Consider the following 111,807-nt stretch of genomic DNA (forward strand, 5'->3'; position numbering starts at 1 on the left):
CGGTGGGCTTCGAGCACCCACATCGGCAGCGGCCCGCGATGCGGTGCCTGGACCAGTCGGTGCCGGCGTCCCGCGTCGCGGAACTCGGTGCCGGCCGTGAGCGGCACGGCCTCCAGCAGCGCCCCGAGCGCGCCGAACCCGACGTCTGCGAGGTACGGCTGCGGATCGTCCGGGGCCTCGGCGAGCAGCGCCATGTGCGTGCGGGGGCGGCTGTGCAGCCGGTCGGCGCCCACCACGACCCGGGCGGCCAGCCGGGTCACCCGGAAACCGAGCGCCTCCAGGGCGTGGGCGAACAGGGTGTTGTGCTCGTAGCAGTAGCCGCCGCGCCGGCTGCGCAGCAGCTTGGCGGTGAGGTCGGCGATGCCGAGGGAGGGCGCGGTGCCGCGGAGGGCGTCCAGGTTCTCGAACGGGATGGACCGCAGGTGCGCCAGGTGTACGCCCCGCAGAGTCACGGCGTCGGGGCGGCGCTCCCCTTGCCATCCGATGTGCTGGAGGTAGCTGTCGAGGTCGAACCGGGCGGTCTCAGGCATACCCTCACCCTAAGGATCACCCCCCGCTCCCGTCACCGGTCCCTGGTCCGGCGTCCGGCTGCGACCTTCGCCCTGGTCCCCTCTCGCGAGACCCGGCCTGGCGAGACCCGCTGTACGGCGCGTCGGGCCCATCGGTCACACTCGTAGGCCGAGATGCGTGTACGCACCACCGGGGTACCGAGAGGTGCGTGCGCCTGTGCGTTGCGACCCTTCGGAGACCTCATATGAACGCAGTACCTGCCGCGGTGGCGGGCGCCGCTGTCTTCACCTGGCTGGGCATGGTGCTGGCCATCTCGTTCCTGGAGGCTCCGCTGAAGTTCCGCGCGCCGGGCGTGACGGTGGCGCTGGGCCTCGCCATCGGCCGTCTGGTCTTCCGCGCGCTGAACCTCGTCGAGGCCGTCCTGGCCGTCGCCGTCGTGGTGGCCGTCGCCATGGGGTCGTCCAGCGCGGCGATCGTCACGCTCACCGCGGTCGCGGTGGCGCTGCTGGTGGTGCAGCTGGCGGCGGTCCGCCCGGTGCTCAACCGGCGCAGCGACCGGATCCTCGCCGGTGAGGAGGCGCCCCGCTCGCGCGCCCACTTCGCCTACATCACCCTCGAACTGCTGAAGGTGATCGCCCTGGTCGCCCTGGGTGTGACGGCCCTGGCCACGACCGCCTGAGGTCATACGCCGGCACGGGGTGGCTGTGGTCGTCCGTCAGGCGTCCCGCGCGGCGCCGCTGCCGTCGTCCGTCACACGACCCGCGCGGCGTCCAGGCGGCCGACGCGTGCCACGTTCTCGCGGTCCTCGGGGTCGTCGGCGGCCTCGGCCGCGAACCAGGCGTCGAGGATCTCCTTCAGCAGCGGTTCGGACGTCAGGCGCAGGCTGAGGGCGAGCACGTTGGCGTCGTTCCAGCGGCGGGCGCCGTCCGCGGTGTAGGCGTCGGTGCACAGGGCTGCCCGGACGCCGGGCACCTTGTTGGCGGCGATCGAGGCGCCGGTGCCGGTCCAGCAGCAGACGACGGCCTGCTCGGCCCGCCCCTCGGCGACCTCCCGGACGGCCGCCTCGGAGCACGCCGCCCACTGCGGGTCGTCGCCGGGCCGCAGCGCCCCGTACGCCGCCACCTCGTGGCCGCGCCGGCCCAGCTCGGCGACCAGGGCGCGTGCCACGGGTTCGTCCATGTCCGAGGAAACGGAGATCCGCATGGATCAGAGCCTACAGCGGGGCGCGCGCTGCCCGGCCCGCCGGCGAGGCGGGATTCAGTGGCCGGCCGCGTCGCCCTGGGCGATCTCGATGTCCTGGTGGACGCTGATCGCGCCGGTCGCCGCCGTGGTGCAGGACAGCAACGCGCAGGCGGCCAGGAGGGCGGTGACCCAGGAGGCACCGCGCGGCGCCCGCGCGGCGGGCGACAGGAGGGCGGCCACACGGCGGGGTACGGGCCCGGAGGTGGCCGCGGGGGTCATCGCGGGCCGGGAGGTGTCCGCCGTGTGCGTGGCGAGGGCGGCGCGGGCGATGGCGCGCGCGATGAGGCGGCGGTCGCCGACGGCGGTGGCGGCGGCCTCGTCGGCGGCCCGCTCGGCCGCCAGCCGGATGGCCTCGCGGACCGGACGCAGAGCGGGGTGGCAGTGGGCGGCCAGCTCGGCCGCCGCCAGGAAGTAGTGGTGGCCACCGGCGTTGTGGGCGCGCTCGTGCGCGAAGAGGGCCTCGCGTTCGCGCGCGTCGAGGCTGCGCAGCATCGCGGTGGTGACGACGATGCGGTGCGGGCGGCCGGGCAGGGCGTACGCGTCGGGGCGCGGGGAGTCGACGACGCACAGGTCGCCCGCCGGGGGCCGGCGTCCGGCTTCGCACCGCGCGGTGCGCAGACCGGCGGCCTGCCGCAGCACCGTGCGGACCAGGGCGAGCGCGGCGAGGGTGAGCAGGCCGGTGGCGAGCGCGGCCAGGGGCAGGACGAGGCGGGCTGAGGGCGTGTGCAGCGGGTGCACCAGCTCGCCCAGAGCGGCGAAGGCCGGGATGGCGAGCAGGCCGGTCAGCGCGAGGGTGCCGAGCGCCGCGACGGTACCGGCCGCGAGCAGCAGCGCCGAGACGGTCAGGGTCCACAGCGCGGGCACGGGCGCGCAGCGGTCGAGGATCCTGCGAGCCGGCGCGGGTGCCGCCCAGGGCAGGAACAGGGGGATCAGCAGCAGGGCGATCCTCATGGACTGTCCTCCAGCAGCCGGCGCAGGAGCTGCTCGTCGTCCGGGCTGAGCTGGGCGACGAAGCGGGCCAGGACCGTCTCCCGGTCGCTGCCGCGGTCGAGTTCGCTGTGCATGCGCAGGGCGGTCAGGCCGTGCGGGTCCTGCACGGGGCGATAGGCGTAGCCACGGCCCTGCCGCTCCCGTATCAGGGTCCCCTTCTCGTGCAGCCGGGAAAGGATCGTCGTCACGGTCGTCCGGGCCAGGCCTGAGGCGAGTTCGGCCTGCACCTCGGCCGGGGTCAGCGGTGTGTCCGCCGCCCACAGGGCGGCCATCACGGCGGCCTCCAGCTCTCCCGCCGGCCGGCGTTCGTCCTTTTCGGCGCTCATGGAACGATCCTCACCCCGCGATCGTCTACAGTGTCGTAGACCGTCTACGTGATTGTAGACGGTCGGGTGCCGTGCATCCGGTGGCCCGCCCAGAAAGGACTCATGCGATGACCACACCCGTGGCTCTATCGTCGCAGCTCGCGGTGAATCCACTCGACGCCCGGTCACTGCTGGCCGCTTTCGGCGTCCTCGGCGTCGGCGTCGTGATGTTCGCCGAGACGGGACTGCTGATCGGCTTCTTCCTGCCGGGCGACTCCCTGCTGTTCACGGCGGGCCTGCTGTGCACCGGCACGGAGCAGCACGGCATCCGGCTGTCCCTCGGGCCACTGCTGGCCGCCGCGGCGCTGGGCGCACTGGCCGGTGCCCAGTGCGGCTATCTGATCGGGCGCCGCGCGGGTGGCACCCTGCTCGCCCGCAGCCGCTCGGCGCGGCTGCACGAGGGCGCGCGCAGAGCCGAGGAGTTGCTCACCCGCTACGGGCACGCGAAGGCGATCGTGCTGGCGAGATTCGTCCCGGTGGTGCGCACGGTGCTCAATCCGCTCGCGGGTGCGCTCGGGGTGCCCGCCCGGGTGTTCACCCTCTGGCAGATGGCCGGTGGCCTGGTGTGGAGCGTCGGCCTGACCCTCGCGGGATACGCGCTGGGCTCCTCCGTCCCGGACGTGGACCGCTATCTGCTGCCGCTGGTCGCACTGATCGTGGCGGTGTCGCTAATCCCGCTCGCCCTCGAGCTGCGCCGCGGCCGCAGGCGCGCCAAGGCCGAGGAGGTCCGCGGATGAACCTCGCGTTCGGTGGAGCGTCGATCGACGGCTCCGCGTACCGGGAGGTGGTGGACCTCGCGCAGCACTCACCGGGCTGGCTGGACACCACGATCAGGGTGTGGTCGGCGTACGGGCTGGTGGTGTTCGCCGTGCTGATGGTGCTCGTCTGGTGGCGGGCCCGGCGTGCCGGGGCCGCGACGGCGGTGACGGCGCTGGCCGTGCCGGTGGTCGTGGTCCTGGCGTACGGGGTGAACGACGTGCTGAAGATGTTCGTGCACGAGGACCGGCCCTGTCAGACCCTTCAGGTGCGCACCCTGGAGGCGTGCCCGGCGCACGGGGACTGGTCCTTCCCCAGCAACCACGCGGCGATCGCCGCCGCGGCCGCCGTGGCGCTGTGGCTCGTCTCACGGCGGCTGGGAGCGCTCGCCTGTCTGGCGGCGGTCGCGATGGCCGCGTCGCGCGTGTGGGTCGGCGTGCACTATCCGCACGACGTGCTGGCCGGGCTGGTCGTCGGCGGGCTCGTCGCGCTCGCGTCGATCCTGCTGCTGCGGCGCCGGTCGGAGGCGCTGGCCCGGCGGCTGACGGCGGCTGCCCCGCTGCGGCTGCTCCTGTCGGCCTCATGAGCGGCGAGGACGGCGGCCCGACGGCCAAGGAGCGCAGCGGGCGGCGCCGGGACGTCGCCGACCTCGCCGGGAGCGCGGGCATCGGCGCGTGGGCGGCGTTCACCGTCCTGGCGCTGGTCGTCGTCGGCCGGGCCGGTGCGCCGCTCTGGCTCGACGACAGGTTCCACATATGGTCCGTCGGTCACCGCCCGCAGGAGGCCGTGGCGCTCGCCCGGGGTGTGACCGCCACCGGCACCGGAGTCGTTCCGTACCTCCTCACCGCGCTGGCCGGCGTGGTGGCGGGACGCACACCGCGGACCCGGCTGCTCGCCGCCGCCATCGGCCTGGCCTGCCTGGCCGCGGGTCAGCTGGCGCGCCACGGGGTGATGGAGCTGGTCCATCGCTCCCGCCCACCCGTGGCGGGCTGGGCGGCACACGCGACCGGCTGGGCGTTCCCCTCCGGGCACACCACGACGGCCGCCCTGACCGCCGGGGTGCTCACGGTGGCGCTCACCCTGCGCGCCCCGCGCGGAGGCACCGTGCTGCGGTTCGCCGCGTGCGGCTGGGCGCTGCTCGTCGGCCTGACCCGGGTCTACCTCGGCGTGCACTGGTTCACGGACGTCCTCGGCGGCTGGCTGTTCACCGCCGGGTGGCTGGGGCTGTGCCTGTGCGCGGCCGCCCGTCTGCTGCCCGCGTCGTTCCTCACCGACCCGACCGCTCCGGCGGAACAACCGAGGCAGCACCCCGCACCCGGGGGTCGCGGACACCGCGGAGGGTCGGGCACCGGCTGACGTCGGGCGGCCGAGCCGGACGCGGGGCGCCGGCGCCTCAGGGGTCGCGGGGTGGGAGGACCGGGCGGGTCACCGTCGTCGGACGGGTGGAACCGGACCCGGGCTATCGTCCGTCGAGCGCCTTGTCGAGGGTGAGGGTCGCGTCGATGAGGGCCAGATGCGTGAACGCCTGCGGGAAATTGCCCAGTTGCCGGCCCGTCGGGTCGATCTCCTCCGAGTACAGGCCCAGATGGTTGGCGTACCCCATCATCTTCTCGAACACCAGCCGTGCCTTGTCCGTCCGTCCCGCACGGGCCAGGGCGTCGACGTACATGAACGTGCACAGCGAGAAGGTGCCCTCCGCGCCGCGCAGGCCGTCGGGCGAGGCCTCAGGGTTGTAGCGGTAGACGAGGCTGTCGCTGACCAGTTCCCGCTCGATGGCGTCCAGGGTCGACGCCCATCTCGGATCCTCGGGGCTGACGAACCCGACCGTCGCCATGCGCAGCAGCGAGGAGTCCAGTACGTCACTGCCGTAGTGCTGCACGAACGCCTGCCGTTCCTCGCTCCACCCCTTGGCCATGACCTGTTCGTAGACGGCGTCCCGCTCGGTCTGCCATCGCCCGGCCGCCGACGGCCAGCCCTTCGACTGGGCGAGGCGCAGCGCCCGGTCGAACGCCACCCACGACATGACCCGGCCGTAGGTGAAGTCCTGGGGCCCGCTGCGGGTCTCCCAGATCCCCTCCTCCGTCTGGTCCCAGTGGTTGGCCAGCCAGTCCAGGTTCTCCCGCATCGAGGTCCATCCCTCGTACCCGACCTGGAACCCGTGCTGGTGCGCGAAGTACATGCTGTCCAGCGCCTCGCCGTAGATGTCCAGCTGCAGCTGCGTCGCGGCGCCGTTGCCGATCCGTACCGGCCTGGAGCCCGCATAGCCCTCCCAGTGGCCGAGGATCTGCTCGTCCAGGTCGGACGAGCCGTCGACCCTGTACATGATGTTGAGCGGGCCGGTTGTCCCGCCGCTGCCGGCCCGCTCCTTGACCCGGTCGCTCAGCCAGGCGATGAAGGCCCGGGCCTCCTCCGTGAAGCCCAGCCCCAGCAGGGCGTACACGGAGAAGGAGGCGTCGCGGATCCAGGTGAAGCGGTAGTCCCAGTTGCGTTCGCCGCCCAGTTGCTCCGGCAGGGCCGTCGTCGGGGCGGCCACCACGGCCCCGCTGGGGGCGAAGGTCATCAGCTTCAGCGTGATCGCGGAACGCTCCACCATCTCGCGCCAGCGTCCGGTGTAGCGCGACTGCGCCAGCCAGGAACGCCAGAACGCAGCGGTCTCCTCGAAGAGCTGTTGGTATGCGTCCAGGCGGACCTCGGCGGGTGGCCCCCCGGCGCCCATCTCCAGAACCAGCCCGCGCTGCTGACCGGCCTGCAGCGTCAGCGACAGGTGCAGGTCGGCGCCCTGGTCCGTGAGAACGTCGATGAGCCGCTCGTCCTCCGGTTCACGGATGGGGTGCACGGTGAGTTCCGTGCCGTCCTCCGCGGCGAAGACCGCTCCGTGCTCGGTGATGTGCAACTCGTGCTTGCTGCGCCCGTAGTCGAACCGCGGGGCGATCTCCACCTGGAACGTCATGCTGCCGCGCACACAGCGGACCAGACGCACCAGCCGGTGGCGCGAGGTGACCGTCGTCCCGGTCACGGGCATGAAGTCGACCACCTCACCGGCGCCCGCCTCGGTCATGAACCGGGTCACCAGGACCGCCGTGTCGGGCAGGTACAACTGCTTGGTCGCATCGGTCCGGTGCGCCGGCCGTACCGTGCAGTGCCCGCCCTTCTCCTTGTCCAGGAGCGCCCCGAAGACACTCGGCGAGTCGAACCGCGGGGAGCAGAACCAGTCGACCGCGCCCTCGGTGGTCACCAGCGCCGCGGTCTGCAGATCGCCGATGAGACCGTGGTTCTCGATCAGTGGGTAGCCGTCCATCGGGGCGCCCCTTTCGGTGCTTTCGGTGTGTGAGATTCGCCCGGACGCCCGGGACAACGCTCAACTGACCGGAATTGTTCTTTTCCTTGCCAGTTCTCTTAATCGGTCTTCCAGTTCGCATTGTCCGGGATCGTTTTGTCAGGCACGCGTACCTGGATGAGGGACGGGCCGCCGGAGTTCTCCAGTGCACCCGTCACGGCGTCCCTCAGCTCTTTGTACGTGCCGACTTCCCACCCCCGGCAACCGAAGACATCCGCCAGCGTGCTGTAATTCCACCGGTGCAGCTCGCACGGCTTGTAGAACGGCTCGTCGGAGTGGAAAACCCCGGCATCGGCGAGCCACTGCTCCACGGCGTAGACGCCGTTGTCGATGACGAAGATGACCGGATCGAGCCCGAACCGGGTCTGCGTGGCGAGGCATTGGGCGGTCATCTGGAAGCCGCCGTCGCCCGAGAAGACCAATACCTTCTGGTCGGGATCCTTCGCCAGGCAGATACCCGTCGCAGCCGCCCCGCTGTAACCTATCGCCGAGTAGGACGACTGAACGATGAACCCGCCCGGGCCCGGCACATCGAGGAGCAGGCTCCCGAAGTAGTTCATGCTCGCATCGGCACTGACGACGGTGTCCCTGTCGATGTACTGCTGGATGTAGTTGTAGAAACCCTGGTACGTGATGACATCGGCCTCGCCCACGGTCGGCACGCTGTGCGCCGGCATTTCCGGCAGTTTCCGCTCCTTGGGCGCGATCTTCTCCGCCAGGATGCCGTCCACCAGGTGCTCCAACGCGACCTGCCCGCCGAAGTACGTTCCGAACTTGACCGCGTCGAACGACGCGAATGCGGTCTTGTCGTAGTCCGGGTCCCAGCCCAGCGAGTTGATGTCGGTCAGCCACACGCCGAGGGCCAGTATGAAGTCGGCGGAGTCGGCCAGGTCCGTCACGGCCGTCGAGGATGCCTGGCCGTCGAGCACGCCGACGAACAGCTCGTCGTCCTCGGAAAGGACGGCCTTGCTGAGGAGTTCCGTGACGAACGGGACGTTCAGTTGCTGGATCAGGCTCATGGCCTTGTCCTGGAGCCCGAGCCGGTCGATCTCCACACCGAGCCAGATGAGCGGTTTCTCGGCGCTTTCGAGCCGTGCGCAGATCCGTGCGACCGACTGTTCCAGGCTGGTCGGGTCCGACAGGCTCCGGGCTCGCTGCAGAACACCCCTCGGCGGCTCGCACTCCAGGTCGACCATGTCCTGGAGCAACTCGATGTAGATCGGGCGCCGTTCACTGATGCACCGGGTGAGCGCATAATCGATCAGCGTGGGCGCGAGGTCCGGATTGTCGATCCGTATGGCGGCGACGGTCAGGTGCTCGAAGGACTGAAGGTCCGTCTCGCGTCCGCTGATGAAGTGGTGCGCGCTGAAGCCGGTCTGCTCGAAGGTGATGGTCTTCTTGACGCTCGGCGTGCCGTTGATCAGCACGAGCGGCACCTTCTCGACATAGGCGCCGGCGACAGCGTTCACGGCACACAGTGCGCCTGCGGAATAAGTGACACAGAGGGCGCCGATTCCCTTCAGCCTCGCGTATCCGTCCGCCGCGTAACCGGCGTTCACCTCGTTGACTTCCTCGACGATCTGGATGCCGTTCGGCGTGACGTACCGGTTCAACCACTGTATGGAGTAGTCACCCGCGATGGCGAACAGGTGCTCCAGCCCGAGTTGGCGGAGCCGGTCCACCAGATACTGTCCTACAGTGCAGCTCTCGTTCATGGTCGACGCACCTCCGTGGTCAGTAGTCGCTCGCGCCGCCGAACAGCCGGGGCAGGTAGATGTCGAAGATCCCCGGGCACTTGCGTTCCGGATACCGCTGCAGCATGAAGTTCTTGAAGGCCTCGCCTGTCAGCCCGTTGCCGATTGCCTGCCGGGCGGCGGCAAGGTACTCGATGTTGCGAGCGACTTCGTTCTTGTCGGCCGGCAAACCGTGGCCCGGCATGAACAACTCGTAGTCAGACACCAGCATTTCCTGCAGTACCCGAGTCCAGTGGTCCATGTGTGTCGTCAGGTACAGATGAGTGCCGCTGTAGATCAGGTCCTGGGCGAAGTACACACCTGTCTCGGGAAGCCTGATGGTGAGGATGTAATCGATCTCGGTATCGGTCACCCGATCGAAGACATATCTGACCCCGTCGATCGTCTCTTCACCGGGACTGGCGACCTGCTTGGGAACGACTATGCGGTCCGGGGCGAGGTCACCGAGTTTCCCGTGGTCGCTTATCGAGTCTTCCCCGTGCTCGCGCACGAAGGTCATGGTTTCGGACAGCGCGTAGACCGGAATGTCGGTGAACGCGGTCCCGAGACCGAACCAGTGGTCGGGGTGCCGGTGAGAGAGGTACAGCCTCTCGATCGGCTTGCCGAGGCTGTCCGCGTAGTCCCTGAACGCTCTCGCATAGGGGGCGAGGAACTGCCCGTCGACGAGGACCAGCTGGTTCCTGGTTTCGATGATGTGCGTGGCGTTCGCTATGTTGCTGTACGCGAAGGACGCGACGAAGGTGTGCACACGGACATCGCCCGTCTGCTTCACGACCATGATGATGGGATCCGACGTCTGAGCCGGCATGTCGAGGCCTCTTTCGGGTTTATGTGGTCTGCTCGCGCAGTTCCTCCAGCGCAGCCCTCGCGACGTCGTAGGCGCTGTCCCTGCCGGGCACCGGGTCGTCCTCGCCGGGGCGCCAGAAGCGCCGGCGCGCCATGCGCATGGAGCTGTCGAACGGCGGGATCGCGTTGAACACTTCGACCAGGTACGGGCCGCGGTACACCGGCTCGATCTCCTTGGAGATGATGTGCCACGGGATCCAGCTGTCCTTCACCGCGCCCCGGTCGGGTGCGGATATGTGGACGTAGTAGAGCCGGTCCTGCCGTGTCGCTCGCGCGACGTTCTCCTTCAGGACCGAAGGGCCCTGGCTCTCCATCACGACCTGGGCGGTGTCGATCGTTACGCCGCCCTGCGGGTGTTCGAGGCCTTCGAGGAAGTCCAGTACCTCCGAGACCATGTTGGGTGGCGGCGTCTCCCAGCTCTTGACGGGCTCGACGGCGAGCCTCACCTCTCGCGCCGCGGCGTACTCCAGCAACTCCTCGAAGACGGAACGCGCCGCGTCGTAGCGCGGCTTCATCCAGTCCTGCAGGGCGTCGCTCCAGATCGGCTCATCGGTGTCCGTGACCGGAAAGACCCCGTAGGGGTAGATGAACGGCCCGGACATGATCGAGTCGCCGCCCAGGACCTGTGTGATGTCGACGCGTGACTTGAGGTAGGACAGGGCCTGCGCGCGCTGCTCCTCGTAGGGCGACGTCGGGTCGAAGGTCCGTGTGGTCCCGACGTTGGTGGTGAACTTCACCTCCCCCAGCCCTGCCTGGTCGAACGCCTTCTTGAGGCCGATGTAGCGGTCGACCTCGAGTTTGTGGTCGACGGTCGTGGGCTGGGCGGCGATATGCACGTCGAAGCCGTCGTACCCCATCTCGGTCAGGGCGTTCAGGTGATCGATCAGGGTCCGGGTGTACCGTCCGTCCTCTGGCCGCAGATCGGCCGTGAACATGAAGAAGCTGAAGAAGACGTCTCGTCCGAGTGTCGTGTTCATCGTCACCAGCCCAAGACGTCGGCGAGGTAGGCGCGGGCCTTTTTGGCGTATTCGAGCGGGACGGCCTTGTTCGGGTCCTGCTCCGCCTCCACGACCAGCCACCCCCGGTAATGGGCGTCGGCCAGCGCTTCGAGGATGGGCCGGAAGTCGATCGCGCCGTCTCCGGGCACGGTGAAGACGCCGAGTTCGATGCCGTCCTGGAACGACAGGCCTTCCTCACGCACCCGCTTCACGACCTCGGGCCGGATGCTCTTCAAGTGGACGTGGCCGATGCGGGCGGCATGGGCCCGGGCCAGCTCCAGCGGATCGTCGCCGGCGAAGGCCATGTGGCCGGTGTCCAGCAGCAGATGGACCAGGTCCGGGTCGGTCGACTCCATCAGCCGGTCGACGTCGGCCCGGGTCATGACGCCCGTGCCCATGTGGTGGTGATAGCTGAGCTTCATTCCCGCCGAGCCGGCGATCTCTCCGAGCTCGTTCAGGCCCGACGTCAAGGCGTCCCACTGGGCGTCGGTGAAGACCGGGCGGTTGGCGAACACGTCCACGGGGAGCAGGTGCGAGGAGGCGCCGAACTCGGCCACGACCAGCTCGGTCCCGCCCAGCGCCCTGACGTGGGCCAGCGTCTCCCTGAAAGCGGCCATCGTCTTCTGCCGCATATTGCCGATCGTGAAGTACGTGCTCGTCCAGGGCTCGGAGACTCGCAGGCCGCGCAGATCGAGGGCGGCCTTGAGCTCGGCCGCGTCCGCGGGGTACTTGTGCCCGATACTGCAGCCCTGGAAGCCGGCGAGAGCCATCTCGCTCACGGCCTCGCCGAAGGAGATACCGGCGTCGATGGTGGGGAAGTCGTCGTTCCACCACAAGGTGCAGCAGACGCCGAGCTTCACCTTGTCCGGGCTGAGGCGTTCGGCCAAGGCCGTCATCTTGTCGCCCCTTTCAGGTAGCGTTGCGCGATGCGGGGTGGCCGAGCCCAGGAGCCGTATCCGGGCGCCTTGGCACCTGGAGGATTGGCCGCGATGGCCCGCCACAGCAGCCCCTCCTGGTAGGAGGCGGCGGTAACCGTGGAGGTTCCTGACGCCGTATCGACCCCGTAGCGGTCCATCCACTCGGGCGGCAGGGCGTACCACATCCCGGCGTACCAGAGCTTGATCACGTTGCGGGCCACCGGTCCGAGCCGGTCGTCGCTGAAGATCCGGTGGCGCAGGGCCCGGTCGAACAGGTCCCGGTCCAGCGGGGCTCGGGTATGGCTTCCGGCCTCGGCGGCTGCGTCGGCCCGGGCTGCCCGGTGGGCGTCCAGGAGGGCGGTGACGACCTCGTCGCCGCAGGCGTCCCGCACTTTCGCCAGATACTTGTGGGCCATGCCGGTGCCCAGCAGATCGGTCTCCGCGAACGCGGTGAGGTCGACCGACAGCAAGAGGAACCTCTCGAACGACGGGGCGGTCATGGTGTCACCCCCTGGGCTGTCTCGCCGGCACCCGGTGAGGCCTGGAGATCCGACCCGACCGCGTCCGGGATCTCGAAGGTGGGGGCGGCGTGCAGGCCGTCGCTGCCCGGCAGCGGGTTGCAGATCAGCCGGTTGAATCCGTCGCGCAGGCGGAACATCTCGCAGACGGCCTCCTGCAAGAGGTACGGCTGCCCGTTGAACGCCTTGGTGAGCAGGGCGAGGAAGGCTCCGTAGTCGGCGTTGAAGTCCTGGGCGACACGGGCGAGTTCCGATCCCGCCGGGTAATCGGACAGCCGGGCACTGACCTTCACCTTGTACACGGCGTCCCAGCAGATGCTCAGCTCGGGCCCCGAAGGTGCACCGGGGTGGTCGCCCACCTCGTAGTAGCGCCCGAGCTGGAGCTGCCGGAACCGGTAGTAGTGGGCCAGTTCGCCGTCGGCGTCGTACATGCCAGAGTCGAGGCCCTCGCCCTGCGCGGCGATGAAACGCAGCGCCCGCTGGGCCGAGTCCAGGTCGGTGACGACGATCACCTCCCCGCCGCCGGAGTAGAAGTACTCGTCCCCCATCTGCCGGGCCGGATCCCCACGGAACAGCGTGGGGTCGCCGGCCGCCACCTTTTCGAGCCCCTCGATGATCTCCTCGTAGAACTCGCCGATGCTGTAGAAACGCATCCCCTCGGCCGTGGGGCTGGAGACCAGGAGCGGAGTCGCGCCCTCCGATGTCTGCACCAGCCGTGCGTCGGCACTGGGTGCCTTGCCCGGACGCTCGATCTTGCAGAACGTCTCCACCGCCTCGGGGGAGAAGGGCCGCAGGTCGACGGTGAAGTCGGTCTCCCCGTCCGGCAGGTACGCCGGATAGGACGGCACGAAGCCCGGGCGGGTCAGGTCGGGCTCCCCACCGATGGCGTTCAGGACGTTGGCGACGAGGGTCAGGTGCAGCATCTCCTCCACCGCGGCCACCCGGATGATGTGGGCGGCGTCGGAGTTGGTGGTGGAGCGTATGGAGTAGTACGCGGTCAGGTACGGGGGGATGGTCGCGTGCTCGAGCGCCATCGCCGCGTTCAGGTAGCGGATCAGGTCGTCTCGGTTCTCGATGGTCGACGCGGTCACCGGGCCACCTCCGCTGAGGTCGGCGCCGCGTGGCGCCGGTTGAAGGAAACGTTGATCGGTGCGGCCTCGGAGTCGAGCTGGGCCAGCATGGCCCGGGCGCTGCGCAGGCACAGGGCGGCGACGGTGAGCGTCACGTTCGACGTGCCCACGGTGGGCATGCTTCCCCCGCCGACCATGTAGAGGTTCTCGTGGTCCCAGCACCGCTGATCCGCGTCGACCACCGAGGCCGACGGGTCGTGGCCCATCACATGGGTGCCGGCGAGATGGTTGCCCCCGCGGATCTCGTACCCCTCGCCGTCATGGACGGCGTAGCCCCAGAAGTTCGGGTTGTACGCGGTATGGTCCTCGGCTCCCAGGCGGGCGAAGATCCTTCTCGACAGCTGCCGGGCGTACGCCACTCCCCGCATCGTGTACTCGGGGATGTCGTAAGTGAGGACGGGCCGCATGTTCCCCAGCTGGTCGGTGAAGTCCGGGCTCACGGTGACCCGGTTGCTCGGGTTGGCGGGGACCTCGACCATGAACGCCAGCTGAAGCTGGCGGGACACCCGGTCCACCAGGCCCTGGCGGAGGGACTCGCCGTAGCGGCCGGCGGCGTCCACCAGGTCGATCAGATCGGTCATCGGCGCGCCCCGGGCCCAGCCCCAGCCGTCGTTGTGGATGTCGACGGTGAACGCCGCCTGACGGCTGCGGAAGCGGCCCCCGCGCAGGTCGGTGATGCCGCCCGTGCAGTTCGTGCCACGGAAGGTGCCGGCCACCTCCGGCAGCAGGCCCCACGCCAGCAGGTAGGCGTGGTCCATGAAGTTACGCCCCATCAGATCGCTCGAACTGCGCAGGCCGGAGGCCAGCATCAGCCGGGGGTTCTCCACCGCGTTGGTCGCCAGGACGAACAGCCGGCCGCGGGCTCTCATCGTGGTGAAGCCGGGGCTGTCGGGCCGGTCGTAGCGGCGGTACTCGATCTCGGTCACCCGGCCCGTGTGCTCGTCGATGTGCACCTTGTGGGCCACCGCCTGGGCCACCAGGTCGACCCGGCCGCTCTGGAGAGCGACGGCGAGGGTCTTGCCGGCGTTGTACTTGGCCTGCACCGGGCAGATGGGCACGCAGTTGTTGTTGCCCTGGCACCGCTCGCCGACCTCGACCTGGTACGCGCTCACGGCACCTTGGGGCACATAGCCCTTACCGCCGTCGTAGGCCGGGTTCGGTATCCCGTTCCGGCCCTGGGGGAACGGCCGGACGCGCAGCTCCCGCTGCTCCCCGTCGAGTTCGACCGGCATCCCGTCGACGTCCTTGGCGACCATCTGGTCCAGATAGGACAGGGGCAGCCCCTTCATGGGGAAGACGTATCCCTCGTCGAAGGTGATCCCGAGGTAGGCCTGGTCCTCCACGTCGGCGGAGACGCCGATCTCGCGTTCGGCCTCGCTGTAGTACGGGGCGAGGTCCTCGTAGGTGAGCGGCCAGTCCGCCCCCTCGCCGTAGAGCGTCCGCATCCGGAAGTCCTCGGGCAGCATCCGCAGGGTCTTGCCCTCCCAGTGCATGGTGGTGCCGCCGAGGACCCGCGTATAGGTGGTGTCGGTGGCGAAGGGCCCGCTCTGGACGATGTAGGACGAGGCGTCGGGCGCACCCGGGGTGATGCGCCGCGCGTCGGTGCCGCGGGGCATCGGGGCATTGGCAATGGCCGGGTAGGGGGCCTGGTTGTCCTTGCCTATGGCCGAGTAGAACCGGTCGAGGTAGCGCTCGTAGCCCCTCAGGGTGAGGTCTTCGGCCGGGCCGGCTTCGAGTATCAGCACTGTCTTGCCGGCGTCGCTCAGCCGCGAGGCGATCAGGGCGCCGGAAATACCGCCGCCGACGACGACGGCGTCGTAGACGACCTCGGCCGCAGCCATGGGGTCGGTGCGGTGCGCCGCCCCCTCGGGGAACTTTGCGTACATGAGGCAGTCACTCCTCCTCTGCCAGGCGCCGCCGGGACCGGCGTGGTGGCCTGGATTCGGGCAGCGATCATGCGACCGGGCCTCGAGTCACGGGAAAGCTCGCCCGGTGACTGAGGGTCGCTGTGGACGGAGCCGTCGCTCGCGATGTTCCGGAATATGAAGGCATGCGTGATCGCCACGAACGACGGCACATCGACCGCTCCCGGGGCGAGGGAGGTCCGGAAGCTCGCCCGCGCTCGGCAAGCGTGCGTCGCCCTGTCGGTGCGGGCGCGCCTGTCCGGCGTGGTGGGCTCGGGCATGGGTGAACTCCGTTGACTTTCGAATGGAACCATCGGCTCCGCTCGCGGTCGCCGCCCTGATCACGCGGAAGGAAAGGGTGGGGGCCGGGTGCATCCACGGGCTGTCGCCATGGATATGTGGGATTCCGGCGCGAGCAAGCCGGACGGCCGGCGCTGGAGAGCGCGGATTGTTCAAAGGGAAATCGAGTCAACCTGCGAGTCGGTATCGCCGCCGGTGACGCCTGGCGCGCAGACCAACCCCGCTCGGACAACGATACGCGGGAACCGTCAAGATCGCCGAACGAGCAGCGGGTCGACTCGGCCGAGTCGGTACGGCCTGCCCGGCGCCGCATCCTGACCGCCGCGGGGTTGCGGCAGATCTCGCTTCGTTGTGACGTGAGCGTTCGTCAGGAGGTCAGGCGCGGACGGTAATTCATAAGGAAGGTGCCTCAAGCCCTGTGCCTGGGCGAGATCTCCGCCTATGTGACCAGGCCGGGTGGGAGGCCGCCGCCGCGCGGCCGGCGGCCGTGTTGCGGTCTCCCCTGCCGGTGCTTTGATGGAAATGAGGGCATACGTGCGAGCGGATATCGCGAGGCAGATGCTCTCGTCGCGGGGGCGGCATAATCCGCTGCAGCAGCGTTGATCACGGAACGTGCAGGTGACCGTACGACGTCCCGCCACATAATGCGCAGCGCGGAGGGAACCTCATGCCCACCAAGGTCATCCGCCACCCGGAAGGCAAGGAGCGGCCGCACAGCGCCCCCTGGTACACGTTGTATCCGAGGCGGTGGTGGTCCCGGTTCTCAGGGGCAGTGGGCAGAAGATGGCGTAGGTTCAGGACGGAAAGGGAGGCGCACCGGAGCATCGTCCCCAATCGCAACTGGCGCCCGTCGATGTTTTCCCTCGGCCCTCTGTTGCGCGTCTACGCCTTCATCGGGACGGTTCTGCTTTTCGCTTGGGTGGGACTGACCCTTTACGATTTCTATGCCCTGCACGAGAGTGAGAAGTCAAAGCTCCATAAAGTGCTCAAGTCCCTGTGGTTCGACGCCGTCAACCACATCCTGGGACCTGTTCTCGCAGGCTCCCTGCTCCTGTCGTTCTTCCTTCTCTACTGGTACCACACGACCAAGAAGCCGCTCGTCGAAAAGGCACGCACGCGCCCACATGAGCTGGTCCCCACGGCCGGAACCCTCGTCAACCGCATCGTCGGGCGCCGCCAGCTGTCCCAGGTGATGGCCCAGACACTCCGCAACCGGAAGACCCGAAAACCCTATCTGCTGGTCGGCGGCGTGGGCGTCGGCAAGACGGCCGTTCTGGTCGAGCTCACCCGGATGCTGGCACAGCAGTCCGCCGTTCCCGTGCCGATAAGTCTGCGCGACACGAAGGGTGACGGTGAACTCGACTTCGAGGAAATGGCTCGGCGCCGCTTCGCGGAGGAAGCGGACCAAGGAGTGCTCGCCGGCAGCAACATCGCCAAGACGTGGCGGCAGCTCCGACTCGACGACAAGGCCGTCGTCATCGCCGACGGCCTGGAAGAGGCCCTCCTCGACGACAAGTACCAGGAGGACCGCGACAACATCATCCGGCGGGCGATAGACCGGGCGGATCGCCAGAAGCTGCCCTTGGTCATCGCCTCGCGCCCGCACGCGCCGCTGGAGGGCACCCGGGCGGCGATCGCCAACCTGGAGCCGTTGAGCGAGGAAGCGGCCCTGGAATATCTGATCCGGGAACCCGGTGAGCTGGATGAGCGCCGCCTCGACTGGGTGGTGGAGACCGCCCAGGTCACGGATTCGCCGATCTACCTGCGGATCGCACGTCTGCTGCAGCAGCGCGGCTTGCTGGAGCGCCTGTCTCTCCGTGAGGAAGGCGGTCGCCTGGACACCCGCACCAACGACTGCTCCACTCTCAGGCTCGGGCTTTTGAACACCTACCGTCAGGCCATCGAAGACGGCCGCATATTCGACAAGCTGGTGATGGACCGCGCGGAACGCCGGGAGACCATGTGGGTCGTGTCGGCACTGGCCTGCCTCGGTCTGCTGCAGGACAGCATCGAGGTGACGTTCGACGACTTCGTCAGCGCTCACGTGGACGACCTTCGTCAGCGGTCTCGGGGCGATCACGGGGAATCACCGGGCAGTGCCCACCAGTACGGAGCCCGCCTTGTCGTTTCCCCGGCACAACGCGACGCGATATGGGGTGTACTGGCTCGAAAGATCAGCAAGTCGACGCCCTGGCTCAACACGCTGGACTACCCTGCCGAGTGCCGTACCGAGTTGGCGAGATACACCGCCAACGGACAGCTCCTCGGACTGGTGTACGGCTGCCAGAACAGGGTTCGGTTCCCGCACAGCATCCTGCAGGCGTATCTGGGTTATCGCCTCCTGAGGGAGCTGGAAGACGACGAGATCGACGCGGTCGTCGAACCCGCGCTGCACAGCCCGGGTCCGTCCCGGGAACTGCTCATCGCTCTGGTGCTGCTCTCGCGTCACCAGGCGGATCCCCTCACGCGGACGTCCACCGTGCCGCAGAGAACTCGTCGCGCCCGGAGCGGTCGTGGAACGCCGGCGAGCCTGGCCGAGCTGCTCAGCAAGGCCGCGGCGGACCGGCATGACGCAAAGTACTTCGATCTCTACGCCGCAGCCCTGGAAATAGACTGTGTCGATCCGGTTCCGATACAGGACAAGCTGGCCGGGGACCTCGACGCTCAATGGACGGACCTCGACATCAGAGGCGATCAGCGGACCATCGAGGACGCGAAGCTGAGGTTGGTGCGGCGCTTCGGAGCTGCTCTGCGTGAACGGGACCGCCGCAGAAAGGGAAGTCATCCGCTCGCGGGCCAGGAGCCATTGCAACCACCCCTTCCCTACAAGCACCTCTTCCAGATCGGCACGCAGGAGCCCTCGTATCCCGTCCGGATCGCGATCGCACATCAGATAGCGGCCGGCGGCGATGCGGCCTTCCAGGACCTGCGCACGGAATTCCCCCTCGGAACCGATCCCATATCCCAGTACCTGAGAAAGATCCGTGAAGCCAAGCAGCGGCTCGACCGCAGCTACACCGCTTGGCTCGAGGAAGAGAACGCGCATCCCGCCGCCGACCCCGAGGCGGCGGAGAAGAGCCGGCGGAAACATGACTGCATCGTGCAGGAGTACGAGCAGAGCCGCACCACATGGTGGCGCCACTTTTCCCTCCGGGCCTGGCTCGTTCCCATGATCGTCGGGTCCGTCTCCGAGAAGTACCGCGACGAGGCCAAGGAGCGGTTGGGTCTCTGGCTGCGCAACCTGACCACCACGACCGGCCGGCAGGGCCCGCCCATGCCGCTCTCTTTGGAGAACGCTCTGGCCCAGGGGTTCAAGAACGCGGCGAACCGCAGGAGACGGCATCCGGACGCCTACGAAGAGACCCGGGCATACCTGGTGAAGCAGGCGGAGCAGATGCTCACTTGCAGCCGCTACTGGTACTCCCAGCTGAGTCTGCTCCATGCGCTGTGCCTGTGGGAGCTTCCCGACACCGTCGGACGCGCCACCAACTCCGGCGTGCCGAACGGGCACCGCAACCATCCCGCACCACGTACGACCGGCCTCACGGCGGACGGCGACGCGGCATCCAGCAGCCCCATGGAACCCATGAGGTCGGTCACCCGGTGGCTCACCATGGCGGGCAGTGCACACGAGACCCCGGCCGCCCACAACGGCGCCCCCCACGAACGCCATGCCGAAAAGGTGCTCCACCCGTTCGTCGCCGAAGCCGGCGATCTGGTGACCCTGGCCCTGGAGACCGGACACCCCGAGCGGTTCATCTGGATCGACGAGCACGAGGCCACGAACAACGTCGGTTCCACCCCGGCTGATCCGGAGCGCTACCGCAAGCACAATCTGTGGATCGCCCCGTCCGTGGGCTGGAGCGTCCTGCACCCACGGGCGCAACGCCTTCTCGCCGACGTACTGGTCATGCTCAACCTCACGCAGGGCACCGGGAGCCCGGACGACATCGAGGAACGCCTGATGCTCTCGAACAGGGACGACCTCCCGCACTGCCTCACCCACGACCGCACCCGGCTCCACCCCGAACGCAGTGTCGGCCGCGCCGACAGGGACGAATCCCGCACCACCTGCCTGTCTCCCTGCGAGTTCCGGCTGTGCCCCTATCCCCCGCAGGCCGGACGGGCGCAGACGGAGATGGCGGAACTGTTCTGCCGGCAGCAACAGGCGCTCCTGCACAGCCGCTTCCGCTGGCACCTGCCGGCCGTCAGCCGGCACACGGCGCCGTGGGTGAGCATCCCCGTCAAGGAGTTGGATGCCTACTGGGAGGAGATGGCCAACCGGAACCGCAAGACCACCGACGAGGACGAACACCTCCTGTGAGCGTTCAGGGAAGGTGCGTCAGGAGCAGCTCCGCCAGACGTCCCGGTGTACGGAGCGGCAGGTAGTGGTCGGCGTCCGGGATCCTCTCGCCGCGGGCGCCCGGGATGTCGCTGACAAGTCGTGCGGCGATCACCGCGATCTCCGGATGGTCGCGACCGCCGTGGACGACCAGCGTCGGGGCGGCGATCTCTCCGAGGTGTGGTTCGGCGTCGCGGCCCGCGGACACGACACAGTGCTGTTCGCCCACCACTCGTCGCTCGGCGTTCGAGGTGACCATCGCCTCGATGAGCTCCCCTCCAGGGGCCGTGCGGCCCATGGCAGCCCAGATCGTCAGTTCCAGCTCGGCCAGGGCGGCCGTCCTGCGCTTGCGCCGGGCCTCGGCATAGGCGGACAGCTCCGGGCTTCGCGGCCAGGCATGGCCGCTGACCGAGGCACCGATCAGGGCCAGTGCGGTGACGCGCTCCGGATGGGTGAGAGCGAAGTCCAGCGCGGTCTCCCCGCCCATGCTCAAGCCGGCCAACGCGGCTCGACGGAGACCGAAGTGGTCAAGGACGGCCCGCAGATCCGCGACGTCGCTGAACGGCTTGTCCGGTGGTGTGGAGCGTCCCAGCCCGCGGGCGTCGTAACGGATCACGTCGTGGTGACGGGCCAGCTCGGGAACGATCGCGTCCCACAGGCGGGAGTCCATGCCGGCACCGTGCAGCAGCACCACCGGGCTGCCGGTGCCGCTGCGTTCGGCCCACAGCCGGCCACCGCCGGGAGCAGGAATGCGGACTGCCCGGGGAAGCACGACAACGGGCTCCCCCGGCGAGTTCGGTCTCACGCTGCGATCATTCCAGAACGCTCGACCCGGAACCTCGGCATTGTAGATTTTCTGCATCGGACCGCCCGGACGCAGAGACGGTCACCGTCCGAGAGCACAAGAGGTCAGGCGTTGCACGTGACCTTCTCGCGCACAAGGCCGATACTGCGGACATCAGGACATGCAGCACGATGCGCACCGCCGAAGGGAGGCGTTGACGGCCTGTCACCAAAGGCAGCAGGGAGTCAGCAACCGTACCGCCGAGACCCGACCGGGGCCGCCGTGGACCGCCGAGATCAATAACTGGCCATCGCCCACCTGACCCGGAAAAATGTAGGTCAGGGGCCCACCCGCTAGTCCCTCAAGGAGGCACCCATGAGGATGCTGATCAACGTCCCCGAAACCGTCGTCGCCGATGCGCTGCGGGGGATCGCGGCCGCCCATCCGGAGCTGACCGTCGATGTCGAGAACCGGGTGATCGTACGGCGGGACGCCCCCGTGCCGGGCAAGGTCGCGCTGATCTCCGGTGGCGGCTCGGGGCACGAGCCGCTGCACGGCGGATTCGTCGGCCCGGGCATGCTGTCGGCGGCCTGTCCGGGTGAGGTGTTCACCTCGCCGGTTCCCGACCAGATGCTGCGCGCCGCAGCGGCCGTGGACAGCGGCGCCGGGGTGCTGTTCATCGTCAAGAACTACACCGGCGACGTCCTCAACTTCGACATGGCGGCCGAAATGGCCGAGGACGAGGGCATTCAGGTCGCGAAGGTGCTGGTCAACGACGACGTGGCGGTCACCGACAGCCTCTACACGGCCGGGCGCCGCGGCACCGGCGCGACGCTGTTCGTGGAGAAGATCGCCGGCGCCGCCGCCGACGAGGAGCAGCCGCTGGAGCGCGTGGAGGCGATCGCACGGCAGGTCAACGAGAACTCCCGCAGTTTCGGCGTGGCCCTGAGCGCCGTCACGACCCCCGCCAAGGGCAGCCCCACCTTCGACCTTCCGCCGGGCGAACTCGAGTTGGGCATCGGCATCCACGGCGAGCCGGGGCGGGAGCGGCGGGCGATGATGACCTCCGGGGAGATCGCGGACTTCGCGGTCAACGCCATCCTCGAGGACATGAGCCCGCGCAACCCCGTCCTCGTCCTGGTCAACGGCATGGGCGCGACGCCGCTGCTGGAGCTGTACGGCTTCAACGCCGAGGTGCAGCGGGTGCTCGCCGCGCGGGGCGTCGCCGTAGCCCGCACCCTGGTCGGCAACTACGTGACCTCGCTCGACATGGCGGGCGCCTCGGTGAGCCTGTGCCAGGTCGACGAGGAACTGCTGCGGCTGTGGGACGCGCCGGTGAGCACGCCGGGACTGCGCTGGGGCATGTGACACGGTGATCAGCAGGTGAGCGAAACCCTTGGCCACACCCCTACCACGCAAGGAGATCACGTGCTCGACGCCGACTTCTTCCGCCGCTGGCTGACGGCGGCCGCCGCGTCCGTGAACCGCGAGGCCGAACACCTCACCGCACTCGACTCGGCCATCGGGGACGCCGACCACGGCATCAACATGCAGCGCGGCCTCACCGCCGTGACCGCCGCGCTGCAGGAGGAGTCGCCCGACACGCCCGGTGCGGTGCTGATGCTGGCGGCGAAGCAGCTGATCTCGAAGGTCGGCGGCGCGTCGGGCCCGCTGTACGGCACCCTGCTGCGCCGTACCGGCAAGACGCTCGGCGACGCCACCGAGGTCAGCGAGGAGCAGTTCGCGCAGGCGCTGCGCGCCGGGGTGGACGCCGTCATGGCGCTGGGCGGTGCGGCGCCCGGCGACAAGACCATGATCGACGCGCTGGTCCCGGCCCTCGACGCGCTCGGTGACGGCTTCGCCGCGGCACGGGCCGCCGCCGAGCAGGGGGCGGAGGCCACCACGCCGTTGCAGGCCCGCAAGGGCCGGGCCAGCTATCTCGGCGAACGCAGCATCGGACACCAGGATCCGGGGGCGACCTCGGCGGCCCTGCTGATCGCGGCCCTCGTGGAGGCGCACGGTGAGTGACGACAAGCTGGTCGGGATCGTCCTCGTGTCCCACAGCGCCGACGTGGCGGAGTCGGTGACCAAGCTGGCGAAGTCGCTGTCGGGGGGTGGCGCGGCGGTGCCGGTCGCCCCGGCCGGCGGCACCGAGGGCGGCGGGCTCGGCACCAGCGCCGAGCTGATCGCCGCCGCGGCCGCCTCCGTGGACCGCGGCGCCGGGGTAGCTCTCCTCACCGACCTCGGCAGCGCCGTGCTGACCGTGAAGGCGCTCCTCGCGGAGGGCGACGAACTCCCCGAGGGTTCCCGCCTGGTGGACGCGCCGTTCGTCGAGGGCGCGGTCGCCGCGGTCGTCACGGCGGCGACGGGCGCCGACCTGGACGCGGTGGAGGCGGCGGCGAAGGAGGCGTACGACTACCGGAAGGTGTGAGCCCCGGGGGCGGTCACGGCTCGGTGGTCCTCGGTGCGACGGCTGAGCAAGGCCGGCCCGCCCCCGACGGCATACGCGGGCTCCGAGTCGCCGGGGTCCGCTCTCGGCCCGCGGCCGCCAAGCAGGCTCCCGGGAGCCTCGGCACGCCCCTCAGCCGGCCCCGCGTCCACCCCGTACGAACTGCCGCGCCAGCCGCTCCCCCACGGCCGTCACGGCTGCGCGGTCCTCGATGGGTTTGACCTCGGAGTCCTTGAAGACGATGTAGGTGACCCCGGAGGGTGTGCCGCCGCCGTGCGGGTCGGCGCGGATGCCCAGCGCCCGCGCGGTGGCGTATGAAGCCTCGCCGATGATGTCGCTCGGGCCGATGTCGCCGACGACGGCGTACTGGACGCGGCCCCGGTGGACGACGGCGGCGACCGAGCCGCCGCGCACCCCGTCCCTGCGGTGGTCCCAGCGGGCGCTCGGCGCGGGTACGACGATGTAGGGCAGCGTCTCGGCGCTCGGGTAGCGCCCGTCGGCCTGGGCGAAGGCGGTGGCCTGGGCGAAGAACGGGTCGGTGTCGCCGTTGCAGCGCGGGGTGGGCCGCCCGTCGCAGTCGATGTCCAGGTCCGCGGTCCACATCACGGCGTCGCGGGTGCCGCACACGGGGACGGTGGGAGGCGTGTCGTCGTCGGTGCGGTAGCGGCCGCGGGAGACGGGCACGCAGGAGCGGGCCCGGGCGAGGAGCTCGGCGGCGCGTACGGCGCCCGGCGGCCGCATGGACACGGGGGCGCGGGGACCCGCGGCGGGCGGCCGCGGTGCGGCGGCGGACGGCAGCGCCGGGGCCAGCAGGACGAGCGCGGCCGCGGCCAGCGTCATCGACGGGACACGCACCATGGAGGGACCCTCTCGTGGGAGGCGGTGACGGTCACTCAGCCAATCTGGGGCGGGTGCCGGACAGCGGCCACCGGACGGGGCCGTACGGTGCACGGCCTCTGACGGCCCGCCAGGCGCCGGGAGACCGGGCCTGCGTCGGCTCCGGCCTCCCGGCCGCCCCCGTCCGGCGCGGGAAAGCGACGACAGCGATCCGCGCCCGCGGCATGAACTCCGGAGCCCTCCAGGAGAGTTCGGCCACGCGGAGGCCCAGCATAGGTAACGGCCGCGAGGACACCGGCGCCCAACCTGCGGCCGACCGCATACGCCGAGGGGCACCACACCCTTGATGAGTACGCGTCACCGGTGCCATGGTGAGCGTATTGGTCCGGACCTTTGCCGTCCTGCTCTGCGGCCGACACGGGAGGCTCGTCGTGCGACGCGTGGTGCTGTACACGGTGATCCTGCTGCTGGTCGCCTCCTGCGGGTGGGCGGGCACGGACGACGGCGAGAGCGGGGCGCTGCCGGGGGCGCCGGCCGCCGTCACGGCGACCGCGGGCAGCGCGACCAGCGTGCATGTCATGTGGAACGCCGTCCTCGCGGCCGATGGCGTCCGCGTCTACGAGGTGTACCGCGACCGCGCCAAGGTGGCGGACGTGCCGGCCGGTGAGCACATGGTGGACGTCGTCCGGCTGCGGCCGGCCACGACGTACGTCTTCTCGGTACGCGCCCGCGACCGGGCCGGCCGGCTCGGGCCGCCCAGCCGGGAGGTCGCGGTGACGACCCCGGCCGCTTCGGCGGCGGACCGCTCGCCGCCGGCCCGGCCGGGCCGGCTGACCGGCCGGAGCGCCGGGAGCACGGCGGTCCAGCTGTCCTGGACGGCCGCCCGCGACGACCGGAAGGTGGTGTCGTACGACGTCTACCAGAGCGGTGTGAAGATCCACAGCGTGGGCGGGGCGCAGACGGCGACGGTCGTGACCGGGCTGCGGCCGGGCACCCGGTACGCCTTCACCGTGCGGGCGCGGGACGCGGCCGACAACCTCTCCCCCGCCGCCGGCCCGCTCCGGCTCACCACGGCCCCCGGCACGGACGACGGCCGGGACACCGCGCCCGCCGCCTTCCGCGTGGCGAGCCATGAGGCGGACGGCGCGTACTACCTGGACCTGTCCTGGGTTCCGCCGCGGACGGACGGGACGGTCGGCGAGTACCAGCTGCAGCTCGACGGGCGGACGGCGACCTCCCTGGTGTGGGGCGCCGACGCGCCGCGGAAGAGGGCGGACTACAGCTTCTACGCCGGCGTGGAGCCCGGAGTACGCCACCGGCTGCGACTGCGGGGCCGGCTGCCCGACGGCACCTGGGGCGGCTGGTCGGCGGAGCGGGTGGTGACGACGGGCGCCGGCCGGTGACCGGCGGGCGGACCTGGGCCGTCGGTGGGAATCCGTCACCTGACCGGGTGCCGTCCGCATGCGCCTGCGCGCCGGGGAACGTTGGCTGCCCCTTGAGGCAGCACGGGCGTTCCCGATCCTCGGCGGCGCAAGGGATGTACCGCCAACCGTGCCGCCGCCGGAGGACACCCCCATGCGCAACTCTCACTTCTTCAGACGCCACGGCCTGACCGTGGCGGCCGCCACCGCCCTGCCGCTCGCCCTGACCGCCGCGGGACCGGCCACCGCCCGGGGCACGGGGATCTCCGTCAGCACGACCGGGTCCACCGTGTCCGTGCTGACCAGCGCCTGCACCCAGATCAACGGCAGCTGGGGCACGGCGGCGCTGCTCAACAGCAGCCAGGCGAGCTTCGCCCAGGGCCGCCAGGTGGCGCTCTCGGGGACCGGCGTCAGTCAGTCCGCCGCCTGGTCCAACGTTTCTCCAGGCACCTACACGGTCATCGTGATGTGCGCCAACAACACCACCGCCGGCACCCAGTCGGTGATCGTCTCCACGCCCGTCGTGCCCACCGTCCGCTCCACGCCGTCGTCCTCGCCGTCGCGCGGAGTGATGGGCGGCCTCGGCGGCGCGGCCCGGGACTACGGCCCGGTCACGATGGGCGTGGGCGCGGCCCTGGTGGGCGGCGGTGTCATCGGGGCGGCGTGGTTCCTGCGCCGTCGCTCGAGGCCGCATCGTCTGTGACCGACGCGCCGCCGTCGGTCGTCGACGTACCGTCCGTGACGGAGGTGTCGTCCATGATCGGTCCGCAGGCCTTCTCGAGGGCGTCGAACTCCGCCAGCGCGTGCGCGAGCCATCGCGTCCAGAAGGTCTCCAGATCGATCCCGGCCCGCAGCACGAGGTGGCGCAGCCGGTCCTCAGGCCCGTCCTTACCGGGCGGGAAGTCGCGCTGCTCGATCTCCAGATACTCCGCCAACTGACGCTCGTGCAGCTGGAGATGGCGCCGCAGGTCGTCCTCCAGGCCGGCGGTGCCGACCACGGCGGCGGCGCGCAGCCGCAGCAGCATGACGTCGCGCAGCGGCCTCGGGTCCTGCGCCGCGGCCGTCCAGCGCTGCAGCTCGGCGCGGCCCGCGGGCAGGACCTCGTAGGCCTTTTTCTGCCCGCGGGCCGGCTGTTCGCTCGGCAGCGCGCGGATGTACCCCTCGGACTCCAGGCGTCCCAGCTCGCGGTAGATCTGCTGGTGCGTCGCGGACCAGAAGTAGCCGATCGACCTGTCGAAGCGGCGGGTCAGCTCCAGCCCGGAGGACGGCTTCTCCAGCAGGGCGGTGAGGATCGCGTGCGGCAGGGACATGGGGCCATCCTAGGGACGCGCCGCGCTCCTACAGGGCGGCGGCGACCTCCGTGCCCTGCTTGATGGCCCGCTTGGCGTCCAGTTCGGCGGCCACGTCGGCGCCCCCGATCAGGTGCGCCTTGCGGCCCGCCGCCACCAGCGCGTCGTACAGGTCCCGGCGCGGGTCCTGGCCGGTGCACAGGACGATGGTGTCGACCTCGAGGACCGTGCTCTCGCCGTCGACGGTCAGGTGCAGCCCGGCGTCGTCGATCCGGTCGTACGCCACACCCGGGACCATGGTGACGCCGCGGTGCTTGAGCTCGGTGCGGTGGATCCAGCCGGTGGTCTTGCCGAGGCCGGCGCCGACCTTGCTGGTCTTGCGCTGGAGCAGGTGCACACTGCGCGGCGGGGCGGGCCGCTGCGGTGCGGCGAGGCCGCCGGGGGCCCGGTAGTCCAGGTCGACGCCCCAGTGCCGGAAGTACGTCGCCGGGTCCTCGCTGGCCCGGTCGCCGCTGTCGGTGAGGTACTCGGCGACGTCGAAGCCGATGCCGCCCGCACCGAGGATCGCGACGCGGTCGCCGACGGGGGCGCCGCCGTGCAGCACGTCGAGGTAGCCGACGACGCGGGGGTGGTCCACGCCGGGGATGTCCGGGGTCCGCGGGGTGACACCGGTGGCGACGACGACCTCGTCGTAGTCCGCGAGGTCGTCCGCGTCCACCCAGGTGGCCAGGCGTACGTCCACGCCGTGGGCGTCGAGCTGGTGGCGGAAGTAGCGCAGGGTCTCGTCGAACTCCTGCTTGCCCGGGACCTTGCGGGCCACGTTGAGCTGGCCGCCGATCTCCTCGGCGGCGTCGAAGAGGGTGACGGTGTGGCCGCGTTCGGCGGCGGAGACCGCGCAGGCCAGGCCCGCGGGGCCGGCGCCGACGACCGCGACGCGCTTGGCCAGCCGGGTCGGGGACAGCACCAGCTCGGTCTCGTGGCAGGCGCGCGGGTTGACCAGACAGGAGGTGATCAGCCCGCCGAAGGTGTGGTCGAGGCAGGCCTGGTTGCAGCCGATGCAGGTGTTGATGGCATCGGCGCGATCCTCGGCGGCCTTCTTGACGAACTCCGGGTCGGCGAGCATCGGGCGGGCCATGGAGACCATGTCGGCGACGCCGTCGGCGAGCAGCTGCTCGGCCAGTTCGGGGGTGTTGATGCGGTTGGTGGTGATGAGCGGGATCGACACCTCGCCCATGAGCTTCTTGGTGACGAAGGTGTAGGCGCCGCGGGGCACGGAGGTGGCGATGGTGGGGATGCGGGCCTCGTGCCAGCCGATGCCGGTGTTGATGATCGTGGCGCCGGCCGCCTCGACGGCCTTGGCGAGGGTGATCACCTCGTCGAGGGTGGAGCCGCCGGGGACGAGGTCGAGCATGGAGAGCCGGTAGATGACGATGAAGTCCTCGCCGACGGCCTCGCGCACCCGGCGCACGATCTCGACCGGGAAGCGCATGCGGTTCTCGTAGGAGCCGCCCCAGCGGTCGGTGCGCTGGTTGGTCTGCGCGGCGATGAACTCGTTGATGAGGTAGCCCTCGGAGCCCATGATCTCGACGCCGTCGTAGCCGGCCTGCTGCGCCAGACGAGCCGTGCGGGCGTAGTCGTCGACGGTGCGCTCGATGTCGGCGTCGGTCAGCTCGCGCGGCGGGAACGGGCTGATGGGGGCCTGGACCGGGCTCGGGGCGACCAGGTCGCGGTGGTAGGCGTAGCGGCCGAAGTGCAGGATCTGCAGGGCGATCCTGCCGCCCTCGCGGTGCACTGCCTCGGTGACCTGGCGGTGCTGGTCGGCCTCTGCGTCGGTGGTCAGCTTGGCGCCGCCCTCGTACGGCCGCCCCTCGTCGTTGGGGGCGATGCCGCCGGTGACGATCAGGCCCACGCCGCCGCGGGCACGCTCGGCGTAGAAGGCCGCCATGCGTTCGAAGCCCCGCTCGGCCTCCTCAAGGCCTACGTGCATCGAGCCCATCAGGACGCGGTTGGGCAGCGTGGTGAATCCCAGGTCGAGCGGGCTCAGCAGGTGCGGGTAACGGCTCATCGGGCCCTCCGTGCGCGGTGTCTTGCGCACTGTTCTAGAGGACCCGCGAGCCTTTATGCAACTAGTTGCACAACGAGGTGGCCGGTATCACCTGTTCTCCAGCCGGACGTGCAGCTCCCGCTCCTGGTCGCCCGAGGCGTGGCTCAGGTCGTGGACGGTGAACAGGTCGCCCAGCGTCTCGCGGAAGCGGTCGATCGCCCAGTAGCCGCCCTGGACGTCGGCGGTGACGGCGCCGTTCAGCCGTCCGGGGCGGACCCCGCCGGCCCCCTCGTGGGCGTCGTGGACGTCGAACGTGCCGAGCCACACCATCGGACGGACCTGCGAGAACTGCTCCGGTACGTCCTCACTGCACCGGTCGGACTCGAAGTACCCGCACAGCGCATCGAAGACGATCCGGGCGTCCTCCTTGGGGCAGTCACTGATCTCCACCGTGACCGAGTGCGGGTGCGGTTGCTCGTTGTCCATGTGCTGGTGCATGCGTTGCTCCTTCCATGACCGCGCTGCGGCAGGACGGGTCCCCGCGGTGCCGCTCCCCCACACCCAAGAAAAGCACCGGCCGCCGGTGCGGGCCACCAAAGGGCCACCGGCGGCCGGAACGGGCCCGCGGCCTCAGCCGCGCACCAGGCGGTAGGTCTTGCTGTCGGTCAGCACGCAGAAGCCGGGCGAGACGACGATGACGCGCAGGGTGCCGGTGCGCCGGTCGTAGTCGACGCCCTCGGCCTCGAAGCCACCGGAGCAGGCGCTGCGCAGGGGCAGCTGGCGCAGCGCGCTGACCTGGCCGTTCACGTCGGCGGTGCCGTTCGGCGCGGCGGACAGGTCGATCTGCAGCAGCGGCTTGGTCACACCGAACAGCGTTCCCTCGGGGTCGTCGGAGGCGCACAGCAGCCGGGTGGAGGTGACGAAGTCGCAGCCCTGGACGTCACGGACGGCGTGGTCGAGGCGGACGGTCGCGGCCTGCGGCAGGTTCGCCGAGGGCGAGGTGGACGGGTTGACGCCGGGCGTGGGGAGGACCAGCAGCCGGGTCATCGTGCCCCACTCCCCGGTGAGCATCCACTGGCCGTCCGGGCTGATCGCCACCCAGGAGTTGTTCAGGGCCTCGCCCGGGCTCAGCGTGTGGACGTACTCCGACCAGCCGCCGCCCGGCGCCTGCACCCGGAACATCTTCGCGTCGCCCGAGTCCCGCTGGTACGGCTCGACGTAGTGGCCGTCGTAGGAGGCATCGGGGTCGCCCACATGGTTCCAGCCCCGGCCGGAGACGCTCAGCGGGACCGTGCCGAGACCGGTGTAGCGATTGGGACTGCCGGCGGGGACCTCGATCGAGGCCAGGCCCTGGCTCTCGGCGAGCGGGTCGGCGCGGTCGGAGCCGACCTCGTTCCAGGTGTCCGCGGCCGTGGCATGCGGGGCGCCGCACAGCACGAAGGTGAGGGCCACCAGGCCGGTCAGGACGGTGCGACAGCGTTGCCGGACGGTGCGTGGGGGCATGGGCCGACTCCTCGGTCAGGGGGTGGTCGCGCACAGTCTGGCGGCGCCTGCTGGTCATGTACAGACCAAGAACGCGAAACGCATTCCGTCGGTCCGGCGACGCTGCGCCCGCGCGGGGACACGCTGCGCCCCGCTGCGTCCGCCGGACGTTTCCGGCCGTGTTGGGGGATGGTGGAAGTGAGGGCGCAAGGCGTAGGAGAAAGGATTGTGCGCGGTACAAAATGGGGAGTCGGCACGGGGGAACGCGTGCCGCACGGACGGGCGGAGGCGGTACCTGGATGACGTCAGCCAGATCTCCCGTGACCGACGGCGACCCGCCGCCGGGCGGACCGGTGCAGCCCAGCGGACTCCTCGACGTGCTGAACGTCGCCTCCGTGGTGCTGGACGCGCAGGGGCGGGTGGTGCTGTGGAGCCCGCAGGCCGAGGAGCTGTTCGGGTACTCCGCGCAGGAGGCACTCGGCCGGTACGCGGCCCACATCATGGTGCACGAGCAGCACGTCGACCTCGTCGTGAAGCTGTTCGCGGACGTCATGCAGACCGGGCGGAGCTGGGCCGGCGCCTTCCCCGTCCGGCGTAAGGACGGCACCGCGCGGCTGGTGGAGTTCCGCAACATGCGCCTGCTGGACGACCGGGGCGACGTGTACGCACTCGGGCTGTGCGCCGACCGGTCGACCGTGCGCCGCCTGGAGCGGGACGTGGCGCTGTCGACGCGGATGGTCACCCAGTCGCCGATCGGCCTGGCCGTGCTGGACATCGACCTGCGGTTCGTGTCGGTCAACCCGGCCCTGGAGCGCATCAACGGCCTGCCCGCCGACGAGCACCTGGGCCGCCGGCTGCGCGAGGTGCTGCCGGACCTGGACGCGGACGCGCTGGAGTCGGCGGCGCGCCGGGTGCTGGCGACGGGGCAACCGGTGGTCGACCAGGCCATCGTGGGCCGCACCCCGGCCGACCTCGACGAGGAACACGCCTGGACGATCTCCCTGTACCGGCTGGAGGACGCCGTCGGCAACGTGCTCGGTGTGGCCGCTTCCGTCGTGGACATCACCGACCAGTACCAGGCGAGCGTGGAGGCGGAGGCCGCCCGCCGCAGGCTGGCCGTGATCGCCGACGCCTCCGCCCGGATCGGTACGACGCTGGAGCTGGACCGCACCGCTCACGAACTGGCCGACGTGGCCGTGCCGGAACTCGCCGACATCGCCGCCGTCGACCTGCTGGAGGCGGTCGTGGAGGGCCGGCGCAGCAGCCTGGGCCCGGCCGAGGCGGCGGTGATCCGCGCGCTCGCCGTACAGGCGCGTGACGCCCCGGAGGCGCTGCGGGCGGCCGACCCGCCGGGACAGATCGCCCGGTACGGCCCGGACCGGCTGGTCACCGAGTGCGTGCGCACCGGCCGGCCGGTCATGATGGCGCATGTGCGGCCGGAGAACCTGCCGCGCATCGCCCGCTCCGCCGAGGCCGCGGAACTGCTGGAGGCGGCCGGCGTGCACTCCTATCTGGCCGTCCCGCTGATCGCGCGCGGCGAGGTGCTCGGCGCCCTCGACCTCAAGCGCACCAACAACCCGCTGCCCTTCAGCCGGGACGACCTGCTGCTGGCCCGGGAGCTGGCGGCGCGGGCCGCCGTGCAGATCGACAACGCCCGCTGGTACCAGAACGCCCGCAACACCGCCCTGACCCTGCAGCGCAGCCTGCTGCCGAGCCATCCGCGGCTCACCGGTGGTCTCGAGGTGGCCTCGCGCTACCAGCCGGCCGGCGCCACGAGCGAGGTCGGCGGCGACTGGTTCGACGTGATCCCGCTGGAGGACGGCAAGACGGCGCTGGTCGTGGGCGATGTGATGGGCAGCGGCATCAACGCCGCCGCGACGATGGGCCGGCTGCGCACCGCCACCAACACCCTGGCCTCGCTGGACCTCGATCCCGCGCTGCTTCTGGAACACCTCGACAAGATCACCTCCGGCCTCGACGAGGCCATCGCGACCTGTGTGTACGCCGTGCACGACCCGCGGTACGGCCAGTGCCGGATCGCCAACGCCGGGCACCTGCCGCCGGTCCGGGTACGCGCCGGGCGGCCGCCTGAGCTGCTAGACCTGCCGACCGGCGCACCGCTCGGCGTGGGCGGGGTCGCCTTCTCCACCACGACCGTCGAGGTGTGCCCCGGCGACCAGCTGGTCTTCTACACCGACGGCCTGGTGGAGACGCGCCGGCACTCCCTCGACGAGCGCCTCGCCATGCTGCTCACCCTGCTGGACGACCCGGAACGCCCGCTGGAGGAGGTCTGCGACCTGCTGCTGCGCACGCTGCACCAGCCCGACAACCACGACGACGTGGCCCTGCTCATCGCCCGGGTCCGGCAGGACGGGTGATTCACAGGTAACCGTTACCCCGTCCTTACCGGCCCCCTCGGACAATCACACGGAGGGGTGCCATGACGGCGGCCGAGGAGAGTGATCCATGATGCACGAGCCGGACCATGAGCACTCGGGGACGCGCGCGTCAGTGACGGAGCGGTGGCGGCGCCGGCCGGCCCGGGGCCGTACGGTGATCGCGGCCACGGCCGTCGCGGTGCTCGCCCTGGGTGGAACGGTCGCCTACGCGGCCACCTCGGACAGCTCTCCGACCCCGCCCGGGGCCTCCACGTCGTCGTCCCCGTCTCCGGGCGGGCCGGACGGGAGGCACGAGCGGGGCGGCCCCTGGTTCGGCTTCGATGAGGCCGTGCATGGCGAGGCCACCGTGAAGGACACCGACACCGGCAAGTGGGTGGTACGGATCTGGCAGCGCGGCACCGTCGAGTCGGTCTCCGGCGACCAGGTCACCGTCAAGAGCGCCGACGGTGCGTCGTGGACGTGGACCGTGGGCCCGGACGCCTCCGTCCGCATCGGTACGCCGAAGAAGGGCGACTCGGTCGTCCTGGCCGGCACCCGGGGCAACGACGGCAAGCGCACGGCCGTCCTCTCCCTGGGCGGCGACTTCTCCGACCGGGGCCCGGGCCACCGCCGCGACGGCTTCCGCGACCACCGGTGGGACGGCGAGCCGTCGCCGGGCGCGTCCGGGGGCGGGGCCACGACCTGACGCCGGCGCCCCGGGACAAGCAGCTCGCGCTGGATCGCAGGGCCGCCACGTTCCGTGCGGCGGCCCCTGCCCGGACGCACTCTCAGGCCTGCGCCCGCGTCCCGATGACCACGTGGGCGTAGCCCTCCTCCGCCACCGCCCGTCGCGGGACGAGCCCGGCCCGGGTGAACGCCTCGACGGCCGTGGGTGCCTGGTGCTCGCTCGTCTCCACCAGCAGGCAGCCGCCGGGGGCCAGCCAGTGCGGCGCCTGCGCGGCCACCCGCCGCAGCACGTCCAGGCCGTCCGTGCCGCCGTCCAGCGCGGTCAGCGGCTCGTGGTCACGGGCCTCCGCCGGCAGCAGGCCGACCTCGGCGGTGGGGACGTACGGCACGTTGGCGGCGAGGATGTCGACACGGCCGCGCAGTCGGTCCGGCAGCGCCGCGAACAGGTCGCCGCGGTGGACCTGGCCGCCGTACGCGGCGACGTTGCCTCCGGCGCAGCGCACGGCGGCCGGGTCGATGTCGGCGGCGTGCAGTTCGACGCCGGGCAGCGCGGCGGCCAGGGCCGCGCCGACCGCGCCGGAGCCGCAGCACAGGTCCACCACGACCGAGGCGTGCGGGAGTTGGGCGAGGGCCTGGTCGACGAGGAACTCGGTGCGCCGGCGCGGGACGAACACGCCCGGCTCGACGGTGACGCGCAGGCCGTGGAACTCGGCCCAGCCGAGGACGAGTTCGAGCGGGAGCCCGGCGACGCGGCGCTCCACCATGGCGGCGGCCTCGTCGTCGCCGCGCGCGGTGTCCAGGATCAGCCGCGCCTCGTCCTCGGCGAAGACACAGCCGGCGGCGCGCAGTCGGGCGACGACGGAAGAGAAGGGAACGGACGGGGAAGGTGTGGGCATGGAAGCCGAGGGCCTTTCGGTAGCCGAAGGGCACTCCCTTGGGTCACCTGCCGCCGGCGGTCCGCGCGCGGCGAGGGGAGAGCACCCGATCTGTCCTTGCGGTGATGGGTCCCACCTCCCTCGGTGACGCACGGCTGGGGCGGTCCGCAGCCGGACCGCCACCCTACCCCAGCGCCGCCCCCTGGTGATCACACTCCGACGGTCTCCTCGACCTCTTCCTCCGCCGCCAGTTCCTCCGCCTGCGGTGCGGGGGCGGGGGCGGGCGTCCTGGAGCGCTCGTACAGGGCGGCCAGGCCGGTCACCGCGAGGCCGGCCAGCAGCCAGGCCGCCAGCGTCCACAGCGTGCGGCCGAGGCCGTCATGGCCGAAGTACAGCAGGCTGCGGGTGCCCTCCACGAAGCCTGCGCCGTTCCAGAAGGCGTGCAGGGAACCGAAGAAGCCGTTCTGCAGCTCGGGCCGGAACAGGCCGCCGGAGCTGGTGAAGTTGAGCATCACGAACAGCACCATCATCGCGAGCGTGGTCCACCGCTTGAGGAAGGTGTGCAGACCGACGCCGATGAACAGGATGCCCGCGGAGTACAGCCACGCCATGCCGAAGATCCCGGCGAGGTCGTGGTGCGCGAGGTGGAAGACCGGTCCGGCGAGCAGCGTGCCGATGCCGCCGACGACGGCCGAGACGCCGAGCGCCAGCAGGGCACGCACCCGCATCGCCAGCGCGCCGCCGGCGGCGCCGATCGCGGCGACGGAGGCGTAGGAGCCGATGGAGACGGCGATGAGCAGGAAGAACAGGCCCTGTCCCGTGGGGTCGTCGGAGACGGGCCGGGCCACGTCGGTGACCTTCAGCGGGGCGCCCTGCTTCTCGGCAACGGGGGTGAAGACCTTCTCCACGGCGGTGGCGCCCATGTCGGACGAGGCGGTGGCGACGACCAGTTCGGGGCCGCCCGCGCCCGGCACGTAGGCGCCGGTGATGTCGCGGTGCTTCAGCAGGTCGACGGCGGCGTCGCGGGTGGCGACCGTGCGGACGTCGAGCTTGTCGCCGGCGGCGTCCTTGACCGACTGGGCGAGCACCTTGGCCTCGGGTCCCGAGCCGACGACGGCGACCGGGAGGTGGTTCGGCTCCGGGGTGACGAACGCCCCCATGTACGCGAGTCCCATGCCCAGGCACATCAGCAACGGGGTGATCAGGTGCGTGAGCACATGGCGCACGGCGGGCGACCTCATCGCTCACTCCTCCAATGGTTGGCTTATACAACTCTTTCTTCAGTTGTACTATACAACCAGAACCCCGAAGGAGGGCAAGTGAACGCAGCCGAGGCCGTCGAGGCCATCCAGCGCGAGATGACGATCTTCGCGCGCCGTGCCCGTGCGTCGGCCGGGCGCATGCATCCGGAGCTGTCGCTGGTCTCCTACACGCTGCTCGGGCACCTGGAGGAGCGGGGCGGCTGCCGCGCCACCGACCTGGCGGCGCACTACGCCCTGGACAAGTCCACGGTCAGCCGCCAGGTCGCGGCCCTGGAGCGGGCCGGCCTCATCGAGCGGCGGCTGGACCCGGAGGACCACCGCGTCCAGGTCCTGCACCTGACCGAGGCCGGCCGCAGCATCCTCGCCCAGGTCACCGTCAGCCGCCGGGCCGCCTTCCGCGAGCGTCTCGCGGACTGGCCCGAGGAGGACCTGACCCGCTTCGCCGACTATCTCGTGCGCTACAACGCCTGGACGCCGGCGCAGGAGAAGGAAGCCTGACGGGCCTCTCGGCTACGCCACCGGCACGGCCCGCCCCTCCCCCAGGCTTCTCCGGCACCCGCACCTCGAGGAACGCCGTACGGCGGCGCAGCCGGAAGCCCAGGGACTCGTACAGCCGGATGGCGCCCGCGTTCTGCGCGCCGGTGTGCAGGAACGGCGTCTCCCCGCGCGCCCGGATGCCGTGCGCGACGGCGCGGATCAGCCGGGTGGCCAGGCCCTGACCGCGGAAGGCCGGGTCGGTGCAGACCGCGCTGATCTCGGTCCAGCCCGGCGGGTGCAGCCGCTCCCCCGCCATGGCGACGAGCGTGCCGCCGCGCCGGACGCCCAGATAGGTACCGAGCTCGATGGTCCGGGGCAGGAAGGGGCCGGGGCGGGTGCGCGCGACCAGGTCGAGCATCTCGGGCACGTCGGCGGGGGTGAGCCGGACCGCCTCCGGGTCGGGTGCGGTGGCCAGGCCGTCGTCCACCAGCTGGACGCCCTCGATGTGGAAGGTGATCTCCCAGCCGTCCGGGACCTGTCCCCTGAAGCCGGGCAGCGGGACCTCGGCGCCGGGACCCGCGAGCGCCGCGAGGTCGGCCCAGTCCTGGGCGTCCGGCTCGTCGGGCAGGGCCAGCCAGGGCGACACGTCGAGCGGGTAGCGCAGCACGCCGCCGCGCCGCTCGGCGAAGGGGGCGTGCGGGCCGGTGAGCGAGGCGAGGGCGGGGTTGTCGAGGACGTGCGCGGCGCTCATGCGGCCACCTCGATCACCGTCTTGCCGCGGGCGTGGCCCGCCTCGACGACGCGCAGCGCCTCACCGGCCCGCTCCAGCGGGAACGTCCGGGTGACGAGCGGGTCCAGATCACCGTTGGCCACCAGCTCGGCCACCGCCTCGAGTACGGCGTTGTCGCGCACCCTGGCCACGCGGGAGCCGCCGAGCCGTGCGGCGTCGTCCGGGGGTGCCGCGGCCGTGACGAGCCCGGCGCTTGCGGCGCGCAGGGTCGCCGCCTCGGCGAGCACGTCGCCGCCGACCAGATCGTAGATCCCGTCGATGCCGTCGGGCGCCGCGATCCGCGCCCGCTCGGTCCAGCCCGGGCCGGAGGACACATGGACGGCGCCGAGCGACTCGACGAGGTCCTTCTTGCCGTCGCTCGCCACACCCACGGTCCGCAGCCCGAGGGCCCGTGCGATCTGCACCGCGGCCACTCCGACCCCGCCGCCCGCGCCGGTGACCAGCACGGTCGCGCCGGGCGCCAGGCCGAGCTGCCGTACCCCGGCGTAGGCGGTCGACGCGGCCACGGGCAGGGTGGCCGCGTCGGTGAAGGTCACCCCGGCCGGCTTGCGGGCGATCAGGTCCACCGACAGCAGCGCGCACTGCGACCAGCCGCCGACGACCGGACGTCCGAAGACCTCGTCGCCGGCCGCGAAGCCGTCGACGCCCGGCCCGGTCTCCTCCACGACACCGGCCACCTCGCTGCCGAAGTACGCGGGGAACTCCCGCTCGCCGCTCTCGCCGGGGCGCCGGTAGCCGGTGCGCAGCTTGAAGTCCACCGGGTTCACCCCGGCTGCCCGCACCGCGATCAGCACCTGGCCGGGCCCCGGCCGGGGACGGTCCACGTCGACGAGCGCCTCGGCCTCGGGGCCGCCGTACCGGGTGAAGACGTACGCCTTGGGCATGGGCTTCCTCACTCTCCCTCGCTGTTCACCGGCGGCAAGCGAGGGATCGGGAGGCGTATTCCCCGACCTGCGGGATGTTCATACGGCCGCAACGATCGGCGGGGACGAAGCACCTGGCGCGACCCCTTACGGTTGAATCATGAACGTCACCCGAGGCTTCACCGGACGCCCCCGCGTCCAGGACCCGGGCCTGCCGCCGGGTCAGTACGACGCGGGCGACGACTGGCCCGTGCTGTCCGCCGAGGTCACCCCGGACATCGCTCCGGAGCAGTGGACCTTCCGGATCGACGGGCTGGTCGAGCGGCCCCGCGGCTGGGACTGGGCGCAGGCCCAGGAACTGCCCGCCTCCACCTACGAGGGCGCCATCCACTGCGTCACCGGCTGGTCGAGGTTCGGGACGCGGTTCTCGGGTGTATCCCTGGACGTCTTCCTCGACGCGGTACGACCGAACGCCTCCGCCACGCACGCCGTCGCCTACGCGCACACCGGGTACACCACGAACCTGCCGCTGGCGGACCTGACCGGCGGCCGGGCCTGGATCGCGTTCACCCACGACGGCCGCCCGCTGCCCGCCGAGCACGGCGGACCGGCACGGTTGCTGGTACCGCATCTGTACTTCTGGAAGAGCGCCAAGTGGATCGCGGGCCTGCGTCTGCTCGACCACGACGAGCCGGGCTTCTGGGAGCGCAACGGCTACCACGGGCGCGGCAACCCCTGGCAGGAGCAGCGGTACTCCGGTGACTGAGATCTTCACTCCCCCGACCCGCTTCGCGGTGCCCGGCCGGATCGCCGTGAGCGAGCAGGCGGCCTCCGTGTGGCAGACCGCGACGATCGCCGCGATCCGCAGGGAGACCGCGCGCGCCGCCACGTTCCGGCTGGCGGTGCCCGGCTGGCCCGGCCATCTGCCCGGCCAGCACCTGCTGCTGCGGCTCACCGCACCCGACGGCTACGCCGCCCAGCGGCACTATTCGATCGCGTCCGCGCCGGACGACAGCGGGCACGTCGAGCTGACCCTGGACCACGTCGAGGGCGGCGAGGTGTCCGGCTGGTTCCACACCGTGGCCCGGCCCGGTGACACCGTCGAGGTGCGCGGCCCGGTCAGCGGCTTCTTCGCCTGGCCCGGCGACCGGCCGGCGCTGCTGATCGGCGCGGGCTCCGGGGTCGTACCGCTGATGTCGATGGTGAGGTACCGGCGGGCGCGCGGACTGGCCCCGCGGGTGCGGCTGCTGGTGTCGGCGCGCAGCCCCGAGGACCTGATCTACGCGCGTGAGTACGGCCCCGAGACCACCCCGGTGTTCACCCGGCGCGCCCCCGCGGGGATGCCGGTGGGGCGACTGCACGCCGGGCAGGTGGCGCCGCTGGTGGAGAAGGCGCCGCCGGGTGGCTGGGAGGCGTATGTGTGCGGTTCGAACGCTTTCGCCGAGCACGCCTCGCGGCTGCTGGTGGCGGCCGGCCAGCCGGTGGACCGGATCCGGATCGAACGCTTCGGCTGACCGGAGGCCGGATGTCCGGGGCGTCCGGGACTTCCCGTTTGCACGGAACCGGTGAAGGATGTCTGCTGGACGGGGTAGGAGATCCATGTGGGCACTCGCACGCGTGACGGCGAGGAGATCGACATGCGAACCCGGGTGCGCAATTGGCGCTGGCGGCGCAATCCGCTGCGGCGCCGGTGCGACGTGGTGGAGGCGTGGACGGCGCTGGTCGTCGCGGCGCTCCTGCTCGTCGGCGCGCCTCTGGCCGGGATACTGACCGGCTGGTGGGCGCACGGCGAGGCACGGGCGATCGCGACGCAGCAGCGCGCGGACCGGCACGAGGTGCACGCCAAGGTCGTGGGCAGGACGCCGGACACACCGCCGAGCGTGGACGGCGGCAGCCGGCACACCACCCCGGTGGCTGTGCGCTGGAGCGATCCGGGCGGCGCCACGCACACGGCGATGGCCCGGGTGCCCGCGGGCACGCACACCGGTGACAGCGTCGACGTCTGGTTCGACGCACACGGCCACAACCTGGCCGCACCGCCGACGGAGTCCGCCGTCTGGCAGCACACCCTGTCCATGGGGGTCGCCGCCACGGGCGGCACGGTCGCCGTGGTGCTCCTCGCGCACGGCGTGGTGCGCCGGGTGGCCCTGCGCCACCGGCTCGACGAGTGGGACCGGGACTGGGCCCTCACGGAACCCCTGTGGACCCGGCGTCGGCCGGCGTGACGCCTGTCCGCAGGACTTGGCCCTTCGCGGCCGTCCGCAGTGGGAGCACCCCTTGGAAAGCGCTGTCACCGCCCCGTACGGTGTGATCGTTCCGCATGGCCCACATACCCTGAGGCGGTCCCGTATGGCCCTGTTCGACCTGCCCCTCGACGAACTGCGCGACCACCGCAGCGCGTCCATCGAACCCGAGGACTTCGACGCCTTCTGGTCGAAGACCCTGCAGGAGGCCCGCGCGCACGACCTCGACGCCCGCTTCGAGCCGGTCGAGACGGGCCTGTCCACCGTCGAGGTGTACGACGTGACCTTCGCCGGGTACGGCGGCCACCCGGTCAAGGGCTGGCTGATGCTGCCCGCCGGAGCCGGCGAGCCGCTCCCCCTGGTCGTGGAGTTCGTCGGCTACGGCGGCGGGCGCGGGCTGCCGCACGAGCACCTGCTGTGGGCCTCCAGCGGCCGGGCGCACTTCGTGATGGACACCCGCGGGCAGGGCAGCGCCTGGGGCGGCGGGGGCGGAACCGCGGACCCGGTGGGCGGTGCCCCGGCCTACCCGGGGTTCATGACCCGCGGCATCGACGCTCCGGAGAACTACTACTACCGGCGGGTGTTCACCGACGCCGTACGGGCCGTCGAGGCAGCCCGCTCGCACCCGCGCACCGACGCCTCGCGCACCGTGGCGCTCGGCGCCAGCCAGGGCGGCGGCATCGCGATCGCGGTGGGCGGCCTGGTGCCCGACCTGGTGGCCGTAGCCCCGGACGTGCCGTTCCTGTGCGACTTCCCGCGCGCGACGACCCTCACCGACCGTCCCCCCTACCGGGAGATCGGCCTCTACCTCAAGACCCACCGCGGCCGCGCCGAGGACACGCTGCGCACCCTGTCGTACTTCGACGGCGTGCACTTCGCCGCGCGCGGCCGGGCGCCCGCCCTGTTCTCGGCGGCGCTGGAGGACCAGACCTGCCCGCCGTCCACGGTGTTCGCCGCCTTCAACGCCTGGGCCCACGACGACAAGGCCATCGAGGTCTACGAGTTCAACGACCACGAGGGCGGCGGTCCCTATCAGGACGCTGCCCGGATGCGCTGGATGCGCTCCTACGCCTGACCCCCTTCCTTCCGGTCCGACCAGTCGGTACGTTCTTGGGGCCCGGCGTCGCACAGTGCGGCCCGGGCTCCCGGCGTACCTGACCTGAGGAGGGCCCATGTCCCACGACGAGCCGCAGGTGCACGGCCACTGCGACCCGCGGTTCACGGCGGTGCGCGAGGCCTTCGAGGAGAACTTCCGGCAGCGCGGGGAACTCGGCGCCGCGGTGGCCGTCACCGTCGAGGGCCGGATGGTGGTGGACCTGTGGGGCGGCTGGGCGGACGCGGCGCGCACCCGGGCCTGGGAGCGCGACACCGTGGTGAACGTGTGGTCGACGACGAAGGGCCCGGTGGCGCTCGCCGCCCACATCCTCGCCGACCGGGGGCTGTTGGACCTGGACGCGCCGGTGTCCGCGTACTGGCCCGAGTTCGCGGCGGCCGGCAAGGAGAAGGTGCTGGTGCGGCACCTGCTGTCGCACCGGGCGGGACTCGCGGGGCTGCGCGAGCCGCACTCCTTCGAGGAGCTGTGCGACTGGGAGCTGACGACCCGCCGGCTCGCCGCGACCGAGCCCTGGTGGGAGCCGGGGACGGTGTCCGGGTACCACGCGCTGACGTACGGCTTCCTGGTCGGCGAGGTCGTGCGCCGGGTGACGGGACTGCTGCCGGGGGCGTTCCTGCGGCAGGAGGTGACCGGCCCGCTGGGGATCGACTTCACCATCGGCCTGCCGGAAGCCGAGGCGCACAAGGCGGCCGAACTGGTGCATGCACCGGCCCCGGCGCACGGCGAACGGGCCGCGGTCTTCGCCCAGTTGGACCCGGCGGCGCTGGCCGCACTGACCAACCCGGCGGTGGGCGCGGCGCAGGCCAACTCGGCGAACTGGCGGGCCGCCGAGATCCCGGCCGCGAACGGACACGGCACCGCGCGGGCGGTCGCCTCGCTGTACGGCGTCTTCGCCGGGCGAGGCGCGTTCGGCGGTCGCCGGCTGCTGTCGGCCGAGGCGGCCGAGCGGGTGCGCGAGGGCCAGGGCGCCTGCCGCGACCTGGTGCTCGGTGCGGGTTTCGCGCACGAGACGGAGGCCGGGCTCGGGCTGTGGCTCAGCGGTCCGAACGGCTCCTACGGTCCGGATCCGAAGGCTTTCGGACACGACGGCTTCGGCGGCTCGTGCGGCCTCGCGGACCCGGACGCGGGCGTCTCGCTCGGCTACGTGATGAACCGCATGGGCCCGCACATCGCCGACGATCCGCGTAAGAGGGCGCTGGTGGGCGCCCTGTACGACGCGCTGTGACCAGCGGTGCGGGTGGTCTCGTTTCGGCCGAACCGGCGACCCCCGCTTCCCTGCTGGTGTAGACCAATGGTAATCCTGTGGTGACTGAGCGCGAACGACACGTACGTCACCCACAGGAGGGCGCGGCATGGCCCGCACCACCCCGCTCGACCACCTGCACACCGCCGACGCGGACGAGCCTTTGTACCAGCGCGTCGCGGCACTTCTGGTGTCCGAACTGACCGGCGGGACCGTCCCGCCGGGCGAACGGCTGCCCAGCGAACGGTACTTGGCCGCGTACTACGGCGTCAGCCGGGAGACCGTGCGCCAGGCGCTGGAGGTGCTGCGCGACCGCGGCCTGGTCGCCACCGACCGGCGCGGCAGTCACGCCACCCTGCCCGGCCCGGCCCCGCACCTCACCGCTGTGCTGACCTTCCCGGTCGGCGCCCGCGGCACGGACCGGGGCGGCCTGCAGCGGGCCACGGTCGCCTGGCAGCCGCCCCCGCCGCACCACGCCGAGGTGCTCGGTCTCGCCCCGCACCGGCCGACCCTGGTGCACCGCTACCACTCCACCGCGGCCGACGGGCGCGGCCGGCGTACGGCCGTGACGTCCTTCTCGGCGGTGGCGCTGAACGAGGTCGAGGAACTCGCCCGGTACCGCGACCGCGCCGACGGCACCTCCTCGGCGGAGCTGCGCCGGGTCTACGACTGGATGCGCCGCGCCGGGCTGACCCTGTACCACCGTGACGCCATCGTCCGACCCGACGACGGCCCGTCGATGCGCGTGACCCGCTATGTGCACGACCAGTACGCCCGCCCGCTGGAGATCACCGACCTGGTGGCGGACGCCCAGCAGGAGGCCCTGGTCTACGAGTTCACGCTGCCGGCCGCCGGCTGACAAGGCAGCACGGCCGGGACCCGTGGAGGCGGGTCCCGGCCGCTCTCACGCCGCGGTCAGCGGACCGGGGTGAGGGTCAGGGTCTGCTCGGCGGCGGTGCGGGAGGCGCCGACCGGGCTGCCGCCGGTGTCCGTCCAGCCGCGCAGCGGTGTGGTCTCGGCGGGCCTGCCGCGCGCCGCGGACAGAGCGATGACCAGGCCGCTGTAGCGGTTGACGAGCCGGTAGGCCCCCGTGGGCGTGCCGCCGGCGGTGCGGCCCGGGATGACGAACCACTGCTGCCCGACGGTCGGCCCGCCCGGGCCGGCGGCGGTGACCGTCGGACGCGTCCCCCAGGCGCGCTGGGCCGTGGCGGCGGAGTCGACGCCCAGCAGCCGGCCCGTGGCCGCGTTGACGATCCGGTACGAACCGTCGCCGTTCGCCGTGAAGGTCCACGCTTCCCGGCGGGAGCCGCTCGGGACGGCCAGGGACGTCGTGCCGGCGCCCGCGGACTGGGCGAGGACGCGTCCGTCACCGTTCGCGATCCGGTAGGTGGTGCCGCTGCGCACGGGTGCGGCCGGGGCCGAGGCACCGATGGTGATGTCGACGTACTCGCCGGAGGAGTCGTTCGAGCAGCCGAAGGAGCAGTAGGAGCGGAAGGACTTGCCGACGATCCGGTTGCTGGTGCGGTTCGCGGGGTCGAGGAACCAGCGGTACCAGGAGGCATTGGTGTGGCTGCCGGTGTCGCCGATCAGCCGCCACTTCTGCGAGGCGAGGTCGTCGGTGGCGTAGAACTGCTGGGGCGCCTTGCCGCTCTGGTCGGCGGCCTGTGGTTCGCCGATGTAGAGGCCCAGGTAGGCGTTGTAGGTGATGTCCATGACGAACAGCGGGGACGTGGGCGGCATCTTCCCCGCGGCGACCTGCTGGTTGGCGGTGCCGGGGGTGGCCGGGTCGTACTCCTGGCCGGCCGGTGTGTAGCCGGTGGGGTGGGCGGAGTCGACCGGGACCATGTTGCTCTCCCGGCCGCCGGTGCCGGGTTCGGACCAGGTGCCGTCGTACCACTTGCGCCAGCTGTCCGGCGCCATCTTCCCGGCGATCGGCGCGCGGGCGACGTGCGCGTGGAAGGTGCGCCAGCTGCCGCCCTTGTCGACGATGCGGGAGCCGTAGAAGACGTAGAAGTAGCCTGAGGCGGTGTCCACGTACAGGCGCGGGTCGCCGTCGCCGTAGTGGTACGTCTGCTGCGGGAAGGCGGCCGTGTCGCCACGCCGCGTGCTGTACGGCGAGGTGATCACGTGGTCCTTGATGGTCCAGGTGCGGCCCCGGTCGTGGGAGACGGCGTAGTCGATGGCGTCGTAGTGCAGCCCGTCGGCGAAGGGCTGCGGGGTGAACTCGTTGTGCACCAGGCCGTACCAGTCGCCGGTGTCCGGATCGACCCACACACCGGCCAGGTCGCAGTAGTTCTTCTGCGCGTAGTGGGAGCCGGTGGGCGCGTAGGTGGCTTCCTTGCCGGTGGGGCTGTTGTTGCAGCGTGAAGTGGTGTCGTTGTTGCGGTCGCTCGGGTCGGCCGGGTTCACGGCGTCGCTCAGGGCGCTCGAGCGGGTGGCGCTGTCGAAGTCCTTGCCGGTGTAGAAGCTCCACTCGCGGGGGTCGTCCGCGCCGTAGAGGGCGTGCGCCTGCTGGTAGTAGAAGGTGCCGTCCTTGTCGAGGTACGGCGCGGCCGGGGTGTCGTCCGGGTTGGTCCAGGACGCCGTCGCGCCGACGGTCACGGTGTAGTCGGCGGCGGCGGCCGGGGGGCTCGCCGCCGGCCCGCCGCCGCACAGGGCCAGGACGGCGGCGACGACGGCTGCGGCTCGTCTTGCGGGGGGAGTGGGCACGACTCCTCCTCCTTGGGATCGCTAACATGCGCTGAATCGCTGTAGCGGCCCGAACTATGGCACAGCTTGTTATCGCTGCCAACAGTCCGTGCGAGGAGGCGCCGGAAGCTGAGAGGTCGAGTCAGGCGGGGCGCCGGGCGACGACCGTCCGCACCCGGGGGCTGCCGTCGCGGCGGCGCCCGAACGCGGGCAGGGCGTACAGTTCCACCCTGAACCCGGCGCGCTCCAACTCCCGGCGCATATCCGCGAGTCCCACGGCGCGGTAGTACATCACGAACGGCGGACGCCACAGCGTGTTGCGCACCCGCATCACCGCGTCGAAGCCGAGCAGCATCCAGTAGGCGGGCTCGGCGGGCCGGGGCGGGGCGACGACGGGGAACGCGAACCGGCCGCCGGGGCGCAGCGCGGCGTACACCTGCGCGAAGAGGCCGGGCAGTTCGCGGGGCAGAAAGTGGCCGAACGCGCCGAAGCTCACCACCAGGTCGAAGGCCCCGGCGAAGGGCAGCGCGCGGGCGTCGGCGCGCACCCAGGACACGCGCGGCCCGGCGGGCCGGGCGCGCCGCCGCGCGACGTCCAGCATCCCGGCACTGAAGTCGACGCCGGTGACGCTGCGCCGGCACAGCGGGGCGAGCACATCGAGACCGGCTCCGGTGCCGCAGCACAGGTCGAGACCGTCGTCGTAGGGACCGAGCGGGGCGAGCTGCTCGGCGACCGCGTCGAGGACGGAGCGGGGGGTGCGGAACGGTGTGTGGTCGAACTTGGGGGCCAGCAGGTCGTATCCGTGCTCGACGGAGGACAGCGCCTGGACGGCGAGTTCGCTCAGGGTGGGGCCTTCGGGGCTGAACACGGGGTCAGCCTAGGGGAACGCGCCGTTCCAGGACGGCGAGTGCGCGATCGCACCAGCGCAGGTTCTCCTCCTCGAAGGAGATGCCCGCCATGAGGGTCAGATACGGGCCGACCCGGTCGGCCTCGCGCAGGTACTCCTCCTCGTCGCGGCCGTCCAGCAGGCGTTCGCGCACCCGTCGGTAGCGGTCCAGCTTGCCGCGCGCCCAGGACCGTCGTTCCTCGATCAGCGCGCGGGTCGCGGCGGGGTCGGTGCCGTCCATGGCCTGGATCTTGATCAGCAGTTCGTCGCGGATGGCGGTTGGCCTGCGCGGCGGCGCGACGGCGAAGGCGCACAGCTGCGCGCGGCCCTGGTCGGTGAGGGAGAACATCCGCTTGTTCGGGCGGCGCTCCTGCTGGACGAGCCGGGCCTCGATCAGCCCGTCGGCGGCGAGACGGTCCAGCTCGCGGTAGAGCTGCTGCGGTGTGGCGGGCCAGAAGTTGGCGAGCGAGACGTCGAACACCTTGGACAGCTCGTACCCCGAGGCCTCGCCCTCCAGCAAGGCTGCCAGCACCGCGAACTTCAGCGACATATGGACACGCTAACAGCAGGTGACTATTCTCCTCCGCACCTATTCAAATAATTGAGTATGAGGTGATCCCGAAGCGTGCGTTCCGCGAGGCGGTCGAGGCGGGCGATCTCGACGCCGTCGAGGCACTGCTGTCCGACGACGTCGTCTTCACGTCCCCGGTCGTCTTCAAGCCGTACGCTGGCAAGGCCATCACGGCGGCGATCCTGCGCGGCGTCGTTCGGGTCTTCGAGGACTTCCGGTACGTCCGTGAGCTGACCGGCACAGACGAGCGCGACCATGCACTGGTGTTCACCGCCCGCGTGGGCGAACGCGAGCTGACCGGCTGCGACTTCATCCACCTCGACGACAACGGGCTGATCGACGAGTTCATGGTCATGGTGCGCCCCCTGTCGGGCGCACAGGCACTGGCGGAGGCGATGGGTGCCAAGTTCGACGAAATCGCCGCCGAGGCCGCGGCCCGGTCGGTCTGACCTGGCACAACACCCTTCCGGAATAGCCCGGGGCGTCACCACGTTGGCCGTGGTGGCGCCCTTTTGCCGTTGCACTGCGGACATCCGGTGCTACAGTGCGAACAGCACATGTGTACGCCCCGTCGAGGGCGTCGGTGCATCTTCTCCTCTTTCCGCGTCTTCGGTGCTTTCTCCGTCGTACGCCTGATGCCTGCGGATCTTCCCCGCCGAGGCACGACGTTTCCTCCGCCGGGCCGCGCTCTTCCGCGCCCCCGTTCTGCGGCATCTCCCCTTCTCTTCGCTTGTCTCATCTCGGCCTCCACGAAAGGACCGAACTCCCATGACCACCACACTCGAACGCCCGCCGGTGGCCGGGCAGACCCCGTCCGGCCTGCTCGTCAGCGGCGTCCTGGACATCGACGGCAGTGGGAAGGGGCACCTGCGGGGCGCCCACTGCATGCCCGCGCCCACCGACCCGCCCGTCGCCCCGGATCTGATCCGCCGGCACGGCCTGCGCAAGGGCGACCTCGTCGAGGGCGTGCGCGGCGGACGGCAGGGCCTGACCGAGGTACGGCACGTCAACGGCCGTACGCCTCAAACGGCGCGCGACCGACGTCACTTCCGTGAGCTGACGCCGCTGCACCCGCGGGAGCGGCTGCGGCTCGAGCACCCGGCGGCCGGGGCCGCCGGACGGGTCGTCGACCTGTTCGCACCCGTCGGCAAGGGCCAGCGCGGGCTGATCGTCGCCCCGCCCAGGACCGGCAAGACCGTGCTGCTGCAGCAGATCGCTGCCGCCGTCGCGGGCAACCACCCCGAGTGCCGCCTGATGGTGCTGCTGCTCGACGAGCGGCCCGAGGAGGTCACCGACATGCGCCGCTCGGTGCGGGGCGAGGTGTACGCCTCGACGTTCGACCGCTCGCCCGCCCAGCACATCGCGCTGGCCGACCTGGTGATCGAGCGGGCCAGGCGGCGGGTGGAGGACGGCGAGGACGTCGTACTCCTGCTCGACTCGCTCACCCGGCTGTGCCGGGCCCACAACCACGCGGCCTCCGCCGGCGGCCGCACCCTCAGCGGCGGTGTCGACGCGGCAGCGCTGCAGGGGCCGAAGCGGTTCTTCGGCGCCGCACGGCTGGCCGAGGAGGGCGGTTCGCTCACGATTCTCGCCACCGCCCTCGTCGAGACCGGCTCGCGCGCCGACGACCTGTTCTTCGAGGAACTCAAGAGCACCGGCAACATGGAACTGCGGCTGGACCGAGAAGCGGCCTCCCGCCGCCTCTTCCCCGCGATCGACCTGCCCGCCTCGGGCACCCGGCGCGAGGAACTCCTGCTACCCGCCGCGGAGTTGGGCGCCACGCGCGGACTGCGCCGGGCCCTCGCGGCGCAGAGCGGGCCCGCGGGGCTGGAGACGCTGCTGCAGCGGCTGCGCGAGACCCCCGGCAACGCGGCGTTCCTGCGCCGTGTCCAGCCCACCCTGCCGTCGGCCTGACAGCCCTGCACGACCAGGACGCCGGGCGGGCGATCGGGCCCGTACGCAGCAAGGCGTGCGGCATACGAGTGCACGCGTGACCCGTTCGGCCCGGGCAGCAGGGGGGAATCTCCCGGAGATTCCTAGGTTGATCGTATGACCATCGGATTTCCTTCCCGGGTCGCCCTGTCGACCTGTGCGCTCACGGTGGCGGGCGTCCTCGCCCTCTCCCCCACCGCGGCGGCCGCCGCGGGCGGAGCGGAGCCCACGCCCGGCGGCCCACGGGCGGCACAGCCGTCCCTGCTCCAGGCGTACGGCACCCAGGTACGGCTGCGCGGGGGCGCCCCGCGTCTGCCGGCCGTCTCCGCGCTGTCATGGCTGGTGGCCGACGCCGACACCGGCGAGGTGCTCGCCGCGCACGACGCACACCGCAAGCTGCCGCCGGCCAGCACCCTGAAGACGCTGTTCGCGTTGACGGTGCTGCCCGCCCTGCCGGCCGGCCTGGAACACCGGGTCAGCGAGGAGGAACTCGCCGGGATCGGGCCGGGCAGCAGCAGGGTGGGGGTCGCGGAGGGCCACACGTACACCGTCGCCGACCTGTGGCGCGGTGTCTTCCTCAACTCCGGCAACGACGCCGTGCACGTGCTGGCCGCACTCAACGGGGGCTGGTCGGCGACGGCGGCCCGGATGCAGGCCAAGGCGCGCGCCCTCGGCGCCCTTGACACGCACGTCGTCTCCCCCGACGGCTACGACACGCCCGGCCAGGTCTCCTCGGCGTACGACCTCGCGGTGTTCGGGCGGGAAGGGCTGCGCGACCCCGACTTCGCGCAGTACTGCCGCACGGCCGAGGCCAGCTTCCCGGGCGGCGGCGGATGGACGTACGGCATCCGCAACACCAACCGGCTGCTCACCGGCGCCGACGGGGTGGAGGCCTACCCGGGGCTGATCGGCATCAAGAACGGCTACACCAGCCAGGCCGGCAACACGCTGGTCGCCGCCGCCCGGCGGGGCGCCCGCACGCTCGTCGTGACGGTGATGAACCCTCAGGCGGGCGGCGGGCACGCCGTCTACGAGGAGGCACGGGCGCTGCTGGACTGGGGATTCGGCGCGGCGGGCCGGGTCGATCCGGTCGGTTCGCTGGACGCCGCCGCGCACGGCGCACCGCCCCCGCCGCACGGGCCGCACGCCTCACCCGTCGCCGCGACCGTCTCCGCTCCCGCTCCCGCCTCGCAGGGCGGCTTCGGCTGGACGGACGCTGCCGCGATCGCCTCCGCCGCCGCCGCGGGCGCCGCCACCGTCGCGCTGTCGCTGCGCGCCAAGAAACGCGCCGCCGCTCGCGGGTGACCGTACGGGAGCCACAACAGCAGACCGAGCGTGATCCCGGTGTAGGCGTCGGAACCGGCGAAGGCGGCCAGACCGGACGCGTCGTGGGCCCACAGCCAGACCACGCTGGTGCACAGCACCGCGTACAGGGCGCCCGCCACGCGCGCGTGCCCGGCACGCAGCAGGACCGCGAAGGACGGCGGCAGCCACACCAGGTGGTGCACCCAGGTGATCGGGCTGACCAGGCACGCGGCGAGCCCGGTCAGCGCGAAGGCGGCCGGCCGGTCCCCCGCGGCGGCCGCCCGGCGTGTCCGCCACGCCCACACGCCGAGCACGGCCACCACGGCGATCGCCCACAGCCCGCGCTGCGGTTCCCCCAGACGGGCGAGCACTCCCTGCAGGGACTGGTGGGAGACGTAGCCGAGACGGCCCACGCGCGTGGTGTCCCACATCGCCTCGGTCCGGTAGAAGCGGGACGGGCCGGGCGCGACGAGCGCCGCCAGGGCCGTCGCCGCGAGGGCGACCGCTGTCGCGACGGCCGCGGCGCGCCGGCGGCGGGCGAGCAGGAGCAGGTGTGGACGGGGTGTGAGCGCAGGGTCGTCCTGCTGCGGGGGGCGGGTACCGCTGCCTGATGGCGGGTGGCGGGTCGCCGATACCGGGTGCCGGGTGGCCGGTGCCGGCCGGCCGTCAGGCATCAGGCGTCAGGCGTCAGGCGTCAGGCGTCAGGCGTCAGGCGTCAGGCGTCAGTGGAAACGTCCGCTGGTGACCGGTCCTGACGAGCGCAGGCCCGAGCGCTGGGCTCGCAGCCAGGTGCCGTGGACGGCCGTGACGAAATCCGTCAGCTTCTCGACCGGGTCGGCCGGGCTCGTGCCGTCGCCCTCGTCCGGCGTGGGATCGGCGCCGACGATCTCCGCCGCGATCTCGGCCGGCGGCCGGTCGTCGGCCGGCGATGGGCCCACCTCGCCGTCGTCGTCGACCCGCATCTGCTCCGCCCACGGCGCGGTGACCTGCTGGTGCAGCAGACCGATGCTGTCGGCGGCGACGACCGGCGGGTCCGTCCAGCAACTGGCGTGCTCGTGCAGCACCTGTCCCGGGGCCCTGTCGAGGAGCTGCGCCAGGATGTCCGGGCCCTGATCCGTGTCGGCCAGGTCGTTCAGGTCGTAGGCGACGACGACGGTGCCGGGCTCGCCGGGCGCGTACGGCCGCGCCGGCAGTTCCAGGATCTCGGCGGCGGCCAGGCCGAGGATGTGACTGTCGCGGTCGGGCAGCAGCGCCACCGCGCCCGGCCGCACCTCGGCCGCCGCCAGCACCGCCTTCAGACGCAGCAGTCCCTGCAGACACAGGTCGGTGGTGTCCTGGAGCCAGGCGAACCGGCCGTTCATCCCCGCGTCGAAGCCGTACGGCGACAGCGTGCCGAGCACGCATCCGCCCATGACGTACTGCCATCCCCGCAGGTCGGTGCCGTCCAGGGGGCTCACCGGCGCGGCGCTCGCGGCGCGTTCCAGCATCGCGCGCTGACGGTCGCGGGCGGGGAGCCAGATCGCGTCCTCGGGGTCGGGGAGCCGGTCGTGCTGCGTACGGGCGAGGGCCACATCGCCGGCCATGAGCGCGTTGTACGCCAGCAGGTAGCGGTCCGGCCAGGCGGCGAGGTCGCTCTCGCGGGCGTTCAGCACCTCGACGGCCTCACGGTGGCGGCCCTCGCGTTCATAGGCGGAGACCAGTTCGCGCAGCGCCGCGGCCGAGGCCGGCACCTGGCGCAGTGCCTCGCACAGGGCGGGGACCGCGAGGTAGGACACGCCCCGTTCGACACAGGCGTATCCGAAGTCGTACTGCTCCTGGGCCCCTTCGGGGTGGGCGGCGAGCGCGTCGGCGGTCTGCCGGAGGTCGTCGAAGCCGGCCGCCGCCGCGGCCCTGCCCACCACGGGGGCGAGTTCGCCCAGCGGCAGCGTCTCCGCCGCGGTCCGCAGCACGCGCAGGGCGCCGGGTATGTCGCCGGCCTCCAGGAACTCCCAGGCCTTCAGCGCTTCCGGGGACTTCGGTCGGCGATTCTTCCGCGAGAACATGCCGTCGAGCTTGACCGACCGGTCACTTCCGCCTCAACTGCTTTATGACAAGCGCGTTCAGGCGGGTGTCAGCGGGAGCCGAAGCCGCAAGCCGTGCTGTCAGAAGACCGACAGGCCCGTGAGCGTGGTGAAACGGTCCAGCGCCGCCACGCCCGCGACGGAGTTGCCACGTTCGTCCAGGCCAGGGCTCCACACGCACAGCGTGCAGCGGCCGGGGACCACGGCGATGATGCCACCGCCGACGCCGCTCTTGCCCGGCAGGCCGACGCGGTAGGCGAAGTCGCCCGCCGCGTCGTAGGTCCCGCAGGTCAGCATGATCGCGTTGACCTGCTTGGCCTGGCTGCGGGTGAGCAGGCGCGAGCCGTCGGCGCGGACCCCGTGGCGGGCGAGGAATCCGGTCGCCAGAGCCAGGTCGGCGCACGAGGCGCTGATCGAGCACTGTCGGAAGTACTGGTCGAGCAGTTCGGGCACCGGGTTGTCGATGTTGCCGTACGACGCCATGAAGTGGGCGAGAGCGGCGTTGCGGTCGCCGTGCGCGGACTCCGAGGCGGCGACCTCCTCGTCGAAGGCCAGGTCGTGTTTGCCGCTCTCGGCCCGCAGGAAGGCCAGCAGTTCGGCCGCCGCGTCGCCGGTACGGGTGTGCAGGCGGTCGGTGACGACGAGGGCGCCGGCGTTGATGAACGGGTTGCGCGGGATGCCGTTCTCGTACTCCAGCTGGACGAGGGAGTTGAACGGGTTGCCGGACGGCTCGCGGCCCACGTGCTCCCACAGCTCGTCGCCTTCGCGGGCGAGGTCCAGGGCGAGGGTGAAGACCTTGGTGATGGACTGCGTGGAGAACGGCTCACGCCAGTCCCCCACGCCGTACACCGTGCCGTCCGGCTCCGCCACGGCCATGCCGAAGCGGCGCGGGTCGCGGGCCGCCAGCGCCGGGATGTAGTCGGCGGGGCGGCCACGTCCGGGGGTGTGCTCGATCTCCTCGGCGATGCGCTCCAGAACCGGGGCGAAGGTCTTCGACGACGTCATGATCATTATTCTCCCTCGGGGCCGGCCCCGGTGCGCTTCGGCGTTCTTCGGCAGGTCAGGCCACGGGCGCCGCGTTGCCGGCCACGACCTCCGGGCGGAGCAGGGCGGCGAGGCGGTCGGCGGGGAGCAGGCCCTTCTCCAGGACCAGCTCGGCGACTCCGCGGCCGGTGGCGAGGGCCTCCTTGGCGATGTCCGTGGCCGCCGTGTACCCGATGTGCGGGTTGAGGGCGGTGACCAGGCCGATGGAGTTCTCCACCGTCGCGCGCAGGCGTTCGGTGTTCGCGGTGATCCCGTCGACGCAGCGGCCGGCGAGGGTGACGCAGGCGCGCTCCAGGTGCGTGATCGACTCCGAGAGGGAGTGCAGGATGATCGGCTCGAACGCGTTCAGCTGGAGCTGGCCGGCCTCGGCGGCCATGGTGATGGCGACGTCGTTGCCGATCACCTCGAAGGCGACCTGGTTGACGACCTCGGGGATCACCGGGTTCACCTTGCCGGGCATGATCGACGAACCCGCCTGCACCGGGGGGAGGTTGATCTCGCCCAGGCCGGCGCGCGGGCCGGAGGAGAGCAGGCGCAGGTCGTTGCAGCTCTTGGAGAGCTTGACGGCGATGCGCTTCAGGACGCCGGACATCTGGACGAAGGCGCCGCAGTCCTGGGTGGCCTCCACGAGGTTGGCGGCGGTGACGAGCGGCAGGCCGGTGATGTCGGCGAGGTGGCGGCGGGCGGCCTCGGCGTAACCTGCGGGGGCGTTGAGGCCGGTGCCGATGGCCGTGGCGCCGAGGTTGATCTCATGGACCAGCTCGACGGCCTCGGCGAGACGGCTGCGGTCCTCCTCGATCATCACGGCGTACGCCGAGAACTCTTGACCGAGCGTCATCGGGACCGCGTCCTGCAACTGTGTACGGCCCATCTTGAGTACGTCGCGGAACTCCACGGCCTTGCGGGCGAAGGCGTCCTGGAGGACCGACATCGCCTTGAGCAGTCCACGGACCGCGAAGACCGTCGCGATCTTGACGGCGGTGGGGTAGACGTCGTTGGTGGACTGGCCGAGGTTGACGTCCTCGTTGGGGTGCAGGTGGGTGTACTCGCCCTTGGCGTGGCCGAGCAGTTCGAGCGCGCGGTTGGCGACGACCTCGTTGGCGTTCATGTTGGTCGAGGTGCCGGCGCCGCCCTGGATGACGTCGACGACGAACTGGTCGTGCAGCTTGCCCGCGCGGATCTCCTGGCAGGCGGCGACGATCGCGGCGGCCTTCTCGGGGTTCAGCAGGCCGAGTTCCTCGTTGGCGCGGGCGGCTGCCTCCTTGACGGCGGCGAGAGCGTTGACGAGGTGGGGGTAGGTGGAGATAGGGGTGCCGGTGATGGGGAAGTTCTCGGTGGCGCGGAGGGTGTGGACGCCCCAATAGGAGTCCGCGGGGATGTCTCGGGTGCCGAGGAGGTCGTGTTCGGTGCGCATGGGTCTCTTCCTTATGGGTGCGTGCGGGTTGCGTTGTGGCTGGTCGCGCCCACGCGGCGGAGCCGCATGTCGAATGCAGCCCCGCGCCCCCTTTTGGGCCTGCGGCGGCCCGTTGCGGTGTGTGGGTGGCCGGTGTTCGCGCCTGCGGTTGTCTGTGAGTCGGGGCCGGGGTGGGGGGTGTCCGTCCTCGGTCCTGCCGCCCGTTTCCGACGGGCGTGCTGTGTCTCGGTGCCGGCCCGGCGCGGGCGGCCCCCCGCCCAACCCCCAACCCCGGCCCCTCACCGCCGCGGGCGGCTGCGGCCCGTCGTGGGTCCGCCGCGGGTGCGGGCCGCCGCTCGTTTGCGGGCAACTGCTGATTCAGCTGTGGGTAGTTGTGCCCTCCCTTTTCGAGCAGGGGGACTCCCAGGGCGGCACGGGTGGGCACAGCGGCGCCGGGGCAAGCCCACCGCCGCCACCGCCGACGTTCAGCAGTCGGCGCCGGGCGCGTGGCCCAAAGTCGGCCGCCGGGGGCGCCGGTCCGTCAGGACCGCGGTAGGGGGTCCAGTGCTCGGGCCGGGCGGACCTCGCCCACGGGCGCGCCGCCGCCCAGCAGTGGCTCGCCCCTGAAGTCGGTGAGGAGTGAAGGGTCCACCCCCGCGCGGGCCAGTGCTGCCGCGGCGACCGGGATGCGCGCCCGGTTCGCACCGTCGGCGATCTTGACGGCGATCGCGCGGCCGTCGGACAGGGCGGCGACCTGAACGCCCTCGAAGCCGTCCTTCGCCAGCAGTCCCGGCACCGCCCGCATCAGGGCGGCCACGTCGCGGCCGGAGCCGGAGGCCATCTCGGGATGGGTGCGCATCGCGTCGGCCACGTGGGCCTCCGGGGTGCCGGGGGCCGCGGTGGTGATGCGGGCCGCCGCGCGGGCCAGGCCGTGCAGGGAGACGGAGAAGAGGGGGGCGCCGCAGCCGTCCACCGTGGTCCGGGCGATCCGCTGGCCGGTGAGGTCCTCGACGATCTCGGCGATCGCCTTCTGGAGGGGGTGGCCGGGGTCGAGGTAGTCCTCGAGGGACCAGCCGTTGAGCTTGCAGGTGTACAGCATGGCCGCGTGCTTGCCGGAGCAGTTCTGGGCCAGGCGGGACGGGCCGCGGTCCGCGCGGATCCAGGCGTCCCGGACGACGGGGTCGAAGGGGAGGTCGGGCACGTTGCGCAGGTCGTTCTCGGTGAGGCCGGCCAGGTCGAGAATGCGGCGGGTGCCCTCGAGGTGGACCTCTTCGCCGGAGTGGCTGGCGGCGGCCAGGGAGAGGAGGTCTCCTTCGAGCGGCAGACCCGCCCGGACCATGGCCACCGCCTGGAGCGGCTTGATCGCCGAGCGGGGGTAGAAGGCCGCCTCGATGTCGCCGAGTTGGAAGACGGGGGTGCCGTCGGAGCCCAGTACGGCGACGGAGCCGTAGTGGATGCCTTCTATGACGCCGCCGCGTATGAGGTGGGCCACGGGGGCGTGGAGGGGTTCGCGGATCTGGGGTGCGTCCGCAAGGGAACTGCTGTACATCTCTGCCTGGTTCGGTGGTGGGTGGATGCGGCCGGGTGCGCTGTTCACGCGCCGGCCCCGGTGCGGTCGAGGCGGCCGCGGAGCGCGTACCAGCCTGCGACCAGGGCGCCGACGATCAGCGGCAGGCACTGCACGGTGGTGCGTCCGGCGCCGCCGTCGGCGTACATGAGGACCAGGACGGAGGCGAGGAACGCCAGCGTCACGAGTTCGGTCCAGGGGGAGCCCGGCAGACGGTAGCCGGGGCGGGTCAGTTCGTTGCTCTGGGTCTTCTGCCAGAAGCGCAGATGGCAGACCATGATCATGCCCCAGGTGGCGAGGATGCCGATCGCCGCGAAGTTCAGCACGATCTCGAAGGCGTCCGCCGGGACGACGTAGTTGAGGGCCACGCCAAGGACGCACATACCGCTGGTGAGCAGGATGCCGCCGTAGGGGACCTGGGTGCGGCTCATCCGCGCGGTGAACTTGGGGGCCGACCCGCTCACGGCCATGGAGCGCAGGATGCGGCCCGTCGAGTACAGGCCCGAATTGAGGGACGACATGGCCGCCGTGAGGACGACGAGGTTCATCACGCCGCCGGCGGCGGGGATGCCGATCTTCGACAGGACCGTGACGAAGGGGCTCTCTCCGGCCGTGTACTTGTTCCAGGGCAGGAGCATGGAGAGGAGGATGACCGAGCCCACGTAGAACAGGCCCACGCGCCACATGATCGAGTTGATCGCCTTCGGCATGATCTTCTCGGGGTTCTCGGTCTCGCCGGCGGCGACGCCGACCAGTTCGACGGAGGCGTAGGCGAAGACGACGCCCTGAATGATCAGCAGCATGGGCAGCAGGCCGTTGGGGAAGACGCCGCCGTGGTCGGTGATCAGGGACGGGCCGGGGGTCGCCCCGTCGACCGGGTGCCGCGTCACCAGGAGGAAGATGCCGATGCACATGAACGTGACCAGCGCGGCCACCTTGATGATCGCGAACCAGAACTCCAGCTCACCGAAGATCTTGACGGAGATCAGGTTGACCGTGAGGACGATCGCGAGTGCGATCAATGCGATCAACCATTGCGGGATGTCGGAGAACATGCCCCAGTAGTGGGTGTACGTGGCGACCGCGGTGATGTCGGCGATGCCGGTCGTCGCCCAGTTGAGGAAGTACATCCAGCCCGCGGTGTACGCGCCCTTCTCCCCCAGGAACTCGCGGGCGTACGAGACGAACGCGCCGGAGGACGGGCGGTACAGGACGAGTTCGCCGAGGGCGCGCACGACCAGGAAGGCGAAGACTCCGCAGACCGCGTAGGCGATGAAGAGGGAGGGGCCGGCGTCGGCGAGGCGGCCTCCGGCGCCGAGGAACAGGCCGGTGCCGATGGCACCGCCGATGGCGATCATGTTGACGTGCCGGGACTTCAGGGACTTGCTGTAGCCCGCGTCTCCGGCGTCGATGTGACGGGTCGAGGGGCGCGTCTCGTCTTTGAGGTGCTGTTCGCTCACGCCTCGGGTCCGCCTTCCGTGGGTTGGGCCGCGCGCGCGGGGCGCACGATGTCGGTGAGGGTGGTCTCGACGCGGTCGAGGTGGTGGGCCATGGCCTCCACCGCGTCGTGCTCGGAACCGTCGACCAGCGCCTCGACGATGGCCCGGTGCTCGCGGTTGGACTGCTCGCGCCGGCCGCCCAGCTCGTTGAGGAAGGCCGACTGACGCGCCAGTGCGTCGCGGATCTCCTCGATGACCCGGCGGAAGACCGGGTTCTGGGCGGCCTCGGCCACGGCGAGGTGGAAGAGGCTGTCCATCGCGACCCACGCGGTGGTGTCCGTCTCCCGCTCCATGCGGTCCAGCAGATACGCCAGGTGGTCCAGGTTCTCCGGGGTGCGGCGCACGGCGGCGTACCCGGCGACGGGGATCTCGATGTGGCGGCGCACTTCGAGCAGGTCGCTGGCCGCGTAGTCGCCGAAGGTGGGGTCCTCGACGGCGTTCGCGACCACGAAGGTGCCCTTGCCGGTCCGGGAGACCGTCAGACCCATCGTCTGCAGGGCGCGCAGCGCCTCGCGCAGGACGGGCCGGGAGACCTCCAGGGTGCGGCACAGCTCCGCTTCGCTGGGGAGCTTGTCGCCGATGGCGTACTCACCGCGCTCGATGGCACCGCGCAGATGGCCGAGTACGGCCTCCATGGCGCTGATGCGCCGAGGAGGCTGACTGGCTGTCCGGCTGTCTGACAGGTTCACGGGACAGATACTCCGGGTGGCCGAGGGGCGGTGTCAAGGTGGGTGGAAAGAAAAATTCAGGGGGCGGGAAGCCTGTAAATCGGCTTTCGCCCCCTGGCGGTCACAAGGTCAGGCGTCGAGCACTCCCGTGGAGAGCAGGCCGAGCAGCGCCACACCGATGACGACGCGGTAGATCACGAAGGCGTTGAAGGAGTGCTTGGCCACGAACTTCAGCAGCCAGGCGATGGAGGCGTAGGCCACGACGAAGGAGACGATCGTGCCGACGGCCAGCGGGGCCGCGCCGACTCCGGTACCGAGCGCGTCCTTCAACTCGTACAGGCCGGCGCCGGTCAGGGCCGGAATGCCGAGGAAGAAGGACAGGCGGGTGGCGGCGACCCGGTCCAAGTCGAGGATGAGCGCGGTGGACATGGTGGCACCTGAGCGGGAGAAACCGGGGAAGAGCAGCGCGAGAATCTGCGAGCAGCCGACCAGCATCGCGTCCTTGAAGGAGGTGTCGTCCTCCCCGCGCTTGTGCCGGCCCATCTGGTCGGCCGCCCACATCACACCACTGCCGACGATCAGCGACCCGGCCACCACCCACAGGGAGGCGAGCGGGCCCTCGATCAGCGGCTTGGCGGCCAAGCCCACGATCACGATGGGGACGGTCGCGGCGATCACCCACCAGGCGAACTTGTAGTCGTGGTGGTACCGCTCCTCCTTGTCGACCAGGCCGCGGCCCCAGGCGGAGACGATCCGCACGATGTCCTTGAAGAAGTACACGAGCACGGCGGCTATGGCGCCGACCTGGATGACGGCCGAGAACCCGACGACCGCGTTGTCGTCGACGGGGATGCCCATCAGCCCCTCGGTGATCTTGAGATGTCCGGTGGAGGAGACGGGGAGGAACTCGGTCACTCCCTCGACGGCTCCGAGGACGACGGCCTGGCCGACGCTGATGACGCTCATGGATTCCCGTTCTTGGAGGGGCTGGGGGTACAGGGGGGGCGGGACAGTCTTACTACAAGCAGGCTGGAGGCTGCGCCTACGGCCAGACAGCCTGGGCCAGCGCCACCCCGGCGAAGGCCGCGCCCAGCCCGGCGGCCACGCTCCCGGCGACGTTGAGCGCCGCGTACAGACGGGCGCCGGTCTCCGTCAGACGCAGCGTCTCGTAGGAGAAGGTCGAGTACGTCGTCAGCGCCCCGCACAGGCCCGTGCCCAGCAGCAGCCGGACGTGGGAGTCCACGGCGCCCGCGGCCGCCGCTCCCGTCAGCAGTCCGAGGATCACACAGCCGACGACGTTGACCGCGAGGGTGCCCCAGGGGAAGACCGAGTCGTGCCGGGACTGCACCGCGCGGTCGGTGAGATAGCGCAGGGGCGCGCCGACTACGCCGCCGGCGACGACGAGCAGCCAGTTCACAACGACTTCTTACCCTTCCTGCCCGATTCGCCGGATTCGGCGCCGCGTCCGACGTATCGGATGACCTCGCAGTCGTCGAGGGTGACCAGTCCTTCGGTGACCAGTTCGTCCAGCTGCGGAAGGAAGGCGCGGACACGGTCCTCGGTGTCCACGATCACGATCACGACCGGCAGGTCCTCGCTCAGCGACAGCAGCCGGGAGGTGTGGATCAGGGAGGAGGCGCCGAACCCCTCGATGCCCTTGAAGACGCTGGCCCCGGCGAGACCGGCCGCGTGGGCGCGGTGCACGATCTCGGCGTACAGCGGCTTGTGGTGCCAGGTGTCCATCTCGCCGACGAAGACGGTCAGGCGCAGGGCTCGTCCGGTCAACCGGGTCATCGCTGCCTCCAGGTCAGGACGCGGCGGGTCGCCGTGGCGGCGAGCCACACCGCGGTGAGCGCCGCGAGCGGGGTCGCGGCGAGGTAGACCAGCGCGGTGCGCGCGTGGCCGTGGTCGATGAGCTGCTGCACGTCGACGGCGTAGGTGGAGAAGGTGGTGAAGCCGCCCAGCACCCCGGTGCCGAAGAAGGGCCGCACCAGCTTGTGCGCGGCGAGGGCCTCGGTGATCAGGACCATGAACACGCCCATCACCGCGCAGCCGGTGATGTTGATCCACAGCGTGGTCCAGGGGAATCCGCCGCCGGCCGCGGGCCAGGCGAGCCCGGCGCCGTAGCGGGCGGCCGCTCCGCAGCCGCCACCGAGGGCGACCACCGCGACGACGGGCAGCTGACCGCGCCAGGCGGTCCGGTGCCGTGGGGCGGCGGGGATGCGGAGGCTCTCGGCTTCCGGGGCTGTCATGTCGTACGTCTCCTGCTCGCCGCGCGGGTGATCACGGGCGACACCAGCCTAGCGCCGGGACACGGCGCCGCTCACCCGCCGGTGGGCGGGGCGCAGACCGCGACGCCCGGCTCCCACAGGCTGCCGAGGACCAGGTGACCGGCGGTCGTGCAGACGCTGGTGACCATGCGGAAGCGGGAGCGGCGGCGGACGAGGTGATGAACGACACGGCCGTCGTCGTCGACGGCGAGGACGGCGGCGGTGCCGGGAGGGCGGAAGGGTGCGTGCACCGCTGCCCGCGCGGCGGCGCGGCGTGCCGCCGGGGCTGCACGGTGCAGGACGTCGAGCGCGGGGACGCGGGGGCCCGCCAGCGCGACCCAGATCGGGCCGTCGGGGCCGGAACGCCACAGGTTGTCGGGCATGCCGGGCAGGTTCTCGGCGAAGGGTTCGCTCTCACCGGCCCGCGGTCCGGTGAGCCAGTAGCGGGTCAGGCGACAGGCGCTGGTCTCGGCCAGCACCAGGAAGGTGCCGTCGGCGCTCAGGGCGAGACCGTTGGCAAAGCGCAGACCTTCCAGCACGACCTCGAAGGCGGTGCTCCCGGGCGCGAGGCGGAGCAGGCGGCCGGTGCGGGTGTCCTCGACGATGTCGGCGATCCAGTGGTGCAGGGGGTGGCGGCGGCTGGAGACGGTGACGTAGAGGCTGCCGTCGGGTCCGGCGACCACGTTGCTGGCGAAGCGCGTCCGCTCCCCCGCCACCTCGTCGGCCAGGACGCGTACGGTGCCGGCGGTGAGGTCGGCGCGCAGCAGTCCCCGTTCCGCATCGCAGACGAGGAGGTCGCCGCCGGGGAGCAGTTCCAGCCCCAGAGGCCGGCCGCCGGTGTCGGCGAGGGTCTCGACCCGGGGCGGCGCCCCGGGGTCGGCCAGGCCGTCGAGGCGCAGGATGCGGCCGTCGGCCACACCGGTGAGGATCCTGCCGCGCGGGTCGGCGATCACGTCCTCGGGGCCGTGACCGGGCAGGCGGACGTGGCGGATCGGGCGCAGAGTCGTGGGTCGGTCCATGCCGGCCGGGTCACCAGCCCTTCTCGAACATGCGGGCCACCTCGGCGATCCGTACCTCGTCCCGCCGGTAGTAGGTGTGCGGTCCGGCCTGGCGGGCGCGCACCAGGCCGACGCGGGTCAGCAGGGCGAGATCGCACCGCAGGAGGCTCGGTGGCACGCCCAGGGCGACGGCGATCGCGTCCGCCGTGACGCCGCCGAGCGAAGGGTCGCTGTCCGACGGGAAGGGGGCGGGGGCGTGCTCGAGCCACTGCAGGATCTCCAGACGCCTCTCGCTGACGGGAGCCCTCACCATCGTGTCCCCCTCGGGTGGCTGAGCCGGGCCTTCGTACCGCGTCTTCCCACTGTTCCCCGGTGTGAGCGCTCGTGCACCGCAGTCGGCGCGCATTGTCCGGGATGCGTCGGCCGACGTCTTCGGCTGGGGCGGGAGTTGACGCACGGGCGGGGCCCGGCCGCCGTCGTGGTGGCCGGGCCCTGTGCGGTGCGCCGCGTCCGTGGGAGGTCAGCGGTGGCGGAACCACGACATGGACGCCAGCGCCTTGTCGTCGTAGCCGAAGAGCGCCTGGTTCTCCCAGCCGTTGCCGGAGGAGGCGTCGCCGGGGTCCCAGCCGTTTCCGGTCACCGCGGTCCAGGTCGCCTCCCAGTAGAAGACGCCGAGGCCACGGCCGTTCGGGACGGCCTCCACGATGTTCGCGACGGTGTTCATCCAGGCGGTCTGCCCGGCCACGCTCGCCGGGTAGCCGCTCACCAGCTCGCCGCTGGTGTCGATCTGGTTGGTCAGAGCGTCGTCGCTGTCGAGCCGGAAGGGGTAGGCCGTCTCGGCGACGAAGACCGGCTTGCCGTAGCGGGACGCGGCGTCGTCGAGGGTGGTCTGGAAGTCGGCCAGCGGGCCGTGCCAGTAGCCGTAGTACGACAGGCCGATCGCGTCGAACTTCACGCCGTTCGCGACGGCGCTGTCGAACCACCAGCGGGTGCCGGACAGGTCTCCGCCCTTGGCCAGGTGCAGGGCCACGAGGGTGGAGGGGTTGACTGCCTTGACCGCGTTGTATCCACTGTTGAGCAGTCCGGCGAGCTGGGTCCAGTTGTCGGTGGAACCCTCGCTCCACAGCATGCCGCCATTGATCTCATTGCCCACCTGGACCATGTCGGCGGTGGTGCCCTGGGCCTTCAAGGCGTTCAAGACGTCGTAAGTGTGGTTGTACACGTCCGTCTTGAGTTGACCGTAGGAGTGGCCCGCCCAGGCGACCGGCTTGGTCTGGGCACCCGGGTCGGCCCAGGTGTCGGAGTAGTGGAAGTCGACCAGCAGCTTCATGCCGACGGCCTTGCCGCGCTTGGCCATGGCGAGCACGCGGGTCTTGTCGTTGTAGCCGTCGGCGGAGTTCACCCAGACCTTCAGGCGCGCGTAGTTCATGCCGGCGTTCTTCAGGATGGTGAACGCGTCCGAGGTCACGCCTGAAGCGGTCCTGTACACGCCGCCGGACGCCTCGCTCTTGGCGAGGGAGGAGATGTCGGCGCCCTTGACGGACAGGCCGGTCGTGCCCGGCGTGAACGTCAGATCGTCAACGTTGATCCAGTTGCCCGCGTTCGCGTCACTGTTGATGCTGATCGTGCACTGGCTGCCGGTAACCTTGACCGGCGTGACGATCCTGATCCAGCCGCTGGAGGAGACGGGGAGGTCGGTGCGCTGCTCGGTGCCGCCGCAGTTCCTCAGGGCCAGGTAGGCGGTCTTCTGACCGCCGCTGGAGCGGACCCAGGCGGTGAGGGTGTAGGACCCGTCGGCCAGGCCTGACAGGTACTGGTAGGTCTCCACCTTGTAGGCGGATGACGACCAGTGGCTGAGCCGGTAGCCGCCGCTGCGGCCGCCGGCCTCGACGTAGCTCGCGCCGCCGTCGCCGTACTCCGACCAGCCGCTCGGGGTCGCGGCGCCGGTGCCGTCGGCCTCGAAGCCGCCGTTGGTGAGGGCCGGGGCCGCCTGCGCGCTCTGGGCGGGCAGTGCGGTGAGGGCGAGGCCCGCCACGAGCGGCAGCAGCACGGCCCTGATGGTGCGTCCGGGATGGAACATCGTCGTCCGTCGTCCCTTCGACGTGGGTGGGGACCTCCACGCCCGGGGGCTGGAAGCCACGGGTGGAGGAGGAGGCCCCTCCGCCCGTGGCTCTTCGGCTCGCACGGGCGGAGGGGGGTCGGTTCAGCCGTCGAGTCGTACGACCCGTACGGCTCTCGCGGGCACGGCCAGGCGGCCCGCGGCTCGCTCGCCGGTCAGCAGCTCGGTGCCGGGCGCGTCCAGCGGCACCTTGACGTCGGCGGCGGTGTGGTTGAGGGCGAACAGGTAGCTGCCCTGCTCACCGGTGCGCTGGACGACCTCCACGTCGCGCGGCAGGTCGGCGCGCACGGCGACGCCCGCGTCGTGGGCGGCCCGGCCGAGAAGTGCGTCCAGCCCCTCGGCGCCCAGGCGGGTGGAGATGTACCAGGCGGTGCCCGCGCCGAGGCGGTGGCGGGTGATCGCGGGCCGGCCGGCGGTCAGGCCGTCGGCGTAGGTCCACACCGTCTCGGCGCCGCGCGGCACGACGAACTCCGTCCACACGTCGCCGCTCAGCTCCGAGCCGTCGGGGCCGGTGATCCGTACCCGCTCGCCCTGGAGCAGCGGCGAGAACTCTTCGACGGTCAGGCCGAGAGTGTCGCGCAGCACGCCGGGGCAGGCGCCCTCGTGGACGGCGTCGTGCGCGTCGACGATGCCGGAGAAGTACGACACGACCAGGGTGCCGCCCTGCTCGACGTACGCCCTCAGGTTGCGCCCGGCGGCCTCGGTCATCAGGTACAGGGCGGGCACGACGACCAGCGGGTAGCGCGTCAGGTCGGCTTCGGGGTGGGCGAAGTCGACGGTGAGGTGGCGGTCGTAGAGCGCCTCGTAGAAGGTGTCGGCCCGCTCGCGCGCGTCATGGTCCTCGCTGGGGCGCCAGTCGAGGTTCTGCGCCCACCAGGACTGCCAGTCCCACAGCATCGCCACGTCGGCCCGCGTTCGGGTGCCGCGGATCTCGCTCAACGACTCGAGCGATCCGCCCAGTTCGACGACCTCGCGCCACACGCGCGTGTCCGTGCCGCCGTGCGGGACCATGGCGGAGTGGAACTTCTCGGCGCCGCGCCGGGATTGCCGCCACTGGAAGAACATCGCGCCGTCGGAGCCGCGCGCCACGTGGCCGAGGGAGTTGCGGGCCATCTGCCCGGGCGCCTTGGCGGGGTTGCGGGGCTGCCAGTTGACGCCGGAGGTGGAGTGCTCCAGCAGCAGCCAGGGGGCGCCGCCGGCGACGGAGCGCGTCAGGTCGGCGGCCATGGCGAGGTTGACGTGGGTGCGGCGGCCGTCGGTGATCAGGTAGTGGTCGTTGGTGACGAGGTCGACCTCGCGGCCCCAGGCCCAGTAGTCGACCGAGTCGCACTGGCTGAGCGCGGTCATGAAGTTGGTGGTGACCGGGACGCCGGGTGAGAGGCGGTGCAGGATGTCGCGCTCGGCGCGGAAGTTCTCCCGCATGGTGGCGTCGGCGAAGCGCCGGTAGTCCAGGGCCTGGGCCGGGTTGCCGACGGTCGCGGCCCGGCGCGGCGGGTTGATCTGGTCGAGGTCGGCGTAGCGCTGGCCCCAGAAGGCGGTGCCCCAGGCGTCGTTGACGGCGCCGATGGTGCCGTAGGTGCCGGTGAGCCAGCGGCGGAAGTGGGCGGCGCAGGAGTCGCAGTAGCAGGCGGAGACGGGGACGCCGTACTCGTTGTGCACGTGCCACATCACCAGCGCCGGGTGGTCGCCGTAGCGTTCGGCGAGCTGGGTGGTGATGTTCACGGCGGCGGCCCGGTAGTCGGCGTTGCTGTGGCAGATCGCGCCGCGGGAGCCGAACTCAAGGCGCACCCCGTCGGCGGTGACCGGCAGGGCCTCGGGGTGGGCGCGGTAGAACCAGGCGGGCGGGACCACGGTGGGCGTGCCGAGGTCGACGCGGATGCCGCCCGCGTGCAGCAGGTCGATGACCCGGTCGAGCCAGCCGAAGTCGTACTCCCCCGGCGCGGGTTCCAGCAGGGCCCAGGAGAAGATGCCGACGCTCACCAGGGTCACGCCGGCCTCGCGCATCAGCCGGACGTCCTCCTGCCAGACGGATTCCGGCCACTGCTCGGGGTTGTAGTCCCCGCCGAAGGCGAGCCGGGTGAGGCCCTTGGGGGTGGTGTCCGGCATGGATGTCTCCCGTGGGGTCGATCATTTGGGAACGTGCACACACATTGACGGCGGTGCGGGCCCAACATAACCGCACAGTCTCAACCATTGACAAGTGTCCGGGATGTTTCTCTACTGTGAACGCTCACAGAAGCATGGCAGGGCCTCGCGACGGGCGAGAACCCAGGAAGCCGGCCTCTGCACACATCTGCATGGCAGGTCTCCGCGTCGAGCGGAGACCCAGGTCAGGGGAGAGATCCATGCCGTACACGAAGCGCCGCCGCCTCGTGACTTCCGCCGTCGCCGTCGCGCTCGGCGCCACCGCCCTCGCCGCCTGCGGCTCGTCCGACGACTCGAAGGGCGACGCACAGTCCGGGCCCGTCTCGCTGACGTACTGGACCTGGACACCCGGTATGGACACGGTCGTGGACCTGTGGAACAAGGGGCCGGGCAAGAAGCAGCAGATCTCCGTCACGGTGAAGAAGCAGGCGTCCGGCGACACGCTGGTCACCAAGATCCTCACCTCGCACAAGGCCGGCAAGGGCCCGGACCTGGTGCAGGCGGAGTACCAGGCGCTGCCGACGCTCGTCAGCAATGACGCGCTGGCCGACATCGCGAAGAACGTGGGCGACGTCAAGGGCAAGTTCGCCGACGGGGTCTGGCAGCAGACGACGCTGGGCACGGACGCGGTGTACGCGATACCCCAGGACATCGGGCCGATGATGTTCTACTACCGCGCCGACCTGTTCAAGCAGTACGGCCTGACGGTCCCGACCACCTGGGACGAGTTCGCGCAGACGGCCCGCGCGCTCAAGAAGAAGGCCCCCGACAAGGCCCTGACCACCTTCTCCGCCAACGACTCCGGACTCTTCGCGGGCCTCGCCCAGCAGGCCGGCGCCAAGTGGTGGACGACGTCCGGTGACCAGTGGAAGGTCGGCATCGACGACGCGGCGACACAGAAGGTGGCCAGGTTCTGGGGCGGCCTCGTCAAGGAGGGCGCCGTCGACAACCAGCCGATGTACACCCCGGCCTGGAACAAGGCGCTGAACACCGGCAAGCAGATCGCGTGGGTCAGCGCGGTATGGGCGCCGGGCACGCTGACCACGGCCGCGCCGGACACCAAGGGCAAGTGGGCCATGGCCCCGCTCCCCCAGTGGTCCAAGAGCGAGAACCGCACCGGCAGCTGGGGCGGCTCCTCCACCGCCGTCACCACGGACTCCAGGCACAAGGACGCCGCCGCCGCGTTCGCCGCCTGGCTGAACACCGACGCCGAGGCGCTCAACGCGCTGGCCAAGGAGAGCGGCATCTACCCGGCGTCCACGTCCGCCCAGCTCAGCGGCGCCTTCCAGAATCCGCCGGAGTTCTTCTCGAACCAGGTCGACTTCTACACCAAGGCCGCCGACATCGCCGAGACCACCGCGCCCTCCGCCTGGGGCCCGAACGTCAACGTCGCCTACACCTCCTTCAAGGACGCCTTCGGCGCCGCCGCCAAGAACAAGTCGGACTTCGTCGCCGCGCTGAAGAAGATGCAGTCGGACACGGTCGCCGACCTGAAGAAGCAGGGCTTCGAGGCCGGCCGGTGAGCAGCACGGCACACCGGAGGTCGTACGGGGTCAGGTCGGCCCCGTACGGCTTCCTTCTCCCCGCGACGATCCTGTTCCTGCTGTTCTTCGCGCTGCCCATCGGCTACGCGGTCTTTCTCAGCTTCCGCAAGGTGCACGTCTCCGGGCTCGGTCTGGGGGCGCATGCGCGGCGGGAGGTCTGGGCCGGCCTGGAGAACTACACGGACGCGCTCACCGACAGCGAGCTGCTGCACGGCGCGCTCCGCGTGCTGGGCTACGGCTGCGTCGTCGTCCCGGTCATGCTCGGTCTCGCCCTGCTGTTCGCGCTGATGCTCGACTCCGAGAAGGTGCGCCTCGCGCCCTTCACCCGGCTCGCGATCTTCCTGCCGTACGCCATCCCCGGTGTCGTCGCGGCGCTGCTGTGGGGCTTTCTCTACCTTCCGGACGTCAGCCCGTTCTACTACGTGCTGCAAAGGCTCGGCCTGCCGCAGCCGAACCTGCTGGACGGCGGTCCGCTCTATCTCGCCCTGTCCAACATCGCGGTCTGGGGCGGCACCGGCTTCAACATGATCGTCATCTACACCTCGCTGCGGGCCATCCCGGCCGAGGTGTACGAGGCGGCGAAGCTGGACGGCGCCACGCCGCTGCAGATCGCGCTGCGGATCAAGATCCCGATGGTGGCGCCGTCGCTGGTGCTCACCTTCTTCTTCTCGATCATCGCGACGCTGCAGGTGTTCAACGAACCGACCACGCTCAAGCCGCTCACCAACTCCGTCTCCACGACCTGGAGTCCGCTGATGAAGGTCTACCGGGACGCCTTCGGCTCCGGTGACATCTACGCGGCCGCCGCCGAAGCCGTGATCATCGCTCTGGCGACGCTGGTGCTGTCGTTCGGCTTCCTGCGGACCGCGAACCGCCGCAACAAGCAGGAGGCGACCCGATGAGTTCCGTGGCCCTCCGCAAGGCCGCCCCGGCCGCCGGTACGACGCCTGGGACCGCCCAAGGGCCCCCGCTGCGCCGCCGGATCGCCCTGGTGCCGACGGCGACGCTGCTGCTGGGCGCGCTGTACTGCCTGCTGCCCGTCGCATGGGTGGTGATCGCCGCGACCAAGTCGGGCAAGGAGCTGTTCTCCACGTTCACCTTCCTGCCGGGCAGCGGTTTCGCCGGCAACCTGCATGATCTGAACGCTTACCGCGACGGCGTGTACTGGGAGTGGATGGGCAACTCCGCCCTCTACGCGGGCGTCGGCGCCCTGCTGTCGACGGTCGTGTCCGCGTTCAGCGGCTACGCGCTGGCGACCTACCGCTTCCGCGGCCGCGAGACGGTGTTCAACATCCTGCTCGCGGGTGTGCTGATGCCGCCGGTGATCCTCGCCGTGCCGCAGTACCTGCTGCTGGCGAAGGCGAACCTGACCGACTCCTACCTGTCGGTGCTGCTGCCGCAGATCCTCTCGCCGTACGGCGTCTACCTGGCGCGCATCTACGCGGCCGCCGCGGTCCCGGCGGACGTGGTCGAGGCCGGCCGGATGGACGGGGCGAGCGAGTGGCGGATCTTCACCCGGATCGCGCTGCCGATGATGATCCCCGGCATGGTGACGGTGTTCCTGTTCCAGTTCGTGGCGGTGTGGAACAACTTCCTGCTGCCGTACATCATGCTCAGCGACGACGAGAGGTTCCCGATCACGCTCGGTCTGTACACGCTGCTGGAGCAGGGCTCCAACCAGCCCGCGCTGTACACGCTGGTGATCACCGGCGCGTTCCTCGCGGTGCTGCCGCTGGTCGCCCTGTTCCTGGTCATCCAGCGGTTCTGGAGCCTGGACCTGCTCTCCGGGGCCGTAAAGTCATGACCATGAGTACATCGGGGGGCCGACGCAGGCCGCCGACGATCCACGACGTGGCGCGCGAGGCGGGAGTCTCGCGCGGCACCGTCTCGCGCGTGCTCAACGGCGGCCACTACGTCAGTCCCGCCGCGCAGGAAGCGGTCAACGCGGCCATCCGCAAGACCGGTTACGTGGTGAACCGGCACGCGCGCTCACTGATCACCGGACGGTCGGACTCCGTCGGCTTCCTGCTCACCGAGCCGCAGGAGCGGTTCTTCGAGGACCCCAACTTCAACGTCCTGCTGCGCGGTTGCACCCAGGCGCTGGCCGCGCACGACGTCCCGCTGCTGCTGATGCTGGCGGGCAACGAGGACGAGCGGCGGCGCATCACGCGGTACATCACCGCCGGGCACGTCGACGGAGTGCTGCTGGTCTCCAGCCACTCCGGCGACCCGGTCGCCCAGGAGCTGCGCGAGGCGGGCGTGCCGCTCGTGGCGTGCGGCAAGCCGATCGGCCTGGTGTCGAAGGTGAGCTACGTGGCCGCCGACGACCGGGACGGCGCCCGGGACATGGTGCGGCACCTGCTCTCCCTCGGGCGGCGCCGGATCGGCACGGTCACCGGTCCGCTGGACACCCCGGGCGGTGTCGAACGGCTCGCCGGATACCGGGAGGTGCTCACCGAGGCGGGTATCGCGATCGACGAGCGGCTGATCGTCTCCGGCGACTACAGCCGGGCCAGCGGTGAGGACGCCGCCGAGCGGCTGCTGGAGCGGGCGCCCGATGTGGACGCCGTCTTCGTCGCGTCCGATCTGATGGCGCAGGGCGTGCTGACCGCCCTGCACCGGGCCGGGCGCCGGGTGCCCGAGGACGTGGCGGTGGGCGGCTTCGACGACTCGCCCGCCGCGCTGTCCGCCAGCCCGGAGCTGACGACCATACGGCAGCCGTGGGACCGGATCAGCGCCGAGATGGTCCGGGTCCTGCTCGCCCAGATCGGCGGCGAGGACCCGGCTGCGGTGATCCTGCCGACGGAACTGGTCAAGCGCGCCTCTGCGTGAGGGGGCGGGGCGGGGCGGTGCTCGGATGACGCGCCACGGCGGTCGTTCGCCCGTACGGCCGTCCGCGTCGACGTCACCCCGCCGCCGTACACCGCGGTCGCGGAGGCCCCGCACACCGTGCGCGGCGGCCCTGGTGAGCCGCGACCGGTCAGGATCGAAGAAGCCACAACCCGCCGTGCCGTCCTAGCGTGGGTGCACCGACGGAAAACCGTCGGGTCCCGCCCTTTCGAGGAGTGAGTGCCATGACCGCCGGTGTGCAGACGATCATCTACCCCGTCAAGGACAAGGACCGGGCCAAGGCCGTGTTCACGGCCCTGCTCGGCGTCGAGCCGTACGTCGACGAGCCCTACTACGTCGGTTTCAAGGCCGAGGGCCAGGACGTGGGACTCGACCCGAACGGCCACGCCCAGGGCCTGACCGGACCGGTGCCGTTCTGGCACGTCACCGACCTGCGGGAGCGGCTCGCGGCTCTGCTGGCGGCGGGCGCGGAGGTGGTCCAGGACGTGCGCGACGTCGGGAACGGCCGGCTGATCGTCTCCGTGAAGGACCCCGACGGCAACCTCGTGGGGCTGCTCCAGGACCCGGTGTCCTGAGGGGCGTACGACCGATGCGCCTGCACTAGTTGCATAATCAACGAATGGCCGATTCGGTGTACCGTGCGGGTATGGCAGCGAAGACGGCCGAGGCCCGGCTCGAGGAGCGGTGGCGGGACATCCTGTCCGTGCACGCCCGCACGATGTGCGAGATCGACCGGGCCCTGCACCCGCACGGGCTGGGCGCCAGCGATTTCGAGGTGCTCGACATCCTGGCGAACGCCTCGGCCGGCCCGGGCGACCAGTGCCGGGTGCAGAACCTGGTCGGGCAGGTGCATCTCAGCCAGAGCGCGCTGTCCCGTCTCATCGGCCGCCTGGAGAAGGACGGCCTGATCGAGCGCTCGGTGTGCGCCGAGGACCGGCGAGGCGTGTGGGTCGCCCTCACCGACAAAGGCCGCCGACTGCACACGCAGGTGCAACCGCTCCAGCGGGAGGTGCTGGAGCGGATGCTCGGTGGTCGGCCCGCTTGAGGCTCTGGTCCTGCTCCTACGGCCGGGCCAGCAGGGTGCGTACGCCTTCCGAGGTGAGCGTCAGCGGATGCGACGAGCCCGCGTCGATGGTGAGCGACAGGTCGTCCGCAGGCCACTGGGCGGCCAGCGCGCCGAGCGGCACCAGACGGTAGCGCGATATGTAGGGCAGGAGGTCGGCCATCGCCGGCTCCGAGGTGAAGACCGGGACCACCGGGTTCCCGCCCGGCTGCTCCAGCACCGGCAGGGCCACGGCGGAGGGGTTCGTGGCGTCCTCTTCGGCGACGTCGTCGGGCACGGGCACGAGCACGTCGCTGTGCGCCAGGGTGTCCAGCGCCGCGGTGTCCTCGGTGTTCTGGGCGAGCGCGTCCAATGCGCGCTGCGCGGGCGTGGCGGTGTTGTCGTTCTCGGGTGTGTCCATGGTGTCTTCCCTGGTAGCGGCGGTCGTACGGGCCGTTTTCGGTGACGGCTCCCGGGCACGGTCTGGCCACGCGTACCCGAGCCGGACGCGGTCATTCCCCCTGTCGGCGATCGATCCGCGCCGCGGCGTGGTGGGGCGGGGCGGCCGGCACGTCCAGCGGCGCCGTGAGCGTCTGCCTGCCGTGCGGGTGACCGCGACGGCCGCCACGCCGGCGGCTCGCCGCGCCGGCGGGAACCGGCGCGCGCGCAGTCTCGCCGCCGTACGCCGGCGACCTGAGCGGGCCGGCCCCGGCGCTGCCCGACGCGGTGGCCGATCACGGGTGCCGCTACGCCGAGCGGCTGAAGGAGGCCGGGACCTCCGTGAGGCTCACCGAATACCCGGGCGCCCGGCACACGTCCCCTCGGCATGCCGGGCGTGGAGCAGGAGGCCGAGCCCGCGCGGGCCGAGATCCGCGACCGTCTCCGGGCCCCCTCGGGACGTGACGGACGGCCCGGACGTCCATGGAGTGACTGAAACAGCCGCGTGGACACGCGCATGGACACGCGCGTTCGAATGCGGTCGGCTAGCATCGCCGACGGCATCGCGTGCCGGTCACCGGCCGGGTGAGGCATGGAGGTGCCGGGAGATGCCTGCTGGAGGCATTCCTTGTCCATCGAGTTGAATCACACCATCGTCCACGCACGGGACAAGCGGGAGTCCGCCGAGTTCTTCGCCGAGCTGCTGGGGCTCGAGATCGCCGGGGAGTGGGGCCCGTTCGTCGCGGTGCACCTCGCCAACGGCGTGACGCTGGACTTCGCCACCGCTCCCGCGGAGCGGATCACGCCACAGCACTACGCCTTCCTGGTCTCCGAGAAGGAGTTCGACGAGGCGTACACGAAGATCACGGAGCGCGGCATCGAGCACTGGGCCGATCCGCACCAGCAGCAGCGGGGCACGGTCAACCGCAACGACGGCGGCCGCGGGGTGTACTTCCTGGACCCCGCGGGTCACGCCCTGGAACTGATCACGGTCCCCTACGGCGGCTGGCCGGCCGCCCAGGACCTGCCGGTCACTCGGTCACGACCGCCAGCGTGAACCCGTCGTAGCCCTTCTCGCCGACGGTCTGCAGGGTCGCGGCGGTCAGCCGGGGGTGGGCGGCGATCAGTTCGGTGAAGCGCCGCACGCCCTGGACGCGCGGGTCGGAGCTGTCGGGTTCGGTGACGGCTCCCTCCCGTACGACGTTGTCGCCGACGATGACGCTGCCCGGGCGGGTGAGTCGCAGGGCCCACTCCAGGTAGGCGGGGTTGGAGGGCTTGTCGGCGTCGATGAAGACGAGGTCGAAGGGGCCCTCCCCCTCCTCCACGAGTCGCGGCAGCGTGTCCAGGGCGACGCCGAGACGGATGTCGACGATGTGGTCGAGCCCGGCGCGGGCCACGTTGGCGGCGGCGACAGCGGCGCACTGCTCGTCGGCCTCCAGGGTCACCAGGCGTCCGTCCGCGGGCAGGGCGCGGGCGAGCCAGATCGTGCTGTAGCCGGCGAGCGTGCCGATCTCCAGGACCTTGCGGGCACAGCGGATCCGCGCGAGCAGGTGCAGCAACTTGCCCTGATTGGGCGCCACTTGGATGGCGGGCAGCTGCGCCGCGTCGGCATCGGCCACGGCCGCGCGCAGGACGGCGTCCTCCTCCACGAGCAGGTCGTTGAAGTAGGCGTCGACGGCGGTCCAGGTTTCCTGGGACACGGCGGGCTCCCTTGCAACTCGATGGAGTGAGTTTCCAAAGGGAACTTACTACGGCCGACGCGCTGCACCGAATGCCATGAAGGCGCCACTTCCCGCCAACCTCGGTCAACTCCGGCGCGCGGGAGGCGGTTTCCCGCCACACGGAGGGGGCGGGCGAGGCGCCGGCACCCCGGACGGGACCAGGCACCGCAAGCACCGGACGGGCCCCGCCGCCGGCCGTACAGCAGTCCGGGCCGGCCCACGAGGGCCGGCCCGGACTGTGCGTGCTCAGGGGCGGATCAGATCAGGTCGAACCGGTCCAGGTTCATGACCTTGTCCCACGCCGCGACGAAGTCCTGGACGAACTTCTCCTTCGCGTCGTCGCTCGCGTAGACCTCCGCCAGCGCGCGCAGCTCGGAGTTCGAGCCGAAGACGAGGTCGGCGCGGCTGCCGGCCCACTTCAGCTCGCCCGTGGCCGCGTCACGGCCCTCGAACGTGGTCTGGTCCTCGCTGGTCGACTTCCACGTCGTACCCAGGTCGAGCAGGTTGACGAAGAAGTCGTTCGTCAGGGCCCCCGGCGTCTTGGTGAAGACACCGAGCTGCGACTGCTGGTGGTTGGCGCCCAGCACGCGCAGGCCGCCGACGAGGACCGTCATCTCGGGGGCGCTCAGGGTGAGCAGGTTGGCGCGGTCGAGCAGCAGGTACTCGGCCGGCAGCCGGTTGCCCTTGCCGAGGTAGTTGCGGAAGCCGTCCGCGGTCGGCTCCAGCGCCTCGAACGACTCGACGTCGGTGTGCTCCTCGGTCGCGTCGACGCGGCCCGGGGCGAAAGGCACCTCGATGTCGAACCCGGCGTCCTTGGCGGCCTTCTCCACGGCGGCGCAGCCACCGAGCACGATCAGGTCGGCCAGGGAGACCTTGCGGGCGGAGCCGGAGTTGAACTCCTGCTGGACGCCCTCGAGGGTGCGCAGCACCAGCGCGAGCTGGTCGGGGTCGTTGGCCTCCCAGCCGCGCTGCGGCGCGAGGCGGATGCGGGCACCGTTGGCGCCGCCGCGCTTGTCGCTGCCGCGGAACGTCGAGGCCGACGCCCACGCGGTGGTGACCAGCTGCGACACGGTCAGACCCGAGTCGAGGAGCTTGGCCTTCAGGGCCGCGACGTCGGCGGCGCCGATGGGCTCGCCCTCGGCCTGAGGCAGCGGGTCCTGCCACAGCAGGGTCTCCGCCGGGACCTCCGGACCGAGGTACAGCGACTTCGGGCCCATGTCGCGGTGGGTCAGCTTGTACCAGGCGCGGGCGAAGGCGTCCGCGAACTCCTGCGGGTTCTCGTAGAACCGGCGGGAGATCGGTCCGTAGATCGGGTCGAAGCGCAGCGACAGGTCGGTGGTGAGCATCGTCGGGCGGTGCTTCTTCGACGGGTCGTGCGCGTCCGGGACGATCTCGGGGGCGTCCTTGGCCACCCACTGCTTGGCACCGGCCGGGGACTCGGTCAGCTCGTACTCGTACTCGAAGAGGTTCTTGAAGAACCCGTTGCTCCACTGCGTCGGGGTGGTGGTCCAGGTGACCTCCAGACCCGAGGTGATGGTGTCGCCGCCCTTGCCGGTGCCGTACGTCGACTTCCAGCCGAGGCCCTGCTCCTCGATGGACGCGGCCTCGGGGTCGTTGCCCACGTGGTCGGCCGGGCCGGCGCCGTGGGTCTTGCCGAAGGTGTGACCGCCGGCGATCAGCGCGACGGTCTCCTCGTCGTTCATCGCCATGCGGCGGAACGTCTCACGGATGTCGCGGGCCGCGGCGAGCGGGTCCGGGTTGCCGTTGGGGCCCTCGGGGTTGACGTAGATCAGGCCCATCTGCACCGCGCCGAGCGGGTTCTCCAGCTCGCGGTCACCCCTGTAGCGCTCGTCGCCCAGCCAGGTGGTCTCGGGACCCCAGTAGACGTCCTCCTCGGCCTCCCAGACGTCCGCGCGGCCGCCACCGAAGCCGAAGGTCTCGAAGCCCATCGTCTCCAGCGCGACGTTGCCGGTGAGGACGAGCAGGTCGGCCCAGGACAGGCTCTTGCCGTACTTCTTCTTCACCGGCCACAGCAGACGGCGGGCCTTGTCCAGGTTGGCGTTGTCCGGCCAGCTGTTGAGCGGGGCGAAGCGCTGCTGACCGGCACCGGCGCCACCGCGGCCGTCGCTGATGCGGTAGGTGCCGGCGCTGTGCCAGGCCATACGGACCATGAGCGGGCCGTAGTGACCGAAGTCGGCCGGCCACCAGTCCTGCGAGGTGGTGAGCACCTCGGCGATGTCCCGCTTCACCGCGGCCAGGTCCAGGCTCTGGAACGCCTCGGCGTAGTCGAAGTCCTCACCGAGCGGGTTGGCCACGGCGGGGTTCTTGGCAAGGATCTTCAGATTGAGCCGCTCAGGCCACCACTGGCGGTTGCCACCGCCCTGCGTGGGATGCGGGGCGCGTCCGTGCGCGACGGGGCAGCCACCCGTGCCCTCGGTCTTGGGGTCGGTGACGATTGCGTCAGGGTTCTCGGACATTCGGGTCCTTCCGAACTAAGCGGATCGTGGTGCTAACTGCGTGCGGTGGAGCAGTCGGGGCACAGGCCCCAGTAGATGACCTCGGCCTCGTCGATGACGAACCCGTGGTCGTCGGAGGCGGTCAGACAGGGCGCCTCACCGACCCCGCAGTCCACGTCGGCGACGGTCCCGCAGGAGCGGCACACGACGTGGTGGTGGTTGTCCCCCACCCTCCCCTCGAACCGGGCCGGACTGCCGGCCGGTTCGATACGGCGTATGAGCCCGGCCGCGGTGAGCGCGTGCAGGGCCTCGTAGACGGCCTGGACGGAGATGTGGCCCACGCGGGCGCGCACGCCGCCGGCGATCCCCTCGACATCGAGGTGGTCGCCTGCACGGACGGTTTCGAGGAGGGCCACACGGGCGGCCGTGACGCGCAGGCCGGCACCGCGCAGCTCCTCGGCGACGGTCGGAGACCGGGATGCGCTCATGGCGGCAACCTACTCCGCCAAACACGAGAGGTACAGAAAAACGAACGATTCAATTTTGTGGCGCGGGTACAGGGACGGTTTCGGCTCGTGCGAGGGCAGTTGTACGACACCCACGGCCGGCGCCCGACCGAGGACGGGCCGCCCGCCTTCCCGCCCTCGGCGCATCCCCCGCCGACCGCGCCGCGCGTCGCGACCGGCCTACCTGCGGCCGCCCGGCTCCCAGGGGTGGACCTCGATGGCGGTGTACCGGTCGGCGGTGAGGACGGTGCGGGCCGTGTCGGCGTCCGGCGCGCGGACCAGTGCCGCCGTGCCCAGCCAGAGGGTGCCGTCGTCGGACAGCAGCGGGCCGTAGGCGACGAGGTGGTCCCGGTCGGGCGGTGGTACGTCCTCTTCGGCCGCCCGGCCGGAGCCGAACCCGAGCACCAGGTGGCCGTCTTCGTCCACCGGACCGCCGGGGAACTCCCACATCGTGCGCGCGAGCATGTTGCGCCACCGGCGCAGCAGCACGTCCCGGTAGACGCCCGCCCGCTGGTTGGGCTCGTCGAAGGCGAACGCGCGGGCGGCGGCCACATCGGGCAGGTCGACGATGTGCACGCTCCCACTGGGCACGTCGCCACAGAAGGTGGGACCGCGCGCGATCAGTTCCTTTTCGTACCCGTCCATGTAGGACCAGTGCTCCTCCCCCAGTTCGAGGCGCAGTGGAAGGGAGCCCGGCCGGTCGCGGTGGTGGACGAAGAATTCCATGGCGGCAGTGTTCACGAGCCGGCGCGGGCACGAAACCGGGTTTCCCCGAGGGCCTGTGCCTTCGGCCGGACGATGTGCGCGAAAATAGTTGCCTTAAGTAACCAGCAGTCGCGCGAAGGGCTCGCAGTGCCGCACATCACCATCGACTACTCCTCGCAGCTGGACGGCTCCTTCGACCGGGAGACCCTCGTGAAGGAACTGCACACGACCGTGATCGCCGACTCCGGCTCGACGGGGGTCTGCAAGACGTTCCTGCGCCCGGCGCAGACATACGTCGGCAACCGGGCGCCCGGGGAGTCGCTCTTCGTCCACGCGGAGGTGGGTCTGCTGCCCGGCCGCTCCGAGGCGCTGAAGGCACGGCTCGCCGAGACCGTCCTGGCGATCCTCGGACGGCATCTTCCGTGCCCCGAGCAGGTGGTCTGCTCCGTCGAGGTACGGGACCTGGCCGACTCGTACCGTCTGTCCCCTTCCGCCCGCGTGACCGGGGACCTCCACGAGGGTGCGTCACGCCCGGCGCCTACGCTCGGGGCATGGTGAGTGAATTCAGCGACGCCTTCCTCCTGGAGGCCGAACGGCACGCCGCCTGGGGCGCGGCCCAGCTCGAGGCCCTGAACGCGTTCCTGCCCGAGGCCCCGTGGACCGCCGATCTCGAGGCCTGCCGCTATCGGCAGGGGGATGTCGAGCTGCGCGTGGCCGTGCTCGGCACCTATGACACGGACGAACAGTCCTGGATGTGGGGCTGGGCGAACCCGGGGCTGGAAGGCACCGAGGCGGTCGCGCTCACCGGCGCGGTGGAGCGTTACGGGCGCGCCCACGGCATCCCCGAACTGACCGAATCCGTATTGCAGTTGTCCGGCTTCCCGGACCCGCGGCACGCGGCGGAGATGCTCGCCTTCGCCGGCATGGGGGTGGCCGAGGCCCTCGGGTACATCGGCGTCGCGGCGGGACCGGCGACGCGTGTCTACTTCCTTCCCGACGATCCGCGGGTGCCGCGCGCCGGTCTCGACCCGGTGACGCTGCCGCGGACCCTGCTCACGGGCGCGGGCCTGATCGGTCGTTCGGCCCGGCACGTGGTCGGCGGGTACTTCGACCACCACGACGTCCCCCAGCGCGCCGAGGACGACCGGATCGTGGCCGGCCTGCCCGGCGGCAGCGCGGCCGAGGTCCGCTTCGACGCCGTGGGCCGGATCGGGGCCGTGGAGGTGAAGGTCCTGCCGTAGCGGGACGTCAGGGCCGGGCGCGGCCGCCCGGGGCGGGTGCCGTGATGCGGGAGATCGCCTCGGCGGTCAGGGCACGCCCGTGGGGTTCGACGGCCAGCGCCCGGTGCAGGGTCAGCCCTTCGATGAGGGCGTCCAGTTGGCGGGCGGTGTCCGGGTCGAAGTGCTTCTCCAGGTGGTCGCGGCTGCGCCGCATCCAGGCCTGGGTGAGGGACCTGTAGGCCGGGTCGCGGGCGGCGAGCGTGTACAGCTCCTGGGCGAGCACGAGGTCGCGCCGGCTGCCCTCGGACAGGGCGTGCACCAGGTCGGCGACGGCCTCCCGGGCCTGGTCGCGGTCCGCCGCGGCGCCGAGGCGGTCGTCGAACACCTCGGCCATGCGGTCGGTGAAGCGACCGAAGGCCTCGCGCAGCAGCTGGTCGATGCCCTTGAAGTGGTACGTCATCGACCCCAGCGGAACACCGGCGCGCGCGGCGATCCTGCGGTGGGAGACGTGGGCGATGCCCTCGTCGGCGATGACGTCGAGGGTCGCGTCGAGGATGCGTGCGCGGCGCTGCGGGTCCGTGTGTCCGGTGGCCATGGCGGCGTGCTCACAGGCTCCGGACGGGGCGGGCGGGGTTGCCGACGGCGACGGTGTTCGCGGCAACGTCCTTGGTGACGACGGCTCCCGCGCCGATGACGGAGTTGTCCCCGATGGTCACGCCCGGCAGGACGATGGCGCCGCCGCCGAGCCACACGTTGTCCCCGATGGTGATCGGCAGGGCGGCCTCCAGCTTGTCGCGGCGGGGCTGCGGCTCCAAGGGGTGGGTGGGGGTGAGCAGTTGGACGTTGGGGCCGATCTGGCAGTCCTCGCCGATGGTGACGGCGGCGACGTCGAGGGCGGTCAGGTTGTAGTTGACGAAGGTGCGGGCGCCGATCGTGATGTTGCTGCCGTAGTCGACGTACAGCGGCGGCCGCACGTGCGCGTCGTCGCCGAGGAAGCCGAGGAGCTGCGCGAGGACCGGCCGGGCGGCGTCGGCGTTCTCGACGTAGGCGGCCTGGTAGCGGGCGGCCAGGCGCACGGCCTGCTGCTGCCGCAGGACGATCTCGGGGTCGTCGGCGATGTACAGGTCGCCCGCGAGCATGCGTTCCAGGTTTGTCCGCGGGTCGCCCGCGAAGTGGTCCAGCGTCATGCGTACGATCGTACACTCGCGAGTGTACGAACGTACGCTCCCGGCCCGGCTCTCTCCTGAACAGCCCGGCATTCCGCCACGTATCTCACAAAGGGGTCGACCTTAAGGGGATGAACCACATGGCGATCTCGGCACACACGACCCGCCGGGCAGCCGGCACCGCGGCGGCGGCCTTCACGGCGGCGCTGATCCTGGCGGCCTGCTCCAGCGGCGGCGGCGGCCAGTCGAAGAGCTCGGGCAGTTCGGCCGCGCAGCCCACCGGCTCGGGGACCCGGGTGACCGTCACCGAGACCGAGTACGGGCTGAAGCTGTCCCGGGCGTCCTTCACACCCGGCACCTACACCTTCGTCGCCGACAACGCCGGCCATGTCACGCACGCCCTGTCCGTCGACGGCCCCGGCGTGGAGGACGCCCGGACCAAGAACATCCAGGGCGGTGAGATGGCCCCGCTGACCGTGACCCTCAAGAAGGGCTCGTACGACCTGTACTGCCCCGTGCCCGGGCACAAGGCGCTCGGCATGGACAAGCACATCCAGGTCGGCTGACGCGGCACGGCCCCCTCCGCGGCGGCGAAGGGGGCGTTGTGGGCAGACAGGCGCCGGTCAGGCGTCCGCGCGCACCGGGGCCGGTGTCTCCGGGACCACGTCGGCGAGGTCCCGGCTGCGGGTCTCCTTGGCGCAGGCGATCGCGACGATCGTGAGCAGGGCGGCGGCGATGACGTACAGCGCGATCGGGGTGGAGCTGCCGTAGTCGGACAGCAGCGCGGTGGCGATCAGGGGCGCCGGGGCGCCGGCGGCCACGGACGAGAACTGGGCGCCGATCGACGCGCCTGAGTAGCGCATCCGGGTCGCGAACATCTCGGAGAAGAAGGCGGCCTGGGGTGCGTACATGGCACCGTGCAGGATCAGCCCGACGGTCACGGCCAGCAGCAGACTGCCGAAGCTCTTGCTGTCGATGAGCGCGAAGAACGGGAACATCCACAGCCCGACGCCCACCGCGCCGATGAGGTAGACGGGCCGCCGGCCGATGCGGTCCGACAGCGCGCCCCAGGCGGGGATGACCGCGAAGTGCACGGCCGAGCCGATCAGCACCGCGTTGAGCGCGGTCTGCTTGCTCAGTCCGGCGGAGGTGGTGGCGTACACGAGGATGAAGGCGGTGATGACGTAGTAGCTGATGTTCTCCGCCATCCGCGCGCCCATGGCGACGAGGATGTCCTTCCAGTGGTCGCGCAACACAGCCAGCAGCGGCATCTTCTCGACGGCGCCGGTCGCCGCCGTGCGCTGCTCGGCCGCTGCCAGCGCGGCCTTGAAGACCGGCGACTCGTCGACCGACAGCCGGACCCACAGACCGACCATCACCAGCAGACCCGACAGCAGGAACGGGATCCGCCATCCCCAGCTGCCGAACGCGTCGTCCGACAGCACTGCGGTCAGCAGGGAGAGCACGCCGGTCGCCAGCAACTGCCCGGCGGGCGCCCCGGTCTGCGGCCACGAGGCCCAGAACCCGCGCCGCCGCGCGTCCCCGTGCTCCGACACGAGCAGGACGGCGCCGCCCCACTCGCCGCCGAGCGCGAAGCCCTGGACCAGCCGCAGAACGGTCAGCAGCACGGGCGCCGCGGTGCCGACGGTCGCGTGGGTGGGCAGCAGTCCGATGGCGAAGGTGGCCCCGCCCATCATCAGCAGGCTCAGCACGAGCAGCTTCTTACGGCCGAGCCGGTCGCCGTAGTGTCCGAACACCAGCGCGCCCAGGGGCCGCGCCGCGAACCCGACGGCGTAGGTCAGGAAGGACAGCAGCGTGCCGACGAGCGGGTCGGAGCCGGGGAAGAACAGCTTGTTGAACACCAGCGCCGCGGCCGACGCGTAGAGGAAGAAGTCGTACCACTCGATGGTGGTCCCGATCAGGCTGGCGGCGACGATGCGCTTGAGGTTCGCCGGGGGCGGGGATGCGGTCGTTCCGGAGGCCATGTGCGCCACTTCCTCGTGTGCGGTGGGGACGGGTACGTGCTGGCACACCGTAGAAACGCGCAGGTCAGGCGGACATGTGGTGGGGCACCATAGTTCTAGGGGTGGTTATGCGTGTTGCCACCATGCTGGCCTCCGCTGCGGGTCTTGCCGGCCGGTTTCCTTGATGGTGCGGTGGACCCGGTCGGCAACATCTCCCGGACGAGGATGGGCCCCCGCTCCCCCCTCAGGCCCCGTCCGCTCCCGCAGACAACCGGTGCAGGCGCAGGGCCAGTTGGATCTCCAGGGTGCGGCTGGGGGCCTGCCAGTCGTTGCCGAGGAGGCGGGCGACCCGGTCCAGGCGTTGCGCGACCGTGTTGACGTGGACGTGCAGTGCGTCCTTGGTGCGGGCCGGGCTCATGCCGCAGGCGAAGTAGGCCTCCAGGGTGTGCAGCAGGTCCGTACCGCGGCGGGCGTCGTAGTCCACGACCCGGCCGATCGTGCGCTCGACGAATCCGGCGATGTCCCGGTCGCCGGCCAGCAGCAGGCCGAGGAAGCCGAAGTCCTCGGCGGCCGCGCCGTCTCCCGTACGGCCCAGCAGGCGCAGCGCGTCGAGGCAGCGGCGGGCCTCGCCGTAGGCGGCGGTCACGGCCTCGGGGCGGGCGGCCAGGTCGTCGACGGGCGCGGAGGCGCCGACGGTGACCGCTTCGTGGACGGCGGTGCCCAGATGGCGGGCGGTGGAGCGGGCCAGGGCGGTGGCCGTCTCGGCGGGTGGCACCGGAAGAAGCAGGACCGTGCCGCCGTCTCGTGCGGCGGCCAGTCCCTGCCGGGTCGCGGCCAGGTGGGAGGCGGCGGCCCACAGCCGGCGGCGGGCCTCGGCCTCCCGGTCGGCGTCGGCCGCCGGCCCGTCCAGGCGGGCGGCGAGCACCACGTGCGTGGCGTCGAGGTCGGCACGCAGCCGTGCGGCACGCTCGCGCAGCAGGCGCGGGTCGCGGTCGCGGGCGTCGAGCAGATCGTCCAGCAGTTCGCCGCGCACGCGCTGTTCGGCCTCGGCGGCGGAGCGTCTGGCCAGCAGCAGCAGGGAGGTGACCATGGCGGCCCGCTCCAGGGTGCGCTGGTCGACCGGGTCGAGTCCCCGCTGGCCGCGCAGGACGATCGCCCCGAGCAGTTCACCGCCCGCGGCGACTGCGGCGATCCAGTCGTCCCCGTGCCGTACGGCGTGTCCGTCCGCGCGGGAGGCCTCCAGGGCCCGGGCGGGCGCCGCGTCGGCCTCCGCGAACTCGACGGTGCCGGAGAGCACTTGGGAGACCGCGGCGGCCACGTCGTGCACGCCCCCGCCGCGCAGGACGAGCTCGGCGAGCCGGTCGTGCACGTCCGAGGCGCGTTCGATGACGGCGCTGCGGTCCCTGATGATCTCGTTGGCCCGCTCCAGGCCGGCCAGGGCCGAACGGGTCTCGGTGAGCAGGTTGGCGGTGTCGATGGCCGCCGCGGCGAGGGCGGCGAAGGAACCGAGCAGAGCGATCTGCTCGCGCTCGAAGACACGGGCCCGCCGGTCGGCGGCGAAGAGCACGCCGATGACGTGCGGGCCGAGCATCAGGGGCACGCCGAGGATGGCGACCAGTCCCTCGTCGCGCACGCCGGTGTCGATGGTCGTGGTGTGCTGGAAGCGCGCGTCCTTGAAGTAGTCGTCGGTGACGTAGGGGCGGGCGGTCTGGGCGACGAGGCCGCCGAGGCCCTCGCCCATGCCCAGGCGCAACTGCTGGAAGCGGGCCGCGACCGAGCCCTCGGTGACCCGCATGTAGGTGTCACCGCGCTCGGGGTCGTTGAGGCTGAGGTAGGCGACGTCGGTGCCGAGCAGGGAGCGGGCGCGCTGCACGATCGCCTGGAGGACGGCGTCCAGGTCCCTCAGGCCCGCGAGGTCGTGGGCGGTCTCGAAGAGCGCGGACAGCTCCGCCTCGCGGCGGCGCCGGCCGTCCAGTTCGGCACGCACCCGCAGCGCGAGCAGCTTGGCGTGCTCCAGCGCGGCGATCCGCTCCGCGGGCCACCCCTCGGCGCGCGCCCGCAGCACCGGCTGCTCGTAGGCGTCGGCGGCCGCGCCCCGGGCCAAGAGTGAGAGGAAGGGCGCCTCGACGTCGAGTTCCGGGGGCGTCGCATCGGCCCGCTCACCCGTCGGCGCGGGCGCGGCGGCGATCCCGCCCCCGGGGCGCCCGGAGGCGGCGCCACCCTCGCCTCCGTCAGGCCGGAGGGCATCCTCCGCGTGCGGGGGCGCGGCGCCGACCTCACCTCCCGAGAGGCGGAGGCCGTCGCCGGCCTCGCCTCCCGGTCGGGGGCCGTCGTCGGCCTGCCGTCCGGGTTGCGGGGGCGGCGTGTCGGCCCGTCCGGAGTGTCGGTCCGACGGGACGTGATCGCGGGACATGGTCACAGGATTCCTCATCGCCCGGCCGTCGCGTCAGGCCTGTGGAAAACCCGACGACGACCAGGTCAGCGCTCGGTCCCCCCGACGACGCCCGGGCCGGCATCGATCCTCCGCCGGCGCCCGGGCCGGCACGCGATCCCCCGACGACGCTCAGCTCAGTGCGCGGTCCACCCGCCGTCGAGGACGAGCGAGGTGCCGGTGACGAAGGAGGCGTGCGGGCCGCACAGGTACGCCACGGCTTCGGCCACCTCCTCCGTCTCGATCAGCCGCTTGACCGCGCTGTCCTGCAGCAGCACCTCGCTCAGCACCCGCTCCTCCGGGATCCCGTGCGCGGCCGCCTGGTCGGCGAGCTGCTGCTCGACCAGTGGGGTGCGCACATACCCGGGGTTGACGCAGTTGGAGGTGACCCCGTGGGCCGCGCCTTCCAGGGCGGCGGTCTTGGACAGCCCCTCCAGGCCGTGCTTGGCGGCGACGTAGGCCGACTTGTAGGCGGAGGCCCGCAGCCCGTGGACGGAGGAGATGTTGACGATCCGGCCCCAGCCCTGCCCGTACATGTGCGGCAGCGCGCCCCGGATGAGCCGGAACGGAGCCTCCAGCATCACGGTGAGAACCGTGTGGAAGACGTCGGGCGGGAACTCCTCGATCGGGCGGACGAGCTGGATACCGGCGTTGTTGACCAGGATGTCGGTACCGGCGGCGGCGTGCTCGGCGGCGTCCAGGTCGGTGAGGTCCAGGACGTGCGGCTCGACGGTGCCGGGCAGACCGGCGGCCGGTTCGGCGAGCGCGGCCAGGCCGGCCGCGTCCCGGTCGACCGCCCGGACCTTGGCCCCGGCGGCGGCCAGCCGCAGCACGCAGGCGCGGCCGATGCCGCCGGCGGCACCGGTGACGAGGGCGGTACGACCGCCGAGGTCGAGCGAGGGGGCGTGGGGACCCGGGAGCGGGCTGGGCGCGGTCATGGCACGACCCTAGGCGGCGCCCTCGCCCCACCCCATGTGGTCAGCCCACATACTTCACAGCGCGTTGCTGGGGTCGAACCATGTGGGTGCGTCGAACATGGCCTGCTTGATCCGGAAGCGGGCGAACTCGTGCAGCTCCGGCAGGGCGTCCACCTCGAACCAGCCGACCTCCAGCGACTCGTCGTCGTTGACCCGCGCCTCGCCGCCGACGGCCCGGCAGCGGAAGGTGATGTCCATGTACTGGCACATGTCACCGTTGGGGTAGGTGAACGGGTCGAGTGCCTGGACGAGCACCACCCGTTCGGCGACGCAGCGCACGGCGGTCTCCTCGTACACCTCGCGCACCGCGCAGGCCGCGGGCTGCTCCCCCGGGTCCGGGATACCGCCGATCACCGACCACGTGCCGGTGTCGGCACGCCGGCCCAGCAGCACTCTGCCGTCGTCGTCGAACGGGATGGCGGTGACGCCGGGCAGCCACAGCAGCTGGGTTCCGGCCGAGGCCCGGAGCGTGCGGATGAAGTCGGGTGTAGCCATGGGGCCGACCCTAACGGGTCGGCCCACCCGTCACCGGCCGGAATCGAGGGACGTACGGCGGGCGTACGGCGACACCTCACCGGCGCGCCTCCCGCGCACACCGGCGCCGATCGCCCAGCCGAGCCCACCGGCCGCGACGAGCACCAGGGCGATCTCGGGCAGCACCCCGAGGTCGGTCGCGGGCGTCGTGGAGGAGCGCAGCGGGACCTTCTGCACCAGCGAGTCGGCGACGAACATGCCGGTCCTCTGGGTGATCCTGCCGTCCGGCATGATGATCGCGCTGACGCCGCTGGTCACCGGGACGGTGACGGTGCGGCTGTGCTCGACGGCCCGCACCCGGGACATGGCGAGCTGCTGGTAGGTCATCTCGCTGCGGTCGAAGGTGGCGTTGTTGCTCGGCACGGAGATCATCTGCGCGCCGTGCGTGACGGTGTCGCGCACCGCCCAGTCGAAGGCGGCCTCGTAGCAGGTGGCGAGTCCGACCTTGGTGCCGTGCAGGGTGAAGACGCCCGGCCTGGTGCCGGGGGTGAAGTCCTGCCGGGCCATCTCGGTCCAGTCGCTGTTGATGGCGCCGACCAGCGACCGCAGGGGCAGGAACTCGCCGAACGGCTGGGTACGGCGCTTGTCGTACGTCTGCGTCGGGCCCTTGGCGGGGTCCCACAGGATCTGCTCGTTGTACAGCTTGCCGTCCCGCTCGACGACGCCGCCGACGGAGATGGGCACGCCGATGTCCTTGGCGGCCTGGTCGATGACATAGGCCGCGTCGGCGTTGGCGAACGGGTCGAGGTCGGAGGAGTTCTCCGGCCACAGCACGAAGTCGGGCCTTGGCTGCTTGCCCGCCTTGATCTCGGCCGCGAGCCGCTCGGTCTCGCGCGCGTGGTAGTCGAGCACGGCCCGCCGCTGGGAGTTGAAGTCCAGGCCGAGGCGCGGGACGTTGCCCTGGATGACGGCCACGGTCGCCGTGCCGTCCTCGGCCCGGTCGCTGACCAGGGTGCGCGCGGCCAGCGCCCCGGCGACGGGGACGGCCATGCTCAGCAGGGCCGCCGACGCGGCGCCGCGCCGCAGCACACGCGTGCGTCGCCCGTCCAGGACGAGCCGTACGGTCTCGTACAAGCCGAAGCCGCACAGTACGACCGCGAAGCCGAGGACCGGTGTGCCGCCCACGGCCGCCAGCGGCAGGAACACGCCGTCCGCCTGCCCGAAGGCGATCTTGCCCCAGGGGAAACCACCGAATGGCACGCGTGCGCGTGCCGCCTCGCCCGCGATCCACACAGCCGCCGCCCACACGGGCCAGGCCGGCAGCCGCGACACCACGGCGATGCCCGCGCCGACCAGGGCGACGAGCAGGGCCTCCACCGCGCACAGGGCCACCCACGGCAGCGAGCCGACCTCGACGCCGGTCCACACCAGCAGCGGGAGCAGGAAGCCGAGGCCGAAGAGATAGCCGAGGCCGAGCCCCGCCTTCCAGCTGCGGCCGCGCAGCACCCAGCCGAGGCCCGCGAAGGCCGGCAGGGCCAGCCACGACAGGGTGCGGGGCGGGAAGCTGACGTACAGCAGTACTCCGCAGAGCACCGCCGCGACGGCCGGAACGAGGCGTTTCAGGCGGGCACCGCGAGCGGGGGACGAGCTGTCGGGCTCCAGCTCGTCCGCCTGGCCCACGGATGTTGCGGTGACGGTCACTCGGGGAGTGTACGGCGGGTGACCTCGGCGTTGACAGCTACGGCCGGCCGGTGGGCGGCCGACGGGGGCCGGCCCCGGGCTCGTACCGGCACCCGGGAGGCATCGTTCCCGAGTATCTGCCCCTCTCCGCATCTGCCTCCTCTCCGCATCTCCCGCCTCCCTCCCTCCTTATCTGTCCCTCTCCCCGTCGGCTCCTCTGCGTATCCACGTATCTGCGCACAACTCATCCACAAACCGGCCACCAGCCGTTACGGTGTGCCCGGGTCCCGGCGACGCCGCCGGGCGCGGGTCGGAGGCGACCGGTACAGGGGGACGGGGTGGGGTCCACGTCGAAAGCGTCGTTGGCGGTCCGGCACCGGACGAGGACAGACGAAACGTTTCTGACGCGGCGGGGATGGTTCTTCTCGGTGCCTGCTCCGCGTGGTCGCTGATCACGGCGGGCGCACACGAGGGACGTCCCGAGGGCGTCCTGCTCGCGGTGCTGGCCGTGGCGGCGGGGTGTGCCGCCGGGCGGATCTGCGGTGCCCTGCTGCCGGTCGCCGCGCCCGGTGCCGCGGCGGTGGCCGGTCTCGCCCTGGTGGCGACCACGCCGGGCCTGGCGGCGAGCCCGCAGATCAGCGCGCCGCTCGGGCACACGGGTGCGACGTCCGCGGTGCTGACACTGTCCGCGGGCGCCGCGTGCTGCGCCGCCTGGGCGGCCGGCGCGCCGACCGTTCGGCTGGCGCTGTGGCTGCTGGCGGCCGGGACGGCGGTGACCGCGGCGGCGGTCGGTTCCATCCCGGGCGTGCTCGGCTGTGCGGCCGTGCTGCTCTCCTCGCTGGCCGCCGGCCGGATGCGGCACCGTGGGCCGGGCGTCGCCGGTCTGGCCGTGGCCGGCGCCGGGGTGACCGGCACCGTGTGGGCGATCGCCGCGGGAGCGCTGCCGACGGGACCGGCCGCCGCCCTGGAGGGCCCGCTCACCCGGCACCGGGTGCTGCTGTGGCGGGACGCCCTCGGGCTGGCGGGGGACGACGCGCTGCTGGGGGTCGGCCCCGGCCGGTTCGGGGACCTCAGCCAGGCGGCGGCTCAGACGCTGCCGCCGGACGGAAAGCCGCACTCGGCCTCGCTGCAGCAGGCGGCCGAGCAGGGCGTGGTCGGGGTGGCGCTGCTGGCGGCGGTGTTCGGCTGGGTGCTGTTCGCGTTGTGGCGCTCGCGCAGGTCCACCGCCGTTGTCCTGACCGCGGGCGCGACCCTGACCGCACTCGCCGCGATCGCCTCGGTGAGCAACGCGCTCAGCTTCACGGCGGTGTCCGTCGGTGCGGGCCTGGTCGCCGGAGTGGCGACGGCACGTCCCCTGGCGGAGGGCACGGCGCGGACCCCTCCCGCCGTACCCGCGCGGGGCGACCGGCTGATCCGGTGAGCATCACGGACACCCGGCGACGGCAGCGGCGACGACCCCAAGGGCACGCGCGTGGAGCCCGTGCAGCGACAGCCGGACCCACGCGCGCGTGGAGCGCGGTTGGCAAGAGCCCGGCGCCCGAGCGGCCCCCGCCTCAGCGGAGCGTCACGACAGCGTCCCCGGGGACGCTTTCGGCCGCAGCCGGTCGCGGATCATCCGGACCGCGGCCTCCGCGTTGTCCACGGTGATGGTGAACGTGTGCCCGTCCCACAGCCGCAGCACCACGCCCTCGCCCCGGCGCACGACCACGGCCGTGCCCTTCTCCGGTAGCCAGCGGTAGCCCCAGCCGCCCCAGTGGCGCGGGGTGACGTGCGGGGCGACCTCGGCGCCGGCGATGAGGTCCAGTGGGATGCGCCGGCGCGGCAGACCGATGTGGCCGCAACGCACTTCGAGGCATTCCCGGTCGAGCTTGAGGTCGACGTGCACGAAGGCGAGAGTGCCGAAGACGACGAGGAGCCCGGCGGCGATGCAGCCCACGACGGCCATGACGAGCGCGGCGATCCCGGAGGTCCAGGCCGAATCGACGGCGAGCTCGATGCCGAGGGCCACACAGGCGAGACCCACCAGCGCCAGGAGCCACTGGATGCGATTCGTGGCTCGTCCGTGCCAGACCACGGGCGGCGGGGCGTCGGCGTCGGCGTCGCGGAGGCGGTCGTCCCTCATGCCTTGAGGGTACTCACGTTTCGCTGTGCGGGTACCGGGTCGCACACAGTGACTGCTCCGGCGGAGTGCGCTGCCCCTGTCCCCTGTCGGCTGTCCGCTTTCCGGTGTCGGAGGCTTTCCCTACGACGCCGGGCTGACCTCCGGCAGCAGCCTGCCCTCCGCGTAGGCCAGCGCGGCCTGTGGCAGGGTGCCCTCGCGGCCGCTGAGCAGCACGGTGAGCGTGCCGACGGCGGGTGCCTCGGGCGCCGGGAGCTGCCCCATCCGGCGCAGCGCCTGCGCGGCCACCGCCTCGGCGGAGCCGCGCAGCGCCGGCTTCGGGCGGCCGGGCCGCTGGACGGCGGTGCGGATGCGGTCGGCGACGAGTTCGTAGTGGGTGCAGCCCAGGACGACGGTCGTGACGTCTTCCGGAGTGAGGGCCGCCGCCGCGGCGACGGCGGCGTCGATGGCCGTCTCGTCCGCCTGCTCGACGGCCTCGGCCAGACCCCAGCAGGGCACCTCCGCCACCGGGACGCCGTCGGCGAAGTCGCGGATGAGTCCGCGCTGGTAGTCGCTGCCGGTGGTGGCGGGCGTCGCCCAGATCGCGACGTGGCCGCCACCGGCCGCGGCCGGCTTGATCGCCGGTACCGTGCCGATGACCGGGATCCCGGGCTCCAGGAGGGCCCGCAGCGTGGGCAGGGCGTGCACGGTCGCCGTGTTGCAGCCGACGATGAGGGCGTCGGGCCGGTGGGCCGCCGCGGCCTCGGCGACGGCGACGGCGCGCGCGGTGAGGTCCTGCGGGGTACGCGGCCCCCAGGGCATGCCGTCCGGGTCGAGGGAGAGCACGAGATCGGCGTCGGGGCGCAGGCGCCGCACCGCGGCGGTGGCCGCCAGCAGCCCGATTCCGGAGTCCATGAGCGCGATCTTCACCCGGCCACGATAGACGATGGCCTCCGTCGGGCCGTCGTGGTGGGGCACACTGCGCAGGTGAGCGCCTTCGTGTGGATCGCCGCCGTCTCTCTCGCCGCCTGGCTGTGGCTGCTGCTGGCGCAGGGCATGTTCTGGCGCACGGACGTACGTCTGCCGCCGCGCCGGGAGCCACGCGCGTGGCCGTCGGTCTGCGTCGTCGTACCGGCGCGTGACGAGGCGGAGGTGCTGCCGCGCAGTCTGCCGTCGCTGCTGGCGCAGGACTATCCGGGGCGCGCGGAGGTCTTCTTGGTGGACGACGGCAGCTCGGACGGCACCGGGGAGCTGGCACGGGAGCTGGCCGAGCGCTGCGGCGGGCTGCCGCTGACCGTCGGCTCACCGGGTGAGCCGCCCGCCGGCTGGACGGGCAAGCTGTGGGCGGTGCGGCACGGGATCGCACTGGCACGCGCGCGTGAGCCCGAGTACCTGCTGCTGACGGACGCGGACATCGCGCACGCCCCGGACAGCCTGCGCGGTCTGGTCTCCGCCGCGCTGAGCGGGGGCTTCGACGTCGTGTCACAGATGGCGCGACTGCGCGTGGAGAGCCTGTGGGAGCGGCTGGTGGTGCCCGCCTTCGTCTACTTCTTCGCCCAGCTGTATCCGTTCCGGTGGATCGGCCGCCGGGGCGGGCGTACGGCGGCAGCGGCGGGCGGCTGTGTGCTGCTGCGCACCGAGACGGCCGTGCGGGCCCGGATCCCGGACGCCATCCGGCACGCCGTCATCGACGACGTGGCCCTCGCGCGCGCGGTGAAGAAGACCGGCGGGCACATCTGGCTCGGTCTGGCGGAGTCCGTGGACAGCGTGCGCCCCTATCCGCGCCTGCACGATCTGTGGCGGATGGTGTCGCGCAGCGCGTACGCGCAACTGCGCCACAACCCGCTGCTGCTGCTCGGCACGGTCGCCGGGCTCGCCCTTGTCTACCTGGTGCCGCCCGTGGCGCTGATCGCGGGCCTGGGGTCGGGCGACGGTGCGCTCATGCTGCTCGGCGCCGGCGGGTGGCTGGTGATGACGGGGACGTACGTGCCGATGCTGCGGTACTACCGGCAGCCGCTGTGGCTCGCTCCGGTGCTGCCGTTCACCGCGTTCCTGTACCTGCTGATGACGGTCGGTTCGGCGGTGCAGCACTACCGCGGGCGCGGTGCGGCCTGGAAGGGCCGCACCTACGCGCGCCCGGACACCGTGCCCGACGAGAGCTGACGCCCTGCCGGCGTCCTACTTGCGTCCCGGAGTCCAGTTCATGCCCCAGCCGTAGATGCGGTCGACGGTCCGCTGCGGGCTCACCCCCCGGTCGGGCACCAGGTAGCGGGCCTCGCGCTGGACGACCAGATCACCGCCGGTGTTGGTGATCAGGGCGAGGGCGCACACGGGCGAGGGGACGGTGCACTCGTCGAGGAAGAACTCGATCGGTGCGCCGTACTGCGGCTGGAGCGTGACCGTGGCGTGCAGGTCGGCGAAGGAGCGGGCGCCCTCGTAGATGGTGACGAAGACGAGGATGCGCCGGAAGTCCCGGATGTGGTCGAGATTGACGGTGAGGTTCTCACCGCTCTCCACGGCTCCGGTGCGGTCGTCGCCGTCGAGGTGGATGTACGGCGGCCGGCGGAGGTCGCCGAAGGCGTTGCCGAGGGCCTGGACGACGCCCTTGCTGCCGTCGGCGAGTTCGTACAGGGCGCACAGGTCGAGGTCGAGGTCGTTGTGCAGGGCGACGGCCCGGCCGCGCTTGCTGCCCCACCCCGAGAACTGTTTGCGCATCTGCCAGTTGAGGTTGACGCGCAGAGCCCCCGAGGTACCGCCCTGCTTCGCCAGCGAGACGGCGGGCGCCGCCTTGGTCAGCGTCACCTTGCTCAGCCGGACGGGCTGCGCGGGCGCGGCAGGCGCAGGGGGCGGCGGGGTGCCGTAGGACGGCGGGGGCGTGCCGTAGGCGGGCGGGGTCGGCGGGGTGCCGTAGGTGGACGGCGGTGGAGGCGTGCCGTAGGTGGGCGCGGGTGCCGTGCCCGGCGGCGGCATGGTCACCGGGGGTGCCGGGGGCGCGGGCCGAGTGGCCGGCGGGGCCGGGGTGTGCTGGGGTTCGTCCACCGTGATGCCGAAGTCCGTGGCGAGGCCCTCGAGTCCGCTGCTGTAGCCCTGCCCGACGGCGCGGAACTTCCAGGCGCCCTGGCGGCGGTAGAACTCGCCGAGCACGAAGGCCGTCTCGACGCTCGCGCCCGTGCTGTCGAAGCGCGCGACCAGCTCGCCCTGCGCGGCGTCGCGTACCTCGATGTACAGGCCGGAAACCTGACCGAAGGTGCCGCCGTCGGCGGACGCCGCGAGGACCACCCGCTCGATCGCGCCCTCCACGCGTGCGAGGTCGACCAGGAGCGTGTCGGTCACCCGGTCGCCTGCCTGCCGCTTGCCCTCGTGGCGGACGGCGCCGGAGGCATGGGCGGGCTGGTTGTAGAAGACGAAGTCGCCGTCGGAGCGCACCTTCGCGCCGGCCAGGAGCAGTGCGGAGGCGTCCGCGTCGGGCACGCCGGGGCCCGGACTCCAGCCCAGTTCGACGCGCAGCGCCGTCGTGTGCACCGGCGTGTTCGATCCCTTGGCCATTGGCATGTCCGCCCCCATCACGTGTGTCACCGCTCCGCGCCGCTCACCGGCGACCACGGTGCGTCATCCAATCGCCGTATTCCGGCCGCTGCCACAGCACCCTCAGGGTCGCACCCCCGGCCGTCCGGCACAGCCGCCAACCGCCGGTAACCCCTTGGGAACTCGCGCTTTACAGGAAAAAGGCCATCCCTTGCTGTCCCTTTTCCCCGTGTTCGCTCGGATTGGGGATCCACGGTCACTCAGGGCACGCAAAACAACCCTCTTATCGGTCTCCCCAACCAGCACATCGTGGGCTTAACTTATGTGCCATGACCTCCCCCCGCTCCACTTATGGTGGCGGCTACTACTCCGCCTCTTTCCCGGACACCCCGATCTACGACTCGCTCGTGGCCGAGCGGGGCACTCCGCAGATCGCTCCGATCCGGGTCCCCGCCGCGTACGACATGCCCGGCAGCCAGCTGCCCGCGCTGCCGTCCGCCCTGCCCGCCCTCCCGGCGGCGCCGTCCCAGCCCTCCTACGGCTACCCGCACATGCAGCAGCCCGTCCCGATGCAGCAGGCGCCCACGGCCTACATCCCGCAGCAGGCCACCGCGCCGCGCGGCTACCCCGGTCCGCAGCCGCAGCAGCCCCGCCCGTCGGTGCCCCAGAACATGGGCTACGAGGCGATGCGCCCCGCGGCTCCCCGGCCCGCCCCGGCGCCCTACCAGGATCCGTACAACAACCAGCAGTACCGCGGTTACTGATCCCGCCGGGGGATGTCGGCGCCTGCTGGCAGGATGTCCCCATGGGGAACGCGGAACTGCAGTCGATACACGTCCATCCGGTCAAGGCGTTCCGTGGCCTGGCGCTGCGGGAAGCCGTCGTGGAGCCCTGGGGGCTGGCCGGAGACCGGCGCTGGGTGCTGATCGACGACGGGGGAAAGGTCGTCACCCAGCGCGAGCAGCCGCGCCTCGCCCTGGCCGCCGCCGAGCCCGTGCCCGGCGGCGGCCTTCGGCTGTCCGCGCCCGGCCTCGACCCGCTGACGGTCGCCGTCCCGGCCGCCGTCGACACGGTGACCGTGGACATCTTCGGCACCGAGGTGGAGGCCGTGCCCGCCGGCGCCGCCGCCCACACCTGGTGCACTTCCTACGTCGGCGCCGACGTGCGGCTGATGTACATGGACGACCCGGCCGTGCGCCGCCCGGTCGACCCCGAGTACGCGGTGCCCGGTGAGACCGTCTCGTTCGCCGACGGCTTCCCGCTGCTGCTCACCACCACCGCCTCGCTGGACGCCCTCAACTCCCTGCTGGCGCAGGGCGCGCACGCCCACGAGGGCCCGCTGCCCATGAACCGCTTCCGGCCCAACGTGGTCGTGACGGGCACGGAGCCATGGGCCGAGGACGGCTGGTCCCGCATCGCGATCGGCGAGGTCGTCCTGCGGGTGGCCAAGCCGAGCGGACGGTGCGTCGTCACCACCACCGACCAGGACACCGCCGTACGCGGCAAGGAGCCCCTGCGCACCCTCGGCCGGCACCGCCGCTTCGGCAAGCAGCTGGTCTTCGGCCAGAACCTGGTGCCCCTCTCCCCCGGCACCATCCGTGTGGGCGACCCGGTCCGCGTGCTCGACGATCCGCTCTCCTGACCCGGATCTCCCCGCTTCGCCTTCCAGCTCCCCTGCTCCCGGTCGAGTCCGGCCGGATCCGGCACGCCGCGGGGGAACCCTTCGCCGGGGACCGCTCGTTGGGAGGACGAGAGGTTCCTGAGAACCGCCGGTGGGAGGTGATTTCCCTCTCTCTTCCACCGGGTTCTCCGGTGAACGGCTCCGGACGGAGTTATCACGGAGCGGGAAGGGGGTGCGGGACGATGGTGCGAGCGATCCGCGGGCTGTGGCGCTGGCGGCGCAATCCGTTGCGCCGCGGGACGGATCTGGCGGAGGGCTGGGTGGCCCTGACGGCCCTGCTGCTGATCCTTGTGGCCGCGCCGGTGGCCGGCACCCTCGCAGGCAGAGCCGCCGACGGCGCCCTGCAGCGGTCGGTCCGCGACCAGCGGCACACGCGCTACGAGGTGGCGGCCACCGTGGACCACGAGGTGGAGCGCTCCCCGCTGGAGGCGAACCCGGATCTGGCCGCCGGGCGCGACACCCGCAGCCGGGTCCTCGCCGAATGGCGGGGCCCGGACGGCAGCGACCACCACGGCCCGATCATGACGACGCTGAAGTCCCCGGAACACGGTGACCACTTCACGATATGGACGGACCGGCACGGCGACCTCGCGGCCCGTCCCCTGGACTCCACCACCGCGACCACGCACGCCGTGCTCGCCGGCATCGGCACGGCCCTGGCGGTGGGCTGCCTCATCGCGGCGGTCAGACGGCTGATCGTCTGGCGCATGGTCCGCCGCCGCTACGCCCACTGGGACCGGGCCTGGCTGCGGGCCGGCCCCGACTGGGGCCGGACGGGCGCCGGCAGCTGACCGCGTTCCGCCTCCGGTCAACTCACCGGCCCCGCGCACGCTACGGTGGACCGGCCGAGCTCTTCGGCAACATCCCGCGTGTGAGGGAGCCGCAGGGGTGCGCCCCGACGGCGAACGAGCCACAGGTACGACGAGGTGGGGGCACAGCAACGCCATGGCACAGGGCACGGTCCAGGTGACGCACACCGGCACATCGCGGTGGCGGCGCCGCACGGGTGAGTACGCGTCGCTCGCCGCCGCCCTGGAGGCCGCGGCCGACGGGGACGTCCTCACCATCGCCCCCGGCACCTACCGGGAGAACCTCGTCGTACAGCGGGCGGTGACGTTGCGCGGTCCGGAGGGCTCCCCGGGCAGCGTGCGCATCGCGCCCGTGGACGGAGTGCCGTTGACGGTGCGGGCCTCGGCCGTGGTGCAGGACCTGCATGTGGAGGGCCAGGACTCGGCGGCGCCCGCCCTGCTGGTGGAGGAGGGCACGCCGGAGCTCAAGGACATCCGGATCGTGACGCGTTCGGCGGCCGGACTGGAGGTCCGCGGCGGCGCGCGGCCCACGGTGCGGCGGCTGACCGTGGACAACCCGGCCGGTGTCGGAATCGCCGTCGTCGACGGTGGCGGCGGGGTGTTCGAGGACTGCGAGGTGGTCGCCGCCGGGCAGGCGGGCGTCGCGGTGCGCGGTGGCGCCCATCCGCGTCTGGAACGCTGCCGTGTGCACCACGCCTCCGGCGCCGGGCTGTCCGCCACCGGCGACGGCTCCGCCCTGGAGGCCGTGGGGTGCGAGGTGTACGAGGTGCGCGGCACCGGGGTGCAGATCACCGGCCGGGCCACCGCCCATCTCACCGACTGCGACGTGCACCGCACCACCTCCGACGGGGTCACGCTGGACACCGACGCGGTGGTCACCCTGGCCGACTGCCGGCTGCACGACATCCCGGAGAACGCGGTCGATCTGCGCTCGCGTTCGGTGCTCACGCTCACCCGCACGTCGGTGCGGCAGTTCGGCCGCAACGGCCTGTCAGTGTGGGACCCGGGCACCCGGGTGGACGCCAACCAGTGCGAGATCTTCGACAGCACCGGCGACTACCCGGCCGTGTGGGTCAGCGACGGCGCGACCGCCGTGCTGGACTCCTGCCGGGTGCACGACGTCCCCGACGCGCTGTTCGTCCTCGACCGGGGTTCGCGCGTGGACGTCGTCGACAGCGACCTGTTCCAGGTGCGCAACACCGCCGTGTCGGTCAGCGACGGCGCCACCGCGCAGCTCGACGACTGCCGGATCCGGGACGCGGCGACCGGGGCGTGGTTCCGCGACCACGGCAGCGGTGGCACGCTCAACTCCTGCACGGTGGGGGGCACCCAGACCGGTGTGATCGTCACCAAGGGCGCGGACCCGACCATCGAGCGGTGCACGGTCGACTCCCCCGCCGAGGCCGGTTTCTACGTCTCGGCGGGCGGCCGCGGCAGCTTCCTCGGCTGCCGTGTGTCGGGCAGCGACGGCTACGGCTTCCATGTGATCGACGGCTGCCGTACGACGCTGAAGAAGTGCCGGACGGAGCGCTGCGCGCGCGGGGGCTACGAGTTCGCCGACGGCGGCCCGGACGCCGGTTCGGGGACGGGGCCGCTGGTCGAGGACTGCACCAGCGACGAGAGCGCGAGCCTGCGGCCGCCGGTGGTGCGGGAGGCGGCCGTGCAGTCGGTGAACGGCTCGACCGGGCTGCTCGGCGCGGTCCCGGACCAGCGCGCCGCAGCCCCCGAGCCGCCCGCCGCCGAGCACCCCGCGCAGCCGGTGCGCACCAGCAAGGACGTGCTCGGTGAACTCGACGCGCTGGTGGGCCTGGAGAGCGTCAAGCGGGAGGTCCGTGCGCTCACCGACATGATCGAGGTGGGCCGGCGCCGCCGGGAGGCCGGGCTGAAGGCGGCCTCCGTCAAACGGCATCTGGTCTTCACCGGCTCCCCCGGCACGGGCAAGACGACGGTCGCCCGCCTGTACGGCGAGATCCTCGCCTCCCTCGGCGTGCTGGACAAGGGCCATCTGGTCGAGGTGTCCCGCGTCGACCTGGTGGGTGAGCACATCGGCTCCACGGCGATCCGTACCCAGGAGGCGTTCGAACGGGCGCGCGGCGGGGTGCTGTTCATCGACGAGGCGTACGCGCTCTCCCCCGAGGACGGTGGGCGGGACTTCGGCAAAGAGGCCATCGACACGCTGGTGAAACTGATGGAGGACCACCGTGACGCGGTGGTCGTGATCGTCGCCGGCTACACCGCGGAGATGGAACGCTTCCTGTCGGTCAACCCAGGGGTCGCGTCCCGTTTCTCACGGACCATCACCTTCAGCGACTACGGCTCCGACGAGTTGCTGCGGATCGTGGAGCAGCAGGCGGAGGAGCACGAGTACCGGCTGGCGCCGGGCACGGCCGAGGCGCTGCTGAAGTACTTCACGGCGATCCCCAAGGGTGCGGCGTTCGGCAACGGGCGCACGGCGCGGCAGACGTTCGAGGCGATGGTGGAGCGGCACGCCGGCCGGGTGGCGCACCTGGCCGAGCCCGACACCGACGACCTGACGCTGTTGTACCCGGAGGACCTGCCGGACCTGCCCTGACTCCGCCGCCGCTCAGGTGCTCTCCGCGGTTCGTTCGCCGTCCTGCGGCCGCTGGGATGGCACCCCGGGCGCGCCGGATGTCTCGGGGTCCCCCGCGCTGTCCGCCGCGGTGGGCTCCGACGGCTGCAACCGGGCCAGCAGCCGCCGTCGTTCCTCGGCGAAGGCCGGGTCGGCCTGGTAGTCGGAGTGGCCGAGGATCGGTGCGGGCAGCGGATGCAGGGCGGTCCGGCCGTAGGACAGGGGGTCCTTCAGGGGCGCCCGGTCGACCTCGGGCCCGCAGTCGTCGGTGAGCCGCACCGGGCCGCCGATGGGGTCGGTGAGCCGGTACAGGTTGCGCCAGCGGTCGATGTCCTGGTGGAGCGAGCTGAGAGCGGCCGGCCCGAAGTGGGCGGGGAACCAGCGGCCGTAGAGGCGCTCGATCGGGGAGCCGTAGGTCAGCAGCGCCACGCGGCGGCGGGCGGACGGCGGCAGCTGCCAGGCCGCGGCCGCGGCGAGCACGCTGCCCTGGGAGTGCCCGGAGATCACCAGCCGGCCGCCGGTGGCACGGGTCCAGGTGGCCATCCGCCAGGTGAGGTCGGGCACCGCGCGCTCGGCGTAGCAGGGCGGCGCGAAGGGGTGCGCTGCGCGCGGCCAGAAGGTGCCGACGTCCCACAGGATGCCGATGGTGCGCCGGGCGGAGGGGTCCTTGTAGGCGCGCCGGCCCCAGGTGACGAACAGCAGGAAGCCGAGCCCTATCAGCCAGGAGCCGAGCGCCTGCACGGTCTCTGCGGCGCCCTGCACGAACGGGTGCGCGTCCCGCGCGGCACCCGCCGGGGTCCTCCCGCTGCCCAGCGCGCCCACGAGGGCCGCGGCGCCGAGCAGCAGCGTGGTGACGGAGGTGATCGCGACGATCCGCGGTCCGCGGTCGGTGAGCGAGGCCAGCGCGCGCACGGTGGCGATACGGCGGGTGAGGGCCGTGTCGCCGGCCGCGCCGGGGTAATCGCGCTGGACGGCGGGCATCTCGGCGCGGCGCAACTGCCAGGCGCGGTGGGCGAGCCAGCCGCACAGCGCGAGCACCACCAGGACCATGGGCGGGATGACGGAGGCCTGCCAGGTGAGCAGTACGGGCGGGCCGGGGATCGAGGCGCCGGTGCCGTCCAGCCAGTCGGCGACCCGCTGGGAGACGCCGCCGGACATCACGCCGCCCAGGGCGCAGGCGAGCATCGCCACGGCGGGTCCGCCGAGGCCGCGCATCGCGGCGCGCCGGTCGGGCCGGGTGCGGTGCAGCAGATGGGCGACCACGCCGAGGACGACGACGAGCAGACTCTGGACGAGGGTGATGCCGCCGAACGTGGCGTTGCCCGGCAGCCGCCCGGCGGACTGCCAGCCCGGCCGTTCCCAGCCGGTGTACACCGCGGCGGCGAGCAGGAGCAGCAGTGCGGCCAGCGGCAGCCACCGTACGAGAGGGGCATCCAGGGCCCGGTCCGGGCGGCGTTCGCTGCGGCCGCGGCGGCACACCACCCATACGACGGTGACCGCTCCGGCCACGACAGCGCCCTCCAGCAGCCGCCCGAGCAGGTCCAGGACGGCGGGTCCGCCCGGCCGCCGGTCGAAGCGTGCCGCCGCCGCGGTCAGGGCGGCGGCGACGGTGAGCAGTCCGGCGGCGGTGTGCGCGGCGCGCAGCCGGGCGACGAGGCGGCGGCCGTACCAGAAGCCGGGCCGGCTCAGGGCGGTGCGGCCGACCGCCTCGTCGGGCTCGACGGGGCGGTCCATCGGTTCGGTGGACTCGTAGGCGTTCCAGGTGCGCAGGGAGAGGTACCACAGCAGTCCGGTCAGCGCGGTGGGGACGAGGGCGGCGAGCGCGAGCCGTCGTCCCGGGCGGCTCCACCAGCCGCCGGCGGACTCGGTGGGTGACAGGAAGCCGAGCCAGGAGTGTCGTCGTGCGCACGCGTGCGTGCCCGCGCACTGCCAGGCGGCGAGGTCCAGGGCCACCTCGCAGGCGGCCGCCACCAGCAGGACGGTCAGGGTCAGTCCGGCGAGTCGCACGAGCAGGCCGTACAGGCGCACGGCGCGGCGGCGGCCGTGGGCGGTGGGGCGCATCCAGTGGGCGAGGTTGACCACCATGAACGGCAGGAGCAGCAGCCACAGGGCGCGGGTGCCGTTGCCGGAGGTGAGGTTGCACCACACGTACGCCTCGGGCACCGGTTTGCCGCGCTGGTCGGCCGGGCGTTGCTCGGCGTCCACGTCGTCGGCGCGCCGGAAGACGGCGGCCGTGTCGTCGCCGGTGATCCGTACCGTGCGCGGATCGCCCAGCATCTTCTCGGGTGTGGCGCCCCCGACTCCGTGGACGAGGAGTTCCAGGGCTGTCGTCTGCGCGCGTTCCACTGTCCGCACTTCCCCCGCTGTGCCGTCGTCGGCTGTGTCGTGCCGGCACAAGGATCTCCGTTCGCGGCGGACCGTACACCCTCCGTCACGGAATCTCCGCGATCCGTGTTCTGGCGGACCGTGCCGTGGCCCGGGTCGCATGTGCGCGACGGGCCGGGTGGGGTGGCGCGCCGTACAGGGCGACGTGCGAGGATGGGACGTCCGCACACCCGGGCGGGGGCCGGTTCCTCGCCGCGGCGGGTGCGCCGGGCGGGTCGGAGCAGACGGCGGTGTGAGGCGAAAGGACCGGAGCGTCACGTGAGTGAGAATCAGAACCTCCTCGCGGAGCAGCGGCGCGCCCTGATCGTGGACGAGGTCCGGCGCCGGGGCGGGGTCCGGGTGAACGAGCTGACCCGCAAGCTCGGCGTGTCGGACATGACGGTCCGCCGCGACCTGGACGCGCTGGCCCGGCAGGGTGTGCTGGAGAAGGTGCACGGCGGCGCGGTGCCGGTGGTCGAGGCGAGCACGCACGAGCCGGGGTTCGAGGCCAAGTCGGGCCTGGAGCTGACGGCGAAGGAGGACATCGCGCGGGCGGCGGCCGAACTGGTCGCGCCGGGCAGCGCGATCGCCCTGTCGGGCGGTACGACGACGTATGCGCTGGCGCACCGGCTGCTGGACGTGCCGGATCTGACCGTGGTGACCAACTCGGTGCGGGTGGCGGACGTCTTCCACGCGGCGCAGCGCACCTCCGGCCCGCGCCAGGGGGCGGCCACGGTGGTGCTCACCGGTGGCGTACGCACCCCGTCCGACTCGCTCGTGGGGCCGGTCGCCGACCAGGCGATCGCCGCGCTCCATTTCGACGTGCTGTTCCTCGGGGTGCACGGGATATCGGTGGAGGCCGGGCTGTCGACGCCGAACCTCGCGGAGGCGGAGACCAACCGGCGCCTGGTGCAGTCGGCGCGGCGGGTCGTCGTGGTCGCCGACCACACCAAGTGGGGCACGGTGGGCCTGAGTTCGTTCGCGAAGCTGGAGCAGGTCGACACCTGGGTGACCGATGCCGGGCTGCCGCGCGAGGCGCGCGCGGAGATCGCGGAGCATGTGGGGCTGGTCGTCGCGGGCGAGCCCGACCGTGATCGGGCCCCGGACCAGGACGGCGAGCCCGAGCAGGCCACTGACAACTGACGGCCCGCCGCTTGCCGTTGACCCGAAGCGGGAGGTGCAAGGGGAGTCGCACCCATGGGGCTCGCCTTCTGCGCGGGGTGGGCTCCGGCTTCCCGTACACCGCCGAGGCGCGGCGTGTCTTCGCGCGGGAGGTCACGGCCGCACGGTCTACCGAGCGCCGGCCCGGCCGTTCGACGACGGCGAGCGACCGGAGGTGCGGCTGCGGGGTGGGTCCGCTCCCGCCCCAGCGGCCCGCCCTGGTCCGGCACGGGTTTCCGGGACGCGGTCGAGGCGCTGCGCCGCCGGCTGACGGGCTGACGTCGCCGTAAGCGGAGAGCGATGTCGTACCCACCCTCTAGGCTCGCCGCATGAGCGTGTCCCTTTACTATCGCGCCTGCCGTGAGGGGCCTTTGACCGAGGCCGAGAGAGCCGGGATCGAGCGCACGGTGCAGGCCCACCTGGCGTCGTTCCCGTACGACGACGAGGAGAGTTTGTATCTGTACACCGACGTGCGCAGCGAGCCCGACGAGATACTCGCCGGGTCGACCAAGATGCCGAGCGATCCCAGCCGGCTGCTACCGGTGATCGAGCATGTGCTGGGCTCGCTGACCGAGCTGCGTCGGGCGGTGCCGGACGCCGCCTGGGGCGTGCACCTCGACGATGTCGACGTGCCGTGGGACGAGGAGGAGGGCTATGCCCTGCCGGGCATGCGGGACGAGGGCCTGATCGCGGAACTCGGCGATCTTTGACCCCCGTCGGGAACGGCCGCTCAGCCCGGCCACACCCCCGTCGCCAGCAGGGAGTCGATGGCGGTGGTGTACGGGACGATGTCCAGGCCCTGTTCCGCGAGCCAGGTGTCGGAGTAGTACTTGTCGAGGTAGCGGTCGCCGGGGTCGCACAGCAGGGTGACGACGCTGCCGTGGCGGCCCTGGGCGACCATCTCGGCGACGATCTTCAGGGCGCTCCACAGGCCGGTGCCCGTCGAGCCGCCCGCCTTGCGGCCGATGGCCCGCTCCAGGGCGCGTACGGCGGCGACGGAGGCCGCGTCGGGGACCTTCATCATGCGGTCGACCGCGCCGGGCACGAAGCTCGGCTCCATGCGCGGCCTGCCGATGCCCTCGATCCGTGACCCGCAGTCGCAGGTGACGTCCGGATCACCGGTGGTCCAGCCCTCGAAGAAGCAGGAGTTCTCCGGGTCGGCGACGCAGATCCGGGTGTCGAACTGCATGTAGTGGACGTAACGTGCGATGGTCGCGGACGTGCCGCCCGTGCCGGCGGTGGCGACGATCCACGCCGGCTCCGGGAACCGCTCCAACTCCAGCTGGCGGAAGATGGACTCGGCGATGTTGTTGTTGCCGCGCCAGTCCGTGGCCCGTTCGGCGTAGGTGAACTGGTCCATGTAGTGGCCGCCGGTCTCCGCCGCGAGACGGGCGGACTCCTCGTACATGGTGCGCGGGTCGTCCACGAAATGGCACCGGCCGCCGTGGAATTCGATCAGGCGGATCTTCTCGGCGCTCGTCGTACGCGGCATCACCGCGACGAACGGCACGCCGATCAGCTTGGCGAAATACGCCTCGGACACGGCGGTGGACCCACTGGACGCCTCGATCACCGGGCGGTCCGGGCGGATCCAGCCGTTGCACAGGCCGTAGAGGAAGAGCGAGCGGGCGAGGCGGTGCTTGAGGCTGCCGGTGGGGTGGGTCGACTCGTCCTTGAGGTAGAGGTCGATGCCCCAGTGCTCGGGCAGCGGGAAGCGCAGCAGGTGGGTGTCGGCCGAGCGGTTGTGGTCGGCCTGGACCTTGCGGACGGCTTCTTTCAGCCAGTCGCGGTAGGTGGTGTCGCTGCGGTCGACGTCCAGGGTCGCGCCGGCCGGGGTGTGCTCGATGGTGCTCACGACGGTGCTCCTCACACTTCGCGCCGACGGCGCGTCGCGCGGCCGACACCCCGATGATAGGCACCGCTCGCACCACTTCTCACCTGCATAAACACCTCTTTGGGCGGCTCAAAGCAGCGCTGGGGCACGTGTGTGCGAGGCCACCGAGGCACAGGCCGGGTGAGCGCGCTGTGACGTGGGGGGCGCATTCGGTCAGTGCGCCGGGACGCGCTGTCGCACCCTGGTGTTCGGCGCGGCGCGCGGGCAGACTGCCGGACGTGACGAGGCCCACAGTCCCGGGTCGTACGGGACAGGGGCCACGTGTGCCCGGCGGGGCGCGCCCGGATCACCACACGCGCAAGGGGGGCAGGTCGGCATGGCGGAGCCGGAGTTCACGGCCACGGACGTGCGGATCGGCAGGAGACCGCGGTCGCTCATCCGGGCCGCACGGGTCCGGATCAGCGGCGCCCGGCCGGAGTTGCTCATCCGTCGGAGCAGCCGGTTCGCCCGTCCCCCGGTGCGCCCGGTCAGCTGTGGCACGACGCACGTACACGCGTCGGCCGAAGCCGCCGGGCATGGTGGGTGAGCACGTGGCGCAGTCGACCGGTCGCCGCGAGTTGCGGGACGACACCCCTTGCGCCACGCTGTTCACACGTCACTTAGGGTTTACCGGCGATAACGCTGCGAACCAGCCCGCCGGCCACGACAGCAGGCGACAGTGTCACGCAGGCGTCCTGCTGAAGATCCGTACTCCGTGTTCTTCCGGACCTCACGTCGGGGAGTCGCAGCCGTGATCAGTTACCCGAGCAGGCACTGCACGGTGGAGCTCCAAGCCCTGCCGTCGCGGATCGGCCAAGTCCGCAGAATCGTATCTGCGCAGTTGCGTTACTGGCATCTGGATCCCCTCATCGACCGGGCGACGCTCGGTGTGACGGAGTTGCTCACCAACGTCCACCAGCACGCCGAGCCCGACAAGACATGCACCGTGGAGATAGAGCTGATGCTGGACCGGCTCGTCGTCTCCGTCCGCGACCGCGACCCGCGCCTCCCGGTCGTGGACGCCACCCATTCGGCGGACACGGACGCCACCTGCGGGCGGGGCCTCTCCATGGTCGCCGCCGTCAGCGAGAGCTGGGGGGCGCGCCCCGAGGGCGAGGACGGCAAGGTCGTCTGGTTCACCCTGCCCGCGCCCTCGGCCCGCAGCCGGCCGGAGCGCACCCCGCAGCCGACGGCCGCGACTGCGCCCCGGTTCGTCGAGGTCGCCGTCGAATCCGTGGGCCCGGTGACCCCTGTTGCCCCTGTGGCATCCGTGGCGCCGGTGGTCGACGAGCCCGCGCCGGCGCACGCGCACGCTCCCGCCCGGTCGGCCGTTGTCGGCTGACCGGGCGGTGAGGGGCGCGGCGCCGCGCGGACCCGTGTTCCGCGTGGCGCCGCCGTATCGCTCGACAGCGCCGCCGCGTCACCCGACGACGCCGCCACCTCCCGGGAGGGCGCTCTCCGTCACCCGGCGACGGCGCCGCCCCGATCGCTCGCGTCCCCGTCTCACTCGGTGGCGATCGCCCGCAGGACGTCCAGCCGGGCGGCTCGGCGGGCCGGCCTGAGTCCCGCCAGGGCTCCGGCCGCGAGGCCGACCAGCGCGACCACGGCGAGCTGGGCGGGCGGCAGGGCGAAGGCGAACGCGCTGTCCGACGCGCCGTCGGAGGCCTGGACCAGCACCCAGCCGAGGAAGGCGCCGAGGCCGAGCCCGCCGACCGTGCCGAAGGCGGCGACCAGCACCGACTCCCAGCGCACCATGGCCCGCAGCCGGCCGCGGGTCTGACCGACGGCCCGCAGCAGCCCCAGTTCGCGGGTGCGCTCGTGGATCGCCAGCGTCAGCGTGTTGGCGATGCCCAGCAGGGCGATCAGCACCGCGAGCGCGAGCAGCGCGTAGACCAGGGTGAGCATCATGTCGATCCCGCCCGCCGAGGACTGGGCGTACTCGTCGCGGGTCTGCACCTCGGGGTCGCCGTACTGTGCGGCGACCTTCTGCACGGCGGCCTTGCCCGTGCCCGCGCTCACGCCGTCCCTGAAGGAGACGGCGACCAGGGTGTCGGAGTCCTGGGTGCGATGCGGGGCCCAGGCGGCGCGGGTGATGACGTAGTCGCCGGCGAGTTCGGACTGCCCGTAGACCGCGCGGACGATGAAGGGCTGCTTCCGGCCGTCGGTGAAGGCGAGTTCGGCGGTGTCACCGGGCTTCAGTCCCTGCCGGTCGGCCTCCGCGCGGGTGACGGCGATGCCGTCGCCGCCCAGGTCGCGCAGGTCGCCGCGCACGGTGCCGAGGTCGAAGGTGCGGGCGAGGGCGACCGGATCGGTCACGGTCAGCGCCCGTCCCTCGCCGTCGACCTGGGCCACTCCCCTGCCGAGCCCGACGGCCGTGTCCACCTCGGGCAGCCGGGCGATCGCGGGCGCCAGCTTCGGGCTGAGCCCGCTGCCACCCGCCCCGAAGGACGGGGTGCTGACGGCGACGTCACCGGCGAAGGAGCGGGAGACCGTCTGGTCCATGGTGGCTTTCAGCGAGGCGCCGAAGACGGTGAACAGGGACACCACCGCCACGCCGATCATCAGCGCCCCCGCGGTGGCCGCGGTCCGCTTCGGGCTGCGCAGCGCGTTGCGCCGGGCCAGGGCGCCGGTCACCCCGCGCAGCCGGTCGAGCGGGCTGCCGAGGAGGCGTACGGCGATGCCGGCGGCGACCGGTCCGAGGACGACGAACGCGGCCAGGGCCAGGACGGCGCCCGCGCCCGCGAGCCACACCGACGGCGCGAGCAGCACTCCGGTGAGCGTCGCGGCGGCAGCCAGGACGATCAGTCCGGCGCCGGCGAGGGCACGCGGCCGGGAGGCGCCGGAGGTGTCGACGGCCGTCTCCCGCAGGGCGGCCAGCGGCGCGGTGCGCCCGGCGCGCACGGCGGGCAGCAGCGCGGAGCCGAGGCACACCAGGACACCGGCCACCAGTGGCAGCGCCATCGACAGCGTACGGATCACCAGGCCGCCGTCCGGGAAAGGGAACCCGATGGCCGGGAACAGCGCCTGCAGCCCGGCGGCGATGCCGACGCCGCCCGCGAGTCCGGCGAGCGAGGCGGTCACGGCGACGGCGCTCGCCTCGGCGAGGGTCGTGGCGGTGACCTGACGGCGTGAGGCGCCGAGCGCGCGCAGCAGGGCGTTCTCGCGGGTGCGCTGGGCGACGACGATCGCGAAGGTGTTGTGGATGGAGAAGGTCGCGACCAGCAGGGCGACACCGGAGAAGACCAGGAGGAAAGTGGTGAAGACGGTCAGGAACTGGCTGGAGATCATGTCCGTGTTCTCCTGTGCCGATTCCTGCCCGGTGATGGCTTCGACGCCACGCGGCAGCACGGGCGTCAGCCGCTCGACGAGCTGACGCTCGCTCACCCCGGCCTCGGCCCGCACCTGGATGCTCGCGGCCCGGCCGGGCCGAGCGGTGAGGTACTTCTCCGCATCGGACTGCGTCATCCCGGTGAACGTCACCTGCGCCATGCCGTCCGCGCCGCCGAACGTCGCGAGGCCCACGATCCGCACCCGCACGGGGTCGGGGGTGCGCAGCACGGTGGTGTCGCCGAGGTGCAGGCCGCCCTTCTCGGCGGCGCCCCGGTTGACGACGACCTCGCCGGAGTGGTGCGGGACACGGCCCTCGGCGAGCCGGTAGGGGTTGAGCTGCGGGTCGCTGATCCAGTTGCCCGCCAGGGTGGGCGGGCCCTGGCCGCCGACGGGCTTGCCGTCGCTGCCGACGAGCTGGCCGGCGCCCTGGATGTTCGGCGCGGCCGCGGCCACCCCTGGCACGCCCTCGATCCGCTTCACCAGGTCGGTTCGGACGGGTTGCCGTACGCCCTGGCTCTCGCCGGGCGTGGTGATGGCGTCGGCGCTGCGGACCACGGCGTCGGTGCCGGCGGTGGCGCTGCCGAACATGGAGTCGAAGCTGGCGCGCAGTGTGTCGCCCATGACCAGGGTCCCGGCGAGGAACGCCACGCCGAGGAAGACGGCGAGGAAGGTGCCGGCGAAGCGGCGCTTGTGGGCGCGCAGGGAGGACACGCTCAGGCGTGCGGCGGCGTTCACGAGGGGACCTCGAAGGCTTTCATGCGGTCCAGCACATGGTCGGCGGTCGGGTTTTGCATCCGGTCGACCAGGCGGCCGTCGGCGAGGAAGACGACCTCGTCGGCGTGGGCGGCGGCCACCGGGTCGTGGGTGACCATCACGACGGTGCGGTCCATGGTGCGCACGGCCCGGCCGAGCAGGCCGAGCACCTCGCCGCCGGAGCGGGAGTCGAGGTTGCCGGTCGGCTCGTCGGCGAAGACGACCTCGGGCCGGCCTGCGAACGCCCGTGCCACGGCGACGCGTTGCTGCTGGCCGCCGGAGAGCTCGGCCGGGCGGTGGTGGAGCCGGTCGCGCAGCCCGACGACGTCGATCAGCGCGTCGATCCACTCCGTCTCGCCGCGGGTGCCGGCGAGGTCGAGCGGCAGGGTGATGTTCTCGGCGACGGTCAGGGTCGGCACCAGGTTGAACGCCTGGAAGACGAAGCCGACCCGGTCGCGGCGCAGCAGGGTCAGCCGGCGGTCGTCGAGGCCGGCGAGGTCGGTGTCGCCGATGTGGGCGGAGCCGGAGGTGAGGGTGTCGAGGCCGGCCGCGCAGTGCATCAGGGTGGACTTGCCGGAGCCGGAGGGCCCCATGATCGCGGTGAAGCGTCCGGCCGGGAAGGCCACGCTCACCCCGTCCAGGGCCCTGACGGCGGTGTCGCCGCTGCCGTACACCTTGACGGCGTCGACGACCCGGGCGGCCGTCCGCACGGCGGTGGTGGTCGTCATGCCGCACCGCCCTTGCGGCCGAACTGCTCGTCCAGGACGGACAGCCGGCGCCAGTACTCGTCCTCGTCGATCTCGCCGGCGGCGAAGCGGCGGCCGAGCAGGGTCAGGGGCGAGGGGTCGTCGGCGGCGGGCGGCCGCCAGGGGCCGCGCCGACCGCCGCGCCAGGCGGTGCGGCGCAGCAGCGCGATGCCGCCGCCGATGACCAGCGCCCAGATCACCGGGAAGAGCAGGATCCACGGGCCGGGCCCGCCGTCGCCGAAGTGCGCCAGGGTCTGCATGGTCGGTCATCTCCTCGGAAGTACGTGTCCTTGCGGTGTGCTTCCGAGCGTCGCCCCGGCACCCCTCCCCGGTCGTCGTACGGCCGGCGGCAGTTGCGCGTACCTCTCCGGGAGTACGCGGGGGTGGTCAGCGGGCAGTGACGTCCCCGTGGCGGATGACGTAGGAGTACGTCCCGGAGTAGCCGATGGACGGGGTGATCAGCAGGCGGACCTGGACCGGGGCCGGTTCGGTGCTCGCGGTGGAGAAGGTTCCCACGGCGTGCCTGCCGGTCAGCGGATACCAGAACCAGCCGTTCGCCCTGCCCACCTGGACGCGGTCGGACTCCTTCCAGGCACCGCCCTTGTGGACGAAGACCCGCAGACGCACCGAGGCGGCGTACGGGTCGGTGCCCGAGCGCAGGGCGGTGAGCGTGACCTTGTAGTCCGAGCCGAGTACGGAGGACGCGATCTCCTTGGTGCGGGTGGACCGTGCGGCGTGCTCGGCGGGCGAGGCGGTGGCGGCCGTGGCGGTGGCCAGGACACCGAGGGTGAGAGCGGCGGCGGACAGGGCGACGGTCCGGCGGCGCGGCGGGCGGGACGCGGTGAGTGCGGTCATGGCGGGCTCCCTTGCCGAGGGAGACATAGCGGCCTCCCTTTGCCGAAGGAGACATATCGGAAGCCGTGTTGGTTGCACCGATACTGCGTCCGGTACTCGCCTGGATTCTGTACCTACCGGTATGTACAGTGGGCGCATGAGCACGTCGGAGCGACTGATCGAGTCCACCCGCGAGCTGCTGTGGGAGCGCGGCTACGTGGGCACCAGCCCGAAGGCGATCCTGGAGCGCGCGGGCGCCGGCCAGGGCAGCATGTACCACCACTTCAAGGGCAAGCCCGATCTCGCGCTGGCCGCCATCCAGCGCACGGCAGCGGAGATGCGGGCCGCCGCCGGGCGGGTACTGGACGGCCCGGGCACCCCGTACGAGCGCATCGCCGCGTATCTCACACGGGAGCGCGATGTGCTGCGCGGCTGCCCGGTGGGCCGGCTGACCATGGACCCGGACGTCATCGCGAGCCCCGAGCTGCGCGCCCCCGTCGACGAGACGCTCGCGTGGCTGCGGGCCCGGCTCGCCGCGCTGGTCGAGGAGGGCAAGGAGCAGGGCCGGTTCGCGTCCGGCCTCGACAGCGAGGACATCGCCTCCGCGATCGTCGCGACCGTTCAGGGCGGTTACGTCCTGGCCCGCGCCTCCGGCTCCCCCGCCGCCTTCGACGCCGGTGTGCGCGGGCTGCTCGCCCTGCTCGCGCCCTGATCCCCGCACGCCCGAGGAAGGACCGCCCCGTGCACGCCATGCAGTACGCGATGACGCTCCCCGCCGACTACGACATGGGCGTCGTCCGCGCGCGCGTGTCCCGCCTCGGACACACACTGGACGACTGGGAGGGGCTCGGGCTCAAGGCGTACCTGATCCGCGAGCGCGGCGTGGACGGCTCGCCGGTGAACCAGTACGCGCCGTTCTACCTGTGGCGCACCGTGGAGGGGATGAACCGCTTCCTGTGGGGCGGTCCGTTCCAGGGGCCCGTCGACGACTTCGGCCGGCCGGTCGTGCGGCAATGGACGGGACTGGCCTACGAGGAGGGTGCGGCCGCCGGCTCCCCGGCCGTCGTCGCCGTGTTGCGCACGCAGTCCGTGCCCGATGGTGTGGTGCTGTCGGAGGTGATGGCGGACGCGGCCGACGCGGCGGCACGGACGGCCGCCGAGGACGGGGCCGTGCTCGCCGCGGCGGTGGTCGACTCCAGCCGCTGGGAGATCGTCCACTTCTCGCTGTGGTCGCATCCGGAACCGAAGGCCGAGGGCGAGGTGTTCCAGGTGCTCCACCTGTCCGCGCCGGAGCTCGGTCGGCTGCCGCGGGGTCGGCAGTGGTGAGCCGTATCCGTACGGTGCTCGGGGACGTCGAGCCGGAGTGGCTGGGTGTGTGCGACGCCCACGACCACCTGTTCTTCGCCAGCCCCCGCCTGCCGGGCCAGGAGCTGAACAGTGTGTCCGCCGCGCGGGCGGAGTTGACCGCGTTCCGGGACCAGGGCGGCGGCGGTGTGGTGCAGTGGACGCCGTACGGGCTGGGGCGGCGGGCCGCCGACCTGCCGGCGCTGTCCCGGGACACCGGGGTGCACGTGGTCGCCGCCACGGGACTGCACCAGGACGTCCACTACGCCGAGAACGTGCTCGAGGAGCTGCGCGGGCGGCTCGACGAGGTGTTCGTCGCCGAGCTCACCGACGGCATCGGCACCTCGGGGGTGCGGGCCGGACTGATCAAGGTGGCCGGCGGCTTCCACGCCCTGGACCAGCACGCGCGCTGGACGATGACCGCGGCCGCCGAGGCGCACCACGCGACGGGTGCGCCGATCGCCGTCCACCTGGAGCTGGGCACGGGCGCGGCGGACGTGCTCGACCTGTTGTGCGGGGAGCTGGGCGTGCCGCCGCACCGGGTGATCCTCGGTCATCTCAACCGCTTCCCGGACCCGGTGGCGCACCTCCAGGCGGCGCGGTCCGGCTGCTGGCTCGCCTTCGACGGGCCGTCCCGCGCCCACCACGCGACCGACTGGCGCATGCCGGACGCCGTGACGGCCCTCGCCGAGGCCGGCTTCGGCGACCGGCTGCTGCTCGGCGGCGACACCACGACCGCCGCCGCCCGCTCCGTCGACGGCGGCCCGGGGATGCCGTACCTCCTGCGACGGGTGCGGCCGCGGCTCGCGGCGGTGTTGGGCGAGGAAGTGGTGACACGCGTTCTCACCGACAACCCGGCGCACGCCTTCGCGGTCGACTGGCGGTGAGCCCGCGATGACCCGATCGCGTCGGGTTCCGCCCGCCCCGCGGTGAGATGGCCGGTCCGGCCGCTGCGGCGCGGCCGAGGGTGGCTCAGCCCGGCTGGTCGCTGTCCTTCATCTCGCCCCAGCCGTGCCAGCGTTCGACGTCGATCCAGGCGCTGACCCGGGCACGTTCCCGGCGCGGGTACGGCCCGCCCATGTAGTGCGCGGCGAGCCGATCGATGTCGGTCAGGCCCTTGTCGTCGTACATCTCGGCGACGCGGCCGATGAGCGTGACGTGGGTGTACCAGTCGTCCGAGGAGAGCACGGTCAAGGTCACCCGCGGATCGTGGCGCAGGTGCTTCAGGCGGACGCGGCCCTCGTCGAGGTTGACCAGGACGCGGCCGTCGTCCCACAGGTACCAGGTGGGGGTGGACACGGGCGCGCCGTCGGAGCGCACGGTGGCCATGACGCACGGGTTGGGGCGGCGCAGCAGCTCCACGGCCTGCGGCGGCAGCGGCGGCTTGGACATGGGGTTCCTCCGTCGTGTCGGGTGTCGATGGATGGCTCAGGACGCCGGCTCGTCGGGGAAGCTGGCGAAGTAGGCGGCGACCATGTCCTCGTCGGCGTGGCCCTGCGCGGCGGCCCGGGCCAGGCGCTCGGCGCTCGCGGCGGCCACGTCGAGGCGCACGCCGTGCCGCTCGCCGGCCGCCACGATCAGGCGGGCGTCCTTCTCCGCGGTCACCACCGCGAACTGGGGCGGCGTCAGCTTGTCGTCGAGGACGAGGGCCGCCTTGGCGTGCAGGTACCCCATGTCGAGGGGTCCGCCGGCGATGAGGTCGAAGAAGCCGCCCGGGTCGACGCCGAGCGCCTTGGCGAGCGCCAGCGTCTCCCCCGCCGCCGCGGTGGCCGCGATCACCCAGCTGTTGGCGACCAGCTTCAGCCGGGTGGCACTGGCCGCGGAGCCGTCCTCGCCGGTCCACACCGTGCGGGCGCCGACGGCGTCGAAGACGGGCGTCACCGTGTCGCGGCCCTCGGTGGGGCCGGCCGCCAGGACGGTGAGCTGCCCGGCCTCGGCGGGCTGCCGGGTGCCGAGCACGGGCGCGTCGTAGAAGATCAGGCCGTGCTCGTGGGCGAAGGCCGCCAGTTCGGGTACGGAGTCCAGGCCGGCGGTGGTGGACTGGACCCAGGCGGCTCCCCGGCGCAGGGCCGGGGCGGCCTCGCGCATGACGTCCCGGACGGCGGCGCCGTCGTACAGCATGGTCAGGACCACGTCGGCGTCCCGCACCGCCCCGGCCGGGTCGTCGGCGACGCGCACGCCGTCGGCGGTGAGCGGTTCGGCCTTGGCGCGGGTGCGGTTCCAGGCGTGGACG

At 72.0% G+C, this 111,807-nt stretch carries 104 protein-coding genes and 4 pseudogenes (2 of these 108 running past the window's edge); 45 read left to right on the top strand and 63 right to left on the bottom strand.

The features are described 5' to 3' along the window. Nucleotides 1–530 carry the 5' portion of an arylamine N-acetyltransferase gene (locus tag ACF1GV_RS18675; protein ID WP_391681885.1) on the bottom strand. It extends 388 nt beyond the left edge of the window, so the window shows 530 of its 918 coding nt (coding positions 1–530); the start codon lies at nt 528–530; the stop codon falls past the left edge of the window. A 224-nt stretch (nt 531–754) separates the two neighbouring features. On the opposite strand from ACF1GV_RS18675, the gene ACF1GV_RS18680 reads away from it, so the two are divergent. After that, nucleotides 755–1,189 carry a hypothetical protein gene (locus tag ACF1GV_RS18680; RefSeq protein ID WP_391681887.1) on the top strand — a complete coding sequence of 145 codons (435 nt, stop codon included), beginning with the start codon at nt 755–757 and terminating at the stop codon, nt 1,187–1,189. 71 nt (nt 1,190–1,260) lie between these two features. On the opposite strand, the gene ACF1GV_RS18685 is transcribed toward ACF1GV_RS18680, so the two are convergent. The 3 genes from ACF1GV_RS18685 to ACF1GV_RS18695 are packed head-to-tail and all read right to left on the bottom strand — an operon-like array spanning nt 1,261 to nt 3,068. Beyond that, on the bottom strand, nt 1,261–1,713 hold the full coding sequence (locus tag ACF1GV_RS18685; protein WP_391681890.1) for an RpiB/LacA/LacB family sugar-phosphate isomerase: 453 nt from the start codon (nt 1,711–1,713) through the stop codon (nt 1,261–1,263). Nucleotides 1,714–1,767: 54 nt separating this feature from the next. Continuing rightward, nucleotides 1,768–2,703 carry a M48 family metalloprotease gene (locus ACF1GV_RS18690; protein WP_391681892.1) on the bottom strand — a complete coding sequence of 312 codons (936 nt, stop codon included), beginning with the start codon at nt 2,701–2,703 and terminating at the stop codon, nt 1,768–1,770. Then, nucleotides 2,700–3,068, bottom strand: a complete 369-nt coding sequence (locus tag ACF1GV_RS18695; protein WP_391681895.1) for a BlaI/MecI/CopY family transcriptional regulator — start codon at nt 3,066–3,068, stop codon at nt 2,700–2,702. Before ACF1GV_RS18695 ends, ACF1GV_RS18690 begins: the two co-directional genes overlap by 4 nt. 107 nt (nt 3,069–3,175) lie before the next feature. Between ACF1GV_RS18695 and ACF1GV_RS18700 the strand changes: the two genes are divergently transcribed. The 3 genes from ACF1GV_RS18700 to ACF1GV_RS18710 are packed head-to-tail and all read left to right on the top strand — an operon-like array spanning nt 3,176 to nt 5,219. After that, a complete protein-coding gene (locus tag ACF1GV_RS18700; RefSeq protein WP_391681898.1) occupies nt 3,176–3,844 on the top strand; it encodes a DedA family protein in 669 nt (222 codons plus the stop codon). Continuing rightward, the gene (locus ACF1GV_RS18705) at nt 3,841–4,449 is read left to right on the top strand and encodes a phosphatase PAP2 family protein (protein ID WP_391681901.1); all 609 of its coding nucleotides are present in this window, start codon (nt 3,841–3,843) and stop codon (nt 4,447–4,449) included. The genes ACF1GV_RS18700 and ACF1GV_RS18705 overlap by 4 nt, the downstream gene beginning before the upstream one ends. Further along, nucleotides 4,446–5,219 (top strand): phosphatase PAP2 family protein, encoded by a 774-nt coding sequence (locus ACF1GV_RS18710; RefSeq protein ID WP_391681903.1) that lies wholly within the window; start codon nt 4,446–4,448, stop codon nt 5,217–5,219. The genes ACF1GV_RS18705 and ACF1GV_RS18710 overlap by 4 nt, the downstream gene beginning before the upstream one ends. A 103-nt stretch (nt 5,220–5,322) precedes the next feature. Here ACF1GV_RS18710 and ACF1GV_RS18715 read toward each other — a convergent pair whose 3' ends face one another. From ACF1GV_RS18715 to ACF1GV_RS18750, 8 genes are all read right to left on the bottom strand, one after another. After that, nucleotides 5,323–7,161: a glycoside hydrolase family 15 protein gene (locus tag ACF1GV_RS18715; protein WP_391681906.1), complete on the bottom strand. Its 1,839-nt coding sequence runs from the start codon at nt 7,159–7,161 to the stop codon at nt 5,323–5,325. 98 nt (nt 7,162–7,259) lie between these two features. Further along, nucleotides 7,260–8,915: an alpha-keto acid decarboxylase family protein gene (locus ACF1GV_RS18720; RefSeq protein ID WP_391681908.1), complete on the bottom strand. Its 1,656-nt coding sequence runs from the start codon at nt 8,913–8,915 to the stop codon at nt 7,260–7,262. Between the two features lie 19 nt (nt 8,916–8,934). Continuing rightward, nucleotides 8,935–9,726, bottom strand: a complete 792-nt coding sequence (locus ACF1GV_RS18725) for an MBL fold metallo-hydrolase (protein WP_391681911.1) — start codon at nt 9,724–9,726, stop codon at nt 8,935–8,937. Nucleotides 9,727–9,781: 55 nt separating this feature from the next. Further along, nucleotides 9,782–10,777 carry a sugar phosphate isomerase/epimerase family protein gene (locus ACF1GV_RS18730; RefSeq protein ID WP_391681913.1) on the bottom strand — a complete coding sequence of 332 codons (996 nt, stop codon included), beginning with the start codon at nt 10,775–10,777 and terminating at the stop codon, nt 9,782–9,784. 2 nt (nt 10,778–10,779) lie between these two features. Beyond that, nucleotides 10,780–11,694: a myo-inosose-2 dehydratase gene (gene iolE, locus ACF1GV_RS18735; protein WP_391681916.1), complete on the bottom strand. Its 915-nt coding sequence runs from the start codon at nt 11,692–11,694 to the stop codon at nt 10,780–10,782. Further along, nucleotides 11,691–12,215, bottom strand: coding sequence for a hypothetical protein (locus tag ACF1GV_RS18740; protein ID WP_391681918.1), 525 nt, complete (start codon nt 12,213–12,215; stop codon nt 11,691–11,693). The genes iolE and ACF1GV_RS18740 overlap by 4 nt, the downstream gene beginning before the upstream one ends. Beyond that, on the bottom strand, nt 12,212–13,324 hold the full coding sequence (locus ACF1GV_RS18745; protein ID WP_391681920.1) for a ferritin-like protein: 1,113 nt from the start codon (nt 13,322–13,324) through the stop codon (nt 12,212–12,214). Before ACF1GV_RS18745 ends, ACF1GV_RS18740 begins: the two co-directional genes overlap by 4 nt. Next, the gene (locus tag ACF1GV_RS18750; RefSeq protein ID WP_391681923.1) at nt 13,321–15,249 is read right to left on the bottom strand and encodes a GMC family oxidoreductase; all 1,929 of its coding nucleotides are present in this window, start codon (nt 15,247–15,249) and stop codon (nt 13,321–13,323) included. The genes ACF1GV_RS18745 and ACF1GV_RS18750 overlap by 4 nt, the downstream gene beginning before the upstream one ends. Nucleotides 15,250–16,234: 985 nt before the next feature. On the opposite strand from ACF1GV_RS18750, the gene ACF1GV_RS18755 reads away from it, so the two are divergent. After that, nucleotides 16,235–19,891 carry an ATP-binding protein gene (locus tag ACF1GV_RS18755; RefSeq protein WP_391681926.1) on the top strand — a complete coding sequence of 1,219 codons (3,657 nt, stop codon included), beginning with the start codon at nt 16,235–16,237 and terminating at the stop codon, nt 19,889–19,891. Between the two features lie 4 nt (nt 19,892–19,895). Here the strand turns inward: ACF1GV_RS18755 and ACF1GV_RS18760 are convergent, their stop codons facing one another. Next, nucleotides 19,896–20,681 carry an alpha/beta fold hydrolase gene (locus ACF1GV_RS18760; protein ID WP_391681928.1) on the bottom strand — a complete coding sequence of 262 codons (786 nt, stop codon included), beginning with the start codon at nt 20,679–20,681 and terminating at the stop codon, nt 19,896–19,898. Between the two features lie 387 nt (nt 20,682–21,068). Here ACF1GV_RS18760 and dhaK point away from each other — a divergent pair, with 387 nt between their 5' ends. Genes dhaK through ACF1GV_RS18775 form a run of 3 tightly spaced genes read left to right on the top strand, consistent with a single transcriptional unit; the run spans nt 21,069 to nt 23,124 of the window. After that, nucleotides 21,069–22,061, top strand: coding sequence for a dihydroxyacetone kinase subunit DhaK (gene dhaK / locus ACF1GV_RS18765; protein ID WP_391681931.1), 993 nt, complete (start codon nt 21,069–21,071; stop codon nt 22,059–22,061). Between the two features lie 60 nt (nt 22,062–22,121). Next, nucleotides 22,122–22,721: a dihydroxyacetone kinase subunit DhaL gene (gene dhaL / locus ACF1GV_RS18770; protein WP_391681934.1), complete on the top strand. Its 600-nt coding sequence runs from the start codon at nt 22,122–22,124 to the stop codon at nt 22,719–22,721. Then, nucleotides 22,714–23,124 carry a PTS fructose transporter subunit IIA gene (locus ACF1GV_RS18775; protein ID WP_363266051.1) on the top strand — a complete coding sequence of 137 codons (411 nt, stop codon included), beginning with the start codon at nt 22,714–22,716 and terminating at the stop codon, nt 23,122–23,124. Before dhaL ends, ACF1GV_RS18775 begins: the two co-directional genes overlap by 8 nt. Before the next feature lie 150 nt (nt 23,125–23,274). Here the strand turns inward: ACF1GV_RS18775 and ACF1GV_RS18780 are convergent, their stop codons facing one another. After that, entirely contained in the window at nt 23,275–23,997 is a 723-nt protein-coding gene (locus ACF1GV_RS18780) for a glycoside hydrolase family 75 protein (protein WP_391682931.1), read from the bottom strand. A gap of 413 nt (nt 23,998–24,410) precedes the next feature. Here ACF1GV_RS18780 and ACF1GV_RS18785 point away from each other — a divergent pair, with 413 nt between their 5' ends. After that, a complete protein-coding gene (locus tag ACF1GV_RS18785) occupies nt 24,411–25,382 on the top strand; it encodes a fibronectin type III domain-containing protein (RefSeq protein WP_391681937.1) in 972 nt (323 codons plus the stop codon). Nucleotides 25,383–25,554: 172 nt separating this feature from the next. Next, the gene (locus tag ACF1GV_RS18790; protein ID WP_391681940.1) at nt 25,555–26,103 is read left to right on the top strand and encodes a hypothetical protein; all 549 of its coding nucleotides are present in this window, start codon (nt 25,555–25,557) and stop codon (nt 26,101–26,103) included. 76 nt (nt 26,104–26,179) lie between these two features. Here the strand turns inward: ACF1GV_RS18790 and ACF1GV_RS18795 are convergent. The 4 genes and pseudogenes from ACF1GV_RS18795 to ACF1GV_RS18810 form a co-directional block, all read right to left on the bottom strand. Beyond that, nucleotides 26,180–26,710 (bottom strand): annotated as a pseudogene (locus tag ACF1GV_RS18795) (PadR family transcriptional regulator); the annotation flags it as partial. A 28-nt stretch (nt 26,711–26,738) separates the two neighbouring features. Next, nucleotides 26,739–28,754, bottom strand: a complete 2,016-nt coding sequence (locus tag ACF1GV_RS18800; RefSeq protein WP_391681943.1) for an FAD-dependent oxidoreductase — start codon at nt 28,752–28,754, stop codon at nt 26,739–26,741. A gap of 87 nt (nt 28,755–28,841) precedes the next feature. Beyond that, on the bottom strand, nt 28,842–29,219 hold the full coding sequence (locus tag ACF1GV_RS18805; RefSeq protein WP_391682934.1) for a hypothetical protein: 378 nt from the start codon (nt 29,217–29,219) through the stop codon (nt 28,842–28,844). Between the two features lie 144 nt (nt 29,220–29,363). After that, complete coding sequence (locus tag ACF1GV_RS18810; RefSeq protein ID WP_391681946.1) at nt 29,364–30,236, bottom strand: hypothetical protein; 873 nt, start codon at nt 30,234–30,236, stop codon at nt 29,364–29,366. Nucleotides 30,237–30,514: 278 nt separating this feature from the next. On the opposite strand from ACF1GV_RS18810, the gene ACF1GV_RS18815 reads away from it, so the two are divergent. Both ACF1GV_RS18815 and ACF1GV_RS18820 read left to right on the top strand, forming a co-directional pair. Further along, nucleotides 30,515–32,593, top strand: coding sequence for a SpoIIE family protein phosphatase (locus ACF1GV_RS18815; RefSeq protein ID WP_391681948.1), 2,079 nt, complete (start codon nt 30,515–30,517; stop codon nt 32,591–32,593). An 88-nt stretch (nt 32,594–32,681) separates the two neighbouring features. Beyond that, on the top strand, nt 32,682–33,299 hold the full coding sequence (locus ACF1GV_RS18820) for a hypothetical protein (RefSeq protein ID WP_391681951.1): 618 nt from the start codon (nt 32,682–32,684) through the stop codon (nt 33,297–33,299). Nucleotides 33,300–33,381: 82 nt separating this feature from the next. Here the strand turns inward: ACF1GV_RS18820 and ACF1GV_RS18825 are convergent, their stop codons facing one another. After that, entirely contained in the window at nt 33,382–34,176 is a 795-nt protein-coding gene (locus ACF1GV_RS18825) for a putative protein N(5)-glutamine methyltransferase (protein ID WP_391681954.1), read from the bottom strand. Nucleotides 34,177–34,364: 188 nt separating this feature from the next. Further along, nucleotides 34,365–35,396 carry a hypothetical protein gene (locus ACF1GV_RS18830; protein ID WP_391681956.1) on the bottom strand — a complete coding sequence of 344 codons (1,032 nt, stop codon included), beginning with the start codon at nt 35,394–35,396 and terminating at the stop codon, nt 34,365–34,367. A 78-nt stretch (nt 35,397–35,474) separates the two neighbouring features. On the opposite strand from ACF1GV_RS18830, the gene ACF1GV_RS18835 reads away from it, so the two are divergent. Beyond that, nucleotides 35,475–35,915: a MarR family winged helix-turn-helix transcriptional regulator gene (locus ACF1GV_RS18835; protein WP_391681958.1), complete on the top strand. Its 441-nt coding sequence runs from the start codon at nt 35,475–35,477 to the stop codon at nt 35,913–35,915. A 46-nt stretch (nt 35,916–35,961) separates the two neighbouring features. Here the strand turns inward: ACF1GV_RS18835 and ACF1GV_RS18840 are convergent. Together ACF1GV_RS18840 and ACF1GV_RS18845 are read right to left on the bottom strand one after the other, a co-directional pair. Continuing rightward, nucleotides 35,962–36,645: pseudogene (locus ACF1GV_RS18840) on the bottom strand (GNAT family N-acetyltransferase); the annotation flags it as partial. Further along, nucleotides 36,642–37,568, bottom strand: coding sequence for an NADP-dependent oxidoreductase (locus ACF1GV_RS18845; protein ID WP_391681961.1), 927 nt, complete (start codon nt 37,566–37,568; stop codon nt 36,642–36,644). The pseudogene ACF1GV_RS18840 and the gene ACF1GV_RS18845, both read right to left, overlap by 4 nt. Nucleotides 37,569–37,707: 139 nt before the next feature. Here ACF1GV_RS18845 and ACF1GV_RS18850 point away from each other — a divergent pair, with 139 nt between their 5' ends. The 6 genes from ACF1GV_RS18850 to ACF1GV_RS18875 all read left to right on the top strand — a co-directional run bounded on the left by ACF1GV_RS18850 (nt 37,708) and on the right by ACF1GV_RS18875 (nt 43,006). Beyond that, nucleotides 37,708–38,313 carry a sulfite oxidase-like oxidoreductase gene (locus ACF1GV_RS18850; RefSeq protein WP_391681963.1) on the top strand — a complete coding sequence of 202 codons (606 nt, stop codon included), beginning with the start codon at nt 37,708–37,710 and terminating at the stop codon, nt 38,311–38,313. Further along, nucleotides 38,306–39,061 carry a ferredoxin reductase gene (locus tag ACF1GV_RS18855; RefSeq protein WP_391681966.1) on the top strand — a complete coding sequence of 252 codons (756 nt, stop codon included), beginning with the start codon at nt 38,306–38,308 and terminating at the stop codon, nt 39,059–39,061. Before ACF1GV_RS18850 ends, ACF1GV_RS18855 begins: the two co-directional genes overlap by 8 nt. A gap of 87 nt (nt 39,062–39,148) precedes the next feature. Next, complete coding sequence (locus tag ACF1GV_RS18860; RefSeq protein WP_391681969.1) at nt 39,149–39,772, top strand: hypothetical protein; 624 nt, start codon at nt 39,149–39,151, stop codon at nt 39,770–39,772. A gap of 124 nt (nt 39,773–39,896) precedes the next feature. Further along, nucleotides 39,897–40,865, top strand: coding sequence for an acetylxylan esterase (locus ACF1GV_RS18865; protein ID WP_391681972.1), 969 nt, complete (start codon nt 39,897–39,899; stop codon nt 40,863–40,865). Nucleotides 40,866–40,962: 97 nt separating this feature from the next. Further along, complete coding sequence (locus ACF1GV_RS18870) at nt 40,963–42,129, top strand: serine hydrolase domain-containing protein (protein WP_391681975.1); 1,167 nt, start codon at nt 40,963–40,965, stop codon at nt 42,127–42,129. 127 nt (nt 42,130–42,256) lie between these two features. After that, nucleotides 42,257–43,006, top strand: a complete 750-nt coding sequence (locus tag ACF1GV_RS18875; protein ID WP_391681977.1) for a GntR family transcriptional regulator — start codon at nt 42,257–42,259, stop codon at nt 43,004–43,006. A 56-nt stretch (nt 43,007–43,062) separates the two neighbouring features. Here the strand turns inward: ACF1GV_RS18875 and ACF1GV_RS18880 are convergent, their stop codons facing one another. The 3 genes from ACF1GV_RS18880 to ACF1GV_RS18890 all read right to left on the bottom strand — a co-directional run bounded on the left by ACF1GV_RS18880 (nt 43,063) and on the right by ACF1GV_RS18890 (nt 46,271). Next, nucleotides 43,063–44,856: an RICIN domain-containing protein gene (locus ACF1GV_RS18880; RefSeq protein ID WP_391681979.1), complete on the bottom strand. Its 1,794-nt coding sequence runs from the start codon at nt 44,854–44,856 to the stop codon at nt 43,063–43,065. Between the two features lie 121 nt (nt 44,857–44,977). Then, a complete protein-coding gene (locus tag ACF1GV_RS18885; RefSeq protein ID WP_391681982.1) occupies nt 44,978–45,703 on the bottom strand; it encodes a class I SAM-dependent methyltransferase in 726 nt (241 codons plus the stop codon). A 4-nt stretch (nt 45,704–45,707) separates the two neighbouring features. Continuing rightward, nucleotides 45,708–46,271, bottom strand: a complete 564-nt coding sequence (locus ACF1GV_RS18890; protein WP_391681984.1) for a PadR family transcriptional regulator — start codon at nt 46,269–46,271, stop codon at nt 45,708–45,710. Between the two features lie 62 nt (nt 46,272–46,333). Between ACF1GV_RS18890 and ACF1GV_RS18895 the strand changes: the two genes are divergently transcribed. From ACF1GV_RS18895 to ACF1GV_RS18905, 3 genes are all read left to right on the top strand, one after another. Next, a complete protein-coding gene (locus ACF1GV_RS18895) occupies nt 46,334–46,741 on the top strand; it encodes a nuclear transport factor 2 family protein (RefSeq protein WP_391681986.1) in 408 nt (135 codons plus the stop codon). Between the two features lie 319 nt (nt 46,742–47,060). Continuing rightward, nucleotides 47,061–48,206: a transcription termination factor Rho gene (gene rho / locus ACF1GV_RS18900; protein ID WP_391681989.1), complete on the top strand. Its 1,146-nt coding sequence runs from the start codon at nt 47,061–47,063 to the stop codon at nt 48,204–48,206. Between the two features lie 135 nt (nt 48,207–48,341). Next, on the top strand, nt 48,342–49,529 hold the full coding sequence (locus tag ACF1GV_RS18905; protein ID WP_391681991.1) for a D-alanyl-D-alanine carboxypeptidase family protein: 1,188 nt from the start codon (nt 48,342–48,344) through the stop codon (nt 49,527–49,529). Nucleotides 49,530–49,753: 224 nt separating this feature from the next. Here ACF1GV_RS18905 and ACF1GV_RS18910 read toward each other — a convergent pair. From ACF1GV_RS18910 to ACF1GV_RS18980, 15 genes and pseudogenes are all read right to left on the bottom strand, one after another. Further along, nucleotides 49,754–50,203, bottom strand: a pseudogene (locus ACF1GV_RS18910) (glycosyltransferase 87 family protein); the annotation flags it as partial. Between the two features lie 48 nt (nt 50,204–50,251). Further along, on the bottom strand, nt 50,252–51,571 hold the full coding sequence (locus ACF1GV_RS18915) for a hypothetical protein (RefSeq protein WP_391681994.1): 1,320 nt from the start codon (nt 51,569–51,571) through the stop codon (nt 50,252–50,254). A 99-nt stretch (nt 51,572–51,670) separates the two neighbouring features. Further along, a complete protein-coding gene (locus tag ACF1GV_RS18920) occupies nt 51,671–52,594 on the bottom strand; it encodes a glutaminase (RefSeq protein ID WP_391681997.1) in 924 nt (307 codons plus the stop codon). 55 nt (nt 52,595–52,649) lie between these two features. Next, entirely contained in the window at nt 52,650–54,047 is a 1,398-nt protein-coding gene (gene aspA, locus ACF1GV_RS18925) for an aspartate ammonia-lyase (RefSeq protein ID WP_391682000.1), read from the bottom strand. A gap of 520 nt (nt 54,048–54,567) precedes the next feature. After that, the gene (locus ACF1GV_RS18930; RefSeq protein WP_391682003.1) at nt 54,568–55,575 is read right to left on the bottom strand and encodes an asparaginase; all 1,008 of its coding nucleotides are present in this window, start codon (nt 55,573–55,575) and stop codon (nt 54,568–54,570) included. Nucleotides 55,576–55,619: 44 nt separating this feature from the next. Beyond that, complete coding sequence (locus ACF1GV_RS18935; protein ID WP_391682006.1) at nt 55,620–57,053, bottom strand: amino acid permease; 1,434 nt, start codon at nt 57,051–57,053, stop codon at nt 55,620–55,622. After that, a complete protein-coding gene (locus ACF1GV_RS18940) occupies nt 57,050–57,727 on the bottom strand; it encodes a FadR/GntR family transcriptional regulator (RefSeq protein WP_391682009.1) in 678 nt (225 codons plus the stop codon). Before ACF1GV_RS18940 ends, ACF1GV_RS18935 begins: the two co-directional genes overlap by 4 nt. Nucleotides 57,728–57,889: 162 nt before the next feature. Continuing rightward, complete coding sequence (locus ACF1GV_RS18945; RefSeq protein ID WP_391682011.1) at nt 57,890–58,726, bottom strand: undecaprenyl-diphosphate phosphatase; 837 nt, start codon at nt 58,724–58,726, stop codon at nt 57,890–57,892. A 76-nt stretch (nt 58,727–58,802) separates the two neighbouring features. Then, nucleotides 58,803–59,177, bottom strand: coding sequence for a fluoride efflux transporter CrcB (gene crcB / locus ACF1GV_RS18950; RefSeq protein ID WP_391682014.1), 375 nt, complete (start codon nt 59,175–59,177; stop codon nt 58,803–58,805). Then, on the bottom strand, nt 59,174–59,554 hold the full coding sequence (locus ACF1GV_RS18955) for a DUF190 domain-containing protein (RefSeq protein WP_391682016.1): 381 nt from the start codon (nt 59,552–59,554) through the stop codon (nt 59,174–59,176). Before ACF1GV_RS18955 ends, crcB (ACF1GV_RS18950) begins: the two co-directional genes overlap by 4 nt. After that, nucleotides 59,551–60,012, bottom strand: coding sequence for a fluoride efflux transporter CrcB (gene crcB / locus ACF1GV_RS18960; protein ID WP_391682018.1), 462 nt, complete (start codon nt 60,010–60,012; stop codon nt 59,551–59,553). Before crcB (ACF1GV_RS18960) ends, ACF1GV_RS18955 begins: the two co-directional genes overlap by 4 nt. Before the next feature lie 71 nt (nt 60,013–60,083). Next, nucleotides 60,084–61,049: an SMP-30/gluconolactonase/LRE family protein gene (locus tag ACF1GV_RS18965; protein ID WP_391682020.1), complete on the bottom strand. Its 966-nt coding sequence runs from the start codon at nt 61,047–61,049 to the stop codon at nt 60,084–60,086. A gap of 10 nt (nt 61,050–61,059) precedes the next feature. Continuing rightward, nucleotides 61,060–61,341, bottom strand: coding sequence for an ArsR/SmtB family transcription factor (locus ACF1GV_RS18970; protein ID WP_391682023.1), 282 nt, complete (start codon nt 61,339–61,341; stop codon nt 61,060–61,062). Between the two features lie 207 nt (nt 61,342–61,548). Continuing rightward, complete coding sequence (locus ACF1GV_RS18975; RefSeq protein WP_391682026.1) at nt 61,549–63,108, bottom strand: arabinogalactan endo-beta-1,4-galactanase; 1,560 nt, start codon at nt 63,106–63,108, stop codon at nt 61,549–61,551. A gap of 123 nt (nt 63,109–63,231) precedes the next feature. After that, on the bottom strand, nt 63,232–65,253 hold the full coding sequence (locus ACF1GV_RS18980) for a beta-galactosidase (RefSeq protein ID WP_391682029.1): 2,022 nt from the start codon (nt 65,251–65,253) through the stop codon (nt 63,232–63,234). A gap of 239 nt (nt 65,254–65,492) precedes the next feature. Between ACF1GV_RS18980 and ACF1GV_RS18985 the strand changes: the two genes are divergently transcribed. The 6 genes from ACF1GV_RS18985 (at nt 65,493) to ACF1GV_RS19010 (ending at nt 70,731) form a co-directional block, all read left to right on the top strand. Then, nucleotides 65,493–66,815, top strand: a complete 1,323-nt coding sequence (locus ACF1GV_RS18985; protein ID WP_391682031.1) for an ABC transporter substrate-binding protein — start codon at nt 65,493–65,495, stop codon at nt 66,813–66,815. Next, entirely contained in the window at nt 66,812–67,738 is a 927-nt protein-coding gene (locus ACF1GV_RS18990; protein ID WP_391682033.1) for a carbohydrate ABC transporter permease, read from the top strand. Before ACF1GV_RS18985 ends, ACF1GV_RS18990 begins: the two co-directional genes overlap by 4 nt. Beyond that, nucleotides 67,735–68,640 (top strand): carbohydrate ABC transporter permease, encoded by a 906-nt coding sequence (locus tag ACF1GV_RS18995; protein WP_391682036.1) that lies wholly within the window; start codon nt 67,735–67,737, stop codon nt 68,638–68,640. The genes ACF1GV_RS18990 and ACF1GV_RS18995 overlap by 4 nt, the downstream gene beginning before the upstream one ends. Then, complete coding sequence (locus ACF1GV_RS19000; protein WP_391682038.1) at nt 68,637–69,668, top strand: LacI family DNA-binding transcriptional regulator; 1,032 nt, start codon at nt 68,637–68,639, stop codon at nt 69,666–69,668. Before ACF1GV_RS18995 ends, ACF1GV_RS19000 begins: the two co-directional genes overlap by 4 nt. Before the next feature lie 242 nt (nt 69,669–69,910). Then, nucleotides 69,911–70,261 (top strand): VOC family protein, encoded by a 351-nt coding sequence (locus ACF1GV_RS19005; RefSeq protein ID WP_391682041.1) that lies wholly within the window; start codon nt 69,911–69,913, stop codon nt 70,259–70,261. Between the two features lie 71 nt (nt 70,262–70,332). Beyond that, nucleotides 70,333–70,731, top strand: a complete 399-nt coding sequence (locus tag ACF1GV_RS19010) for a MarR family winged helix-turn-helix transcriptional regulator (RefSeq protein WP_391682044.1) — start codon at nt 70,333–70,335, stop codon at nt 70,729–70,731. Nucleotides 70,732–70,747: 16 nt separating this feature from the next. Here ACF1GV_RS19010 and ACF1GV_RS19015 read toward each other — a convergent pair whose 3' ends face one another. Further along, nucleotides 70,748–71,149, bottom strand: coding sequence for an SseB family protein (locus tag ACF1GV_RS19015; RefSeq protein WP_391682046.1), 402 nt, complete (start codon nt 71,147–71,149; stop codon nt 70,748–70,750). A gap of 209 nt (nt 71,150–71,358) precedes the next feature. Here ACF1GV_RS19015 and ACF1GV_RS19020 point away from each other — a divergent pair. After that, a pseudogene (locus tag ACF1GV_RS19020) lies at nt 71,359–71,662 on the top strand (alpha/beta hydrolase); the annotation flags it as partial. A 132-nt stretch (nt 71,663–71,794) separates the two neighbouring features. Next, a complete protein-coding gene (locus tag ACF1GV_RS19025; protein ID WP_391682049.1) occupies nt 71,795–72,223 on the top strand; it encodes a VOC family protein in 429 nt (142 codons plus the stop codon). Here ACF1GV_RS19025 and ACF1GV_RS19030 read toward each other — a convergent pair. The 4 genes from ACF1GV_RS19030 to ACF1GV_RS19045 all read right to left on the bottom strand — a co-directional run bounded on the left by ACF1GV_RS19030 (nt 72,198) and on the right by ACF1GV_RS19045 (nt 76,575). Next, nucleotides 72,198–72,866, bottom strand: coding sequence for an O-methyltransferase (locus ACF1GV_RS19030; RefSeq protein ID WP_391682052.1), 669 nt, complete (start codon nt 72,864–72,866; stop codon nt 72,198–72,200). The two genes, ACF1GV_RS19025 and ACF1GV_RS19030, sit on opposite strands and share 26 nt — an antisense overlap. A gap of 278 nt (nt 72,867–73,144) precedes the next feature. Then, the gene (katG, locus tag ACF1GV_RS19035; RefSeq protein ID WP_391682054.1) at nt 73,145–75,364 is read right to left on the bottom strand and encodes a catalase/peroxidase HPI; all 2,220 of its coding nucleotides are present in this window, start codon (nt 75,362–75,364) and stop codon (nt 73,145–73,147) included. A gap of 32 nt (nt 75,365–75,396) precedes the next feature. Further along, entirely contained in the window at nt 75,397–75,831 is a 435-nt protein-coding gene (locus ACF1GV_RS19040; RefSeq protein ID WP_391682056.1) for a Fur family transcriptional regulator, read from the bottom strand. Between the two features lie 198 nt (nt 75,832–76,029). Then, the gene (locus ACF1GV_RS19045) at nt 76,030–76,575 is read right to left on the bottom strand and encodes a YciI family protein (protein ID WP_391682058.1); all 546 of its coding nucleotides are present in this window, start codon (nt 76,573–76,575) and stop codon (nt 76,030–76,032) included. Between the two features lie 126 nt (nt 76,576–76,701). On the opposite strand from ACF1GV_RS19045, the gene ACF1GV_RS19050 reads away from it, so the two are divergent. Both ACF1GV_RS19050 and ACF1GV_RS19055 read left to right on the top strand, forming a co-directional pair. Then, a complete protein-coding gene (locus tag ACF1GV_RS19050) occupies nt 76,702–77,112 on the top strand; it encodes a 5-carboxymethyl-2-hydroxymuconate Delta-isomerase (protein ID WP_391682060.1) in 411 nt (136 codons plus the stop codon). After that, nucleotides 77,106–77,795, top strand: coding sequence for a DUF6882 domain-containing protein (locus tag ACF1GV_RS19055; RefSeq protein ID WP_391682063.1), 690 nt, complete (start codon nt 77,106–77,108; stop codon nt 77,793–77,795). Before ACF1GV_RS19050 ends, ACF1GV_RS19055 begins: the two co-directional genes overlap by 7 nt. Before the next feature lie 7 nt (nt 77,796–77,802). Here the strand turns inward: ACF1GV_RS19055 and ACF1GV_RS19060 are convergent, their stop codons facing one another. Then, the gene (locus ACF1GV_RS19060; protein WP_363265998.1) at nt 77,803–78,369 is read right to left on the bottom strand and encodes a TetR family transcriptional regulator; all 567 of its coding nucleotides are present in this window, start codon (nt 78,367–78,369) and stop codon (nt 77,803–77,805) included. A 10-nt stretch (nt 78,370–78,379) separates the two neighbouring features. Continuing rightward, entirely contained in the window at nt 78,380–78,961 is a 582-nt protein-coding gene (locus ACF1GV_RS19065) for a sugar O-acetyltransferase (RefSeq protein ID WP_391682066.1), read from the bottom strand. 119 nt (nt 78,962–79,080) lie between these two features. Between ACF1GV_RS19065 and ACF1GV_RS19070 the strand changes: the two genes are divergently transcribed. Beyond that, the gene (locus tag ACF1GV_RS19070) at nt 79,081–79,506 is read left to right on the top strand and encodes a plastocyanin/azurin family copper-binding protein (RefSeq protein ID WP_391682069.1); all 426 of its coding nucleotides are present in this window, start codon (nt 79,081–79,083) and stop codon (nt 79,504–79,506) included. 57 nt (nt 79,507–79,563) lie between these two features. Here ACF1GV_RS19070 and ACF1GV_RS19075 read toward each other — a convergent pair whose 3' ends face one another. The 5 genes from ACF1GV_RS19075 to lnt form a co-directional block, all read right to left on the bottom strand. After that, nucleotides 79,564–80,925 carry an MFS transporter gene (locus ACF1GV_RS19075; protein ID WP_391682072.1) on the bottom strand — a complete coding sequence of 454 codons (1,362 nt, stop codon included), beginning with the start codon at nt 80,923–80,925 and terminating at the stop codon, nt 79,564–79,566. A gap of 223 nt (nt 80,926–81,148) precedes the next feature. Then, nucleotides 81,149–83,092 carry a helix-turn-helix domain-containing protein gene (locus tag ACF1GV_RS19080; RefSeq protein ID WP_391682937.1) on the bottom strand — a complete coding sequence of 648 codons (1,944 nt, stop codon included), beginning with the start codon at nt 83,090–83,092 and terminating at the stop codon, nt 81,149–81,151. Between the two features lie 380 nt (nt 83,093–83,472). Beyond that, a complete protein-coding gene (locus ACF1GV_RS19085) occupies nt 83,473–84,273 on the bottom strand; it encodes a 3-hydroxybutyrate dehydrogenase (RefSeq protein WP_391682075.1) in 801 nt (266 codons plus the stop codon). Between the two features lie 54 nt (nt 84,274–84,327). Then, nucleotides 84,328–84,807 carry an NUDIX domain-containing protein gene (locus ACF1GV_RS19090; protein WP_363265993.1) on the bottom strand — a complete coding sequence of 160 codons (480 nt, stop codon included), beginning with the start codon at nt 84,805–84,807 and terminating at the stop codon, nt 84,328–84,330. Between the two features lie 30 nt (nt 84,808–84,837). After that, nucleotides 84,838–86,487 (bottom strand): apolipoprotein N-acyltransferase, encoded by a 1,650-nt coding sequence (gene lnt / locus ACF1GV_RS19095; RefSeq protein ID WP_391682078.1) that lies wholly within the window; start codon nt 86,485–86,487, stop codon nt 84,838–84,840. Nucleotides 86,488–86,881: 394 nt separating this feature from the next. Here lnt and ACF1GV_RS19100 point away from each other — a divergent pair, with 394 nt between their 5' ends. Beyond that, nucleotides 86,882–87,886 (top strand): O-antigen ligase family protein, encoded by a 1,005-nt coding sequence (locus tag ACF1GV_RS19100; RefSeq protein WP_391682082.1) that lies wholly within the window; start codon nt 86,882–86,884, stop codon nt 87,884–87,886. Nucleotides 87,887–88,030: 144 nt separating this feature from the next. Here ACF1GV_RS19100 and ACF1GV_RS19105 read toward each other — a convergent pair whose 3' ends face one another. Both ACF1GV_RS19105 and ACF1GV_RS19110 read right to left on the bottom strand, forming a co-directional pair. Continuing rightward, nucleotides 88,031–88,588: a hypothetical protein gene (locus ACF1GV_RS19105; RefSeq protein WP_391682084.1), complete on the bottom strand. Its 558-nt coding sequence runs from the start codon at nt 88,586–88,588 to the stop codon at nt 88,031–88,033. 120 nt (nt 88,589–88,708) lie between these two features. Next, nucleotides 88,709–89,494: a glutamate racemase gene (locus tag ACF1GV_RS19110; protein ID WP_391682086.1), complete on the bottom strand. Its 786-nt coding sequence runs from the start codon at nt 89,492–89,494 to the stop codon at nt 88,709–88,711. Nucleotides 89,495–89,533: 39 nt separating this feature from the next. On the opposite strand from ACF1GV_RS19110, the gene ACF1GV_RS19115 reads away from it, so the two are divergent. Next, a complete protein-coding gene (locus ACF1GV_RS19115) occupies nt 89,534–90,727 on the top strand; it encodes a glycosyltransferase (RefSeq protein WP_391682939.1) in 1,194 nt (397 codons plus the stop codon). A 15-nt stretch (nt 90,728–90,742) separates the two neighbouring features. Here the strand turns inward: ACF1GV_RS19115 and ACF1GV_RS19120 are convergent, their stop codons facing one another. Further along, a complete protein-coding gene (locus ACF1GV_RS19120; RefSeq protein ID WP_391682089.1) occupies nt 90,743–92,110 on the bottom strand; it encodes a TerD family protein in 1,368 nt (455 codons plus the stop codon). A gap of 308 nt (nt 92,111–92,418) precedes the next feature. On the opposite strand from ACF1GV_RS19120, the gene ACF1GV_RS19125 reads away from it, so the two are divergent. The 4 genes from ACF1GV_RS19125 (at nt 92,419) to ACF1GV_RS19140 (ending at nt 97,151) form a co-directional block, all read left to right on the top strand. Then, a complete protein-coding gene (locus tag ACF1GV_RS19125) occupies nt 92,419–92,853 on the top strand; it encodes a DUF6643 family protein (protein WP_391682091.1) in 435 nt (144 codons plus the stop codon). Nucleotides 92,854–92,894: 41 nt separating this feature from the next. Beyond that, entirely contained in the window at nt 92,895–93,731 is an 837-nt protein-coding gene (locus tag ACF1GV_RS19130) for an MOSC domain-containing protein (RefSeq protein ID WP_391682094.1), read from the top strand. A gap of 224 nt (nt 93,732–93,955) precedes the next feature. Further along, nucleotides 93,956–94,561, top strand: coding sequence for a hypothetical protein (locus ACF1GV_RS19135; protein WP_391682942.1), 606 nt, complete (start codon nt 93,956–93,958; stop codon nt 94,559–94,561). Nucleotides 94,562–94,715: 154 nt separating this feature from the next. Further along, complete coding sequence (locus ACF1GV_RS19140) at nt 94,716–97,151, top strand: right-handed parallel beta-helix repeat-containing protein (protein WP_391682097.1); 2,436 nt, start codon at nt 94,716–94,718, stop codon at nt 97,149–97,151. Nucleotides 97,152–97,163: 12 nt separating this feature from the next. On the opposite strand, the gene ACF1GV_RS19145 is transcribed toward ACF1GV_RS19140, so the two are convergent. Next, nucleotides 97,164–99,524 carry a hypothetical protein gene (locus tag ACF1GV_RS19145; protein WP_391682100.1) on the bottom strand — a complete coding sequence of 787 codons (2,361 nt, stop codon included), beginning with the start codon at nt 99,522–99,524 and terminating at the stop codon, nt 97,164–97,166. Between the two features lie 288 nt (nt 99,525–99,812). On the opposite strand from ACF1GV_RS19145, the gene ACF1GV_RS19150 reads away from it, so the two are divergent. Continuing rightward, on the top strand, nt 99,813–100,676 hold the full coding sequence (locus ACF1GV_RS19150) for a DeoR/GlpR family DNA-binding transcription regulator (protein ID WP_391682103.1): 864 nt from the start codon (nt 99,813–99,815) through the stop codon (nt 100,674–100,676). A 347-nt stretch (nt 100,677–101,023) separates the two neighbouring features. Beyond that, nucleotides 101,024–101,404, top strand: a complete 381-nt coding sequence (locus ACF1GV_RS19155; RefSeq protein ID WP_391682105.1) for a hypothetical protein — start codon at nt 101,024–101,026, stop codon at nt 101,402–101,404. Between the two features lie 20 nt (nt 101,405–101,424). Here ACF1GV_RS19155 and ACF1GV_RS19160 read toward each other — a convergent pair whose 3' ends face one another. Continuing rightward, nucleotides 101,425–102,549 carry a PLP-dependent cysteine synthase family protein gene (locus ACF1GV_RS19160; RefSeq protein ID WP_391682107.1) on the bottom strand — a complete coding sequence of 375 codons (1,125 nt, stop codon included), beginning with the start codon at nt 102,547–102,549 and terminating at the stop codon, nt 101,425–101,427. Nucleotides 102,550–103,318: 769 nt separating this feature from the next. Here ACF1GV_RS19160 and ACF1GV_RS19165 point away from each other — a divergent pair. Continuing rightward, on the top strand, nt 103,319–103,909 hold the full coding sequence (locus tag ACF1GV_RS19165; protein ID WP_391682110.1) for an ATP-binding protein: 591 nt from the start codon (nt 103,319–103,321) through the stop codon (nt 103,907–103,909). Nucleotides 103,910–104,070: 161 nt separating this feature from the next. On the opposite strand, the gene ACF1GV_RS19170 is transcribed toward ACF1GV_RS19165, so the two are convergent. The 4 genes from ACF1GV_RS19170 to ACF1GV_RS19185 all read right to left on the bottom strand — a co-directional run bounded on the left by ACF1GV_RS19170 (nt 104,071) and on the right by ACF1GV_RS19185 (nt 108,251). Then, entirely contained in the window at nt 104,071–106,632 is a 2,562-nt protein-coding gene (locus ACF1GV_RS19170) for an ABC transporter permease (RefSeq protein WP_391682112.1), read from the bottom strand. Beyond that, nucleotides 106,629–107,378, bottom strand: a complete 750-nt coding sequence (locus tag ACF1GV_RS19175; RefSeq protein ID WP_391682114.1) for an ABC transporter ATP-binding protein — start codon at nt 107,376–107,378, stop codon at nt 106,629–106,631. Before ACF1GV_RS19175 ends, ACF1GV_RS19170 begins: the two co-directional genes overlap by 4 nt. After that, entirely contained in the window at nt 107,375–107,656 is a 282-nt protein-coding gene (locus ACF1GV_RS19180; protein ID WP_391682117.1) for an SHOCT domain-containing protein, read from the bottom strand. The genes ACF1GV_RS19175 and ACF1GV_RS19180 overlap by 4 nt, the downstream gene beginning before the upstream one ends. Before the next feature lie 127 nt (nt 107,657–107,783). Then, entirely contained in the window at nt 107,784–108,251 is a 468-nt protein-coding gene (locus ACF1GV_RS19185; protein WP_391682119.1) for a hypothetical protein, read from the bottom strand. Between the two features lie 121 nt (nt 108,252–108,372). On the opposite strand from ACF1GV_RS19185, the gene ACF1GV_RS19190 reads away from it, so the two are divergent. Genes ACF1GV_RS19190 through ACF1GV_RS19200 form a run of 3 tightly spaced genes read left to right on the top strand, consistent with a single transcriptional unit; the run spans nt 108,373 to nt 110,461 of the window. Beyond that, complete coding sequence (locus ACF1GV_RS19190; protein ID WP_391682122.1) at nt 108,373–108,942, top strand: TetR/AcrR family transcriptional regulator; 570 nt, start codon at nt 108,373–108,375, stop codon at nt 108,940–108,942. A 29-nt stretch (nt 108,943–108,971) separates the two neighbouring features. Further along, nucleotides 108,972–109,556 (top strand): DUF4865 family protein, encoded by a 585-nt coding sequence (locus ACF1GV_RS19195; protein WP_391682124.1) that lies wholly within the window; start codon nt 108,972–108,974, stop codon nt 109,554–109,556. Next, on the top strand, nt 109,553–110,461 hold the full coding sequence (locus tag ACF1GV_RS19200; RefSeq protein ID WP_391682127.1) for a phosphotriesterase: 909 nt from the start codon (nt 109,553–109,555) through the stop codon (nt 110,459–110,461). Before ACF1GV_RS19195 ends, ACF1GV_RS19200 begins: the two co-directional genes overlap by 4 nt. Nucleotides 110,462–110,546: 85 nt before the next feature. On the opposite strand, the gene ACF1GV_RS19205 is transcribed toward ACF1GV_RS19200, so the two are convergent. Then, a complete protein-coding gene (locus tag ACF1GV_RS19205; RefSeq protein ID WP_391682129.1) occupies nt 110,547–110,966 on the bottom strand; it encodes a PPOX class F420-dependent oxidoreductase in 420 nt (139 codons plus the stop codon). 36 nt (nt 110,967–111,002) lie between these two features. Further along, nucleotides 111,003–111,807: the 3' portion of an NAD(P)-dependent oxidoreductase gene (locus ACF1GV_RS19210; RefSeq protein WP_391682132.1), read on the bottom strand. The gene runs 86 nt beyond the window's last position; only the last 805 of its 891 coding nucleotides appear in the window; the start codon falls outside the window, past its right edge — the gene reads right to left on this strand; it ends in the stop codon at nt 111,003–111,005.

The organism is Streptomyces sp. NPDC014006 (genome assembly GCF_043088925.1).
GTDB lineage: Bacteria > Actinomycetota > Actinomycetes > Streptomycetales > Streptomycetaceae > Streptomyces.

Bases quoted from the DNA above. Each gene is read 5' to 3' on its own strand.
- ACF1GV_RS18680 (WP_391681887.1), top strand. From the start codon at position 755: ATGAACGCAGTACCTGCCGCGGTGGCGGGCGCCGCTGTCTTCACCTGG.
- ACF1GV_RS18685 (WP_391681890.1), bottom strand. From the start codon at position 1,713: ATGCGGATCTCCGTTTCCTCGGACATGGACGAACCCGTGGCACGCGCC.
- ACF1GV_RS18690 (WP_391681892.1), bottom strand. From the start codon at position 2,703: ATGAGGATCGCCCTGCTGCTGATCCCCCTGTTCCTGCCCTGGGCGGCA.
- ACF1GV_RS18695 (WP_391681895.1), bottom strand. From the start codon at position 3,068: ATGAGCGCCGAAAAGGACGAACGCCGGCCGGCGGGAGAGCTGGAGGCC.
- ACF1GV_RS18700 (WP_391681898.1), top strand. From the start codon at position 3,176: ATGACCACACCCGTGGCTCTATCGTCGCAGCTCGCGGTGAATCCACTC.
- ACF1GV_RS18705 (WP_391681901.1), top strand. From the start codon at position 3,841: ATGAACCTCGCGTTCGGTGGAGCGTCGATCGACGGCTCCGCGTACCGG.
- ACF1GV_RS18710 (WP_391681903.1), top strand. From the start codon at position 4,446: ATGAGCGGCGAGGACGGCGGCCCGACGGCCAAGGAGCGCAGCGGGCGG.
- ACF1GV_RS18715 (WP_391681906.1), bottom strand. From the start codon at position 7,161: ATGGACGGCTACCCACTGATCGAGAACCACGGTCTCATCGGCGATCTG.
- ACF1GV_RS18720 (WP_391681908.1), bottom strand. From the start codon at position 8,915: ATGAACGAGAGCTGCACTGTAGGACAGTATCTGGTGGACCGGCTCCGC.
- ACF1GV_RS18730 (WP_391681913.1), bottom strand. From the start codon at position 10,777: ATGAACACGACACTCGGACGAGACGTCTTCTTCAGCTTCTTCATGTTC.
- iolE (WP_391681916.1), bottom strand. From the start codon at position 11,694: ATGACGGCCTTGGCCGAACGCCTCAGCCCGGACAAGGTGAAGCTCGGC.
- ACF1GV_RS18740 (WP_391681918.1), bottom strand. From the start codon at position 12,215: ATGACCGCCCCGTCGTTCGAGAGGTTCCTCTTGCTGTCGGTCGACCTC.
- ACF1GV_RS18750 (WP_391681923.1), bottom strand. From the start codon at position 15,249: ATGTACGCAAAGTTCCCCGAGGGGGCGGCGCACCGCACCGACCCCATG.
- ACF1GV_RS18755 (WP_391681926.1), top strand. From the start codon at position 16,235: ATGCCCACCAAGGTCATCCGCCACCCGGAAGGCAAGGAGCGGCCGCAC.
- dhaK (WP_391681931.1), top strand. From the start codon at position 21,069: ATGAGGATGCTGATCAACGTCCCCGAAACCGTCGTCGCCGATGCGCTG.
- ACF1GV_RS18790 (WP_391681940.1), top strand. From the start codon at position 25,555: ATGCGCAACTCTCACTTCTTCAGACGCCACGGCCTGACCGTGGCGGCC.
- ACF1GV_RS18800 (WP_391681943.1), bottom strand. From the start codon at position 28,754: ATGAGCCGTTACCCGCACCTGCTGAGCCCGCTCGACCTGGGATTCACC.
- ACF1GV_RS18805 (WP_391682934.1), bottom strand. From the start codon at position 29,219: ATGGACAACGAGCAACCGCACCCGCACTCGGTCACGGTGGAGATCAGT.
- ACF1GV_RS18810 (WP_391681946.1), bottom strand. From the start codon at position 30,236: ATGCCCCCACGCACCGTCCGGCAACGCTGTCGCACCGTCCTGACCGGC.
- ACF1GV_RS18815 (WP_391681948.1), top strand. From the start codon at position 30,515: ATGACGTCAGCCAGATCTCCCGTGACCGACGGCGACCCGCCGCCGGGC.
- ACF1GV_RS18820 (WP_391681951.1), top strand. From the start codon at position 32,682: ATGATGCACGAGCCGGACCATGAGCACTCGGGGACGCGCGCGTCAGTG.
- ACF1GV_RS18825 (WP_391681954.1), bottom strand. From the start codon at position 34,176: ATGCCCACACCTTCCCCGTCCGTTCCCTTCTCTTCCGTCGTCGCCCGA.
- ACF1GV_RS18830 (WP_391681956.1), bottom strand. From the start codon at position 35,396: ATGAGGTCGCCCGCCGTGCGCCATGTGCTCACGCACCTGATCACCCCG.
- ACF1GV_RS18845 (WP_391681961.1), bottom strand. From the start codon at position 37,568: ATGCCCAAGGCGTACGTCTTCACCCGGTACGGCGGCCCCGAGGCCGAG.
- ACF1GV_RS18850 (WP_391681963.1), top strand. From the start codon at position 37,708: ATGAACGTCACCCGAGGCTTCACCGGACGCCCCCGCGTCCAGGACCCG.
- ACF1GV_RS18865 (WP_391681972.1), top strand. From the start codon at position 39,897: ATGGCCCTGTTCGACCTGCCCCTCGACGAACTGCGCGACCACCGCAGC.
- ACF1GV_RS18870 (WP_391681975.1), top strand. From the start codon at position 40,963: ATGTCCCACGACGAGCCGCAGGTGCACGGCCACTGCGACCCGCGGTTC.
- ACF1GV_RS18875 (WP_391681977.1), top strand. From the start codon at position 42,257: ATGGCCCGCACCACCCCGCTCGACCACCTGCACACCGCCGACGCGGAC.
- ACF1GV_RS18890 (WP_391681984.1), bottom strand. From the start codon at position 46,271: ATGTCGCTGAAGTTCGCGGTGCTGGCAGCCTTGCTGGAGGGCGAGGCC.
- rho (WP_391681989.1), top strand. From the start codon at position 47,061: ATGACCACCACACTCGAACGCCCGCCGGTGGCCGGGCAGACCCCGTCC.
- ACF1GV_RS18905 (WP_391681991.1), top strand. From the start codon at position 48,342: ATGACCATCGGATTTCCTTCCCGGGTCGCCCTGTCGACCTGTGCGCTC.
- ACF1GV_RS18915 (WP_391681994.1), bottom strand. From the start codon at position 51,571: ATGTTCTCGCGGAAGAATCGCCGACCGAAGTCCCCGGAAGCGCTGAAG.
- ACF1GV_RS18920 (WP_391681997.1), bottom strand. From the start codon at position 52,594: ATGACGTCGTCGAAGACCTTCGCCCCGGTTCTGGAGCGCATCGCCGAG.
- aspA (WP_391682000.1), bottom strand. From the start codon at position 54,047: ATGCGCACCGAACACGACCTCCTCGGCACCCGAGACATCCCCGCGGAC.
- ACF1GV_RS18930 (WP_391682003.1), bottom strand. From the start codon at position 55,575: ATGTACAGCAGTTCCCTTGCGGACGCACCCCAGATCCGCGAACCCCTC.
- ACF1GV_RS18940 (WP_391682009.1), bottom strand. From the start codon at position 57,727: ATGGAGGCCGTACTCGGCCATCTGCGCGGTGCCATCGAGCGCGGTGAG.
- ACF1GV_RS18945 (WP_391682011.1), bottom strand. From the start codon at position 58,726: ATGAGCGTCATCAGCGTCGGCCAGGCCGTCGTCCTCGGAGCCGTCGAG.
- ACF1GV_RS18955 (WP_391682016.1), bottom strand. From the start codon at position 59,554: ATGACCCGGTTGACCGGACGAGCCCTGCGCCTGACCGTCTTCGTCGGC.
- crcB (WP_391682018.1), bottom strand. From the start codon at position 60,012: ATGACAGCCCCGGAAGCCGAGAGCCTCCGCATCCCCGCCGCCCCACGG.
- ACF1GV_RS18965 (WP_391682020.1), bottom strand. From the start codon at position 61,049: ATGGACCGACCCACGACTCTGCGCCCGATCCGCCACGTCCGCCTGCCC.
- ACF1GV_RS18970 (WP_391682023.1), bottom strand. From the start codon at position 61,341: ATGGTGAGGGCTCCCGTCAGCGAGAGGCGTCTGGAGATCCTGCAGTGG.
- ACF1GV_RS18975 (WP_391682026.1), bottom strand. From the start codon at position 63,108: ATGTTCCATCCCGGACGCACCATCAGGGCCGTGCTGCTGCCGCTCGTG.
- ACF1GV_RS18980 (WP_391682029.1), bottom strand. From the start codon at position 65,253: ATGCCGGACACCACCCCCAAGGGCCTCACCCGGCTCGCCTTCGGCGGG.
- ACF1GV_RS18985 (WP_391682031.1), top strand. From the start codon at position 65,493: ATGCCGTACACGAAGCGCCGCCGCCTCGTGACTTCCGCCGTCGCCGTC.
- ACF1GV_RS18995 (WP_391682036.1), top strand. From the start codon at position 67,735: ATGAGTTCCGTGGCCCTCCGCAAGGCCGCCCCGGCCGCCGGTACGACG.
- ACF1GV_RS19000 (WP_391682038.1), top strand. From the start codon at position 68,637: ATGACCATGAGTACATCGGGGGGCCGACGCAGGCCGCCGACGATCCAC.
- ACF1GV_RS19005 (WP_391682041.1), top strand. From the start codon at position 69,911: ATGACCGCCGGTGTGCAGACGATCATCTACCCCGTCAAGGACAAGGAC.
- ACF1GV_RS19010 (WP_391682044.1), top strand. From the start codon at position 70,333: ATGGCAGCGAAGACGGCCGAGGCCCGGCTCGAGGAGCGGTGGCGGGAC.
- ACF1GV_RS19015 (WP_391682046.1), bottom strand. From the start codon at position 71,149: ATGGACACACCCGAGAACGACAACACCGCCACGCCCGCGCAGCGCGCA.
- katG (WP_391682054.1), bottom strand. From the start codon at position 75,364: ATGTCCGAGAACCCTGACGCAATCGTCACCGACCCCAAGACCGAGGGC.
- ACF1GV_RS19040 (WP_391682056.1), bottom strand. From the start codon at position 75,831: ATGAGCGCATCCCGGTCTCCGACCGTCGCCGAGGAGCTGCGCGGTGCC.
- ACF1GV_RS19045 (WP_391682058.1), bottom strand. From the start codon at position 76,575: ATGGAATTCTTCGTCCACCACCGCGACCGGCCGGGCTCCCTTCCACTG.
- ACF1GV_RS19055 (WP_391682063.1), top strand. From the start codon at position 77,106: ATGGTGAGTGAATTCAGCGACGCCTTCCTCCTGGAGGCCGAACGGCAC.
- ACF1GV_RS19060 (WP_363265998.1), bottom strand. From the start codon at position 78,369: ATGGCCACCGGACACACGGACCCGCAGCGCCGCGCACGCATCCTCGAC.
- ACF1GV_RS19065 (WP_391682066.1), bottom strand. From the start codon at position 78,961: ATGACGCTGGACCACTTCGCGGGCGACCCGCGGACAAACCTGGAACGC.
- ACF1GV_RS19070 (WP_391682069.1), top strand. From the start codon at position 79,081: ATGGCGATCTCGGCACACACGACCCGCCGGGCAGCCGGCACCGCGGCG.
- ACF1GV_RS19075 (WP_391682072.1), bottom strand. From the start codon at position 80,925: ATGGCCTCCGGAACGACCGCATCCCCGCCCCCGGCGAACCTCAAGCGC.
- ACF1GV_RS19085 (WP_391682075.1), bottom strand. From the start codon at position 84,273: ATGACCGCGCCCAGCCCGCTCCCGGGTCCCCACGCCCCCTCGCTCGAC.
- ACF1GV_RS19090 (WP_363265993.1), bottom strand. From the start codon at position 84,807: ATGGCTACACCCGACTTCATCCGCACGCTCCGGGCCTCGGCCGGAACC.
- ACF1GV_RS19100 (WP_391682082.1), top strand. From the start codon at position 86,882: ATGGTTCTTCTCGGTGCCTGCTCCGCGTGGTCGCTGATCACGGCGGGC.
- ACF1GV_RS19105 (WP_391682084.1), bottom strand. From the start codon at position 88,588: ATGAGGGACGACCGCCTCCGCGACGCCGACGCCGACGCCCCGCCGCCC.
- ACF1GV_RS19120 (WP_391682089.1), bottom strand. From the start codon at position 92,110: ATGGCCAAGGGATCGAACACGCCGGTGCACACGACGGCGCTGCGCGTC.
- ACF1GV_RS19125 (WP_391682091.1), top strand. From the start codon at position 92,419: ATGACCTCCCCCCGCTCCACTTATGGTGGCGGCTACTACTCCGCCTCT.
- ACF1GV_RS19130 (WP_391682094.1), top strand. From the start codon at position 92,895: ATGGGGAACGCGGAACTGCAGTCGATACACGTCCATCCGGTCAAGGCG.
- ACF1GV_RS19140 (WP_391682097.1), top strand. From the start codon at position 94,716: ATGGCACAGGGCACGGTCCAGGTGACGCACACCGGCACATCGCGGTGG.
- ACF1GV_RS19155 (WP_391682105.1), top strand. From the start codon at position 101,024: ATGAGCGTGTCCCTTTACTATCGCGCCTGCCGTGAGGGGCCTTTGACC.
- ACF1GV_RS19175 (WP_391682114.1), bottom strand. From the start codon at position 107,378: ATGACGACCACCACCGCCGTGCGGACGGCCGCCCGGGTCGTCGACGCC.
- ACF1GV_RS19180 (WP_391682117.1), bottom strand. From the start codon at position 107,656: ATGCAGACCCTGGCGCACTTCGGCGACGGCGGGCCCGGCCCGTGGATC.
- ACF1GV_RS19185 (WP_391682119.1), bottom strand. From the start codon at position 108,251: ATGACCGCACTCACCGCGTCCCGCCCGCCGCGCCGCCGGACCGTCGCC.
- ACF1GV_RS19190 (WP_391682122.1), top strand. From the start codon at position 108,373: ATGTACAGTGGGCGCATGAGCACGTCGGAGCGACTGATCGAGTCCACC.
- ACF1GV_RS19205 (WP_391682129.1), bottom strand. From the start codon at position 110,966: ATGTCCAAGCCGCCGCTGCCGCCGCAGGCCGTGGAGCTGCTGCGCCGC.